The 115,343-nt window shown below is 69.5% G+C and carries 89 protein-coding genes, 2 pseudogenes and 1 riboswitch (2 of these 92 cut by a window edge); of the genes and pseudogenes, 50 read left to right on the top strand and 41 right to left on the bottom strand.

All coding sequences use genetic code 11. The annotated features are described in order from the left end of the window. Positions 1 to 160, bottom strand: partial view of a hypothetical protein gene (locus AB0I81_RS44030; RefSeq protein ID WP_360670712.1) — the start only. Its footprint begins 728 nt before the window's first position; the window shows 160 of its 888 coding nt (coding positions 1-160); its start codon is at positions 158 to 160; the stop codon falls past the left edge of the window. A gap of 72 nt (positions 161 to 232) precedes the next feature. Between AB0I81_RS44030 and AB0I81_RS44025 the strand changes: the two genes are divergently transcribed. Then, positions 233 to 634 (top strand): TIGR03668 family PPOX class F420-dependent oxidoreductase, encoded by a 402-nt coding sequence (locus tag AB0I81_RS44025; protein WP_360670709.1) that lies wholly within the window; start codon positions 233 to 235, stop codon positions 632 to 634. Here the strand turns inward: AB0I81_RS44025 and AB0I81_RS44020 are convergent. Continuing rightward, entirely contained in the window at positions 624 to 1,298 is a 675-nt protein-coding gene (locus AB0I81_RS44020; RefSeq protein ID WP_360670706.1) for a ThuA domain-containing protein, read from the bottom strand. The two genes, AB0I81_RS44025 and AB0I81_RS44020, sit on opposite strands and share 11 nt — an antisense overlap. 78 nt (positions 1,299 to 1,376) lie before the next feature. Here AB0I81_RS44020 and AB0I81_RS44015 point away from each other — a divergent pair, with 78 nt between their 5' ends. Together AB0I81_RS44015 and AB0I81_RS44010 are read left to right on the top strand one after the other, a co-directional pair. Then, the gene (locus AB0I81_RS44015; RefSeq protein ID WP_360670703.1) at positions 1,377 to 2,234 is read left to right on the top strand and encodes an RNA polymerase sigma-70 factor; all 858 of its coding nucleotides are present in this window, start codon (positions 1,377 to 1,379) and stop codon (positions 2,232 to 2,234) included. A 33-nt stretch (positions 2,235 to 2,267) separates the two neighbouring features. Next, positions 2,268 to 3,029, top strand: coding sequence for an SDR family oxidoreductase (locus tag AB0I81_RS44010; RefSeq protein WP_360670700.1), 762 nt, complete (start codon positions 2,268 to 2,270; stop codon positions 3,027 to 3,029). 77 nt (positions 3,030 to 3,106) lie between these two features. On the opposite strand, the gene AB0I81_RS44005 is transcribed toward AB0I81_RS44010, so the two are convergent. Continuing rightward, positions 3,107 to 3,679, bottom strand: coding sequence for a helix-turn-helix domain-containing protein (locus AB0I81_RS44005; RefSeq protein WP_360670698.1), 573 nt, complete (start codon positions 3,677 to 3,679; stop codon positions 3,107 to 3,109). Positions 3,680 to 3,763: 84 nt separating this feature from the next. On the opposite strand from AB0I81_RS44005, the gene AB0I81_RS44000 reads away from it, so the two are divergent. The 4 genes from AB0I81_RS44000 to AB0I81_RS43985 all read left to right on the top strand — a co-directional run bounded on the left by AB0I81_RS44000 (position 3,764) and on the right by AB0I81_RS43985 (position 9,615). Beyond that, the gene (locus AB0I81_RS44000) at positions 3,764 to 5,413 is read left to right on the top strand and encodes an FAD-dependent oxidoreductase (protein WP_360670695.1); all 1,650 of its coding nucleotides are present in this window, start codon (positions 3,764 to 3,766) and stop codon (positions 5,411 to 5,413) included. Continuing rightward, complete coding sequence (locus tag AB0I81_RS43995; protein WP_360670692.1) at positions 5,410 to 6,831, top strand: ATP-binding protein; 1,422 nt, start codon at positions 5,410 to 5,412, stop codon at positions 6,829 to 6,831. The genes AB0I81_RS44000 and AB0I81_RS43995 overlap by 4 nt, the downstream gene beginning before the upstream one ends. 85 nt (positions 6,832 to 6,916) lie before the next feature. After that, positions 6,917 to 8,461: an AbgT family transporter gene (locus AB0I81_RS43990; RefSeq protein ID WP_360670690.1), complete on the top strand. Its 1,545-nt coding sequence runs from the start codon at positions 6,917 to 6,919 to the stop codon at positions 8,459 to 8,461. A gap of 20 nt (positions 8,462 to 8,481) precedes the next feature. Beyond that, positions 8,482 to 9,615: a M20 family metallopeptidase gene (locus AB0I81_RS43985; protein WP_360670892.1), complete on the top strand. Its 1,134-nt coding sequence runs from the start codon at positions 8,482 to 8,484 to the stop codon at positions 9,613 to 9,615. Positions 9,616 to 9,764: 149 nt separating this feature from the next. On the opposite strand, the gene AB0I81_RS43980 is transcribed toward AB0I81_RS43985, so the two are convergent. Continuing rightward, the gene (locus AB0I81_RS43980; RefSeq protein ID WP_360670687.1) at positions 9,765 to 10,802 is read right to left on the bottom strand and encodes an ROK family transcriptional regulator; all 1,038 of its coding nucleotides are present in this window, start codon (positions 10,800 to 10,802) and stop codon (positions 9,765 to 9,767) included. 74 nt (positions 10,803 to 10,876) lie between these two features. Between AB0I81_RS43980 and AB0I81_RS43975 the strand changes: the two genes are divergently transcribed. After that, positions 10,877 to 12,172: an MFS transporter gene (locus AB0I81_RS43975; RefSeq protein ID WP_360670684.1), complete on the top strand. Its 1,296-nt coding sequence runs from the start codon at positions 10,877 to 10,879 to the stop codon at positions 12,170 to 12,172. On the opposite strand, the pseudogene AB0I81_RS43970 reads toward AB0I81_RS43975, so the two are convergent. The 3 genes and pseudogenes from AB0I81_RS43970 to AB0I81_RS43960 form a co-directional block, all read right to left on the bottom strand. Then, positions 12,169 to 12,696: pseudogene (locus tag AB0I81_RS43970) on the bottom strand (nucleotidyl transferase AbiEii/AbiGii toxin family protein); the annotation flags it as partial. The gene AB0I81_RS43975 and the pseudogene AB0I81_RS43970 sit on opposite strands and share 4 nt — an antisense overlap. Before the next feature lie 671 nt (positions 12,697 to 13,367). Further along, positions 13,368 to 14,297 carry a peptidoglycan DD-metalloendopeptidase family protein gene (locus AB0I81_RS43965; protein WP_360670681.1) on the bottom strand — a complete coding sequence of 310 codons (930 nt, stop codon included), beginning with the start codon at positions 14,295 to 14,297 and terminating at the stop codon, positions 13,368 to 13,370. 591 nt (positions 14,298 to 14,888) lie between these two features. Next, positions 14,889 to 15,053, bottom strand: coding sequence for a hypothetical protein (locus AB0I81_RS43960; RefSeq protein WP_360670679.1), 165 nt, complete (start codon positions 15,051 to 15,053; stop codon positions 14,889 to 14,891). A gap of 194 nt (positions 15,054 to 15,247) precedes the next feature. Here AB0I81_RS43960 and AB0I81_RS43955 point away from each other — a divergent pair, with 194 nt between their 5' ends. Beyond that, on the top strand, positions 15,248 to 16,306 hold the full coding sequence (locus AB0I81_RS43955; protein WP_360670676.1) for an LLM class flavin-dependent oxidoreductase: 1,059 nt from the start codon (positions 15,248 to 15,250) through the stop codon (positions 16,304 to 16,306). 2 nt (positions 16,307 to 16,308) lie between these two features. Further along, positions 16,309 to 17,898, top strand: coding sequence for an AMP-binding protein (locus AB0I81_RS43950; RefSeq protein ID WP_360670673.1), 1,590 nt, complete (start codon positions 16,309 to 16,311; stop codon positions 17,896 to 17,898). Positions 17,899 to 18,006: 108 nt separating this feature from the next. Here AB0I81_RS43950 and AB0I81_RS43945 read toward each other — a convergent pair whose 3' ends face one another. Beyond that, positions 18,007 to 18,600 (bottom strand): TetR family transcriptional regulator, encoded by a 594-nt coding sequence (locus AB0I81_RS43945; RefSeq protein ID WP_360670670.1) that lies wholly within the window; start codon positions 18,598 to 18,600, stop codon positions 18,007 to 18,009. Positions 18,601 to 18,697: 97 nt separating this feature from the next. On the opposite strand from AB0I81_RS43945, the gene AB0I81_RS43940 reads away from it, so the two are divergent. Then, on the top strand, positions 18,698 to 19,837 hold the full coding sequence (locus AB0I81_RS43940) for a cytochrome P450 (protein WP_360670667.1): 1,140 nt from the start codon (positions 18,698 to 18,700) through the stop codon (positions 19,835 to 19,837). Here AB0I81_RS43940 and AB0I81_RS43935 read toward each other — a convergent pair. After that, the gene (locus AB0I81_RS43935) at positions 19,834 to 20,973 is read right to left on the bottom strand and encodes a phosphatidylinositol-specific phospholipase C1-like protein (RefSeq protein WP_360670664.1); all 1,140 of its coding nucleotides are present in this window, start codon (positions 20,971 to 20,973) and stop codon (positions 19,834 to 19,836) included. The two genes, AB0I81_RS43940 and AB0I81_RS43935, sit on opposite strands and share 4 nt — an antisense overlap. A 99-nt stretch (positions 20,974 to 21,072) precedes the next feature. Beyond that, a complete protein-coding gene (locus tag AB0I81_RS43930; RefSeq protein WP_360670662.1) occupies positions 21,073 to 21,981 on the bottom strand; it encodes a cyclase family protein in 909 nt (302 codons plus the stop codon). A 30-nt stretch (positions 21,982 to 22,011) separates the two neighbouring features. Here AB0I81_RS43930 and AB0I81_RS43925 point away from each other — a divergent pair, with 30 nt between their 5' ends. Further along, the gene (locus tag AB0I81_RS43925) at positions 22,012 to 23,178 is read left to right on the top strand and encodes a serine hydrolase domain-containing protein (RefSeq protein ID WP_360670659.1); all 1,167 of its coding nucleotides are present in this window, start codon (positions 22,012 to 22,014) and stop codon (positions 23,176 to 23,178) included. Positions 23,179 to 23,183: 5 nt separating this feature from the next. Here the strand turns inward: AB0I81_RS43925 and AB0I81_RS43920 are convergent, their stop codons facing one another. Beyond that, positions 23,184 to 23,921 (bottom strand): SDR family NAD(P)-dependent oxidoreductase, encoded by a 738-nt coding sequence (locus AB0I81_RS43920; RefSeq protein WP_360670889.1) that lies wholly within the window; start codon positions 23,919 to 23,921, stop codon positions 23,184 to 23,186. A gap of 100 nt (positions 23,922 to 24,021) precedes the next feature. Further along, the gene (locus tag AB0I81_RS43915; RefSeq protein WP_360670656.1) at positions 24,022 to 24,612 is read right to left on the bottom strand and encodes an isochorismatase family cysteine hydrolase; all 591 of its coding nucleotides are present in this window, start codon (positions 24,610 to 24,612) and stop codon (positions 24,022 to 24,024) included. Between the two features lie 116 nt (positions 24,613 to 24,728). Between AB0I81_RS43915 and AB0I81_RS43910 the strand changes: the two genes are divergently transcribed. The 7 genes from AB0I81_RS43910 (at position 24,729) to AB0I81_RS43880 (ending at position 33,685) form a co-directional block, all read left to right on the top strand. Then, on the top strand, positions 24,729 to 26,426 hold the full coding sequence (locus tag AB0I81_RS43910) for a serine/threonine-protein kinase (RefSeq protein WP_360670653.1): 1,698 nt from the start codon (positions 24,729 to 24,731) through the stop codon (positions 26,424 to 26,426). Positions 26,427 to 26,470: 44 nt separating this feature from the next. Beyond that, positions 26,471 to 26,833 (top strand): OB-fold domain-containing protein, encoded by a 363-nt coding sequence (locus AB0I81_RS43905; RefSeq protein WP_360670650.1) that lies wholly within the window; start codon positions 26,471 to 26,473, stop codon positions 26,831 to 26,833. Then, positions 26,830 to 27,153: a VOC family protein gene (locus tag AB0I81_RS43900; protein WP_360670647.1), complete on the top strand. Its 324-nt coding sequence runs from the start codon at positions 26,830 to 26,832 to the stop codon at positions 27,151 to 27,153. The genes AB0I81_RS43905 and AB0I81_RS43900 overlap by 4 nt, the downstream gene beginning before the upstream one ends. Positions 27,154 to 27,173: 20 nt before the next feature. Continuing rightward, entirely contained in the window at positions 27,174 to 28,682 is a 1,509-nt protein-coding gene (locus AB0I81_RS43895) for a class I adenylate-forming enzyme family protein (RefSeq protein WP_360670644.1), read from the top strand. After that, complete coding sequence (locus AB0I81_RS43890; RefSeq protein WP_360670641.1) at positions 28,679 to 30,826, top strand: acetate--CoA ligase family protein; 2,148 nt, start codon at positions 28,679 to 28,681, stop codon at positions 30,824 to 30,826. Before AB0I81_RS43895 ends, AB0I81_RS43890 begins: the two co-directional genes overlap by 4 nt. After that, positions 30,813 to 31,562, top strand: coding sequence for a glucose 1-dehydrogenase (locus AB0I81_RS43885; protein WP_360670638.1), 750 nt, complete (start codon positions 30,813 to 30,815; stop codon positions 31,560 to 31,562). Before AB0I81_RS43890 ends, AB0I81_RS43885 begins: the two co-directional genes overlap by 14 nt. Positions 31,563 to 31,837: 275 nt before the next feature. Beyond that, the gene (locus AB0I81_RS43880; RefSeq protein WP_360670635.1) at positions 31,838 to 33,685 is read left to right on the top strand and encodes a CHAP domain-containing protein; all 1,848 of its coding nucleotides are present in this window, start codon (positions 31,838 to 31,840) and stop codon (positions 33,683 to 33,685) included. A 2-nt stretch (positions 33,686 to 33,687) separates the two neighbouring features. On the opposite strand, the gene AB0I81_RS43875 is transcribed toward AB0I81_RS43880, so the two are convergent. The 3 genes from AB0I81_RS43875 to AB0I81_RS43865 all read right to left on the bottom strand — a co-directional run bounded on the left by AB0I81_RS43875 (position 33,688) and on the right by AB0I81_RS43865 (position 36,689). Then, entirely contained in the window at positions 33,688 to 34,515 is an 828-nt protein-coding gene (locus AB0I81_RS43875) for a TIGR03619 family F420-dependent LLM class oxidoreductase (protein ID WP_360670632.1), read from the bottom strand. After that, positions 34,512 to 35,474: an acyl-CoA dehydrogenase family protein gene (locus AB0I81_RS43870; protein ID WP_360670629.1), complete on the bottom strand. Its 963-nt coding sequence runs from the start codon at positions 35,472 to 35,474 to the stop codon at positions 34,512 to 34,514. The genes AB0I81_RS43875 and AB0I81_RS43870 overlap by 4 nt, the downstream gene beginning before the upstream one ends. Before the next feature lie 111 nt (positions 35,475 to 35,585). Continuing rightward, positions 35,586 to 36,689: an acyl-CoA dehydrogenase family protein gene (locus tag AB0I81_RS43865; protein WP_360670626.1), complete on the bottom strand. Its 1,104-nt coding sequence runs from the start codon at positions 36,687 to 36,689 to the stop codon at positions 35,586 to 35,588. 66 nt (positions 36,690 to 36,755) lie between these two features. On the opposite strand from AB0I81_RS43865, the gene AB0I81_RS43860 reads away from it, so the two are divergent. Then, positions 36,756 to 37,916: a helix-turn-helix domain-containing protein gene (locus tag AB0I81_RS43860; RefSeq protein ID WP_360670623.1), complete on the top strand. Its 1,161-nt coding sequence runs from the start codon at positions 36,756 to 36,758 to the stop codon at positions 37,914 to 37,916. Here AB0I81_RS43860 and AB0I81_RS43855 read toward each other — a convergent pair. Beyond that, positions 37,894 to 38,859, bottom strand: coding sequence for an alpha/beta hydrolase (locus AB0I81_RS43855; protein WP_360670620.1), 966 nt, complete (start codon positions 38,857 to 38,859; stop codon positions 37,894 to 37,896). The two genes, AB0I81_RS43860 and AB0I81_RS43855, sit on opposite strands and share 23 nt — an antisense overlap. A 178-nt stretch (positions 38,860 to 39,037) precedes the next feature. Here AB0I81_RS43855 and AB0I81_RS43850 point away from each other — a divergent pair, with 178 nt between their 5' ends. Further along, positions 39,038 to 39,760, top strand: coding sequence for a dienelactone hydrolase family protein (locus AB0I81_RS43850; protein WP_360670617.1), 723 nt, complete (start codon positions 39,038 to 39,040; stop codon positions 39,758 to 39,760). Here AB0I81_RS43850 and AB0I81_RS43845 read toward each other — a convergent pair. Genes AB0I81_RS43845 through AB0I81_RS43835 form a run of 3 tightly spaced genes read right to left on the bottom strand, consistent with a single transcriptional unit; the run spans position 39,757 to position 44,374 of the window. Continuing rightward, the gene (locus AB0I81_RS43845) at positions 39,757 to 40,497 is read right to left on the bottom strand and encodes an ABC transporter ATP-binding protein (protein WP_360670615.1); all 741 of its coding nucleotides are present in this window, start codon (positions 40,495 to 40,497) and stop codon (positions 39,757 to 39,759) included. The genes AB0I81_RS43850 and AB0I81_RS43845 overlap by 4 nt on opposite strands. 50 nt (positions 40,498 to 40,547) lie before the next feature. Continuing rightward, positions 40,548 to 43,142, bottom strand: coding sequence for an ATP-binding cassette domain-containing protein (locus AB0I81_RS43840; RefSeq protein WP_360670612.1), 2,595 nt, complete (start codon positions 43,140 to 43,142; stop codon positions 40,548 to 40,550). Beyond that, positions 43,139 to 44,374, bottom strand: a complete 1,236-nt coding sequence (locus tag AB0I81_RS43835) for an ABC transporter substrate-binding protein (RefSeq protein ID WP_360670609.1) — start codon at positions 44,372 to 44,374, stop codon at positions 43,139 to 43,141. The genes AB0I81_RS43840 and AB0I81_RS43835 overlap by 4 nt, the downstream gene beginning before the upstream one ends. Positions 44,375 to 44,566: 192 nt before the next feature. Between AB0I81_RS43835 and AB0I81_RS43830 the strand changes: the two genes are divergently transcribed. Beyond that, a complete protein-coding gene (locus AB0I81_RS43830) occupies positions 44,567 to 45,655 on the top strand; it encodes an alcohol dehydrogenase catalytic domain-containing protein (protein WP_360670606.1) in 1,089 nt (362 codons plus the stop codon). A 56-nt stretch (positions 45,656 to 45,711) separates the two neighbouring features. Here AB0I81_RS43830 and AB0I81_RS43825 read toward each other — a convergent pair whose 3' ends face one another. The 4 genes and pseudogenes from AB0I81_RS43825 to AB0I81_RS43810 form a co-directional block, all read right to left on the bottom strand. Next, on the bottom strand, positions 45,712 to 46,590 hold the full coding sequence (locus AB0I81_RS43825; RefSeq protein WP_360670603.1) for a protein-L-isoaspartate(D-aspartate) O-methyltransferase: 879 nt from the start codon (positions 46,588 to 46,590) through the stop codon (positions 45,712 to 45,714). Positions 46,591 to 46,844: 254 nt separating this feature from the next. Next, positions 46,845 to 47,222 (bottom strand): annotated as a pseudogene (locus AB0I81_RS43820) (MvdC/MvdD family ATP grasp protein); the annotation flags it as partial. Next, positions 47,200 to 47,496, bottom strand: coding sequence for a hypothetical protein (locus AB0I81_RS43815; RefSeq protein WP_360670600.1), 297 nt, complete (start codon positions 47,494 to 47,496; stop codon positions 47,200 to 47,202). The pseudogene AB0I81_RS43820 and the gene AB0I81_RS43815, both read right to left, overlap by 23 nt. A 129-nt stretch (positions 47,497 to 47,625) precedes the next feature. After that, positions 47,626 to 47,937, bottom strand: a complete 312-nt coding sequence (locus AB0I81_RS43810; RefSeq protein WP_360670597.1) for a hypothetical protein — start codon at positions 47,935 to 47,937, stop codon at positions 47,626 to 47,628. A 290-nt stretch (positions 47,938 to 48,227) separates the two neighbouring features. On the opposite strand from AB0I81_RS43810, the gene AB0I81_RS43805 reads away from it, so the two are divergent. The 5 genes from AB0I81_RS43805 to AB0I81_RS43785 are packed head-to-tail and all read left to right on the top strand — an operon-like array spanning position 48,228 to position 51,575. Beyond that, on the top strand, positions 48,228 to 49,349 hold the full coding sequence (locus AB0I81_RS43805) for a hypothetical protein (RefSeq protein ID WP_360670594.1): 1,122 nt from the start codon (positions 48,228 to 48,230) through the stop codon (positions 49,347 to 49,349). A 19-nt stretch (positions 49,350 to 49,368) separates the two neighbouring features. Further along, complete coding sequence (locus tag AB0I81_RS43800) at positions 49,369 to 50,370, top strand: inositol monophosphatase family protein (protein ID WP_360670591.1); 1,002 nt, start codon at positions 49,369 to 49,371, stop codon at positions 50,368 to 50,370. A 29-nt stretch (positions 50,371 to 50,399) separates the two neighbouring features. Continuing rightward, positions 50,400 to 50,891 (top strand): cupin domain-containing protein, encoded by a 492-nt coding sequence (locus AB0I81_RS43795; RefSeq protein ID WP_360670588.1) that lies wholly within the window; start codon positions 50,400 to 50,402, stop codon positions 50,889 to 50,891. A 57-nt stretch (positions 50,892 to 50,948) separates the two neighbouring features. Further along, on the top strand, positions 50,949 to 51,269 hold the full coding sequence (locus AB0I81_RS43790; protein WP_360670585.1) for a hypothetical protein: 321 nt from the start codon (positions 50,949 to 50,951) through the stop codon (positions 51,267 to 51,269). A gap of 12 nt (positions 51,270 to 51,281) precedes the next feature. Beyond that, complete coding sequence (locus AB0I81_RS43785; protein ID WP_360670582.1) at positions 51,282 to 51,575, top strand: hypothetical protein; 294 nt, start codon at positions 51,282 to 51,284, stop codon at positions 51,573 to 51,575. A gap of 33 nt (positions 51,576 to 51,608) precedes the next feature. On the opposite strand, the gene AB0I81_RS43780 is transcribed toward AB0I81_RS43785, so the two are convergent. Then, entirely contained in the window at positions 51,609 to 53,825 is a 2,217-nt protein-coding gene (locus AB0I81_RS43780) for an MMPL family transporter (RefSeq protein WP_360670579.1), read from the bottom strand. 105 nt (positions 53,826 to 53,930) lie between these two features. On the opposite strand from AB0I81_RS43780, the gene AB0I81_RS43775 reads away from it, so the two are divergent. Continuing rightward, positions 53,931 to 54,455 (top strand): helix-turn-helix domain-containing protein, encoded by a 525-nt coding sequence (locus AB0I81_RS43775; RefSeq protein ID WP_360670576.1) that lies wholly within the window; start codon positions 53,931 to 53,933, stop codon positions 54,453 to 54,455. Here the strand turns inward: AB0I81_RS43775 and AB0I81_RS43770 are convergent. Continuing rightward, the gene (locus tag AB0I81_RS43770) at positions 54,452 to 55,549 is read right to left on the bottom strand and encodes an ROK family transcriptional regulator (protein WP_360670573.1); all 1,098 of its coding nucleotides are present in this window, start codon (positions 55,547 to 55,549) and stop codon (positions 54,452 to 54,454) included. The two genes, AB0I81_RS43775 and AB0I81_RS43770, sit on opposite strands and share 4 nt — an antisense overlap. A 98-nt stretch (positions 55,550 to 55,647) precedes the next feature. Between AB0I81_RS43770 and AB0I81_RS43765 the strand changes: the two genes are divergently transcribed. The 6 genes from AB0I81_RS43765 to AB0I81_RS43740 all read left to right on the top strand — a co-directional run bounded on the left by AB0I81_RS43765 (position 55,648) and on the right by AB0I81_RS43740 (position 62,480). Next, complete coding sequence (locus tag AB0I81_RS43765; RefSeq protein WP_360670570.1) at positions 55,648 to 56,877, top strand: Gfo/Idh/MocA family oxidoreductase; 1,230 nt, start codon at positions 55,648 to 55,650, stop codon at positions 56,875 to 56,877. Next, positions 56,874 to 58,121, top strand: coding sequence for an ABC transporter substrate-binding protein (locus AB0I81_RS43760; RefSeq protein WP_360670567.1), 1,248 nt, complete (start codon positions 56,874 to 56,876; stop codon positions 58,119 to 58,121). Before AB0I81_RS43765 ends, AB0I81_RS43760 begins: the two co-directional genes overlap by 4 nt. Continuing rightward, on the top strand, positions 58,118 to 59,032 hold the full coding sequence (locus AB0I81_RS43755) for a sugar ABC transporter permease (protein WP_360670564.1): 915 nt from the start codon (positions 58,118 to 58,120) through the stop codon (positions 59,030 to 59,032). The genes AB0I81_RS43760 and AB0I81_RS43755 overlap by 4 nt, the downstream gene beginning before the upstream one ends. Then, the gene (locus AB0I81_RS43750; protein ID WP_360670562.1) at positions 59,022 to 59,828 is read left to right on the top strand and encodes a carbohydrate ABC transporter permease; all 807 of its coding nucleotides are present in this window, start codon (positions 59,022 to 59,024) and stop codon (positions 59,826 to 59,828) included. Before AB0I81_RS43755 ends, AB0I81_RS43750 begins: the two co-directional genes overlap by 11 nt. A 69-nt stretch (positions 59,829 to 59,897) precedes the next feature. Continuing rightward, the gene (locus tag AB0I81_RS43745) at positions 59,898 to 61,991 is read left to right on the top strand and encodes a hypothetical protein (protein ID WP_360670559.1); all 2,094 of its coding nucleotides are present in this window, start codon (positions 59,898 to 59,900) and stop codon (positions 61,989 to 61,991) included. Between the two features lie 24 nt (positions 61,992 to 62,015). After that, entirely contained in the window at positions 62,016 to 62,480 is a 465-nt protein-coding gene (locus tag AB0I81_RS43740; protein WP_360670556.1) for a hypothetical protein, read from the top strand. A gap of 91 nt (positions 62,481 to 62,571) precedes the next feature. On the opposite strand, the gene AB0I81_RS43735 is transcribed toward AB0I81_RS43740, so the two are convergent. Next, positions 62,572 to 63,096, bottom strand: a complete 525-nt coding sequence (locus tag AB0I81_RS43735; protein ID WP_360670553.1) for a hypothetical protein — start codon at positions 63,094 to 63,096, stop codon at positions 62,572 to 62,574. A 107-nt stretch (positions 63,097 to 63,203) separates the two neighbouring features. Between AB0I81_RS43735 and AB0I81_RS43730 the strand changes: the two genes are divergently transcribed. From AB0I81_RS43730 to AB0I81_RS43715, 4 genes are all read left to right on the top strand, one after another. Further along, entirely contained in the window at positions 63,204 to 63,356 is a 153-nt protein-coding gene (locus AB0I81_RS43730) for a hypothetical protein (protein ID WP_360670551.1), read from the top strand. 82 nt (positions 63,357 to 63,438) lie between these two features. Next, positions 63,439 to 64,206, top strand: a complete 768-nt coding sequence (locus tag AB0I81_RS43725; RefSeq protein ID WP_360670548.1) for a hypothetical protein — start codon at positions 63,439 to 63,441, stop codon at positions 64,204 to 64,206. A 73-nt stretch (positions 64,207 to 64,279) separates the two neighbouring features. Next, positions 64,280 to 65,128 (top strand): polysaccharide lyase, encoded by an 849-nt coding sequence (locus AB0I81_RS43720; protein WP_360670545.1) that lies wholly within the window; start codon positions 64,280 to 64,282, stop codon positions 65,126 to 65,128. 44 nt (positions 65,129 to 65,172) lie between these two features. Next, entirely contained in the window at positions 65,173 to 65,346 is a 174-nt protein-coding gene (locus AB0I81_RS43715) for a hypothetical protein (RefSeq protein ID WP_360670542.1), read from the top strand. An 18-nt stretch (positions 65,347 to 65,364) separates the two neighbouring features. Here AB0I81_RS43715 and AB0I81_RS43710 read toward each other — a convergent pair whose 3' ends face one another. Then, entirely contained in the window at positions 65,365 to 66,582 is a 1,218-nt protein-coding gene (locus AB0I81_RS43710) for a beta-ketoacyl-[acyl-carrier-protein] synthase family protein (RefSeq protein ID WP_360670539.1), read from the bottom strand. A 202-nt stretch (positions 66,583 to 66,784) separates the two neighbouring features. Between AB0I81_RS43710 and AB0I81_RS43705 the strand changes: the two genes are divergently transcribed. Beyond that, on the top strand, positions 66,785 to 68,008 hold the full coding sequence (locus AB0I81_RS43705; protein ID WP_360670536.1) for an aminotransferase class I/II-fold pyridoxal phosphate-dependent enzyme: 1,224 nt from the start codon (positions 66,785 to 66,787) through the stop codon (positions 68,006 to 68,008). Between the two features lie 187 nt (positions 68,009 to 68,195). Here the strand turns inward: AB0I81_RS43705 and AB0I81_RS43700 are convergent, their stop codons facing one another. Continuing rightward, positions 68,196 to 68,951: a nitrilase-related carbon-nitrogen hydrolase gene (locus AB0I81_RS43700; RefSeq protein WP_360670534.1), complete on the bottom strand. Its 756-nt coding sequence runs from the start codon at positions 68,949 to 68,951 to the stop codon at positions 68,196 to 68,198. A 7-nt stretch (positions 68,952 to 68,958) separates the two neighbouring features. Beyond that, on the bottom strand, positions 68,959 to 69,555 hold the full coding sequence (locus tag AB0I81_RS43695; protein WP_360670531.1) for a TetR/AcrR family transcriptional regulator: 597 nt from the start codon (positions 69,553 to 69,555) through the stop codon (positions 68,959 to 68,961). A 90-nt stretch (positions 69,556 to 69,645) separates the two neighbouring features. On the opposite strand from AB0I81_RS43695, the gene AB0I81_RS43690 reads away from it, so the two are divergent. Both AB0I81_RS43690 and AB0I81_RS43685 read left to right on the top strand, forming a co-directional pair. Beyond that, positions 69,646 to 70,752: an NAD(P)/FAD-dependent oxidoreductase gene (locus tag AB0I81_RS43690; RefSeq protein ID WP_360670528.1), complete on the top strand. Its 1,107-nt coding sequence runs from the start codon at positions 69,646 to 69,648 to the stop codon at positions 70,750 to 70,752. Between the two features lie 106 nt (positions 70,753 to 70,858). Beyond that, positions 70,859 to 71,848, top strand: a complete 990-nt coding sequence (locus AB0I81_RS43685) for an NUDIX domain-containing protein (RefSeq protein ID WP_360670525.1) — start codon at positions 70,859 to 70,861, stop codon at positions 71,846 to 71,848. A 7-nt stretch (positions 71,849 to 71,855) separates the two neighbouring features. Here the strand turns inward: AB0I81_RS43685 and AB0I81_RS43680 are convergent, their stop codons facing one another. Continuing rightward, a complete protein-coding gene (locus AB0I81_RS43680) occupies positions 71,856 to 72,644 on the bottom strand; it encodes an alpha/beta hydrolase (RefSeq protein ID WP_360670522.1) in 789 nt (262 codons plus the stop codon). A gap of 117 nt (positions 72,645 to 72,761) precedes the next feature. Beyond that, positions 72,762 to 72,860: riboswitch (ZMP/ZTP riboswitch) on the top strand. A gap of 32 nt (positions 72,861 to 72,892) precedes the next feature. Between AB0I81_RS43680 and AB0I81_RS43675 the strand changes: the two genes are divergently transcribed. Continuing rightward, a complete protein-coding gene (locus AB0I81_RS43675) occupies positions 72,893 to 74,341 on the top strand; it encodes a glycine hydroxymethyltransferase (RefSeq protein WP_360670520.1) in 1,449 nt (482 codons plus the stop codon). Between the two features lie 113 nt (positions 74,342 to 74,454). Here the strand turns inward: AB0I81_RS43675 and AB0I81_RS43670 are convergent, their stop codons facing one another. Both AB0I81_RS43670 and AB0I81_RS43665 read right to left on the bottom strand, forming a co-directional pair. After that, a complete protein-coding gene (locus AB0I81_RS43670) occupies positions 74,455 to 75,822 on the bottom strand; it encodes a hypothetical protein (protein ID WP_360670517.1) in 1,368 nt (455 codons plus the stop codon). Further along, a complete protein-coding gene (locus AB0I81_RS43665) occupies positions 75,819 to 77,285 on the bottom strand; it encodes a hypothetical protein (protein ID WP_360670514.1) in 1,467 nt (488 codons plus the stop codon). Before AB0I81_RS43665 ends, AB0I81_RS43670 begins: the two co-directional genes overlap by 4 nt. A 210-nt stretch (positions 77,286 to 77,495) precedes the next feature. On the opposite strand from AB0I81_RS43665, the gene AB0I81_RS43660 reads away from it, so the two are divergent. From AB0I81_RS43660 to AB0I81_RS43650, 3 genes are all read left to right on the top strand, one after another. Continuing rightward, on the top strand, positions 77,496 to 90,491 hold the full coding sequence (locus AB0I81_RS43660) for a hemopexin repeat-containing protein (protein ID WP_360670511.1): 12,996 nt from the start codon (positions 77,496 to 77,498) through the stop codon (positions 90,489 to 90,491). Positions 90,492 to 90,688: 197 nt separating this feature from the next. Further along, positions 90,689 to 91,399 (top strand): sulfotransferase family protein, encoded by a 711-nt coding sequence (locus tag AB0I81_RS43655; RefSeq protein WP_360670508.1) that lies wholly within the window; start codon positions 90,689 to 90,691, stop codon positions 91,397 to 91,399. Positions 91,400 to 91,624: 225 nt separating this feature from the next. After that, positions 91,625 to 92,872: a PHB depolymerase family esterase gene (locus AB0I81_RS43650; RefSeq protein WP_360670505.1), complete on the top strand. Its 1,248-nt coding sequence runs from the start codon at positions 91,625 to 91,627 to the stop codon at positions 92,870 to 92,872. 362 nt (positions 92,873 to 93,234) lie between these two features. Here the strand turns inward: AB0I81_RS43650 and AB0I81_RS43645 are convergent, their stop codons facing one another. From AB0I81_RS43645 to AB0I81_RS43630, 4 genes are all read right to left on the bottom strand, one after another. Then, positions 93,235 to 93,768, bottom strand: coding sequence for an NUDIX domain-containing protein (locus tag AB0I81_RS43645; protein WP_360670502.1), 534 nt, complete (start codon positions 93,766 to 93,768; stop codon positions 93,235 to 93,237). Positions 93,769 to 93,855: 87 nt separating this feature from the next. Further along, entirely contained in the window at positions 93,856 to 95,532 is a 1,677-nt protein-coding gene (locus AB0I81_RS43640; RefSeq protein ID WP_360670499.1) for a hypothetical protein, read from the bottom strand. Beyond that, positions 95,532 to 97,004, bottom strand: a complete 1,473-nt coding sequence (locus AB0I81_RS43635) for an ATP-grasp domain-containing protein (RefSeq protein ID WP_360670496.1) — start codon at positions 97,002 to 97,004, stop codon at positions 95,532 to 95,534. The genes AB0I81_RS43640 and AB0I81_RS43635 overlap by 1 nt, the downstream gene beginning before the upstream one ends. Continuing rightward, complete coding sequence (locus tag AB0I81_RS43630) at positions 97,004 to 97,648, bottom strand: hypothetical protein (RefSeq protein ID WP_360670493.1); 645 nt, start codon at positions 97,646 to 97,648, stop codon at positions 97,004 to 97,006. The genes AB0I81_RS43635 and AB0I81_RS43630 overlap by 1 nt, the downstream gene beginning before the upstream one ends. Positions 97,649 to 97,918: 270 nt before the next feature. Between AB0I81_RS43630 and AB0I81_RS43625 the strand changes: the two genes are divergently transcribed. Continuing rightward, entirely contained in the window at positions 97,919 to 99,292 is a 1,374-nt protein-coding gene (locus AB0I81_RS43625) for a hypothetical protein (RefSeq protein WP_360670490.1), read from the top strand. A 539-nt stretch (positions 99,293 to 99,831) separates the two neighbouring features. Next, positions 99,832 to 100,242 carry a hypothetical protein gene (locus AB0I81_RS43620; RefSeq protein ID WP_360670487.1) on the top strand — a complete coding sequence of 137 codons (411 nt, stop codon included), beginning with the start codon at positions 99,832 to 99,834 and terminating at the stop codon, positions 100,240 to 100,242. Positions 100,243 to 100,370: 128 nt separating this feature from the next. Here the strand turns inward: AB0I81_RS43620 and AB0I81_RS43615 are convergent, their stop codons facing one another. From AB0I81_RS43615 to AB0I81_RS43595, 5 genes are all read right to left on the bottom strand, one after another. After that, entirely contained in the window at positions 100,371 to 101,549 is a 1,179-nt protein-coding gene (locus AB0I81_RS43615; protein ID WP_360670484.1) for a DNA cytosine methyltransferase, read from the bottom strand. 18 nt (positions 101,550 to 101,567) lie between these two features. Then, positions 101,568 to 102,536: a DNA cytosine methyltransferase gene (locus AB0I81_RS43610; RefSeq protein ID WP_360670482.1), complete on the bottom strand. Its 969-nt coding sequence runs from the start codon at positions 102,534 to 102,536 to the stop codon at positions 101,568 to 101,570. A 68-nt stretch (positions 102,537 to 102,604) separates the two neighbouring features. Beyond that, entirely contained in the window at positions 102,605 to 103,432 is an 828-nt protein-coding gene (locus AB0I81_RS43605) for a DUF6339 family protein (protein ID WP_360670480.1), read from the bottom strand. Then, on the bottom strand, positions 103,429 to 104,361 hold the full coding sequence (locus AB0I81_RS43600) for a hypothetical protein (RefSeq protein ID WP_360670477.1): 933 nt from the start codon (positions 104,359 to 104,361) through the stop codon (positions 103,429 to 103,431). Before AB0I81_RS43600 ends, AB0I81_RS43605 begins: the two co-directional genes overlap by 4 nt. Next, the gene (locus AB0I81_RS43595; RefSeq protein WP_360670886.1) at positions 104,358 to 106,451 is read right to left on the bottom strand and encodes a helix-turn-helix transcriptional regulator; all 2,094 of its coding nucleotides are present in this window, start codon (positions 106,449 to 106,451) and stop codon (positions 104,358 to 104,360) included. Before AB0I81_RS43595 ends, AB0I81_RS43600 begins: the two co-directional genes overlap by 4 nt. A gap of 475 nt (positions 106,452 to 106,926) precedes the next feature. Here AB0I81_RS43595 and AB0I81_RS43590 point away from each other — a divergent pair, with 475 nt between their 5' ends. The 3 genes in view from AB0I81_RS43590 to AB0I81_RS43580 are tightly spaced (each overlapping or abutting the next) and all read left to right on the top strand, a layout consistent with a single transcriptional unit that may run on beyond the window. Beyond that, positions 106,927 to 111,624, top strand: coding sequence for a DEAD/DEAH box helicase family protein (locus AB0I81_RS43590; protein WP_360670474.1), 4,698 nt, complete (start codon positions 106,927 to 106,929; stop codon positions 111,622 to 111,624). Further along, entirely contained in the window at positions 111,621 to 113,525 is a 1,905-nt protein-coding gene (locus AB0I81_RS43585) for an ATP-dependent helicase (protein ID WP_360670471.1), read from the top strand. The genes AB0I81_RS43590 and AB0I81_RS43585 overlap by 4 nt, the downstream gene beginning before the upstream one ends. Beyond that, positions 113,509 to 115,343 carry the 5' portion of a helicase-related protein gene (locus AB0I81_RS43580; protein WP_360670468.1) on the top strand. Its footprint extends 1,366 nt past the window's final position, so the window shows 1,835 of its 3,201 coding nt (coding positions 1-1,835); it begins with the start codon at positions 113,509 to 113,511; its stop codon lies beyond the right edge, outside the window. The genes AB0I81_RS43585 and AB0I81_RS43580 overlap by 17 nt, the downstream gene beginning before the upstream one ends.

Below are 115,343 nucleotides of genomic sequence, written 5' to 3'. Positions count from 1 at the left end.
GGCCCCAGCCGTAGCCTCCGTCGGGGTTGCGGTAGGCGTCGAGCGCCGCCAGCACGGCGGCCGCGTCGCCCCGGCCCATGAGCAGGTCGTAGCAGCGGCGGTCGAGAACACGCGCGTGCCCGGCCAGGAAGCCGGGGACCGCGTCAAGGTTGGCGTTCATACGGCCATCCTGCCCAGAGCACCGCCGACCGGTCTTGTAGGTTCCGGACACGCTCGTCCCTAGACTGAGACGATGGAGGGCTCGGCGCGGGAGAGGTTCGATGCGCAGCCGGTGGCGCGGCTGGCCAGGCTGGCGCCCGGCGGGGTGCCGCGCGTGGTGCCCATCACGTTCGCGGTGCTCGGCGACCGCATCGTGACCGCCATCGATCACAAGCCCAAGACCACCACCGCCCTGGCCCGGTTGCGCGACATCACGGCCGATCCCGCCGTCAGCGTGCTGGCCGACCACTACGAGGATGACTGGACGCGGCTCTGGTGGGTGCGCGCCGACGGGCACGCCACCGTCGTGGAGCACGACGAAGCGGCACTCGACCTGCTGGCGGCCAAGTACGCCCAATACCGCGAGCGCCGGCCGGAAGGTCCCGTCATCCGCATCGAGGTGACCCGGTGGAGCGAATGGTCGGCTACTCCATGACCGTCACGGGCCGCTTGAGCAGCCACAGGGCGGCCCGCTGCAGCAGCGTGCGGTGGATCTCGTTGTCGTAGGACCTCGTGTCGTGGCCCAGCGCGTCGTAGATCACCCGCCCGCGCCGTACCGGACGCGCCCAGACCAGCGGCTGGCCACCCGAGGAGGCCAGCGGCTCGACGTCCGGCAGCACGTGCATGTCGCTGTAGACCTCGTCCACCAGGTCGAAGTCCCGCAGCCCGTCCACCACCGGATGTTTGCCGTGCACCCGCACCCCCGTCCAGCCGAGCGGCGGATGGTGGGACTTGGGCCAGGTCCAGCAGCCGCCCAGCACGCGCGGCCAGCCCTGCCAGTCGTCGAAGCAGATCGACGCCGAGTGCATGCACAGCAGCCCGCCGCCCCGGTCGAGGTGGTCCAGCAGGGTCGTACGGGCCTGCGCCGGTAAGGCGAAGCGCCACTGATCGCGCAGGTCGGCGAAGCGGTCCTGGGTCATCTGCCAGCGCAGCGCGTTGACCGTGATGAGCTGGACCTCCGACGGCTCGCTCAGCGCCCCGGCGATGTCCTCGGTGATCTCCGACTCGACCCCCACCTCGGCCAGCACCTCCGCGAGCGCGGCCGACGTGGCGGCGAAGTCGTGGAACAGTCCTCCCGACAGGATCAGATTTCTCGCCACTTGCCCAGCCCATCATGCTCAACGCGGCTTTTCCACCCCGAACCGGCCCCGGTGCGCCCACGGCCCGGGTGAGGGGGCATGATGCGAGCCGTGGACTTCGAGGACTACCGGCCGATGTTGCTGGGGCTGGCCTACCGTCTGCTGGGCAGCATGTGGGACGCCGAGGACGTGGTGCAGGAGGCGTGGCTGCGCTGGCAGGGCACCGACCGGGAGGCGGTGCGGGAGCCGCGGGCGTTCCTGGTGACGGTGGTCTCGCGGCTGGCGCTCGACCAGTTGCGCTCGGCCCGGGTCAAGCGGGAGTCCTACGCGGGGCCGTGGCTGCCCGAGCCGGTCTCGACCGCGCAGACCGGGCCGATGGACACGGCCGAGCTGCGCGACACGGTCTCGTACGCGACCCTGCACATGATGGAGCGGCTCTCGCCGCCGGAGCGGGCGGTGTTCGTGCTGCGGGAGGCGTTCGAGCTGCCCTACGAGGAGGTCGCGGAGATCGTCGGCGTGTCGGTGGCCAACGCCAGGCAGCTGCACCACCGGGCCTCCGTACGGCTGGCCGAGGGGCGTGACAGATTCCGGCCGTCGAGCGAGGAGCACACGGCGCTGCTGACGAAGTTCATGCGGGCGGCCGGGGGCGGGGACCTGTCGGAGCTCACCGAACTGCTGCACGAGGACGTCGTGGCCTACAACGACGGCGGCGGCAGGGTGAAGGCCGCGCTGCGGCCGATCTACGGGCGGGACAAGGTGCTGGCGTTCTGGAAGGGGCTGATGACCCGGTACGGGTGGGGCGAGGCGCATTTCACGGAGGTCAACGGCATGCCCGCGATCTCCACCCACATCGGCGACTACCGGCAGCTCATCATGATCGACGTCGTGGACGGCCGCGTCAGGGAGATCTACGGCGTGCTGAACCCCGACAAGCTCACGCGGGTACGCCTGGACTGAGTTCCGGCGGGCGCACGATCTATAGTCACCGATATGGATCTCGGCATCTCAGGCAAGGTCGCCCTCGTCACCGGAGGCAGCGCAGGCATCGGGCTCGCCGCCGCCAAGAGTCTCGCGCGTGAGGGCTGCAACGTGTGCGTCAGCGCCCGCGACCCGGAGAAACTCGCGGACGCGGTGGTGGAGCTGCAGGAGTACGGCAAGGTCGTGCACGCCGTGCTGGCCGACGTGGAGGATCCGGCCGCCGCCCGGCGGGTGGCCGAGGAGACGCGCGACGTGCTCGGGCCCGTGGACATCCTCGTGGCCAACGCGGGCGGGCCGCCGGCCGGCCGTTTCGACGCGCTCGGGCTCGACGACTGGGACGTGGCCATCCAGCGCAACCTGCTGGGCACCGTACGCCTCATGCACGCGGTGCTGCCCGAGATGCGTTCGCGCGGCTGGGGCCGGATCGTCACGGTCACCAGCAGGTCGGCCCGCGAGGCGATCGACGGTCTCGCGTTGTCCAACGCCATGCGCTCGGCGGTGGCCGGCGTCGTGCGCACCCTGGCCCGCGAGGCCGGCGGCGACGGCGTGCTGGTCACCAACGTGATGCCGGGCCCGATCGAGACCGACCGGCTGCGCGAGCTGGCCGGCGGTGAGGAGGCGCTGCGCAAGCGCGGCGAGGGCGTGCCGGTGGGGCGGATCGGGCGTCCCGAGGAGGTGGGGGACGTGATCGCGTTCCTGGCCAGCGAGCGCGCCTCGTTCGTGAACGGGATCTCGCTGCTGGTGGACGGCGGGGAGAGCCGCGTCATCGCCTGACCCCCGGGTGAGGGCCGTCTGGTGAGGGCCGTCTGGTGAGGGCCGTCTGGTGAGGGCCGTCTGGTGAGGGTCGGTGCCTAACGCTTGACCAGGCTGTCGACGATGGTGGCCGCCCAGGTGTCGTCGTCGCCCGGCAGGTCCACGAAGTACGTCAGGTTCGCCCGCTGGAAGCAGGCGCCCATGAGCATCCAGGCGGCGGCGTCGGCGTCGAGGCCCGCCTCGATCCGGCCGCCGCGCTGCTCGTCCCGCAGGATCTCGGCCAGCGCCAGGATCGGCAGATGCGGGCCCAGCTCGGCCTTGGCCAGCATGTCCCTGAACCCGGCCAGCAGCGGCGGGTCGCCGATCACGCCACCGGCGACCGCCGCGGCCTTGTGGTAGAAGTCCAGGGCCGCGGTCGCGAACGTGGTCAGGTTGGCGGACACGTCCCCCTGCCCCACGTTGGAGCGCAGCCGGGTCAGCGCGGGGGCGAGCGCGGGCATCCGCTCCAGCAGCACCGCGAGGAACAACTCCTCCTTGTTGCCGAAGTGTTTGTACAGCAGCGCTTCTGAGCAGCCTGCCTGGTGTGCGATCCGCTTCGTGGTTGCACCGGAGATGCCGAACCGGTGAATGGCCTGCTCAGCGGCATCGATGAGGCGATCGCGTGTGCCCATCCGCCCATGATATGAGCGCGTGCGCAGGTCACACCGGCGTACGTGGCATTCTTCCTGTAGGACGACCATGAGAGGGCGTGGGGCATGGACAAGCCGGTCATCGTGACGGTGGACGACGATCCAGGCGTCTCGCGGGCGGTCGCCCGTGACCTGAGACGCCGTTACGGGCAGGAATATCGGATCGTCCGGGCCGAAACGGCGCTGGACGGCATGGACGCGGTGAAGGAGATGCGGCTGCGGGGTGACGACGTGGCGGCGATCCTGGCCGACTACCGGATGCCCCAGATGAACGGGGTGCAGTTCCTTGAGGCCGCGATGGACATGTATCCGTACGCGCGCAGGGTGTTGCTGACCGCCTACGCCGACACCGAGGCGGCGATCCAGGCGATCAACGTGGTGGATCTCGACCACTACCTGCTCAAGCCGTGGGATCCGCCGGAGGAGAAGTTCTATCCGGTGATCGACGGGCAGCTCGACGCCTGGTTGCGGACCGACAGGGCGGAGCGGGCCGAGTTGCGGGTGGTGGGCGACCGGTGGTCGGCGCCGTCGTACAAGGTGCGGGATTTTCTGGCCCGCAACCACGTGCCGTACCAGTGGATGTTGTCGGAGGACCCGGAGGGCGCGCAGCTGGTGAAGGCGGCCGGCGAGGGCTGTCACCTGCCGCTGGTGGTGACCGCCGACGGCGTCACGCTGCAGTCGCCCGACCAGGCGACGCTGGCCTCGGCGGTGGGGCTGTCCACGACGCCGGCCACCGACTTCTACGACCTGATCGTGGTCGGCGGCGGTCCCGCCGGGCTCGGCGCGGCCGTCTACGGCGCTTCTGAGGGGCTCAACACCGTGCTGGTCGAGGCGTACTCGTCGGGCGGGCAGGCGGGCCAGAGCTCCAGGATCGAGAACTACCTGGGCTTCCCCGACGGCGTGTCCGGCCAGCAGCTCGCCGACCGGGCGCGCAGGCAGGCGCTGAAGTTCGGCGCGGAGCTGCTGACCGCGCGCAAGGTGGTGCAGCTGGAGCGGCGCGGGCAGGCGCGGGTGGTCGGGTTCAAGGACGGCGGGGAGATCGCGGCGCACGCGGTGATCCTGGCCACCGGCGTCACCTACCGGCGGCTGGAGGCGCCGGGGCTGGATGAGTTCGTGGGCCGGGGCGTGTTCTACGGGGCCGCCCTGACCGAGGCGCCGGCCTGTGCGAACACCGAGGTGTTCATCGTGGGGGCGGCCAACTCGGCGGGGCAGGCCGCCGTCTACCTGTCGGGATTCGCGAGCAAGGTCCATTTGTTGGTGCGGAGTGATGGTTTGGAGAGGTCCATGTCTCACTACCTCATCGAGCAGATCACCGCGATCGACAACATCGAGGTGCACGTGCAGACCCAGGTCGTCGGCGGCGGGGGCGACGGGCACCTGGAGCGGCTGACGCTGTCCACTAAGGGCGAGGAGCGCACGGTGGACGCGCAGTGGTTGTTCGTGTTCATCGGGGCGCAGCCCTACACCGACTGGCTGGGCGAGACGATCGAGCGCGACGAGCGCGGGTTCGTGCTGACCGGGCCCGACCTGGTGCAGGGTGGGCAGCGGCCGAAGAACTGGCCGCTGCGGCGCGAGCCGTACTACCTGGAGACCAACGTGCCGGGCGTGCTGGCCGCGGGCGACGTGCGCGCGGAATCGATCAAGAGGGTGGCCTCCGCCGTCGGGGAGGGCGCGATGGCCGTCGCGCTCGTGCACCGTTACCTGGAGAAGCAATGATCGACATAGACGAACTGCGCAAGCTCTTCCTCTTCGAGCGGCTCACCGACGAGCAGCTCACCAAGCTGGCGACCAGCGGCCGGGTGCAGACCTACGCCCAGGACGAGGACGTCGTACGGCAGGGCGAGCCGGCCGAGTGCTTCGCGGTGCTGCTCGAAGGCGAGATCCAGATGATCAACGAGACGGTCACCGCCGGGACCGTCTCGATGCCCCGCGTCAACCAGCCCGGCGCGTACGGCGGCGCCACCGCGGCCTACCTCGGCGACCGGGCGCCGCAGACCTACCAGCACACGCTGCGCGCCACCGCGCCGACGCGGATGTTCATGCTGCCGGCCAAGAAGTTCGCCTACATCGTGGCCGAGTGGTTCCCGATGGCGATGCACCTGCTCGACGGGCTGATGTCCGGCGGGCGCATGCAGCGGGAGATCATCGACAGGCGGCAGCGGCTGACCGCGCTCGGCACGATCACCGCCGGGCTCACCCACGAGCTGAACAACCCGGCCGCGGCGGCGGTGCGGGCGGTGAGCGAGTTGCGCAAGCTGATCAGGGACTCGCGCATGCGGCTGGCCCAGCTCGCCGAGGACGGCATCCCGCCGCAGAAGTTGCGCGCGCTGATCGAGGCGCAGGAGGCGTGCACGAGCAACCTGGGCAACCAGCCGAAGCGTTCGCCGCTGGAGATCTCCGACGCCGAGGACGAGCTCGGCGAGGCGCTGGAGGAGGCGGGCGTCGAGGACGCTTGGGAGCTGGCTCCTGCGCTGGTCAACGTGGGGTTCGACAGCGCGTACCTGAACAAGATCCGCGGCAAGGTGGGCGAGGAGCACACCTCGTCTGCGGTGCACTGGCTGGCCGAGGCCATCGAGATCTCGCAGATGCTGGGCGAGGTGACCGAGGCGACCGGGCGCATCACCACGCTGATCCGCTCGGCCAAGCAGTACTCCCAGATGGACCGGGCGCCGTTCCAGCAGGTGGACGTGCACGATCTGCTGGACAGCACGGTGGCGATCTTCCGGGGCAAGGTGCCGCCGGACATCAGTGTGGTCACCGACTACGACCGCACGCTGCCCTCCATCCCCTGCTACGCCGGCGAGCTCAACCAGGTGTGGACGAACCTCATCCACAACGCGCTGGACGCGATGGGGCAGGAGGGCACGCTGACCATCCGCACCGCCTACGACGAGGACGAGGCGATCGTGGAGATCGGCGACACCGGCCACGGCGTGCCCGACGCGATCAAGGACCGGATCTTCGAGCCGTTCTTCACCACCAAGACCGTGGGCGAGGGCACGGGGCTCGGGCTCGACATCTCCTACCGGATCGTGGCCGGCCGCCACGGCGGCGAGATCAAGGTGCGCTCCGTGCCGGGTGAGACCTGGTTTGAGGTACGTCTCCCGCTTCGGGAGCCGGTTGCCACCACCTGATTGCGCATTGTTACCGGCTCCGACTTGTCAGAGGGCTTCCTGACCGCATGTAATGGGTGACCGAAATGCGGGGAAGGAGTTTCCGGTGAGCACGTCGGCGACGGAGACGGGTTCGCGTTCGCTGAACGCGCTGCTCAGGGTGCTCGGCGGCATCGAGCGACTGGGCAACAAGCTGCCCCACCCGTTCTGGCTGTTCGTCATCCTGGCCGCGGTGCTGTCCGTGGTGAGCTGGGGGCTGGCCGCGGCCGGAGTGTCCGCGGTCAACCCGGCGACGGGCAAGACCGTCGCGGCCAAGAACCTGCTGTCCGTCGAGGGCGTGCGGATGATGGTCGGCGACGCCATCGAGAACTACACCTCCTTCCCGCCGCTGGGCACCATCCTCGTCGTCATGCTCGGCGTCGCGGTCGCCGAGCGCTCGGGGTTGCTGGCGGCCGTGCTGCGCTCCGGGGTGGCGAAGGTGTCGCCGAAGTGGGTGACGTTCGCGCTGGCGTTCACGGGGATGGTCTCGCACGTGGCCTCCGACGCCGCGTACGTGGTGCTCATCCCGCTCGGCGCGCTGGCCTTCCGCGCGGTGGGCCGCAGCCCGATCCTCGGCATCGTGGTGGCGTTCGTGTCGATCTCGGCGGGCTACGACGCCAGCCCGCTGGTGACGCCGGTGGACGCCGTGTTGTCCGGGCTGACCACGGCCGCCGCCCACACCATCGACCCCGCCTACGTCGTCACGCCGCTGGCGAACTACTACTTCTCGCTGGCCTCGTCCCTGGTGCTGGCCGGGGCGATCACGCTGGTGACCGAGCGGGTGCTGGCGCGCAGGGTCGAGTCGATCCCGGTGGACCCCGACGCCGTCGAGGACGATCTCGGCTCGCTGCGCCTCAGCGCCGAGGAACGCAAGGGGCTGCGGGCCGCGCTGATCACGCTCGTCGTCTTCGCGATCGCGCTGACGGCCGCCGTACTGCCCTCGGGCTCGCCGCTGCGCGGCGAGGGCGGCAGCATCGTGCAGTCGCCGCTGCTCACCTCGATCGCGATCTTCCTCGGGCTCGCGTTCCTGGCCGTGGGCGGGGCGTACGGCAAGGCCGCGGGCACCATCACCGGCAGCAGGGACATCCCGGGCTTCATGGCGCACGGGCTGCGGGAGATGGCGCCGATCCTGGTGCTGTTCTTCGCGATCGCGCAGTTCCTGGCCTACTTCAAGTGGACCGGCATCGGCGAGATCATCGCCATCAACGGCGCGGGGCTGCTGAAGGCGGCCGGGGTGAACGGGCCGGTGGTGTTCCTGGGCATCCTGGTCGTGGTCACCCTGATCAACCTGGTGGTGACCAGCGGGTCGGCCCAGTGGGCGCTGGTCGGGCCGGTGTTCGTGCCCATGCTGATGTTGCTGGACATCCCGCCCGAGTACACCCAGGCGCTCTACCGCATCGCCGACTCCTGCACGAACGCCATCACGCCGATGAGCCCGTACTTCGTGATGGCGCTCGGCTTCCTGCAGCGTTACCGCAAGTCCGCCGGGATCGGCACGCTCGCCTCGATGACGATCCCGCTGGCGTTCACCCTGCTCATCGTCTGGACGCTGCTGTTCTACGTGTTCTGGTGGCTGGGCATCCCGCTCGGCCCCGGGGCGCCCGTCCCCTAGTCACTGTGGAAAGGACGCTTGTGTTGATCACCGACTGGGCCCGGCAGGCCCTGCCGGCCATGCTCGACGACCTCAGGGCCGTGGTGGAGGTGGAAACCCACAGCTACGACAAGGCCATGCTGGTCAAGGGGCTGCGCGCGATCCGTGCGCGGGCGGTGGGGCACCTCGGGACGCCGGACGACGAGATCCTGCACGAGGGCGGCCAGCACGGCGACATCCTGGAGCTCTACTACCGCGGCACCGCGCCGGGGACCGTGCTCATGCTCAGCCACTACGACACCGTCTGGCCGACGGGGACGCTGGCGAACTGGCCGTTCACGGTGGTGGACGACAAGGCGACCGGGCCGGGCGTGTTCGACATGAAGACGGGGCTGGTGCAGTCGGTCTGGGCGCTGCACGGGCTGCGCGAACTGGGGCTGCCGCATCCGAGCGTGCGGTTCCTGTTCAACGGGGACGAGGAGATCGGCAGCCCGGCCTCGCGCGAGCACATCGAGCGGGCCAGCGAGGACGTACTGGCGACGCTGGTCTTCGAGGCGTCCATGGACGGGGCGCTCAAGACCGCGCGCAAGGGGGTGGGGCTGTTCAACGTGAGCGTGACGGGGGTGGAGGCGCACGCGGGGCTGGACCCGGACGCGGGGGCGAACGCGATCCACGCGCTGGCCGAGATCGTCACCACGCTGGCCACGGCGGGCTCGCGCGAGTTCGGCACCACCGTGAACGTCGGCATGATCAGCGGCGGCACCGGGCTCAACGTCGCGGCCGGGCGGGCCAGCTGCGGCATCGACGTGCGGGTCACGGACCCCTCTGAGATGGGGCGCATCGACGACATCTTCGACGAACTGCAGGTCTCGGACCCGCGCGTCAAGATCTCCGTCACCGGGGAGTGGAACCGGCCGCCGATGATGCCGAACCCCGGCTCTGAGCGGCTGTTCAAGGAGGCGCGGGAGGTGGCGTCCGGGTTCGGGTGGCTGGTGGACGAGGCGGCGGTGGGGGGCGCCAGCGACGGGAACTTCGTGGCGGCGCTGGGGCGGCCGGTGCTGGATGGCATGGGCGCGGTGGGCGACGGCGCCCACGCCCGCCACGAGCACGTCCTCATCGACCACATTCCCGAGCGTCTTTCGCTTTCCATGGGGCTTCTCGCGGCGCTTGCTTGATTTTCCTTTACGCGCTGCCGTGGCTCGCCACTCGCCGAACTCCGGCCGGCGGCCCTCCAGGAAACGCCCTCTGATCCCTTCAGTGGCTGAGCGCCGTTACGCAGCGCATTGTGGGCCCTCTTGGTGGTTACGGGCTGGGACATTGTTGCTCAGCCGAAAATGTGGTCCCTGGCCAGATCCAGAGCTGTCAGCACCGCGCCCTGGAGCACTGAGTTACCGGCTACCGTGCTGGCGCGTACCTCGGTGGGGGCGGGGGACAGCTCTCGTAGCCGTTCCGCCACCTCGGTGGCCAGTTCGGCGCCGCCCGCCTGGCCGTTCTCTCCCCCGAGCACCACGAGGCCGGGGTCCAGGAGGGTGACGAAGGCGAAGGCGCCATCGGCGAGGCGGGTGGCGAACTCCGTACGATCGAGGTCGCGTGCCACCGTCTCTGTCACCAGGTTGCAGAACTCGGTCCCGTTCACCCGCAGGAAGCCGATCTCGCCCGCGCCACCCGAGGCTCCCCGGCGCAGGCGTCCGCCGAGCACGACCGCCGCGCCCACGCCGTCGCCCACCCAGATCAGTACGAAGTCCTCGGCCCCCTGCGCGGAGCCGGTGCGCAGTTCGGCTATGGCGGCCAGGTTCACCTCGTTCTCCAGGACCACCGGCACACCGAGCCGCTCCCGCCACGCGGTCACCAGCCCAGGCCGCCACCCGGGCACGTCGTTGGCCGACACCAATTCCCCGTCACGCGGGGCCACCAGCCCGGGCGCACCGATCACGACCGTGTCGATCGCGCGTTTCCCCATGTCGATGGGGAGTTCCCTCGCGGCTTCGGCGACGGTGTCGGCGACCAGGTCCACGAGGTCTCCGCGTACCGCCCTGATGGCCGTGCCGACGGCCTGTCCGGTGATGTCGGCGATCGTGACGGTGATCGTCTCACGTCGCAGGTCCACTCCCGCCACGTGGGCCCGCCCGGCCACCAGCCGGTAGACGCGCGCGTTCGGCCCCCGCCGATCCTCACCCGACTCGCCGGAGACCTCGATGAGCCCGCCGTGCATGAGGCGTTCGATGAGATCCGACACGGTCGGCCTGGACAGCCCGGTCAGTTCGCGAAGCTGGGGCGCGGTCAGCGGGCCTCGCTCCAGCAGCAGGTCGAGGGCCAGCCGGTCGTTGATCGCGCGGGCCATGGCAGGGGTGGCGGTCTTCACGGCACCCATAATAATCAGGAACCCTACCTAAAAACCTATTTCCATCAGGAAGCCTGCCTGATAGTTTCCGGCACATGAGCCATCACCGCGCCATCGCCACGGTCTTCGCCATACATGGGGCCGTGGCGGGCAGCATGTCCACCCGGATCCCGTGGCTGCAGGGCAACCTCGAACTGACCCCCGAAACCCTGGGCCTCGTCCTGCTGTGCCAGCCGATCGGCGCGTTCATCGCCATGCCCATGGCCGCCCGCCTGGCGTACCGGATCAGTGGCCGCACCGCCACCCGCCTGCTGATCGCCCTGTGGTCGGCGGCCGTCGCCTTACCCGCGCTCGCACCGTCGCCGGCCTGGCTGTTCCCCGCCTTCTTCCTGTTCGGCGCCGCCGCGGGAATGTCCGACGTCGTCATGAACGCCCACGCCGTCGTCCTCGAACGCCGCCTCGGCCGCTCGATCATGTCCGGGTTGCACGGCATGTGGGCGGTGGGCAGCCTGACAGCCGGCGGCATCGGCGCCCTGGCCGCCCAGGCCGGAATCGACGCCCGCCTCCACCTCGCCGCGATCGCTCTCCTCTTGCTCGCGATAGGCGGCCTGGCCGGACGCGACCTGTACGCAGACGGCAGATTCGGCCGCGCAACAGCTAGCACGAACGGCCTGTCCGGCCGCGCAACAGCGAGCATGAACGGCACGTCCGGCCGCGCAACCGCGGGCGCGGACAGCGTGCCCGGCGACACCCAGGCAGCCGACGCGCCCGCACCCCGGCGCTTCGCCCTGCCCACGCTCGCGATCCTGCCCATCGGCCTGGTCGGCTTCTGCGCCACGTTCGCCGAGGGCGCCAGCGCCAACTGGGCCGCCGTCTACCTCACGGCGGTCACCGAGGCGGGCCCGGGTGTGGCGGCCGCCGGCTACACGGTCTTCATGTTCTGCATGGCCGGCACCCGCCTGATCGGCGACCGGTTCATCCGACGCCTCGGGCCCGTGCGCGCCGTCAGGGCGGGCGGTGTCGTGGCGGTGCTGGGCGGCGTCATCGTGGTCCTGGCCCGAACACCCGCGCTGGGCATCGCCGGATTCGCCCTGGTCGGCCTGGGACTGGCCATTGTCGTCCCTCTGGTGCTGGCGATGGCGGGCAACGTGGGCGCCACTCCGGGCGAGGGGGTGAGCGGGGTGGCGACGATCACCTATCTGTCAGGGATGATCTCTCCTCCGGTCACGGGGTGGCTGGCGGGCGGTCTGTCGTACCCTGCGGCATTCGGGGTGATCACCGGCGTCGTGGTGGCGATGACACTCCTCGCCGGCGTCCTGCGACCCGCCGCGAACACGTTCCCTCAGGCACCTGCCGAGTACCGGGAACGAGGCAACTTCGTCGAGAGCTAACCCTGATCCAAACTTGTCCGCCAGTCCTCGAAACGTCTGCGAAGCTCACGCACCTCAGGCTCGGTCAACCCGTAGGCGAGGAATTCGCTGTCTGGATAAAGGTTCGCAGCGGAGAGCATCTGTGCGAACACGGCCCGGTCGAAACCCAGGTCGCGGGACGCGGCGAGGGCGAGCAGGCGGTCCCGAGTGAATCGACCAGTAGTGAGAAACGCGTCAACGTCGATGAAGTCGCGAACTTCCGCGCGGGTGAACAAGGCTTCAACCTTGCCGCCCGCAACGTCTTCGAGATGGACAACCGGGCCGATCTCCATCTTGACCGGTGGATGAGATCGTAGATCGGCCGCCAGTTCGACCTTGCTTGCCCGGCCTGTCGCAGGGTCGGAAACGCCAAGCCGCACAAACTGAGGACTTTCGATATCCACTTTGACGGTGAGGCCTTGAGCGGCATAGGCGGCGCAGATCTTGTCCACCCCCTCAGCGAAGTCGTCGCGCAGGCTCGAAGTGAACAGATCGATATCTTCGCTGGGCCGTGGAGAACGCCATGAGCCTGAACCGCATAGCCACCCGCAAGGGCGAACCCGTGATCAGCCGCTGCTGCCAGTGCGATACGGGCCAGCCGACTGTGAAACTCATCCATTAGGCGGCACGACGCTGAAGTTCGGGAAAGCGGTCGAGCCACAGAGCACGAACCCGCGGTGGTAGCACCAGCTCCGGCCAAAGCCGGCGCAGGAGCGTAGCGTTCAGGAAGCGCCGCAGATCGTCTGGTGTTGCACTCTCCCGGATGACTCGCATGTACAAGAGTCGGGCGTCGGCCAGCTGATCCAGGTCATAGCTGCGCCTCGGCCCCCAGTCGAGGTGCTGGGGTAGCGAAATGACGCCGGTGACAGGACCGGTGAGCTCGTCCAGGGTCGCCGGCACGACATATGGCCGGAGCGCTCCGTATCCTCTCGCATCCATGCCTCCAGTGTGACCCATGCACCCCTGATCGCGCAGGACGGTCTTGTTGCAGGTGTGTTGTCAGGAACCGCGGACAGGATCTGAGCCGCATTCTCAACCCTGCTCACAGGGTCTGCGCTGGATGCCGTGGCGAGGGTGTTCAGGTCTGTGGTCCAGAAACGGGTCCTGGAACACCCTCGCCATATTTTCGCGGTTGAGCAGTTGATCGGCTTGTCCCTTGGAACTAGCCGTTGGGGTGTCAGCCGAGTGGTATGACCCGCTCCGTCGAGCGGGTGGCGTAGGAGCAGCCCGTGGTGGGCAGGCTGGTCGCCGCCGGTGGTGTGGCGCCGTCGTACACGGCCAGCAGGAAGTTCTGCGGGCAGCGGCGGGTGCTGCCGGTGCGGATGCCGAAGTGCAGGTGGGGGCCGGTCGAGTTGCCGGTGTTGCCGGTCAGGCCGATCTGCTGCCCGGTGCCGACCGACGCGCCGTTGGAGACCGACCACGACGAGAAGTGGCAGTAGGTGTAGATGGCTCCGTCGTTGCCTGTCAGGTTGATGCCGCGTCCGCACAGGCTGTCGTTGATGACCGTCACCGTGCCCGGGCGCACCGCGTACGCCGGAGTGCCGGTGCCGACGGGGAGGTCGATCGCGGGGTAGTCGTGGTGCGGGTCGTCGTACTCGCTGCGTGGCAGCGCGGTCCGCGGGAGGGGCAGTGAGAACGCGGCCCCGCCGGTCGAGGTGGTGATGCGGACGGCGTCGGCGACGACGTAGCCGGGCTGGCTGGTCCAGCGGCTGACGCCGACCACGTTGTAGTCGCCGGCGGCCAGGTTGTACGTGCCGAGACTGACCCAGCGGCCACCGTTGGCGCGCTGGTCGAGGGTCACGGTGCGGGTGCCGTCGGTGGTCGCCACGATAAACGGGGTGGCGCTGTTGTAGCCGGCGTCCGCCGGGTACCAGACCTCGACCAGGTGGGGCCCGGCGGCGGCGATGGGCGCCTTGAACCAGGCGGCGTCGCTCATGGTGGTGTTCGGGGTCGCGAACCGGTAGTCCGCGCCGTACCGCTGCGCGGACCAGGCCGAGGTGCCCCAGTCGGGGCCGGCGGTGAACTGTCCGGCGGTGGCGTTGTCGACCGTGACGGTCGCGGCCGCCGCGGGGTTGGCGGGACCGAGCAGGACCAGGGAGGCTGCCACGACCACGGCCGATAAACGAGTGATGGTTTTCACGAGCTGTTCCCTTCGGGGGGTTGAGGGGAAGCGCAGGCGAAAGTATTCAACCAACTCGCACACGTCAATGAAAGATATCTACACAGATCGTTTCTTAGCCCGAGGTCAGCGGCCAGGAGGTGGTGCCGGGCCAAGCAGTACACCGAGAGCCTCAACCAGTTTGTCCTGGCCGACCCGATCGCCGCCTACGCCTTCGACCGGCACATCCGCGCCGCCCGCCTGCGCTACGCCCGCCGCCGCGCCCTCCTGCTGGATCGGGTCGCCACGATCCCCCGTTTCACCGTGCACGGCGTCCCCGCGGGGCTGCTTCGCGGCACCGTCCGAACGCACCTACCCGGCCGCCCTCGACGCCCTGACCTCAGCCCTCCGGGGTCACGCGGACGCGACGATCCCATGAAACGGGCTGCGTCAACCAACCCGGTGGCTCGACAAGGGGCGGAGCTTACGCAGCCGGGCCCATCCCGGCGAAAAGAGCGCCGAGACGCCGGTCCGGTTCGCGGGGATCGACATCCCGGCGGCCGGCGGCCCCCTGCTGCCCGCCCTGACCCCCGTCGCCGACTACCTGCGCGACATCGACCCCGAGACCCTGCCGGCCATCGAGTAGGCGATACGGATCGCCGGATCGTTCGCGGGCGCCTCCGCCGCCTCGGCCGCGCCGGCCTGGACCCGCCTGCCCGCCGCCGAGCAGGACGCGCTCAGCGCCACCCTGATGCGCCTGCTCATCCGCTTCCGCGCCGTCGAGGTGCTGTCGGTCTACGGCTGCCGGTGCTCAGGCAGGTTTTGGGGGTCGAAGGGGGCGGGAGCCCCTGGGCGACACGGTCCGTGGCCGCGTCGCGCGTAGCGCGCCTTTGCGGAGGCCCATGCTTTAGGGGTACGCTCCCAAGCGAGCGCTTGGTTTACCTGTTGAAGGGTGCCGTATGAAGTTCTCGACCTTTCATCTCTTTCACCGGTTCGACGGCCAGAGCTTCAAGGACGTCTACGACTACCACCTGGAGCTCGTCGAGCTGGCCGAGGAGCTGGGGTTCGACGGGGTGCGGCTGGCTGAGCACCATTTTCGGGACTACGGGGTGGTGCCCAATCTGTTCACCATGCTCGCTCACCTCGCCGCCCGTACCTCGCGTATCCGGCTCGGGACCGGGATCGTCGTGTTGCCGCTGCACAATCCCATTCACGTCGCCGAGGAGGCCGCTCAGGTGGACGTGTTGTCCGGGGGGCGGCTGGAGCTGGGGATCGGGCGGGGGTATCAGAGTTTTGAGTTCGAGGGGTTCGGGATCGATCTGGCGGAGGCGCGGGATCGGTTCAACGAGGCGCTGGAGGTGATCGTCGGGCTCTGGACGCAGGAGGCGTACCAGCACGAGGGGAAGTTCTACAAGACCGGGGCCGAGGTCTCGCTCGTGCCCAGGCCGCTGCAGAGTCCTCATCCGCCGCTGCACGTCGCGGCCGTGTCACCGGAGACCGTCACCATGTACGCCGAGCGCGGCCTGCCCATCCTGGCCGACCCGGCGGCACCGTTCCGCAAGGTCGTCAAGGCGGCCGAGACCTGGCGGGAGACGGCCGCGCAGGCCGGGCAGCCGCCGGGGGCGGAGCTGGTGGTGGCGCGCAGCGTGTACGTCGCCCCCACCCTCGAACGGGCCCGCGACGACCAGGCGAGGTTCGAGGCGTCGTTCGACCGCTCGCGCATCTTCAACGAGCGCAGCGCCCCCATCGACCCCAAGACCGGCCGGGCCGCGGAGGGGTTCGAGTACTACCAGGACCGTTACCTCAAGGGCGGCGCCGTCTCCGCCGACTTCCGGTGGGAGCAACTGGAGGTGATCGGGGACCCGGCGCGGGTGATCGAGCAGATCTCGCTGCTCAGGGACGCCGGGTTCAGCAACCTCCTGTGCGACTTCGGCAGCACCCGGCCGATGCCGCTGGAGGACATGAAGCGGGTCATGCGCTTCTTCGCGACCGAAGTCATGCCGGCCTTTGGAGGCTGAAGATGATCCACAGCCTGTCCCTGTCGGACGTGCTCGCCGACCACGCCCGCAGCCGTCCTCTCGTCACGGCGGTGGTGGACGGTGAGGTGCGGCTCACCTACCGCGAGCTGGACGAACGGGTGTCCCGGCTGGCGGCGGCGCTGGACGGGCTGGGGGTGAGCGGCGGTGACCGGGTGCTCTGGCTGGGGCAGAACGCGCACGCGGTGCTGGAGTTGCTGCTGGCGTGTTCGCGGCTGGGCGCCGTCTTCTGCCCGGCCAACTGGCGGCAGTCCGAGGACGAGTTGCGCTTCGTGATCGGTGATCTGACTCCGGCGGCCGTCTTCTGGGAGCCATCCGAAGCCACCACCGCCGCCCTGCGCTCCTCGGCCGGCACCTCCTCGGCCAGCGCCTCCTCGACCGTGGGCTCCTCGGGGCGAGAGCGAGCGGGTGACGGGGCGGCGGGGGTGCGAGCGGGTGACGCCTCAACCTGGGTGCGGGCGGGTGAGGAGTATGAGCGGCTGGTCGCCGGTGCCGGCGTGCGGGAGTTCGGGCAGGTGTCCGATGCCGAGCCGGTCCTGGCGCTGTACACCGCCGCCTTCGACGGGCGTCCTCGCGCCGCGCTGCTCAGCAGTGCCGCGCTCGTCGCGCACGCCACGTCCCTCCTGGTGGTACGCCAGATGGAGCCCGGTTTCACCTTCCTCAACAACGGCCCGCTCTTCCACGTCGGAACCATGATGTTCTGCCTGGCCACGCTGCAGATCGGCGGCACGAACGTGTTCACCCCGGCCTTCGACGCCGAGGAGGTGTGCCGGCTGGTGGACGCCGAGCGGGTGACGCAGGCGTTCCTGTACGGGCCGATGATCGACGCGGTGGCGGCGGCGAACGCGGGCGGCAAGTACGACCTGTCGTCGTTGCGGTTCGTCGCCCACTCCGCCGAATGGGACGACATGATCACTGTGGACGACTCGCCATGGTGCCGGTCCAAGATGGGTGGCTACGGGCAGACCGAGGTCGGCGGCATGCTGACGTTCCTGGGGCTGGCCGAGGGTGGGGCGGGGTTCGCGGGGCGGCCTTCGCCGCTGGTGCAGGTACGGATCCTGGCCCCGGACGGCGCCGAGGTGCCGGTGGGCGAGGTCGGGGAGATCTGCGCCCGGGGCAAGACCCTCTTTTCCGGATATTTCGCCCGGCCCGACTTAAATGCCGAAAAGTCGAGGTACGGCTGGCACCACACCGGCGACCTCGGCCGCCGCGAACCCGACGGCACCATCACCTTCATCGGCCCCCGGCTTCGCATGATCAAATCCGGCAACGAGAACATCTACCCGGCCGAGGTGGAACGCGCGCTCAAGTCCCACCCCGCCGTGGCCGACGCCGCCGTCATCGGCGTCCCGGACCCCGAATGGCACCAGGCGGTCAAGGCCGTCGTGGCACTCAAGCCCGGCTCCGAGGCCACCCGGGACGACCTGGTCGAGCATGTCAGAACGCTGCTGGCGTCGTACAAGAAACCGAGGCACATCGCGTTCGTGGACACGATCCCCAAACGCGGCTTCACCCCGGACTACGACGCCCTGGACGAGACCCACGGCGGCGGCAACTACCCCGGTGACGCCTGAAGAGCCTGCGGCCGAGGCAGCCTCTGCCCTCGAAAACCAAGGCGGCCTCCGCCCGCGAAAGCGCGAAGGCGACCTCTGCCCGGCCCAGGATCACTGGCGGCGAAAGGCTCATGATCTCGTCAGTGGCAGCCCCGCCTCCAGATGCGCGAGGGCCTCGTCGAGCCGGGCGGGCGCGTCCATCTCCCGGTCCTTCACCCACTCGAACCAGACCGCGACCATCACCCCCAAGATCGCCCCCGTGATGTTGCGGATCTCCGCATCGTCCGCCCCGCGCCCCTCCCGCGCCGCCAGCCGCTCCTGAAGCGTCCGGGCCACACCGGTGACGTTCTCGACGCTCGCCGCCCACAACTCGGGCGCCGTCAGCATGAGCACCTCCCGCTCCACGCTGTCGGCACGCTCCTCCGGCGTCTGCGTCTCGATCATGGCCCGCATGGCCATCCGCACGGCCCGTACGGGCCCGACCTCGGGCGGCACGGAATCCAGCGCCTCCACGAAGGGTGGGAACTGGTCGACCAGCACCAGATCCTCTTTGGTGGCGAAGTAGCGGAAGACGGTGCTGGGCGCCACCTCGGCCACCTCCGCGATCTGCTCGACGGTCGTGGCCGCGTAGCCCTGCTCAAGGAACAGCCGCAGCGCCACCTTCTGGATCAACGCCCGCGTCTTGGCCTTCTTCCGCTCGCGCAGGCCGGGTCGGTCACTCATGTCACCGCATTCTCGGGGTCCGGCGGGCGACGTGCAATCGCAAGAGCTCACCAGCTTTCGCTATACAACTTTCATTTGGGAGTCTACTCTCACAATTATGCGACTTCCCATGGAGCGTGACCCCCGTTGCCCCTTTGACCCGCCCGCCGGCCTGCGCGGCCTGCCGCCGATGAGCAGGCTGCACTTCCCGGACGGCCATCAGGGCTGGCTGGCCACCACGATCGAGGCTGCCAGGACTGTGCTGGCCGATCCCAGATTCAGCGCCCGGCGGGAGCTCAAGCACGCCGCCGTGCGGTTCACCACGCCCGGCGAGACAGGACGGCCCGCACCGCCAGGATTCTTCGCCGCCACCGACCCGCCCGAGCACACGCGCTACCGCCGCCTGCTCATGGGCCAGTTCACGATGCGCAGGATGCGGATGCTGGAGCCGCGCATCGAACGCATCGCCGCCGACCACCTCGACGCCATGGCCGCCGCGGGACCGCCCGCCGACCTCGTGAGCGCCTACGCGCTGCCGATCCCGTCGATGGTCATCTGCGAGCTGCTCGGCGTGCCGTACGAGGACCACGGCTTCTTCCAGGAACGCAGCCTGCAGATCGTCGCGGCGGAGGGCGACGTGGCCAGGGCGACCGCCGACCTGGCCGTCTTCCTGGGCGAGCTGGTACGGCGCAAGCGGGCCGAACCGGGCGACGACCTGATCAGCGGCCTGGTCGGCGAGCTCACCGACGAGGAGTTGGTCAACGCCGCGATGATCCTGCTTGTCGCGGGCCACGAGACCACCGCGAACATGTTGTCGCTCGGTACGTTCGCGCTGCTCGAAGCCGGGCTCACCTACCGGGAGGAGCTGGACGAGGAACTGCTGCGTTATCTGTCGATCGTGCACATCGGCGCGCCCTCCAGGGCCGCGCTGGAGGACGTCGAGGTCGCGGGCACGCTGGTCGGCAAGGGCGAGACCGTCGCGCTGTCCCTGCCGATGATCAACCGCGACCCGGCCGTGTTCGACGACCCGCAGGCGCTGCGCCCGGACCGCCCTGAGGCCCGCAGGCATCTGGCGTTCGGCCATGGCGTGCACCAGTGCCTGGGGCAGCAACTGGCCAGGATCGAGCTGCGCATCGGCTACCGCGCGCTGTTCGAACGCTTCCCCGGCCTGCGGCTGGCCGTCCCCGGCACCGAGATCTCACTCAGGCAGGACGCCGCCGTGTACGGAGTCGACCGCCTCCCCGTCACCTGGGACTAACGCAGGCGCTCCAGAGCCTGGTCGCGGCACCCTGACTGCGCGTTCACCGGATTGCACCTCACGACGACGCCGCCGGGCAGCTCGGCCGTGTAGTCGCTGCCGTGCCGCGCCGACAGCCCCACCACCGGGAAGTCGGTGCTGATCATCTGCGCGCCGCTCTCCAGCGCCGCCCGCAGCCGCCCGGTGTCCCCCGACCGCGCCTCGGTGAACGGCACGTCGGACCGGGTGCGCACGTAATATCCGCGCCGCACCATGTCCCTGATCTGCGCCGTGTTCTCGCCCGCGGGCTCGTTCCAGCCGACGAAGGCGGCGTCGGCCCTGCCGGGACGGGAGTTGGTGAACAACACCCGCCCTTCCAGGCTGGGCCGGCCCGCCAGGTACGGCTGCTGCAGTTCGGGGGCCTGGTTGTCCATGAAGAACATCACCTTGCCCCGCGAGCGGGACAGCTCGGGCCAGCCGTGCCTGAGCACGGACTGCTCAAGGGTGAGCCCCCGCCTGCGTACGTCGTCCGGCGTGATGAGCCGGTCGTCCCCGAAGACGGAGCGGATCTCCGCGTCCAGCGCGTCCATGAGCTTGGTGTCCCAGGCCGGGCTCTTGGCGCCGCCCAGCGCCTCCTTGGCCGGGTCGGTGCTCTTGAGCTCGGTCAGCACGGTCAGCGGCACGTGCCCCGGGTTCGCGTCGGACCACTCCTTGACCTGGCGCAGGCAGGTGACCAGGGCCGAGCAGTTGGTGCCGTAGTCGTGGTCGGCCCAGTGCAGCACCTTGAAGCCGGGCTTGCTCAGCGCCGGATCGTTCAGCGCGGGGAGCCCGGCCTCTCGGCGGACCAGCGGGCCGGTGTACAGGCCGCCCTCCGGGTCAGGGAAGACGTCCAGCTCGATGCCGCGCACCCGCTGGGCGGAGAACTGGCTGGGCAGCGCCGGGTAGGAGTACTGCAGGTTCCACCAGTTCGCGTCGGTCTTCCGCTGCACGTCCTTCTCGGCGTCGGTCAGCTCGCGGTGGTAGCTGTTGTGCGTGGCCATCGTCTGGACCTGGTTGATCCGTACGGGTCCACGGGTCGCCGCGGCGGCGGGCACAGCGGCTGGCACAGCCGTGAGTGCGGTCACGAGGGTCGCGGCGATCAGGGCGAGACGGCGCATGGGGCTCCTAGCGGGGGGCTGACCTGGTGTGATCCTCGAAGCCATGGGTTAACGGCCGATCCAGATATATCCAAACAAGCCAGGAAAAATGCGCGAACGTCACAGAATCGCCAACGGGCTGAGCGGGCTCCCGGTACCTCCCTCGATCCGCAGCGGCGCCGCCACGAACACGAACTCCGTACGGCCCGCCGCCGCCAGCTCCTCCAGCCACAACATCTCGACGAGATGGATGCCGTGCCGGTGCAGCAACAGCAGATGCAGGTCGTCCGCCAGGGGTTCGTCGGCCAGACCGCGCGCGTTGAGCCCGCCCACGGCGGCGTTGTCGCAGGCCACCGCCGCCACGTCGTGCGCCGCCAGCCACCGCCCCGCCTCCGCCGACAGTCCGGGCTGACCCGACCAGTACTCCTCCCGCGAACGCTCCCAGACCACCGGCCACCCGGTACGGACAACCGCCACGTCCCCGGCACGCGGCTCGGCGATCTCCGCCAGCACCCCCGCCGGCACCCGGTAACCGGCGGGCAGGTGGTCAAGACCGAGCAGCCCGGGCACGTCGAACAGCACCCCCCGCGCCACCACCCCGCCCACGTGCTCGATCCCGCACCGCGTGGCCCCGTAGGAGCGGACCCGGGCGGCCGGATGGCCGTTGTACAGCTCGTCGCCCGACCACATGTGGCATAACGCGTCCATGTGGGTGGTCGTCCCGTGGCAGGTGACGACCAGGGCGTCGTCGGCCACCCGTAACCCCTGGCCGATCGGCCGGGCGCCCGCCGCGTAGTCGCCGCCGTCCACGGACATGAAGTGTTGCGGCAGCGGACGGCCCGGCAGGTGCGGGACCGTGCCGGGGGCGGGCGAGGAGGTGGCGCCCCTGATCGGCATGGCCAGGCTGAGCACCTGGCCGGTGGTGGCGCTGCGCAGGGCGTCGAGGACCACGGCGGGGGTGAGCAGGTTGAGGGTGCCCCGCTGATCGTCTGGGCCGAATCGTCCCCAGTTGTTAGGCTCGGTAGCCAAGTAAGCGCTTCCTTTCGCTGCGGAGGTCTGATGCACTGCCATCCTCGGTTCTCCCGCGTACGCGAGGTGTTCGATCGTCATTTCGCTGACGGCGAGGAACTCGGCGCGGCCTTCGCCGTCTACCTGGACGGCGAGCTGGTCGTGGACCTGTGGGACGGGATCGCCGACCGGCACACCGGCCGGCGGTGGGAACGCGAGACGCCCGCCTTCGCCTACTCCTGCACCAAGGCGATCACCGCCGCCGTGCTCCTGCAACTCGTGGAGCGCGGGCTGGTGGACGTGCGCGCGCCGGTCGCGGACCTGTGGCCCGAGTTCGCGGCGCGCGGCAAGGCGGCGACCACCGTCGAGCACCTGCTCAGCCACCAGGCGGGGCTGCCGGTGGTGGAGGAGCCGGTGCCGGTGGAGGAGTTCGAGGACCATCAGGCGATCGCGGCGCGGCTGGCCGGCCAGAGCCCCCTGTGGGAGCCGGGGAGCGCGCACGGCTACCACGCGCTGTCGTACGGCTTCCTGGTGGGCGAGGTGATCAGGCGGGTGACGGGCAAGCCGGTGGGCGAACTGGTGGCGGCCGAGCTCGCGGGGCCGCTGGAGCTGGAGATGTGGGTGGGCGCGCCGGACGACGTGATCGCCCGTACGGCGCGGCTCAAGGCGGCCGAACGCCCCAGGCCCGGCCAGATCCCCCCGGTCACCGAGGCCGAGAAGGGGCGGCCACAGGACCTCGTGGCCGAGATGACCAGGGCGGCGCTCGACCCGGAGAGCCTGATGAACCAGGCGCTCGGCAATCCCGCCATGAACCTGGTCAAGGGCGGCGCGAACAACCCGGTGATCCTGCGGGCCGGATGGCCGGCTGCTGGCGTGGTCACCACCGCCAGAGGGCTGGCCGGGTTCTACCGTGCGCTGGTCGGCGGCGACCTGGTGCGCCCCGAGACGCTCACCGAGGCCCTGCGGCCCCGCGTGGAGGGCCCCGACCGGGTCCTGTACCTGGACACCTCGTTCGGGCTCGGCTTCATGTTGCCGTCGCTGATGTTCCTGATGCCCTCGCGCACCGCGTTCGGCCACTCGGGCATGGGCGGCTCGATCGGCATGGGCGACCCCGGGCGCGGCCTGGCCGTCGGGTACGTGATGAACAAGATGGCCAACGCGATCACCGGCAACCTGCGCGGGCTGCGCCTGGTCCAGGCGGTCTACGACTCCTTGTGAGCGCATCAGTGCATGGTCACGCCGCCGCTCACGGACAGGGTCTGCCCGGTGATGTACGCGGCGCGCTCCGTACACAGGTAGGCCACCAGCCCGGCCACGTCGGCGGGTGTGCCGAGGCGGCGCAGCGGGATGCCCCGCACGATCTTGTCGACCAGCCCCGGCTCCGCGTCGGCCACCCGGTGCAGCATGGGAGTGTCGACGGGTCCGGGGCAGACCACGTTGGAGGTGACGTGCGCGCGGGCGGCCTCCCGCGCCAGCGTCTTGGCCAGGCCGAACAGCCCCGCCTTGGTCGCCGCGTAGGCCCCCTCGCCGCCCGACCCCGCCCTGGCCCCGTCAGAGGAGACGAACACCAGCCGTCCCCAGGCGCGCTCCATCATGCCCGGCAGCAGCAGCTTGGTGAGCAGCATGGGCCCGCGCAGGTTGACCCGCCACATGAGGTCCCAGCCCGCCGGGTCGCCCTCGACGAACGGCTCCACGACCGCCACCCCGGCGTTGTGCACCAGGATGTCGGCTCGCTCCACCGCGTTCGCGAACTCCTCGACCGACGCCGGTGAGGCCAGGTCCAGGGGCATCGCCCGCGCGCCGGGCAGCCCGCCCGCCACCTCGCGGGCCCCTGCCAGGTCCACGTCGGCGATCACCACCCGGCCGCCGAGCGCGGTCAGGTCCCGCGCGATGGCCGCCCCGATCGCACCGGCCGCACCGGTGACCACGGCCACACGCCCGTCCAGACGCGTCCCGTCCATCATGTCCACGCCCCCACGCGCCCGCCCCGACGCATCCCGGCCCGCACGTCCACGCCAACGCCCCGGCGTATCCCGGCCCGCACATCCCGGCGTGTGCTCGTCATTTCCACGCCTCGACCAGGTCGGTGGTTGTGGAGCGGGTGGCCAGCAGGCTGATCGTGTGCTTCAGTACGGCCCGCGCGTAGTCCTCGGGGATGCCCGCCACCGCGTCCGTGACCACCGTCACCCGGTAGCCCAGGTTGACCGCCTCCAAGGCAAGCCCGGGGATGCCCAGGTTGAGCGACACGCCGAGCGCGACCACGGCCGGGACGCCCAGCGAGCGCAGCGTCATGTCGAGCGAGGTGCCGGTGAACGGGGAGAACCCGTGGTGACGGCGGCTCTCCAGGTCGCCGTCCGCGCGCAGTTCCGGCAGGACCTCGGTGGCGGCCGTGCCCTCCAGCATGTGGCCGGGGTCCTTGAGCAGGGAGACGATGAACGGGCAGTTGTCCGTGTGGGAGCCGGCCCGGTCGGGCCGGAAGGCGGCGGTGCAGTGGATCACGGGATGCCCGGCCCGCCTGGCCGCGCCCAGCACCCGCCCGGCGTTGGCGATCACGTCGTGGCGGTCGCACGCCTCCACCAGATCCGGAAATTTCGTCAAATCGCCGACGACGCCCCGCTGCATCTCCATGACCAGCACCGCCACGCGCTCCACCGGCAACCTCCACAAGCGCTTGCTTGGCAGGCAGCATAACACCCGCGCCGCGTGACAACCCGGACCCCAAATGAGACCTTCAAATCTGAGAACGACCACCCGGACGGGGGTTGGACTTGGTCTCTGGTCACCGTGACGTCCCTGGTTACCATGACGCACGCCAGCTCGGCGCGGGCCGCACCGGCCGCGTGTTCCTGGCGACCTACGAATCCACCGGCGCGTACGTGGCCATCAAGTACCTCAACGCCACCCTGCGCAGGGACGCCGAGTTCATGGACCGCTTCCGCGCGGACGCCCCCCGCCTGGTCGAGCTCGACGACCCGAACGTGGTGCGCCTGCACGAGTACGTCGAGACCGCCGACCGGGCGGCCGTGGTCATGGAGCTGGTGGACGGCGTGCCGCTGCGCACGCTGCTGGCCGAGCACGGCGGGCTCAGCCCCGAGGCGGCACTGGCGGTGCTCAAGAGCACGCTGCTTGCCCTGGCCGCCGCCCACGGGAAGGGCGTGCCGCACCGCGACGTCCAGCCGGGCAACATCCTGGTCCAGGCCGACGGGACCGGCAAGCTGGGTGACTTCGGCGTCGTGGTGCACGCCGAGGAGCCGGGCGTGCCGGCGGGCAGTCCCGCGTACATGTCGCCCGAGTTGTGGACGCAAGGCACGGCGGGTCCTGCGGCCGACGTGTACGCGGCTGCGTGCGTGTTGTTCGAGTCGGTCAGGGGGCGGCCGCCTTACCGGGCGTACACGGAGGGCGGCGAGCAGGACGTGCCCGCGCTGCGCGACAAGCACCTGGTGGAGCCGGTGCCGCTGGAGCAGGCGCCCGACACGCTGCGCGACCTGCTGCGGCAGGGGCTGGCCAAGGATCCGGCGGCCAGGTACGGCTCGGCCGAGCGGTTCGGGGTGGAGCTGGAGCAGGACGCGGTGGCCGGCTACGGCCAGGACTGGGAGAAGCGCGGGCGGCGCCACCTGGCGGAGCTGGCCACGCTACTCGCCCTGCGCTTCCCGCTGGCCGGAAACGACGGCGGCGCCCCGGTCGGGTCCGGCCTGCGCGGGCGGCTGTCAGCCCAGGGAGCGACCGGCCTGCGCGGGCGGCTGTCAGCCCAGGCCGCGACCGGTCTGCGCGGGCGGCTGGTGCGGCTGCCGGCCCAGTTCTGGGTCGCGGGCGCGGCCGTGGTGGCGGCGCTGGTCGCCATCATGTTGTCGGGCGGCGGCCTCCCGTCGGGGACCGGCACGATCCTCATGCCACCACCCCAGGCCCAGATCCAGCCCGCCCCCACCGTCGAACCCCCCGAGAGCACACCCACGCCCTCCAGAACGCCCGCCCCGCGCGCCACCACTCCCCCGCCCCCGCCGCCCGCCACCACCCGCCAGGGCGGCGGCGGCCGGATGCCGGTCCCCACCGTGCTGACCGCCACCATCCTGCGCTGGAACGGCACGGCCGGCTCGATCGCGGTCTCCGTGGACGGCACGGCGGCCGTACGGCTGCGGATCGCCTACACCCGGCGCGACGACGACGGCGGGGCGGCCGGCACGGTCCGCCGGGAGAGCCGCACCCTGCGCGGACGGACCTCCTACACCCTCGGCGTCACGCACTCCCCCGGCCGGGTGGCGTGCGGCGCGCGCAGGCACGTCGGCATGCTGGTCATGACCGAGCCGGCCGCGCTGAACGGCCCGCAGGTGAGCGAGGTGGCGGTGAACGGCCCCGCCTGCCCCACCCCCGCCACGCCGACACCAATGCCGACGCCGACGCCGGTCCCCACGATCACTCCCACGCCGTCGGTCTCGGAGCCGGTCGCGTCCGAGAGCCAGGTGCGCTGACCGGGCCTTGTCGGGCAACCAAGCGTGCGCTAGCTTGGCAATCGATGAGCGGTGACACCTCCCCCTACTGGGCCGCCTGCGCGCGCGGCGAACTCCTCATCCAGCGCTGTACGGCCTGCGACCGCCGCATCCACCTGCCCGAGTCCGCCTGCCCCTGGTGCGGCGGCGGCCAACTGGTGTTCGACCCGGTCTCCGGCGAGGGCGTCGTGCACACCTACACGGTCGCGCACCGCTCGTTCGCCCCCGGCTACACCGGCCGCGAGCCGTACGTGATGGCCTGGGTGGACCTGCCGGAGGGGGTGCGGGCCTTCGGGCACGTGGTGGGGTGCCCGCCGGAGCAGGTGCGCATCGGCCTGCCCGTACGCGTGACGTTCCTCGACGACCTGCCCCACTGGAGGCCCGCGTGAAGCTCGGCAACGTCCTGATCCCCGTCGCCGACCTGGACGAGGCGATCGCCTTCTATGGGCTGCCGGTCAAGTTCCGCGACGGCGACCGGTTCGCCGCACTAGACGCGGGCGGGATGACCGTGGCGCTGGCGGGGCCGGCGGAGCACGTCACCGAGTCGGCCGCGCCGTCGTACAAGGTGGCGGACGTGGGCCGGGCCGTGGCGGAGATGGCGGCGCGCGGCGCCGAGGTGGTGCGGGCGCCGGAGGCGGGGCCGCACGAGACGCGGGCCGTGCTGCGTGATCCCTCAGGAAACGTCTTCGTGCTCTATTCGCCCCTCTGACCCTCCGTGGAGGCACCCCCATGGCACGATCACCGTACGGCAACTACGGTCACGCGGTCCTGACCGCCGCCGCGCTGCGCACGCCCGACCGGGTGGCGCTGACCTACTGCGGCGGGCAGAGCTTCACCTACGACCAGCTCAACAGGAACGTCAACCGCCGCGCCAACGCCCTGCTCGAAGCCGGGATCACGCCGGGCAGGCGGGTGGCGGCGCTGCTCAACGAGACGTTGCGGGTGGCCGAGGTCTACCTGGCGCAGGCCAAGATCGGGGCCGTCACGGCGGCGCTGAACCCGTACTGGCCGGTGGAGACGCTGCGCGAGGTGGTGGCGGCGGCCCGGTGCACGGCGTTCGTCTACGACGCGACCGTGGAGGCGGTGGTGCAGCAGATCAGGCCGTCGCTGCCGCAGGTGACGGCGTGGATCCACGTACGTGACCTGGAGGCGGCCTCGGACGAGGAGCCGCCGCTCGGCGGGCACCACGACGATCCGCTGGCGCTCTACTTCACCTCGGGCACGACCGGGCTGCCCAAGGCCGTGCTGCACACGCACGCCTCCTCGCTGGCCACCGCGCAGATCTGGCTGGACGTGCCGCGCGGGCCCGACTCGGTGTTCGGCACGGGCGCGATCATCTGGGGCATCGGCTTCCCGGCCATCGCGGGGCCCGCGCTGTACGCGGGGATGCGGCTGGTGCTGGAGCAGGACTGGGGGCCGGCGAACTTCCTGCGCGTGGTGCCGCGCGAGCGGGTCACGCACGTGTCGCAGATCCCCTCGTTCTACTCGGCGCTGCTGGCCTCGCCCGCGCACGAGGACGTGGACCTGTCGTCGATCCAGGTGATCATGCTGGGCGGGGAGCCGCTGACCGCGACCATGCTCGACCGGATCAAGGCCAGGCTGCCGGGGGCGGGCGTGTACTCCTACTACGGGCAGACCGAGGCGCCGTACACGTGCATGGGGCGGGTGGACGACGGCTCCATCCCGCTGGGCTCCTCGGGACGGGCCCGTACGGGGAACGCGGTGCGGATCACCGGCCCGCAGGGGGACGCGGTCATCGACGAGGTCGGCGAGATCAACCTGGCCGGGCCGCACCGGATGGCCGGGTACGACGGGCTGCCGGACAGGACTGCGGAGGTGCTGCGCGGCGACTGGTATGTGGGCGGCGACCTCGGCACGCTCTCCGCCGACGGCGTGCTGCGGGTGCTCGGCCGCAGGGAGGACTCGATACTCAAGGGCGGGGTGTGGACCCAGCCGGCCGTGATCGAGGAGGCGGCCTCGTCGCTCGACGGGGTGGCGGAGGCGGGCGCGGTGGGGGTGCCGGAAGGGGCCTCCGAGCAGCGGGTACTGCTGGCCGTGGTGCCCAGGGCCGGGCACTCGCTGGACGCCTCCAAGCTGGCCCTGGCGCTGGCCGACCTGCTGCCCGCGCACCAGCGGCCCGACGACATCGTGGTGGCCGAGGAGCTGCCGCACTCGCAGGACGCCTCGGGCGGGCCGGGCAAGCTGCTGCGCGGGAAGATCCGCGAGCTGCACTGGTGAGCGTCTACGAGCACGAGGTGAAGGCACTGCTCAGGGAGGCCGGAGTGCCGGTCCCGCGCGGCGTGGTGGTGCTCGGGGACGGCTCCGGGATACACGGGGACGGCTTCGTGATGCGCTCCGGGGCGCGCGGGGACGGCTTCGTGGTGGGCGGAGACGGCGTCGTGGTGCGCGCGGACGACTTCGGGGCGGCTCGGGGCCTGGCCGGGCCGCTCGTGCTGAAGGCGTTCGGGCCGGGGCTGACGCACAAGTCCGAGGCCGGGGCCGTGGTGCTCGGGCTGACGCATGAGGAGTTGCGGCCGGCGGCGGCCGAGATGCGGGCGCGGCTGGATCCGGCGGGGTTCCTGGTCGAGGAGCAGGCCGGGCCGGGGGTCGAGCTGATCGTCGGGCTGGTGCGGGAACCGGCGTTCGGGCCGGTGCTGCTCGCCGGGCTGGGCGGGGTGTTCGCGGAGGCGCTGCGGGACACGGCGCTGCGGCTCTGTCCGATCTCGGAGTTGGACGCGCGGCGCATGCTGGCCGGTCTGCGCGGGGCGGCGCTGCTGGACGGCTGGCGCGGCGGCCCGGCGGTGGACGTGGACGCGGTGGTCAAGCTGCTGATGGCGGTCGGCGGGGCCGGTGGGCTCTGGGAGCGGCTGGAGCTGGGCGAGTTCGAGCTGAACCCGGTGATCGCGAGCCCTTCCGGAGTGATCGCGGTCGATGCCCGCCTTGTGCCGGCCCAAGCATCGCACCCGCCCGCCGCTTCCCGCCCGGCAGGCGGCCACGCACCGCCCGCCACCGCCTCTCGCCCGGCGGACTTCCTGCCGCTCTTCGAGCCCAGGGCCGTGGCCGTCGTCGGCGCGTCCACGTCCCGGCCGAACTTCGGCAACATGTTCCTCGGCTTCTACCGCGACACGGGCGTCCCGCTGGTGGCCGTGCACCCGACGGCGGCGGAGGTGGCCGGGGTTCCCGCCGTGCCCTCGCTCGCGCAGGCGGAGGTGGACTACGCGCTGGTGGCCGTGCCGGCCGAGCGCTGCGCCGAGGTGGTGCGGCAGGCGCGCGGGGTGCCGTTCACGCAGGTGATGAGCGGCGGCTTCGGCGAGCTGGGGCGTCCCGAGCTGGAGGAGGAGCTGCTCGCGGCGGCGCGGGAGTCGGGCACGCGGCTGCTCGGGCCCAACTGCATGGGCGTGTACTGCCCCAGGGGAGGTCAGACGTTCGTCGGCGGCGGGATGGGCCCGGCGGGTACGGTCGCGCTGATCTCGCAGAGCGGCGGCCTGGCCGGTGAGGTGATCAAGGTCGGGGAGCGGCGGGGGCTGGCGTTCAGCCGGGTCGTCACCGTCGGGAACGCGGCCGACGTCACCCCGGCCGAGCTGCTGCGCTGGCTCGCCCGCGACGCCGAGACGCGGGCCGTCGGGCTGTACCTGGAGGACCCGCGCGACGGGCGCGAGCTCTACACGGCGCTGCGGGACGCGGATCTGCCCGTGGTGCTGCTGGTCGGCGGGCGCACCGGACAGGGTCAGCGGGCGGCGGCCTCCCACACGGGCGGCCTGGTGAGCGACCGGCGGGTCTGGGAGGCGGTGGCCGGGCAGACGGGGGCGGCGCTGGTGTCCTCGCAGGACGATCTGATCGGGGTGCTGGCGTACTTCCAGGCGCACGGCGCGCGCACCACCTCCGGGGACGGGGTGCTGGTGGCGGGGCCGAGCGGGGGCGCGAGCGTGCTGGCCGCCGACGTGTTCGACCGGGCGGGGGTACGACTCGATCCGCTGCCGGACGAACGCCTGGCCGCGCTGCGTGACCTCGGGGTGGTGGCGACGGGCAACCCGCTCGAAGTGCCCGTGGGACCGCTGGGCCGGGCCGCGCTGGTGCCCGAGGTGATCGACGCGCTGGCCGGGCCGTACCGCGATGTCGTGGCGCACGTGAACGTGCCGGCCTTCTTCACCTACGCGAGCGCCGCCGAGCCCCTGTACGCCTACGCCAGGGCGCTGGTCGGAGCCCAGGAGGCGCGGCCCGGCGTCAGGATCACCCTGGTCACCAGGAACGGCGAGTGCGCGCCCGAGGGCGTCGTGGACGAGGTCGGTCGGATCGCGGCGGAGGCGGGCATCCCCGTCTACCGCTCCATGGAGGCGGCCGCCGTGGCCGTCGCGGCAGGAGGACGGCATGGGGCTGCTTGACGGCAAGGTCGCGCTGATCACCGGCGGGGCGCGGGGCATGGGGGAGGCGCATGTGCGGCTGTTCCTCCAGGAGGGGGCCCAGGTGGTGTTCGGCGACGTGCTGGAGGAGGAGGGCAAGGCGCTGGCGGAGGAGACGGGGGCCACGTTCGTGCGGCACGACGTGACCAGCCCGCAGGAGTGGGAGCGGGCGGTGACGACGGCCGGTGAGGTGTACGGCAGGCTCGACGTGCTGGTCAACAACGCCGGGATCCTGACGTTCGGGCGCGTGGCCGACATGTCGCCGGAGGACTTCGACCGGGTGATCGGGGTGAACCTCAAGGGCACCTGGCTGGGGATCAAGTCGGTCATCGAGCCGATGAAGGCGGCCGGGCGCGGGTCGGTCGTGAACATCTCCTCGATCGAGGGCTACATCGGCGCCGAGGGGCTGTCGGCGTACTCGGCCTCGAAGTTCGGGGTGCGCGGCATCACGAAGTCGGCGGCGCGGGAGCTGGCCAGGTTCAAGATCCGGGTGAACTCGGTGCATCCCGGGGCGATCAACACCTCGATGGCCCTGAATCCGGAGCTGATGAACGAGGTGGACCCGGACGCCTTCGTGAAGTCCATGGTCATCAAGCGCTTCGCCAAGCCCGTGGAGGTCTCGCACGTGGTCGCCTTCCTGGCCTCCGACCGGGCCAGTTACTGCACGGGCAGCGAGTTCACGGTCGATGGGGGCCTGCTGACCGGCGCAGGGTACTGAGACCTACCCCAAAGGTAGATCTTTTTGTGTTAAACCACCTAGCCTTGGACATTTCTGGCAGCATCGCTGACCTGCGGTTTCCATCCCGAGGGAAGCATGGTCTCACCTTGGGACGTGCTTGACCTGGGGTTACGAAACGGTAACCTCTCTCATCACGGATGACGACAGGCCTCCGGTTTTGTCACACCAGTCCCGGGTTACCCCCCTGACCCAGTGCTGCGTGGATAAACCCGGTCTTGCCCGGAAGGCTGCCCCACACTTCCATGACGCCAGAGATGCAGAAGTTCATCGAACTGCTCGAGAGCCAGCTCGGCTACTCCGAGAAGTCCGACGCGTACACCAAGTTCGGTGACTGGTACGGCAAGAACGTCGAGTTCGACGCCGACTACAGCTCGGCGCCGTGGTGTGACATGTACCTCTCATGGGCCGCGCACAAGCTCGGCTACGAGGAGTGGATCGGGCAGTTCGCCTGGACGGTGGCGCACGCGAAGTGGTTCAAGGAGCAGGGCGCCTGGGGCAACAAGCCCAAGCCCGGCGCGATCGTCTTCTACGACTGGAGCGGCTCGAACGACATCGACAACATCGACCACGTCGGCATCGTGACGAGGGTCGAAGGCGGAACGATCCACACGATCGAGGGCAACATCGACGGCGGGGTCGCCAAGCGCAAGGAGCGCGAGACGGGCAAGGTGGTCGGGTACGGCTACCCCCAGCGCATCAAGGACCGGCTGGACGAGGCCAAGGCGCAGAAGAAGGCCGAGGAAGAGGCGTCGCGGATCGAACCGGGCACCGAGTCCGGCACGCTCCATGAGGCCGGCGAGCCGCTCAGCGCGATGATCCCCCGGAACGACGCGGGACCGTCCCAGCAGGACCGGGTCCTGGCCCTGGGGCCCGGGAAGCAGACGCGGTCCAAAGGGCAGACCGAGGGCCAGACTCCCGAGGAGGCCCAGGGCCGGCCGCGGGACGCCGAATCCAGGTCGGAGAGCCGCTCGGAGCCGGCCCCGAAGAAGGGCACTTCGTCGCCCGCCAAGCGAGCGGACACCACCTCGCCATCGGGTACCGACACGAAGAGTCCGCAGGCCACCGCCTCCCCTTCGACCACCGCCTCCCCTTCGACCGGCGCGGCCAAGAAGGGCAAGCACGCCGCACCGGCCACGGCGGGCACCGAGGAGGCGACCACCGAGCCGCTTCCCACCATCACCGACGCCTCCGCCACCGGTCCGCTCCCGGCCATCGACTCCCCGACGCTGGTGGGTTCGGCCCTGATCGCCGCCCTCGCGCTGCTCGCCGTGGTCAAGACCCGCCGCCTGCGCCTGAGCCCGGCCGGCGTCCCGGCGCTCAAGACGCCGCGCCCGTCCCGCGCCAAGGGCCGCCGCCGTCGCCGCAGGACCGCCGAGATCCCGGTGACCGCGACCACCCGCGGCGACGCCGAGCGCCGTCCCCTGGACCCGACCGAGCCTCGCAAGCTGCCGCTCACCAGGCCCTTCGACCTGGCCACCGACGCGCCGCGCCACGCCGCCCCCAGTCGCCGCACCGCACGCCACCACATTTCCGGTACGGGCGATTACGCCCCGGACTTCGACCGCGCCCGCTTCACCTTCACTGACGAGACGGGACCGCTGGAACGCCTCGCCTTCACCGACGAGACCGGACCGCTCGAACGCCTCGCCTTCACCGACCAGACCGGCCCCCTGGAACGCCTCGCCTTCACCGACCAGACCGGACCGCTCGAACGCCTCAGCTTCACCGACGGAACCGGGCCGTTGGAGGTCGTCCTCGACACGGGGCCGCTCCGGCGTTTCGTCGACACTGGCCCGTTCGAGCGCATCGTCATCCCGGGCGCGAGCAGCGCGTTCGACGCCTTCGCCCCGCCGAGGAGCAGGGGCGGGGACGCTCCCGAGACCAACCCCGCCTACCGGGGACGGCGGCGACGTCTCTCCGCCGAGGAGCACACCCGCGCCACGTTCATGCTCGACCCCACCCCCCGGGGCCGCCGGCACCGCCACACGGGCGTCGAGCCGTTCCCGATCGAAACCGCGGCGCGGGGCCGCCGCCACCGCAGGCCGCACGCCGAGGACGGGCGCCAGCTGGCAGGCGCGGGACGAGGCCGCCACCGCGCCTGACGTCATGCGACGAAGGTGCTCCTGACGTCGTACTCGGCGGCGAACTCGGCCAGCCTGGACACCGCGTCCCTGCTGCGCGTCCACGGTCGTACGATGAGCCGTTCCACCCCGAGCGCCGCCCAGCCGGCCACCTCCTCGGGGCCGGTCAGCTCGTACGCGTGCGCCGTCACCGGCACGCCCGCCCCGAGCCGCCGGAGCTGCGGCCTGATCGACTCGACCGTGTGCGGCATGCTGATCCACCCGTCGCACAACCGCGCCGCCCTGCGCAGCGCGGCGGCCGACTCCCCGCCCGCGAGCACGGGCAGCCGCCGCTGCACCGGCTTCGGCTCGAAGGCGACCTCGGGGAAGGAGTAGAAGCGCCCGGTATGGGCGACCATGGGTTCGCTCCAGAGCCGCCTGACCACCTCGATCGCCTCGTCCAGCCGCGCTCCCCTGCTGCCGAACGGCACCCCGGCCGCGTCCCACTCGCCCCGGTACCAGCCCGCCCCGACCCCGCAGATGGCCCGCCCGGAGGACACCACGTCCAGGGTGGCGAACGCGCGGGCCGACACGAACGGATGGCGCAGGGCGAGCAGTTGCACCGCCGTGCCCAGCCGGACGCGGGAGGTGTGCGCGGCCAGCCAGCACAGGTAGGCGGGCGCGTCGAACAGCGGCGTCCGCGGTCTGATCCCCGGATCGGACGTGCCCGGGTAGACGGCCGTGGACAGGTCGGTGGCGAAGACGAGGTGTTCGGGCAGCCACACCGACTCGAACCCCAGCTCGTCGGCCGCCACCGCCACGTCCTTCCAGGCGGCGGGGTGCAGCAGGCCGAGGGGGACGCCGAACTTCACGGGTACCTCCGTGGTGGGCCGCCATGGACGATCGCGGTGCGCAGGCGTTCGCGGTGGGCGGCCGTGGTGCCGTACGCGGTCGCGAGCGACCAGGCCCGCGCCAGCCAGAACCGCAGGTCCAGCTCCTCGGTGTACCCGATCGCGCCGTGAACCTGCAGCGCCACCCGCGCCGCGAGCGCAGCCGCCTCGCCGGCCGCCACCTTCGCCGCACTCGCGTCCCGATCCGCGCTCTCCTGTTGTTCCGCGCTCAGAGCCGCCCCGTACACCAGCGGCGCCGCGAACTCCACCGCCACGGCCACGTCGGCGAGGTGGTGCTTGACGGCCTGGAAGGACCCGATGGGAGCGCCGAACTGGGTACGGACCCGCGCATAGGCGACGGTGACCGAGAGCAGTTCCCTGGCGACCCCGACGAGCTGGGCGGCGGTCGCCACCGTGGCCGCCCGCAGCGCCGCGCCCACGTCGCCGGTCAGCTCCTCGGATGCGCCGTAGTCCACCTCGAACAGCGGCCGGCACGGGTCCACGCCGGGCCGGGGCGCGAGCCGTACGGACTCGGCCCGGACCAGCCGCGCCCCGCCGTCCCGCACCACCACCAGCAGGTCGGCCAGGTCGGCGTCCGCCGCGTACGCCTGCCCCGGCGGCAACACCGCGACCCGCACCGCGCCGGTGGCCAGCTTGGGCACCCCGCCCAGCAGGTACGGCGCCACCACCGCCGTCTCCACGACCGGCCCCGGCAGGCACGCCCGCCCGGTCTCCTCCAGCGCCGGCAGCATGTCGGCCAGCCCGAGCCCCAGCCCGTCGGCCTCGACCGGCAGCAGCAGCCCGAAGAACCCCAGCTCGGCGAGCTGCTCCCAGCCCGGCCGCCGCCCGGCCCGCAGCGCGGCGGGCGGGCAGTGCGCCCGCAACACGTCCCGCACGGTCGCACCCAGGGCAAGCTGCTCATCGCTGAAGGCGAAGTTCATCGCGGCACCCCCAAAGACAGATGCTCATCGCGGCACCCCCAAAAGACCGAAGTTCATCGCGGCACCCCCCAGAAGACCGAGGCTCATCGCGGCACTCCCAAAGACGGAGGCTCATCGCGGCAGCCCCAGGACGCGCTCGGCGACGATGTTGCGCTGGATCTCGTTGGTGCCCGCGTAGATGGGCCCCGCCAGCGAGAACAGGAACCCCTCCAGCCACCCCGCCACCCCCGCCCGATCCCCGAGCAACTCCATCGCCAGGGCGTGCATGCGCAGGTCCAGCTCGGACCAGAAGATCTTCCCCAGGCTGGCCGCCGCCCCGACCTCCTCCCCCGCCATGATCCGCCGCGCGGTCCCGAACGTGTGCAGCCGGTACGCCTCCGCCTCCACCCAGCACCTGGCCGCCCGATCGGCCAGAGCCGGGTCGCCGGCGTCGCGGGCCAGCGCGACGAGCCGGTCGGCGGTGGCCAGGAAACGGCCGGGGCTGCGCAGGGTCAGGCCACGCTCGGAGGAGGCGGTGGTCATCGCGATCCGCCAGCCCTCGCCCACCTGGCCGAGCACCATCGCCTCCGGTACGTACACGCCGTCGAAGCGCAGCTCCGCGAAGCCCGGCAGCCCGTCGAGCTGCGCGATCGGCCGTACGGCGACGTCGGTCATGGGGAACATGAAGTAGGTCAGCCCCCGGTGCCGCGCCCCGGAGGTGCGGAAGAGGCCGAATCCGTGGGTGGCGTGGGCGGCGCGCGTGCTCCACGTCTTGTGGCCGTACAGCCGCCAGCCGCCGGGTGCGGGCTCGGCGCGGGAGGTCAGGGCGGCCAGGTCGCTGCCGGCCTCGGGTTCCGACCATGCCTGCGCCCACACGTCCTCGCCCCCGGCCATCCTGGGCAGCCACTGCCGGCGCTGCTCGGGCGAGCCGTACCGCAGCAGGGACGGGCCCAGCAGGAAGATCCCGTTCTGGGTGACGCGGGCGGGGCAACCGGCGGCCCAGTACTCCTCCTCGAAGATCAGCCATTCGATGAGGGAGGCGCCGCGCCCGCCGTACTCCCGCGGCCAGGAGACGACCGACAGCCGCGCGCCCGCCAGCTCCGCCTCCCAGTCGCGGTGTGCGGCGAAGCCCTCGGGGGTGTCCATGGACGGGAGCGGCGGCGGCGCGTGGCTGCCGAGCCAGCCGCGAACCTCGGCGCGGAAGTCCCGTTCCGCCGGGGAGAAGTCGAGATCCACAACCTAAACCTAGCAATCGCTTGGTCAAACCGCCACGCCGCCGCGCACCGAACTACTCTGGTCCTTGTGCAGGGACTGCTGCTGCGGCTCTCCACGCTCGACGCCGACGCGGAGAGCGCGGTGCGGGTCATCGCCTACTTCGATTCGCTGGTGCGCGACCACGTGAGCGTGCCGGTGCTGCTCACCGCCACGGCCCGCCTGGCACAGTGCCCGGTCGGCCTCTTCGACGCGGCCACCGGCCGCCGCACCCGCACCTCGCCCGGCGGCTCCCTGGACACGCCCGTGTCCGAGCCGGCCCAGGTCAGGGAGCTGAGCGCGAGGCTCGGGAGCGTGTGGATGGAGCGCGAGGGGCCCGCGCACGGGCTCGACGAGATCGTGCTCGAACGCTACGCCGCCGCGGCCGAGGTCACCCTGGAACGGGCCGCCGCGCTGTCACGTACGGGCCGGGACCCGGCGCTGGTCGAGCTGGTCCTGTCGGCCGAGACCGGCGAGGCGGAACGTGCCCGCGCGCTGCGCCTGCTCGGCTTCGGCCCGGCCACCCCGCTGCGGGCCCTGGCCATCACCCTGCCCGACCGCGGGCTGGCCGCCGACCTGCGCGCGCTCGGCCACCACGTACGCGCCGCCACGGTCGGCGACACGGAGGCCGTGCTGGTCACGACCGCCTTACCGCGGTCCCTGAACGCCGAAGCCGTAGCGACCACCTTTCCCCGGCCCCTGAACGCCGAAGCCGTCGTGACCGACCTGCCGCGGCCCCTGAACGCCGAGACCGCACCTCTCAAGTTGCCCGACGGGGCCCGGGCCGGGATCGGGCCCGAGCTGCCCGGGGCGCGGGTGGCCGAGTCGTGGGCCGGCGCGCGTACCGCACTGCGCTTCACCGGCCCCCACGACCGGGTGATGCGCTGGTCGGAGCTGGGTGCGCTGGCGCTGTTCGCGGACCTGCCCGAGCAGGCGATCACGGCGCTGCCCGACGTCCAGGCGATGCACCGGCTCGGCGAGGGCTCGCGGCTCGCGGTGCGCGCGTTGTGCCTGGCGGGCTCGGTGCGCGGCGCGGCGAACGCCGTGCACCTGCACCACAGCTCGCTGGCCGCCCGCATCGCCCGCGCGGAGTCCGCACTCGGCTTCTCGCTGGCCGACCAGCCCGGCCGGTTGCGCGCCCACCTGGCCCTGGCCCTGCTGCGCCTGCTCGCCACGCCCGCGACGACCGCTAGAGACCGATCGCCCGCTTGAGCGCCGCCTCCCTGGCCTGCCTGGCCCGTACGCTCAACGCGGCGTCCGGCACCATCATGTCGGACCCGTGGAACGCCCCCGGATACAGGTGGAACTCGGTCGAGACCCCCGCCCCCACCAGCCGCTGCACGTAGTCGACGCACTCGTCCCTGAACACCTCCAGCTCCCCGACGTCCACGAACGTCGCCGGCAGCCCCGCCAGGTCCGTGGCCCGCGCGGGGGCGGCGTACGGCGGCACGTCGTCGGCGCCGGCCCGATCGCCGAGCAGCGCGGTCCAGCCGAAGAGATTGGCCTTCCTGTTCCACACCACGGCCTCGGTGAACTCGTGGCTGGACGGCGTGATGTTGCGGTCGTCGAGCATCGGGCAGATGAGCAGTTGGAAGGCCAGTTCGGGCCCGCCCCTGTCCCTGGCCAGCAGCGCGGTCGCCGCCGCCAGCCCGCCGCCCGCGCTGGCGCCGCCCACCATCAGCCGTCCCGGTTCGATGCCCAGCTCGGCGGCGTTCTTGGCGGTCCAGGCCAGCCCGGCGTAGCAGTCCTCGACGGGCGCGGGATGCGGATGCTCCGGCGCCAGCCGGTAGTCGACGGACACCCCGACCAGGCCCAGCCGCTCGGCGTACCCGATCATCATCGCGTCGTCCATCTCGGGCGCGCCGTAGATCATGCCGCCGCCGTGGATCCAGTAGAGCGCCGGGCGGCCCTCGCCCCGCTCCTCGGGCTGGTAGATGCGCAACCGGATGTCGGGCTGGCCCTCCGGTCCCGGGACGGTACGGTTCTCGACCGTCACCCGCGTCTCGGGCTCGGGCATCGCCGCCATCATCGCGCTCATCTGCGCCCGCTGGCCGGGCAGCGCCTCGTACGTCAGCGCGAACTCGTCGTCCGTCGGGATCGGCACCTGCGCGAGGCCGGCCTTGAGCTCGGGGTCGAGGTTGGGGTGTGTTGCCATGGGGATTCCCTTCCGCAGGAAATGGTGGGCTATGCCTAGATCTTCAGAGCTGGCGCCCTCGCGCACAACCCGCCATCCGGCCGCGATCGCCCGCCCCGGACCCGCCGTTCGGCGACACCCCGTACCAGCCTTGGCAGGGCCTGGCTAAGGGGGTGGGGTCATGCGGCATGCTGATCGCATGTGCCATTCCACCGACAGCAGGCCGCCGGCTCCGCCCGTTCAGGGCGAGGTGGCCTCACATGAGCAGTTCGAGCTGACCGCCGCCGACGGCAACCGCCTCATGGCCTACCGGGCCGAGCCCGCCGAGCCGAACGGGCGCGGCATGGTGATCCTGCCCGACGTGCGCGGCCTGCATCCCTTCTACCGTGACCTGGCCGTACGGTTCGCCGAGGCGGGGTTCCGTACGATCGCGATCGACTATTTCGGCCGCACCGCCGGCATCGGCGACCGCGGTGACGACTTCGACTTCATGACGCACGTCAACCAGATCGCCCACGACGGCGTGCGGGCCGACGTCAAGGCGGCCACGGCCGAGCTGGGCGGCGGCCCGGTGTTCACGACGGGCTTCTGCATGGGCGGCGCCCTGTCGTGGCAGCACGCCGCCGAGGGCAACGGCCTGTCGGGCGGCATCGGCTTCTACGGCGCGCTGCGCTTCATCGAGGAGCCGAAGTCGGGGCCCGGCGCGCCGCTGCTCCTGCTGCGCGGCGGGGCCGACAACGTGTCCACGCCGGAGGAGTTCGCCGCGTACGAGGCCGCGCTGGACCGGGTGGGCACCGAGCACGAGACGCACCTGTACGAGGGCGCGCCGCACTCGTTCTTCGACCGCACCTACGGCGAGTGGGCCGAGGTCTGCCAGGACGCCTGGCGTCAGATCCTGTCGTTCACCGAACGCCACTCCTAACCCAGGTAGGCGGCCCTGACCACCGGATCCTGGCGCACCTCGGCGGGCGTGCCGGTGGCGATCACCTTGCCCAGGTCGAGCACGACGATCCGGTCGCAGGTTCCCATCACGAACCCCATGTCGTGCTCGACCAGCAGCACGGTCGTGTCCAGCCCTCTGACGACCTCGCCCAGGCGAACGGTCTGCCCGGCGTCCAGCCCGGAGGTGGGCTCGTCGAGCAGCAACAACCGGGGGCGGTCTGCCAGGGCTCTGGCCAGTTCGACGAGGCGGCGCTGCCCGACGGGGAGCGCGGCGGCGTACGCGTCCCGCAGCCCGGTCAGCCCGCACAACTCCAGCACCTCGGCCACCCGCTCGCGCCGCTCGCGCTCCAGCCGCCGCCTGGCCGGCCAGCCGACCAGGTCAGCGGCGAGCCCGCCGCCACCGCCATGCCAGTCGAGCGCGGCCAGCACGTTGCCGGCCACGGTGAGCCGGCCGAACACCTGGGTCCGCTGGAACGTACGGCGCAGTCCGGCCCTGGCCCGCTTGACCGGCGGCACCCCGGTGACATCGCGATCACCGATCAGCACCCGCCCCTCGGCGGGCTTGCGCAGCCCGGACACCACGTCGAACAGCGTGGTCTTGCCGGCCCCGTTGGGCCCGATCACCCCGCAGACGACCCCCTCGCCGACCTCGAACGACACCTCGTCCAGCGCCCGGACCCCGCCGAAGGCCACCGACACTCCCGCCACCGCCAGCACGTCCTAGCTCACCCCCAGAAAAGCGGCGATCAGCCGCCCGCCGTCCACTTCTAGCTCACCCCGAGATAGGCGGCGGTCAGCCGCTCGCTGTCCACCTCGGCGCGCGGCCCGGCCCAGGTGACGCGGCCCAGCCGCATGAACGCCACCCGGTCGGCGATCGCCAGCGCCTCCGTCGCCTTCTCCTCGACCAGCAGCAGCGCGACCCCGCGCTCGCGCAGTTCGGCGAAGACCTCGAACACCTGCCGCACCACCAGCGGCGCCAGCCCCAGCGACGGCTCGTCGGCGATCAGCACGCGCGGCGGTCGCACGAGCGCGGGGGCCAGCGTGAGTAGCTGCTGCTCGCCGCCGGACAGGGCGCCGGCGAGCACGGTACGGCGCTCGGCCAGGTGGGGCAGGCGCTCGTAGACGGGTCCGGGGTCGGGCAGCCAGGTGCGCAGGTTCTCCTCGACGGTCAGGCCGGGGAAGACGCCCCGGCCCTCGGGCGCGAGCAGGATGCCGGCGCGGGCCCTGCGGTGGGCGGGCCAGGCGGTGACGTCCTGGCCGTCGAGCAGGATCCGGCCGCCGGTCACCGGCAGGTCTCCGGCCGCCGCCGCGCAGGTGGTGGACTTGCCCGCGCCGTTCGCGCCGAGCAGCGCGACGACCTCGCCCGGCCGTACGGTCAGGTTCACGCCGCGCAGTACGACGCAGTCGTCGTACCCGGCGACGACGCCCTCCATCGCGAACAGCCCCGGCTCACTCACCACGGCCTCCGCGACGGGGGCGGGCGGCTTCTCACGACGGCGGTGGCGCAGCCCGGCGAGCTGGGTCAGCACCCCGTCGGGATGTTTGGCCAGGATCATGCCGCCGGCCCCGAACAGGATGGAGCCGACGTGCGCGGACAGGTCCCAGGTGGACAGCAGTTCCGGCACCGCGACGGCGATGAGCCCACCCAGCACGGCCCCGCCGATGCGCCGCACCCCTTGCAGCACCACCACGGCCAGCCACACGAAGCCGGCGAAGGCGGGCAGGTCGGTGGCGGTGATCGAACCCTTGGAGATGGCGAACAACACCCCGCCGAGCCCGGCGACGGCCGAGGCCAGCACGAACAGCGTGACCTTCGTACGCGCCGCCGACAACCCCGACGTCGTGGCCGCGGCCGGGGCCGAACGCACGGCCAGGATCGCCCGTCCCGAGGCCGACCGCTCCAGGTTGCGCACCAGCAGCGCCACGGCTCCGATCAGGACGAGCAGCACGACCACCCGCACCCGGGGGTCGGAGGTGTCGGCGAAGCCGAACCCGAGCGCGGGCAACGACCAGCCGATCGTGCCGTTGCTGAACGCGTCCACCTGGAACAACACCTGGTCGGCCAGCAGCGCCAGGGCCAGCGTGGCCAGCGTCAGCACCCGCCCGCCCAGCCGCAACGCGGGCAGCGCCACCAGCATGCCGACGGCCGCCGCGGCGAGCACGCCCAGCGTGATCGCCACGAAGAACGGCAACCCGGAGGCGAACGCCCACCCGCAGGTCAGCGCCGCCATCGAGGCGAAGGCGGCCTGGGCCAGGTTCACCATGCCGCCGATCCCGGTCACGATCACGAACGAGCAGAAAATGAGCGCCAGCACGAGCCCCTGCGCCGCCACGCCCACGTAGTACTCCGGCCCCGCGAACGCGAACACCACCAGACAGACCGCCCCCAGAGCCCAGGGCAGCCGTCTCCGCCACGGCGGCAGACCGGCCAGGTGGTCGGGCGGCGGCGCGTCCTCGGCCACACTCCCCGCCACCCGCGCACGCGACCGGTTGAGCAGCACCAGCCCGGCGAACAGCAGGATCACCGGCACGGCCGTCCGCAGCCCGGTCACCTCCTGCAGGAAGTCGGTGTACCCGGCGACCAGGTTCTGCACCACGCCGAGCGCGAGCCCGGCCGCGAACGTCCAGGGGATCGAGCGCAGCCGCCCGAACACCGCCGCCGTCGCCGAGGCGAACAGCAGCACCGTGTACGCGGTCGCGTCCAGCCCCAGCACCGACACGGCCAGCACCCCGGCCAGTCCGGCCAGCCCGGAGCCCAGCATCCAGGCCAGCGCGGAGGTGGCGTCCGCGTCGATGCCGCGCAACGTGGCCAGGCGGCGGCTGTCCACGCAGGCGCGCATGCGCAGCCCGTACCGGGTGTGCCGGATGAACGCCCAGAGCCCCGCCGCCGCCACCGCCGACAGGCAGAACGTGATGGCCTGGTCGCTGTCCAGCCGCACGCCGAGCACGTCGAACGTGCGCGCCGGATGCGGCCCGACGCCGCGCGGCAGCGAGGTCGCGTCGGCGGGCGGCAGCCCGGCCAGGTCCACGATGAGCAGGCCGAGCGCGGGCAACGCGATCGTGAGCCCGATGGTGGCCACGATCTGCGCGGTCTCCCCCGCCTGCGCGAGGCCGCGGAACATGGCCTTGTGCAGCGCGTAGCCGAGCGCGGGCGCGAACAACACGATCGACACCAGTGCCGACAGCCAGGCGGGCACTCCGGCCAGGTTGAGCTCGTAGAACAGCAGGGCGGTCAGGAAACCGATGGCTCCGTGGGCGAAGTTGAACACGCCGGTGGCGGCGTAGGAGAGCGTCAGCCCCGAGCCCATGATCGCGAAGACGGCCCCCGTCACCAGGCCGCTGAGCACGTAGTCCAGGATCATTTCAGCGGCACGTTGTCGAAACACTTCATGCTTTTGGCCACCTGGAAGGCGCCGCCCGCCAGCTTGACCAGGGCGCCGCAGCCGTTCGGCTCATTGTGGTCCTTGGGGTACTGGATCCGGCCGAAGCCCGGGTTCTCGTAGACGTAGGAGCCGTTGCCGGTGGCCAGGAACTTCTCCCTGGTCAGGTCCTTGCCGGCCTTGTTCAGCATGTCGAGGAAGATGTCGGCGGCCCAGTAGCCGATGGCCAGGTGCTGGGTGAGCGCGGTGCCGGGGGCGGCCTTCTCCACGTCCTGCCTGAGCCGGGCGATCTCGGGGGCGCTGGACTCGAACGGCTCGAACATGGGCGCCGCGATCACGCCCTCCAGGGCCTCGGCGCTGGCCTCGTCCTTCAGGATCGCGGCGTCGTAGCTGGTGGCGTCGGTCAGGACGCCCTTGTAGCCGGCCCGCTTGAGCGCCGCGTACAGGCCCACGTTGAACTTGGTGCCGGCGATCACCGAGACCACCACGTCCGGTGGCCCGCCGTCGTCGGAGGTCATGATCTTGTTGATGTACGGGAGCCAGTCGGGCGGCGGCGCGGCGGCCGGCAGGCCGGAGTTCACCCCGGCCAGTTGGAACCCGGCGGCGGTGAAGGACTGGGAGATGGTCGTGCCGCCGTACTTGCTGCCGCTGGAGTCGGAGGTCTGGACCCAGACGCTCTTGCCCGAGGACCCGCCGAGCAGGTCGGCGAGTTGCCTGCCCCACCAGGTCTGCGAGCCCGCGCCCTGTTTGGGCGCCAGGCAGCCGTTGTAGCCGAAGCCGGTCTTGGTGCCGCACCACTGCGGCCCGGTCGCCCAGCCGAACCAGGGCACGCCCTGCTGCTCCAGGAAGGCGGCGCCGCCGAAGTTCGGGGCGTGCACGGGCACGAGGGCGAACACCTGGTCCTTCTGTACGAGCTTCTTGGCCGCCGCGTCGCCCTTGGCCGCGTCCTGCCCGTCGTCCTCGGCCCCGAGGAACTCGATCCTGCGCCCGTGCACGCCGCCCTCGGCGTTGGCCCGCTCGAACCTGGCCCTGGCGCCGATCTCGGCGTCCTTGGTGCTGTAGCCGCTGGCGCTGGTCTTGGTCAGCACGCCGCCGATCCTGATCGTCGTGTCGGTCACGCCCGCCGTACTCTGGCCGGTCGCGCCCTGCTGCTGGGCCGCGCAGCCGGCGGCCAGCACCATGACCACGAACGCCGCCGAACCCCTGCGCACCATGACGGCCTCCCGTGATTGTTGGCCTAGCGCTCGCTTGGTTAGAAAGCGTAAATTCACCCGCGAGGGCAGTCAACGCCCGTGATCGGAAATCCCGCCAGCCCCACCAACCCGCCGCCGACGAGCCCGCAGCTCGCGCCACTGCCCCCGACCAACCGCTTGCTCGCCTTCCACCGCCCGGCTACCGTGTGGACCATGCTGATGCGAGCCGCCGTGCTCACCGCCTTCCACAGCCCCTTGGAGATCCGCCAGGTGGAGATCGCGGACCCGGCCCCCGGCGAGGTCCGCGTACAGATCAAGGCGTCGGGCGTGTGCGGCTCCGACCTCAAGGCCATCGACGGCAAGAGCCCCGTGGTGAGCAAGCCGCCGTTCATCCTCGGCCACGAGAGCGCCGGCGTGGTGGAGAGCACCGGCACGGGCGTCACGTCCGTCAAACCGGGCGACCACGTCATCATCGCCATGAACGGCCCCTGCGGACGCTGCCGCTCCTGCGGCGCGGGCCGCTTCCACCTGTGCGTGGACCCGGCCCGCCTGCCCACCATCATGGGCGGCCGCCCCAGGATCACCCTGGACGGCACGGAGGTCCGCCGCTTCATCGGCATCGGCTCCTTCGCCGAGTACGCGGTCGCCCCTGAACCCATGTGCGTAAAAATCGGCACATCGCTCTCCTTCGACGCGATGTGCCTGCTGGCCTGCGGCGTCATCACCGGCGTGGGCGCCGTCTTCAACGTGGCCCGAGTCCGCCCCGGCGCCACCGTCCTGGTCGTCGGCTGCGGCGGCGTCGGCCTCAACGTCATCCAGGGCGCCGTCCTGGCCGGCGCCACCACGATCATCGCCGCCGACGTGGCCGACCAGAAACTCAAACTGGCCGAACGCTTCGGCGCCACCCACGCCATCCTGGTCTCGGACCTCCCCCGCCAGGTCGGCGAACTGATCAAGGGCGGCGTGGATTACGCCTTCGACGCGACGGGCGCCCCCGGTGTCCTGGCCCAAGCCTTCGCCTCAACCCAACCAGGCGGCACCACCGTCATGGTCGGCAGCCCTCCGGCGGGCCACCCCTTGGACCTCGACACGGGCCTCCTGTTCGCCTCCCGCCGCCTGATGGGCACCCAGGGCGGCGACTCGGCCCCCCACCGCGACCTGCCCATGCTGGCCGGCCAGTACCTGAGAGGCCGCCTGGACCTGACCGGCCTGATCTCCGAACGCCTCCCCCTGGACCAGATCAACGAGGCAGTAACCCACATCCGCCAGGGCACAGTAGCCCGCACAGTCATCACGTTCTAAAAAGCAAGGTCCTCGCTACCGCTCGGGCAGAGATGAGCAGGAGCCAGCCCCGATCATCAGAGCTCGACCTTCCACGTCAACGCGGTGGGGCGGTCAAGCCACAAATGGACGCCGGTCGGATCGACGGTGATGCCGAAGCGGTCGTAGCCGGGGCTGCCTAGCGAGGCCCACTGAAGGTAGGCGGACGACAGTTCGTCCCAGAGCCGCCGTCCACCGTACTGCGCCACCTCCGCGTCGGCGGCTCCCGGCTTGTGGTCGCATGCTGCCCAGGAGCCCTGGCCGGTGTGATCGTCCAGTTCGTACAGCAACAGCGAGTTCTCGTCGTCCTCGCTCGTGTCGTACCAGCCGATGCGCGGGGCCAGGGCGAGGCACATCAGGTGCGCGCCCGGCTCCATGCTCCAGAAGGTACGGGGATTGATTCTGGTCGTCGAATGGGTTGCCTCCTCGTGATGGTGAGCGCTCCATCGGGAGTTGTAACGCTGCTCGCGCAGCATCATGTAGCTGGCGGTGCCGTGGAAGCGCCCGAACGCCGTGGTCCCGTCCACCACAGTCAGGCGCAGCCGGTGGCCGAGGAGTCCACCGGCATGCCAGGGCAGCACGATGACGCCGCCCGGACGAGTCTGTTCGATCCAGGCCATCGGGATGTGGGACACGCCCGCGGTGACGTGCACACGATCGAACGGGGCATCCCGGGGCCGGCCTTTGACGCCATTGCCGATGCGCAGGTTCGGGCGGTATCCGGCCGCGCGAAGGTTGTCCGCGGCTTGGGTCGCCACGCGCTCATCCACTTCGATGGAGGTGATGCCGTCTGGTCCGGCCGCCCACGACAGCATGGCCGTTGTCCAGCCGGAGCCGGTCCCGATCTCCAGAATGCGGTCGCCCTCCTGTGGAGCCAGCAGTTCCAGGAAGGGGAACACGATGCCCGGGGCCGACACCGAGGACGTGGTGTGCCCCTTCCCGCTGAGCGGATCACCCGCCCCGTCGTCGGTCTGGAGGGTGATGATCGAGTCCGAATACCGCCGAGCGTCTTGTAGACGAAGGGCTTACCCAGGTCTTTCGCCCATGTGTGCGCTTCCCCGGGATCGTTGGTGATGATCGTCTTGGGTACGTTCAACCCGACGCGGGCGGCCGTGATGAGCTGGATGGGCTTGTACTCGGCGCGCATCGCGGCCATCGGGTCGTTGACCCAGAGGGCGCCATTCTGCCGGAGGGCCGCCAGCACCCCGCCGAACCCGTATCGTGCTTCGGCGTAGGCGAAGGCACGTTCGGGGGACGACATACGTTCGTCCATCCGAAACTGCGTCGGTCTCCGGCTGTAGACCGCGCCCACGTCGGCGAGTGCGAGTTCGCCGCGGGGGGAGTTGAGAATTCCGGTCCAGCCGCGACCGCCGGTCTCGATCCGGGCAGCCATGGAGACTTGTGAGGGGAAGTCGGCGGTGTCCATGGTGACGACGGGCACTTCCCGGGCGCGCAGCTCGGCGGCGACCCGCTCTGCCACGGTGTCGGAGTCGTCGGTGAGGATCAGTACGGTGTGCGCCACGATCTCAGTCCTTGACCTTCTCCTCATTGGGGCCGTTCCCGTCGTTGCTGGTGTCGCTCGTTTCGTTGCTGCCCCCGCCTCCGTGTGAACCGCTCCGGCTGACGGGTGTCGGCGAGACGCGGTGACGCAGCCCCCATGGCCGTGCGTCGCTGGCAAGGGTGTCGGGAGCGGACAGGATGTGCTTGGTCGGGGACATGGGGAAGAGGTCGCCGGCCCGGAAGATCCTCCCCCTGGACTCCCCGTCCGGGGAGTGGGTGATCAGGTCGAGGGCAGGATGGTCCGGGTTCGTGGTCGTCGGCATTGATTGATCCCTTCTCTGCCTGGCTCACCTTGCAGGCGCAGGCTCGTAGGTGGTGCGTTCACGCTGATGGGCTCTTGGAAGGGCGGCGGGGCCCATGCGCGGCCGAGATCGCGCTGTCCAGGGACCGGCTCAGGCGACTTCGTCCGGAGCTTTGGCCGCCGCTTCCTCCACGACACCCTCGGCCCAGATCCAGGGACCGAACCCCAGGCCGAACGGCGCGGGCTTCAACCCGTCGAACCGGCCATCGGCGGCGGCCTTCTGGAACTCGGTGTACGCGCGCTTGCTGGTGCACACGAGGTGAGGGCTCTGCCCTGCGGCCGCATCGTGGATCTCGATGATGACGTTCCCACCGTCCGGCTTGTGGTGGAGCCGGTCATTTCGAATTTCGTGCAGGAGATCAAGCCAGCATTTTGGGCCCATCGTCGCAATGTCTTCAGGCATGCTCAGATCGCACATTTGGATCGTAGTCGACCGGGCTACTCGGCGAAGAGCGAGGCGGTTGGGACTGAGGGCTTCTCCATCATGCTGGGCCATGGGACCTCCGAAGTGGTTGTTTGCGCCAGCGGGCACGACAATTGACAGTAGTCACCGGCGTGGATCCGTTACACCTCGAAGCAGGTCCGCATCCGCCCCGATCTCTGGGCGGCCCCCAGCCGCCTGTTTCCGAGAGCCATATGCCATTCCCCATTCCGATGGGTAATGTGATGCCGCTCCCGGGAAGGGAAAGTGAGATGTCGAAGCAGGGTCGAGATTCGAGTCCGCAGGCGCGAGGGCGCATGTTGGCGCGAATCGGCAAGGAGCTGTATCAAGAGACTGGATCGGTGAAAAAGACGGTAACGGAACTGATGCGCCGCCATCCGGTCATTTGCAGTCTTCAGGCCCACCGGTATGCCTGTGGTCTTTCCCAGGATCAAGCAGCCGTCCGGTACAACCACATGACCGACCACCAGACCAGCCTGGGCGGTACGTCCATCAACGCATGGGAGACGTGGGCCCGTGAGCGCAGCAGGGCCGGATCACCTCCCAGCTTTACCAGCCTGCTGATCCTCGCCGCAGCCTATGGGGGCGGTCCTGCAGGTGTTGCCGAGGAGGATCTCTCCCCAGGCGATTTGGTCGCCGAAGCATACGAGCGTTTGGCCGTGGAAGACCAACTCGCCCTGAAGAGGTACGCCACCCCCAACCTCGCAGGCGCACCGCCCGCAACGGCGCCAGCAGCGGAGAGGCGAGAATCCAAGCAAGCGGCCGAGTCAAACACCATGGGGCACGATTTCATCATCGCCGCCCCGACAGTCGAATACGGCAGCCCTGACAGACTCGTCTACTCCATGCCCAGCCCCGCCCCCGGCCGACTCCTCAACCTCACCTGGGCGTCTTTCGGCTACGGCATCGAACGCCTCATCCACCAGATCAAGAATCTTGGGTGCCGCACTGATGTGGACGCCTGTTTCGGGATCAACGAGGCCGGCCTTGTCATGGCTACCTTCCTTGCATCCGTCCAATTCAGACGCTGTCCCATCGGCTATCTCAAATGCAACAAGAGCCGCGATTCCATCAACCTCGACAAGGCGTCGATGTTCCCGGAGCTGCCAGACGCGCCCGAGATCGTCTTGTGCGATTTCGAGGTTAAGCATGCCGATGTGGTGGGATTCATCTCACAAGAAATCCGTAACCACTATCCCGGCGCGCAGATCTACTTCGCGGTGTTCGGAGCCATAACCAAGGGGAAGCTCGCAGTCAGTGATTTTGACGATCTGACCGGCGCGGGCATCATGCGAGCGGCACACTTCAAGGCGGTGTTCATCGCTGCGACGATGAGCCCTCCAGGCATAGAGCCGCCGTTGGAGCTGCGCTGAACCGCACGGAGGTCCCGTCGTGACAACCTCTCCCACCTTCCCGGGCCTCGCCCGGAGCCTGGCCGAACTGGTCGCTCAGGTGATCGAGGAGATCCGGCCGCGCCTGATCTCGGCTGCGCTTTCAGGTGAACGATCGGAGGCCGCCAATCTGCGCCACTCCGGCAACTTCCTGTCCATCCACGACCTGTGGATGCATGAGCGCTACCGAGAGCTTCTGACTCCGATCATCCCCTCGTACGTCTACGCCTCCGAAGAAGCCGACCCCCAAGTCATCGGACCCGACCCGGAGCCGGACCTGTGCGTCTTGGTCGATCCGCTCGACACCAGTGAGATGGCCGTCCGCGCCCTCTACGGATACACCCACGTCATGGTGTACTCCCGCAGCCTCGCACGGCCCATCGCCGCGGTGGTGGGCGACATCTTCCACCACCTGCAGATCTACCTCGCGGCCCGCGACGAGGACGGCGCGGACCAGGCGTTCGTCTATACCCAAGATGGCAAGGCACACGAGCTGAAACTTCACCGCTTCGCGGAACTGCGCGAGGCGCTGATCACGAACTACCTCATGAAACCCGCCGAACGACTTCAACCGCTCGGCCGCCAGACCCGTCTACTCGACGCGCTGAACCAACCCTCAGCCGATGGCGCCGTTCGCGGCCGCATCGGGGTCGACTTCGGGTCCGTCAGCCTGTGCCATGTCGCTGCGGGCTTCACCGACGCGACAATCGAGTTCGCGAAGGGCTTCGCCGTCTGGGATCTGGCACCGGGACACTACATTCTCGACGCTGCGGGCGGCGTGGTCCTCGATCTCGAAGGCGACGCCATTCCGTTGGACTACCGATTCGGCAGCATGGCCGATATCAACAAGGCCATGGACCGGCGGCAGATGTTCGTCGCCGCGTCCGGTCTGACCCTCGCTCGCGACATCCTCGCCTCCATGGACGCCGCGACCGGCCGTCTGGACGCCATGGGACCGCGGCCGACTCCGCTGACCGAAGACGGGATCGGGGGAATTCTCTAAGCTCCCTCAGAGAACTACAGGAGGCGTAGATGTCCTATCCCGAGCCCCGCTACTTCAAAGAGCACGGCGAGCACAGCGGCACCTTCCAGCTGGCGGACCGGACACCGGAGCTGGCGATCGGCACCAACACCCAGGTGCACTACCTGGCCACGGGCGGCTCCACGAACGGCGCCTACGGCCTGTACCGGTATGAGATGGGCCCCGGTCCGGGCGGGCCCGCCGCGCACTTCCACCGGACCATGACCGAGTCGTTCTACGTGCTTTCCGGCACGATCCGGCTGTTCAACGGGGAGAAGTGGGCCGACGGCAAGCCGGGTGACTTCCTGTTCGTGCCCGAGGGCGGGGTGCACGCCTTCCGTAACGAGTCGGGCGAGCCGGCCACGATGCTGATCCTGTTCACGCCGGGCGCGCCGCGGGAGGCGTACTTCGAGGAGCTCGCCGACATCGCCCTGACCGGCCGGCAGCTCAGCGCGGAGGAGTGGACCGACGTCTACCTCCGCCACGACCAGTACATGGTCTGAGCCCGCGCCGGAAAAATCATTGGAACTACGCGTGAGCGATCCATTACGGTGAGCAATGTGCGATTCAGAGCAACCGTCATGACCCTGCTCACGCCTCTGGTGCTGGGCGGCGCGGGGGTTCCGGCCGAGGCCGCCGCGCCGGCCGGTTTCCTGTACGACTTCGGCGCCCGGGACGTGGTCATCTGGAGCGAGCCCCGCGAAGGGTCGGGCCGCAACGGCCTGGGCGGCCCGGGGCAGGGCTTCGAGTCCAACCGGTCGGAGGAGCACGATTTCTTCAGCTGCGGCCACTTCGACAGCACCCTGTGGCATCACGGCCGCAACGTGCACACCGGGGTCATCGGCTGGGTGCCCGCCTGCAACCTCACCGACTCCGACTGAGGAAGGCCGCCGATGATCAGCAGCCTTGTTCCCGCCGCCGCCTTCCTGCTGGGCCTGGCGCTCCCGTTCCCCGTCCCGGCAACCGACGTACCCACCTACACCTGCGACACCGTCAGCGGCGACCCGGGGCTGACGGTGATGTTCGGCAACTGCCGCGCGTCGCCGGGCGCCGTCACCAAGGGCGGCTTCGTCGGCGAGGCGGTCGGGGTCGCCGAGACCGTTCCGCTCCGGATCAGGTGTTTGGACGGCGGCGAGGCGAATCTTCCGCGCGAGGTCCAGCTCCGCAACTGCGTCCAGATCGGCTGATGGGAACTACCGGGTCGGGACATCTCCCGTTCCCTAGACCCCCGCCTTGACCGGCTCCTCCCGCCGCACCACGGGCGTCTCGTCGTCCTCGTGCCCCTCCACCGACAGGTTGGGCAGGATGCGGTCCAGCCAGCGCGGGCACCACCAGTTGAGCCGTCCCAGCAGCACCATCGTGGCCGGCACCAGGAACCCGCGGATGATCGTGGCGTCCACCGCGATGGCCACCGCCAGCCCCACCCCGAACGTCTTGACCATGGCGTCCGGATAGGCGATGAACGCCACGAACACCGCCACCATGATCAGCGCCGCCGACGTGATGACCCGCCCGGTCGAGCCGAGCCCCTCGGCGACGGCCCGCGCGTTGTCCCCATGCCTCATGTACGACTGCCGCACCGCCGTCAGCAGGAACACCTCGTAGTCCATCGACAGCCCGAACAACACCGCGAACAACATCAGCGGCACGTAGCTCTCGATGGGCACCGAGAAGAAGACCGTCTCCATGAAGGACGAGTTGACCGGCGGATCCATGCCCACCAGCCCGCTGCCGAGCCCGATCGAGAACACCAGCGCCAGCGCCCCGAACGCCGCCCCGAGCGAGACCAGGTTCATCACCGCCGCCTTGATCGCCACGATCGGCGCGCGGAAGGCCAGCAGCAGGAGCAGCGCGCTGAGCAGCACCACGACGCCGATGACCAGCGGGGTGCGCTCGTTCATGCGGTCCCCGGCGTCGGTCAGGCCCGCGACCTTGCCGCCGACGTGCACCTCGACGCCGGCCAGGGAGATGGCCCTGACGTCCCTGACGACCTCGGCGGAGCGTTCGTCGCTGGGGGCGTACTCGGGGATGGCCTGGATCAGCACCGAGCGGCCGGACTCGTTGAGCTTGGGGTCGGCCACGTGCTTGACCCCGTCCACGGCCTTCACCTCGCGGACGAGGTCGTCCACGATGGCGTCGTCGGCGTCCTCGACCTTCGAGGGCAGCTCCGCGACCACGACGAGCGGCCCGTTGAAGCCGGGGCCGAAGCCGGTCGCCATCAGCTCGTACGCGCGGCGCGGCTCGGAGCCCTGGGTGCCGTACGCCTCGTCCAGCGGCCCGAGCTGGAGCGCCAGCGCGGGTGCGGCCAGCGCGCCGAGCACGACGACGCTGCCGATCAGCACCCGCCACGGCCGGCGGGCCACCCACGCGCCCAGCCCGGCCCAGCCGGTGCCGCCCGTGCCGGAACTGCGCAGGAGCGGCACCTTCAGCGCGTTGACGCGGTGGCCGAGCAGCCCGAGCAGGGCCGGAACGAGCGTGACCGAGGTCAGCACGGCGGCCACCACCGAGATGCCGGTCACCCAGCCGAGGGTGGCCAGCAGCGGGAAGCCGGCCAGCAACAACGCGCTCAGCGCGATAATCACCGTGCCGCCCGCGAACACGACGGCCCCGCCGGAGCTGGCCACCGTCCTGCGTACGGACTCCGCCACCGGCACCCCGTCGGCCAGCAGGCGGCGGTGGCGGGACAGCAGGAACAGCGCGTAGTCGATGCCGACGCCGAGCCCGATCATCGTGGCCATGATCCCGGCCTGCTTGGGCATGTCCACGACCCAGCCGAGCAGCCCGATCACGCCGAGGCCGGTACCCACGCTGATCAGCGCGGCGAAGATGGGCACGATCGCGGCCACCAGCGTGCCGAACGCGAAGATCAGCACCAGCAGCGCGCAGATGATCCCGATGATCTCGCTGGGCCCGGTCTTGATCTCCTTGTCGGCCGGGGTGGAGCTGTCGGCGGGCACCACTTCCAGCCCGGCCTCCCGGGCCGGGTCCGCGGCCTTCGACAACTCCTGCGTGGTCTCGGCGATCTTCTGGCCGTCGTTGCCGTCCATGCGGATCGTGATGAGCCCGATCTGCAGGTTGGAGGAGATGCCACCGGCGCGGAACGGCGAGTCCACCTTCTCCACGTGCGGCATCGTGCGCAGCACGTCCATGGACTTCTCCACGGCCTCCTTGCGCTCGTCCTCCATGAGGGACCCGTCGGGCGAGTAGAGCAGGAGTTGCACCGTTCCGCCGGTGCCGTAACCGGAGCCGAAGCCCTCTTTCATGAGGTCGTGCGCGATCTGCGCGTCGGTGCCGGGGATGCTGGCGTCGCTGGTCGTGGGGCTGGGGTAGGCCAGACTGGTCCCCATCAGCGCGGCGGCCGCGATCACCCAGGTCACCAGCACTATCCAGCCGTGCCGCGCGCACCAGCCGCCCAGCCGTCCCAGCAACCGCGTCATTCGCCCAGCTCCCACTCGACGGCCGTCCTGTACGGTCGTACAGGGCCACACATACGATAAAACGGGAAATATCCGGAAGGCTGTCTCCTCCAGGGAAATGAGACGATGACCACAGCCGACGACACCCGCACCCGGATCCTGGCCGCCGCCAGGGAACTGTTCGCCGAACGCGGCTACGCCGCCACGTCCCTGTCCGACATCGCCAACGCCGTCGGCCTGACCAAGACCGCCGTGGCCTACCACTTCCATCCGAAGGACCGGCTGGCGATCGAGCTGCTGTCGCCGGTGGCGGGCGACATCGTGGCGCTGCTCGACGGTTCGTACACCGACCGGGCCGAGTTCGTCGAGGCGCTGGTGGGGTTCGCGGTGCGCTACCGGACGGTGATCCGGCTGTTCATGGAGGACCTGGCCGCCGACGACACCTCGATGACGCCCGGCTCCGAACGCGACCAGATCCGGACGTTCAGGGACGAGATCTACGCCAAGCTCGTGGGCGACGACCCGAACCCGGAGACCAGGTTGAAGAGCTGGGCGCTGCTCGGGGCGCTGCAGTGGGGCGCGGTCAAGACGATGGACCTGCCGGAGGAGCAGGTGCGCGACGTGCTGCTGGCAGCCGCCCGCGCATATTAAAGTCCCAGGACCTCGCGTTCCACGTGGTCGAGGGCGAGGCGTACCGCGCCGATCGCCACCCCTTCGTCCCCGAACGTGGAGGCCACCACCTCGGGCGCGCTCACGCACAACTCGGCCAGGTGCCGCCGCAGTGGTTCGAGCAGCACGTCGCCGGCCCGCGCGTAACCCCCGCCGAGCACCAGCAGGTCGGGGTCGATGGCCAGGGCGAGCGCCGAGGCCCCGATGGCCAGGTTCTCGGCGTAGCGGTCCACCCGCCGCACGGCCTCCCGGTCGCCGCCCAGCGCCGCCTCGAACACCTCCGCCGCCGAGGCGTCCTTGACCAGCTCGCGGGCGGCGTCCTCCCAGCCGACCTGGCGCAGCGTGCCGATCTCGCCCGCCGCCCCGCTGCGCCCGGGATGCAGCCGCCCGCCGATCAGGATGCCCGCGCCGGCCCGGTGGCCGATCAGCACGTACACGACGTCGGAGGCGTGTTGCGCGCTGCCGCGCCAGTGCTCGGCCAGCGCGGCCAGGTTGGCGTCGTTGGCCGCCAGCGCGTCGCAGCCGAACCAGCGCCCGGCCAGCCCCGCCAGGTCCACGCCGGTCCAGCCGGGCAGTGTGATCGACAGGGACACGCGCCCGGTGCGGTCCACGATGCCCGAGGTGCCCGCGGCCACGGCCCAGATTCGCTTGCGGGCCACGCCGGCCCCGTCCACGCAGCTCAGCGCGGTCGCCTCGGCCGCCTCCAGCCGTTCGTGGGCCGCCGCGTCGCCGGAGACCTCGCCGCGCCGCCAGGCGATCACCTCGCCGTTGAGGTCGGCCAGCGCGGCCACGATGGCGTCGCCGCCGACCTCCACGCCCACCACGTAACCGGCGTCCGCCCTGAACCCGAAGCGCCGCGCGGGCCGGCCCATCGCGCCCTCGTCGGGCGGCACCTCGCGTACGTAGCCGCGCTCGCCCAGCTCGTCGAGCACCGCCTCCACCGTCTGCCTGGACAGCCCGGTGACGCGACCGAGCTGGGTCAGCGTGGCCACGCCCGCGCGACGCAGGGCCCGCAGCGTGACCTGAGTGTTCACTTTTCGCAGCAGCGACGCGTCACCCGGTCGTAGCTCGGTCACTTATGAGACCCTTTCCCATAACTTCCCTATTGACGACTACCAGCCCGGATCCTAGCATCAGCCGACATACGTTAACTGGTTACATAAGTGGAGGCGTGATGGTGACTCTCGCCGTGGTCGGCGCGGGTTCGCGGGGGACCTCCTACGCCCGCCACGCCGTCGAAACCGGCCGGGCGCGGGTGGTCGCGGTGGCCGACCCGCTCGGCGGCCGGCGCGACAGGTTCCCCGGGGCCGCCGCGTACGCCGACTGGCGCGAGCTGGCAGCGCTCCCCCGGCAGGCGGACGCGGTGATCATCGCCACCCAGGACCGCGACCACGTCGAGCCCGCGGTGCGCTTCGCCGAACTGGGTTACGACATCCTGCTGGAGAAGCCGATGGCGGTCACGGAGGACGACTGCCGGGCCATCGTGTCGGCCGCCGAACGCAGCGGGGCGGTGTTCGCGGTGTGCCACGTGCTGCGTTACACCCCGTACACGCGGGCCTTGAAGGCGCTGATCGACGACGGGCGGATCGGCGAGATCGTCAGCGTGCAGCACCTGGAGCCGGTGGGGTGGTGGCACCAGGCGCACTCGTACGTGCGGGGCAACTGGCGGCGGACCGACGAGTCCACGTTCATGCTGCTGGCCAAGTCCTGCCACGACCTCGACTGGCTGGTGCACCTGACCGGCAGGCAGGTCACCCGCGTCTCCTCCTTCGGCGGCCTGCACCACTTCCGCCCCGAGAGCCGCCCGGCCGGAGCGGCCGACCGCTGCCTGGAGTGCGCGGTCGAGCCGGACTGCCCGTACTCGGCCAAGCGCATCTATCTCCCGCTCGCGGGCAAGGACGCCTGGCCGCTGTCCGTGCTCACCGACGACCTGTCCGAGGAGGGCGTGCTGGAGGCGCTCAGGACCGGCCCGTACGGCAGATGCGTCTACGCCTGCGACAACGACGTCGTCGATCACCAGGTCGTGAACCTGGAGTTCGAGGGCGGCACGACGGCGTCGTTCACCATGACCGGCTTCACCCCGGCGCAACACCGGCAGACCCGGATCTTCGGCACCCGCGGCTCCATCGACGGCGACGGCGACCGCCTGACCGTCCACGACTTCGTCACCGGCCGCTCCTCGGTCGTCGAGACCCGCCCCTCGGGGGACGGGACGGCCAGGGGCGGTCACGGGGGTGGCGACGAAGCGCTGGTGGAGGCGTTCCTGACGGCCGTGGCCACCCGGGATCGTGCCCCGATCCTCTCCTCGCCGGCCGAGAGCCTGCACAGCCATCTCATCGCCTGGGCCGCCGAGCGGTCACGGCTGACCGGCGAGACCGTACCCCTGGAAGGAACCCCCCGATGAAAGCCCTCCACGTCACCACCGCCGCACTGGCGCTGACCACCGGCCTGGTCGCCTGCGGCTCGTCCGGCACCTCCACCACGCCGGCCGCCGCGCCGTCGCGCGGGCCGATCACGTTCCTCGGCGGCAAGTTCGAGGCCGAGTCGGTGCAGAAGATCGTCGATGCCTGGAACGCCGCGCATCCCGATGAGAAGGCCACCGTCGTGCTGCTCCCCGAGAGCGCCGACGAGCAGCGCCGCAAGCTGATCCAGAACGCGCAGACCAAGTCCGACGCAGGTGACGTCATCCTCATCGACGCCGTCTGGACCAGCGAGTTCGCCGCGAACCGGTGGGTGGACGAACTCAAGCTCGACACTTCCGGCTTCCTGCCCGCCCCCGTCGAGACGGGGAAATATCGCGACAAGCTGTATGCCATGCCGGTCTTCACCGGCACCGGCCTGCTCTACTACCGCACGGACCTGGTCAAGGAGCCGCCCAAGACCTGGGACGAGATGAAGAAGATCTGCGATGAGGTGCTGCCCGAGCAGAAGGGCATGAGCTGCTACGGAGGCCAGTTCGACAAGTTCGAGGGCCTGACCGTGAACTTCTCCGAGGCCGTGGCCTCGGCGGGCGGCGAGCTCGTGGACGCCTCCGGCCGGCCGCAGCTCACCAGTGACGCGGCGAAGAAGGCGGCCCAGTTCCTGGCCGACGGCTTCAAGAGCGGGATGATCCCGAAGGAGGCGATCACGTACAAGGAAGAGGAGGGCCGGGTGGCCTTCCAGGAGGGCAAGCTGCTCTTCTACCGCAACTGGGCCTACGGCTACGAGGCCGCCCAGAAGACGGACGGCTCCAGCAAGGTCAGCGGCAAGGCGGACGTGGCCCCGATCCCCGGGCTGACCGGCCCGGGCGCGGGCACGCTCGGCGGCAACAACCTCGCCGTCTCCGCCTTCTCCAAGCACAAGCAGACCGCGCGGGACTTCATCGCGTTCATGACCAGCGCCGAGCAGATCAAGGCGTTCGCGCGGACCAGCTCCATGCCGGTGCCGCTGGCCGCGATCTACGACGACCCTGAGATGATCAAGAAGTACCCGTACCTGCCCGCGCTGAAGGAAGGCATCCTCGCCGCGCAGCCGCGCCCGAAGGCGGTCAAGTACGGCGACGTCACGGCCGCGATCCAGGAGTCCGCGTACGCCATCGTCACCGGCGCCAAGCCGGTCGAGCAGGGCCTGTCGGAGCTGCAGACCGCTCTCGGGCCTCTGCTGAAGTGAGAGCCGCCCCGCGGGGACAGGCGTGGCTGGCGGCCGCCATGTTGTCCCCCACCATGATCGTGCTCGCTCTCGTGGTCTTCTATCCCCTGGTCGCGGCCATGCGGGAGTCGTTCTACGAGAGCGGCCAGCGCCTCGACGCCGACGGCTTCGTGGTGGAGGGCGAGTGGTTCGCGGGCCTGGCGAACTACGCGGGCGTGGTGGAGCAGCGCTTTCTGAACGCCGCCTTCAACACCACGCTCTTCACCGTGGTGACGGTCGCCCTGGAGGTCGTGCTCGGGGTGGTGATGGCACTGGTCATGCAGCGGGCCTTCAGGGGGCGGGCCTTTCTGCGGGCCAGCATCCTCATCCCGTGGGCGGTGCCGACCGCCGTCTCCGGCCTGATGTGGAAGTGGATCTTCCAGGCGGACGGGGTGGCGAACGCGCTGCTCGGCACCGAGATCCTGTGGACCGCGGACGGCGTCTGGGCCAAGCTCGCCGTGATCATCGCGGACGTGTGGAAGACGGCCCCGTTCGTGGGGCTGCTCGTGCTGGCCGGGCTGCAGATCATCCCCGGGGACGTGTACGAGGCCGCGCGCGTGGACGGCTCGACGCCGTGGCAGACGTTCTGGCGGATCACGCTGCCCCTGGTCAAGCCCGCGCTGCTGGTCGCGGTCCTGTTCCGGCTGATGGACGCGCTGCGCATCTTCGATCTGCCGTACGTGCTGGTCGGGCCGCGCAAACAGTCCGTGGAGACGTTGTCGGGGCTGATCTGGGACGAGGCCACCCGGGTCCATTACGGGCCCGCGTCGGCGTACGGGACGGCGTTGTTCGTGTACATCGCGGTGATCGCGTTCGTGTTCGTGAAGTTGCTCGGGGCGGATCTGCTGGGTGATGTACGGCAGCGTAGGAAGGTGAGCCGGAATGAGGCGTAATGCCGGGATGATCGGTATCGCCCTGTACTGCCTGGTGCCGTTCTACTGGATGGTGGTGTCGAGCTTCCGCCGCACCGCCGACATTTACGACAAATCACCATTTCCGGCCCCGTGGTCGCTGGAGAGCTACGAGGCGGTCTTCGCCGCGGACATGGGCTTCGGGCAGTCGCTGCTCAACAGCCTCATCGTGGCCGGCACCACCACGGCGGTGACGCTGCTGGTCGGCACCCTGGCGGCGTACGCGCTGGCCAGGCTCGCCTTCCGCGGCAAGAACGTGGTGCTGGCCCTGGTCATCGCGGTGTCGATGTTCCCCGGCGCGCTGCTCATCGTCCCGCTGCTGGAGCTGTTCACCTCGATCGGCTGGATCAACACCTACCAGGCCATGATCGTGCCTTCGATGTCGTTCGCGCTGCCGCTGACGATCTGGAACCTGACGACGTTCTTCCGGCAGTTGCCGTACGAGCTGGAGCAGGCCGCCATGGTCGACGGCTGCACGGCCTTCGCCGCCTTCCGCCGCGTCATGCTGCCCCTGGCCGCGCCGGGCATCTTCACCACGGCGATCCTGGCCTTCATCGCGACCTGGAACGAGTTCATCATCGCCGTCACCATGATCAACGACCAGGCCCGCCAGCCGGCCACCGTCCGGATCGCCCAGTTCACCGGCGCGGCCAAATTCGACACGCCGTTCGGGACGCAGATGGCGGCCGGCGTCCTGGTCACGATCCCGCTCGTCCTGCTGGTGCTGTTCTTCCAGCGCCGGATCGTGGCCGGGCTGACGGCGGGCGCTCTGAAATAGCCCCGGGGACGACTCCCGAACCGGAATACTGGTGCGGCAGACCTGATCCGATGAGACAGGGGGCCGCGCTTGCGTACCTGGTTCGAGCCCGAGGAGGCGGAGGAGTTCGAGGCGGCCAAGTCCGTCCTGCTGCGGCGCTGCCTCACCTGGGCGGAGGAGCACGGGCGGCCCGCCGACGACCAGCTGATCGCCGCGGCCATCGAGGCCCGCCACCACAGCCGCGACGGCCGCCTGGCCTATTGGGACGAGAGACAGATCAGGCGCTACCTGCTGGCCTGGGTGCCGAAATATGTGGTGGTCCCGAGGGAGATCCTGGAGATCGCCCCGGAGATCCTCCGTACGTACCTGCACTATCTGAGCGCGACCGGCCTGCGTGACCCCAGGGGCGCCACCTTCGCGGAGGCCGACGAGGCGATCACCCGGACCGGCCCCGAATTCCAGAAGGCCCTGGACGATCCCTATCTCCAGGGCCTGGCGAAGTTCTGGGCGCAGACCGCGCTGGACCACGGCAACGAGCTGGCCGACCCCGGCGCGGTGGAGGACTTCAGGCACGACCTCAACGCCGGCCACATCCGCTACGACCAGGACGTGCTCGACAAGCTCATCGCGTCGGGGGAGCCCGACCTGGAGGAGGACCGCGCCTTCCTCCAGCCTCCCATCACCCTGCCTTCACCCGCGGCCCTCGCCGAGGCCGCCGCCGGCAGCACCATCGTGCGCCGCCTCATCGCCCTGGCCACATGGGCGGGCAAGGACGGCCGCCCGCTCACCAGGGCCGGCAACCTCTCCCTGGCGGCGGCCCGCGACCTGTCGGCCCTCCTCGGCACCGGCGAACAGGACCTCCAGGTCCGCGCCGCCGCCGACCTCCCCCACCTGAGCCTCCTGCTGGCCTGGGCCAGGAAGTTGCGCCTGGTCCGCGTCACGAAGGGCCGCCTCTGCCTGGTCGGCAGATCCACCGCCCTGCTGCGGGATCCGGCCGCCCTGTGGACCCGCGCCTTCGAGACCCTCCCCGAACTGGGCCCGCCGCTCGGCGACTTCTTCGAGAAGATCCTCCCGGACGTCCTCAACACCATGTACGGCCTGGACGACACGCCCGTGCTGCGGCTGGCGGAGACGGCGTGGCTTGCCCACCACGACTTCATCCCCGGCGCGGACGCGGAGACGGCGTGGCAGGCCCACCAGGACCGCATTCCCGGCGCGAACGCGGAAACGGCGCGGCTGACCCACCAGGACCGCATTCCCGGCGCGAACGCGGAGACAGCGCGGCTGACCCACCAGAACCGCATTCCCGGCCCGGACGCGGAGACGGCGCGCGTCCGGGACCTCGCGCGCCGCCGCACGGCCCTCGACCTGCACCAGACCTTCGAGGTGCTCGCCCTGCTCGGCGCCGTCGAACTGACCCGGGGCCCCGCCCCCGAGCTCTGCCTCACCGACCTGGACGACGAGTTTCCGCCCGAGGCGGTGGAACGCCTGCGCACCCGCCTGGCGAACGACAACCTCCTCCTGGCCCGCCTGTCCCCCCTCGCCCAGCACGCCATCCGCGCGTCCCTGCTGTCGGAGGGCCGCGACGCTCCCCTGGTCGGCGAACTGTCCGCCGCGCCACCCGCCGAACTCCTCGGCGTCCTGGCCCAGCACTACCCGCCCAAGGAGGCCGCGGAAGAGCTCAACGCCTGGCTCTCCCATCCGGGCCAGGACGTCGAGTCCCTGCTTGATGCCGTACGCGCCTGCCCGTACCGCACCCGCGCCACTGCCATGCTGAACGTCCTGGCCGAAGCCCTCCCGCAGGGCCAGGCACTCCTGCGTACCCTGCGCCACGACCCCATCCTCGGCCCCACCGCCCTGACCTTCCTCGTGGACGACAGCGAGGTGGACCCCGCGGCCCTGGCCCAACGCGAGCACCTGCTCCTGGGGGCGGAGAACTTCCTGATCCTGCTGGAGCTGGGCGGCCCACAGGCCCTCATCGAGCAACTGAAGGCGATGGCGGGCAGGGACGCCTACCAGCTCGCCGCCTCGGTCCTGTCCTCCGGCCACCACGACAGAGTGGGCCTGACCGAAATGCACGACCTGGTAGCCGAACCCCTGCGCACCACCCTGAACCGCCCCTTCCGCCTCATCCCAGGCACCGGCCCCGGCTCGCAAGGGCGCCGCAGAAGGCGCAATCGCTAGCCGAGTCTCGGTAATGTCCCGACCGTGAGCTACGACGTGCACTTTGATCGCCGCCTGCCACCGAAAGAGTGCTGGGAGGACGGCATGGACGCGATGGACGCGATGGAGTATGCCGAGTCCATCGACTACACGGACGCCGATTTAGCCGCCTGGGGTCGTCTGATCCCACTCATCCGGGAGGACCTCGGTCAGGTCGAGGTCTCCGAGGGCCCGCCCAGCTGGGACATCTCGCATGGACCCACCGGCCTGCAGGTAAGCCTGTACGAGGGGCGATGGACGGCGAGCGTCCCGTACTGGGCCCACGGCCGGCAGGCGGTGCACATCTTGAAGACCTTGTACCGCGTCGCGGAGATCGTAGCCCGCGAGACCGGCACACAAGGTCAAGACCTTCAGCTCAAGCAGCCGGTGGCGAAGGTGATCAACTCACCCTCCGCAGGGCAGCGGTTCTTCGACGAGGTCGCCCAGCAGCTAGGTGGCCTCTCCTACTAGCGGTCGGTGCCATCGGTGTACTCGCGCAGGTGCTACCAGCAATTCCTCTGACCGAGGGCTCCGGAAGGGAATCCGGTCGGGCTGAGATCGACTACAGGTGATGCTGAGGCCGCCTGTCGGGTATGGCCGCATACCACGTGCCGTCATGTTCCTCTCCGGGCAGCCACGCCGGAGGGTCGGTCAAGCCGAGCGCCTCTTCGGCCCACGCCAGCATGTAAGCGTCCGTGGCCGAAGGCGGCCGGGGTGCTCGGGTGACCTCGTCCAGCAGGATCCAGCCGCGGTCGTAGAAGAGGGCGTACTGCTGGATGAGCAGGTCGCTGGTGGTGTGCCAGCAGTCCTCCTCGTTCTCCCGCCAGGGCAGCAGCCGCGTCTGCAGCAGGCTGGTGGCCCAGGCCCTCGCCTGGTGAGAGTTCAGCGTGCGTGGCGCGCGGCCGAGCAGGGTGCCCGCGACCATGGTCTCCCGGCCGAACCATACGGCCTGGCGGCCCGGGTCCGGCGGAGCGGCCTGCCTGGTGACAGGAGCGGCCTGCCTGGTGACAGGAGCGGCCTGCCTGGTGACAGGCGGGAAGCCGGAGACCTGCGTGTCGGCTTGCCTGATGTCGGGCACGGGAAACATGTCCTGAGTGTCGCCAACTGACGGGACGATGGAGACTTGGGTGTCGGCCGTGTGAAGATCATCACCTGTGAACACGCGCCCAGGATAGCGACGCACTGTTCTCGAGGGTGAAAGATCGCCCTGCCGTCCTCGACCGGCTCGTCCAGCCGTGGCTCGGCGCCCCCGGCCAGGCCGCCTTCTACCGGCAGATCGCCCAGGCCGGCCTCCTCCAGGAGGACGCGCCCGCCGAACTCATGGCCCTCTTCCAGCGACAACACTGAGTCCGGCCCCGTGATCGATTTGCCACGGACGGGTATGACGAGAGCTGATGCCGGTGCTCGACCTGGTGGAGGGCTCGTCGCGATGGACCCGACCGATGTCTACTACGACCTGTGCCGGCGGCTGATGGGCCCGTTGCGCACCACGACGCTGACCGCGGCCCAGCTCTGCGAGGTGGGCCGGATCGTGCACGGCCGCCCCGAGGGTTTCTCCCTGTACGGCGTCCAGGCTCCCGCCATGACGGCCGCGGGCATCCAGGTCCTGGGCCGGACCTCGGTGGAGTGCTGCGTGGACATGCTGTCCCACGCGGTGGCGCAGGCCGTGGCCGAACTGCTCCGCGAAGGGGAGGGCGACGGGCCGCTCGTCGCGGAGTTGTTCTGCGGCTCGGGCAACCTGGGCGCCCATCTCGGCCGTACGCTCGGCGTACCGGTGTACGCCTCCGAGATCGATCCGCTCGTCCACGACGCGACCAGCCACAACCTGCGTGTGACGGGCGCCTCGACCCGGCTTCGGCTGATCGACTACCGCGCCCTGCTCCCCCTGCTCCCGGTCCACGGGCCGCTCGACTTCTATGTCATCGAACCCCCGTGGGGCCCCGCCGTAACGCCCGACGGGCTCGACCTGCTCGGCACCTCGCCGCCCGTACCGGAGATCCTGGCCGACATCCTGCGCGCGCGAGATCACCGGCCGTGCCTCGTCGGGATCAAGGCCATCGACCGCATCCTGCACGACTCACTGAACGTCGCCTTCACCGGCGCCCGCCACCTGCGGACCGTCGCGACCCAGCCGCCGTTCCCCGACGGCGTCAGGATGCAGTTCCACATCTTCCGCCTCGGGCCGCCCGGCACGTGAGGAGGACATACCGCGCCTATACCGGCTGTCATTACGCTCGCGCTTCACTACCCACGCGACGGAAGGCGACGAAGTGACATCCCGGAACTACCGGTTGGGTGCTGCCCGCGTGGCGCTGGTGGCCGGCTGCGCCATGCTGTCCATGCTGTCGGCCGCGCAACCGGCCACGGCGGCGGGCACCCTGAGGTTCACCTACGAGGACGGCAGGATCTCCTCGGGTACGGCGCTTGAGGTCAACAAGTGTTGCGGCCACTCGCTCGGGATCAAATCCCTGGCGCGGACCGGCAAGTACGCGGTCATGAGCCAGGTGCGATACGGCGATCCGGCGGTCGAGGGCGGGGTCAGGGCCGAATCGCACACGCTGCGCAACACCGCGAGCCACTTCAGGTCGGGCAGCACGGCCTACTACGGGTTCAGCATCTACATCCCGAGCACGTGGCAGAAGGATTCCCGGGAGGACATCGTCTTCCAGTGGAAGCCGTGGCGCGACACGTGCGAGGCGCAGAAGTGGCCCAGCGCGTTCCTCACCGTGCAGCCCACCGGCAAGTTCCAGTTGCGCGTCAACTCCGACGCCGGCCGCTGCTCGACGGCCGAGTCCCTCAAGAAGGACAGCTACGACCTGACCGACGTGCAGCCGGGACGGTGGCACGACTTCGTGTTCCGCATCAGGTGGAGCCACGGCGACGACGGCGCCATCACCGGCTGGCACCAGACCCACAAGACGCCCGGCTGGAAGCGGGTCGTGAGCGCCACCGGCGCCAACACCTTCAACGACGACGCCACGACCAAGGGCTATCTGAAGTGGGGGCTCTACAAGCCCGCGTGGAACACCGCCCCGACCCTCGTCCAGGAGCGAGTCATCTTCCACGACAACGTCGCGGTGGGCGCCTCGTTCAACGCGGTCAACCCCGCGAAGAACTGAACCTCGCTCCCTTCAGCTCCGCAGCCTGCGCCCTGCGCCGGCGAATGGCCCACCTGGCCGGGCAGGAAGTGCTGCGCCCGGACGTGACATCCGGGCAGGCGGCGGACCTGCTCTGGCTGCTGACCGGCTTCGACCTGCTGTTCACGGGCCGGTCCATGCCCGTCGCCAAGGCCGCGGCGACCCTGATCGCCACCGCCGAGCGCGCCCTGTGCCGTTGAGTGATCCGGACACCTCCGTCAGCAATTCGGGTACGGGGTGAAGACCAGGCTGGCGTTGTGGCCGCCGAAGGCGAAGGAGTTGGACACCACGGCGCCCGGCTCCAGCGGGCGCGGGGCCCGGGGCACGTCGATGTCGCAGCGCGGATCGAGCGTCTCCAGGTTGGCCGTGGGATGGATCGTCCGTTCGACCAGGGTGAGCACGCTGACGACGGCCTCGATCGCGCCGGACGCGCCGAGCGCGTGGCCGGTGACGCTCTTGGTGGAGGTGACCGGGACCCGGTGCGGGCCGAAGACGCGGGCGATCGCCTGCGCCTCGGCGAGGTCGTCGAGTTGGGTGCCGGTGCCGTGGGCGTTGACGTGCGTCACGTCGCCGGGTGTGAGCCGGGCGTCGGCAAGGGCCTGGCGCATGCACCGCTCCGCGCCGTCGCCGTCGGGGTGCGGCATGGTCAGGTGATAGGCGTCGGAGGTACGGCCGTAGCCGGCCAGTTCGGCATAGACGCGACCGCCGCGCCGTACGACGTCCTTGAGCCGTTCCAGCACCACGAAAGCGGCCCCTTCGCCCATGACGAAGCCGTCGCGGCCGACGTCGAAGGGACGGCAGGCGCGTTCGGGGTCGGCGACGCGCGTGGACAGCGCCCGGCAGCGGTGAAAGGCCAGCAGCATGGTGGGCGAGATGCACGCCTCCGCGCCGCCGGCCACGACGACGTCGGCCGAGCCGTCCCTGATCAGGCGCAGTCCTTCGCCGATCGCGTGGCCGCCGGCGGCGCAGGCGGTGGAGACCGTGACGCTGGGCCCGGTGATCTGATGCCGGATGGTGAGCCAGGCGGACGCGGCGTTGTGCATCGCCTTCGGCACCGTCAGCTGGGTGCGGGGGTGCCCCAGGAAGGCCTGTTCTCTCGATTCGTTCCCGGCCAGCGCCGTTCCGGTCACGACGGCACGGCGGCCGGGCTGGGCCGGCAGGCCGCCGGCGTCGGTGATGGCGTCGGCGGCGGCGCAGGCGGCCAGCAGGCTGGTGCGGTCCATACGATGCGCGTGCCTGACGCTCACATGCTCCTCCCACCCCGGATCGTCCACCTTGCACGCGAACGTCACGGGCAGGTCGTCGATGAGGAGGGAGGCGATGGTGCGCGCGGTGGAGTGACCCGTCACGAGGGTGTCCCACAACTCTTTCAGATGGTGCCCGGCGGGCGTGCGCACGCCCAGGCCGGTGACGGCGACGCGGGTCCGTGCGCTCATCACATGGCCAGCTCTTCGAAGATCGTCTCAGTGGTCATCGCGGAACGTCCCTTTCCAGGAGGGTGGAAGTGGGACTCAGTATGGCGAAAAGATTACTCGCTGTAACTGTCCTTGGGTAAAGAGATGGCAAAGCCACTCCCTGAACAGGCAATATCTCTTTCAAGATCTCTTATGCAACACGCTGTGTAACGATCGCTAGGAAGTGAGCCAGACCATGCTGGACGCCTTCAGCAAGTGCCAACCCCGGCCGGACGCGTGCTACGCCATCGCCTCAGGGGTCTTCCCCTACCACCACTCCATCTCCGAACGCCTGGCGAACAGCGAAGTCGTCATCGACGGCACCGCCGTGCTCATGGCCGGCTCCAACGACTACCTGGCCCTGTCGAACGACCTCCGGCTCAAGGCCGCGGCCGCCTCCGCGATCGCCCGGCTGGGCACCGGCAACTGCGGCTCCCGGCCCGTCAACGGCACGCTGGCGCTGCACGAGAGGCTGGAAGGCGAACTCGCCACCTTCCTGCGGCAGGAGGCCGCGCTCGTGGTCACGACCGGTTACCAGGCCAACCTCGCGCTCAGCGCCCTGTTCGCGCCGGACGACGTGCTGTTCACCGACCAGGGCGTACACGCCTCGCTGCTGGACGCCGCCCGCCTCGGCCAGGCCGAACTGCACCGCTTCCGGCACAACGACGCCGTTCAGCTCGAAAGCCGGCTGAAGGCCACGCCCCGGGACAGGGGACGTCTCATCCTGACCGAGGGCATGTTCTCCGCCGACGGCAATCTGGGCGACCTGTTCTCATTGGCGCGGCTCGCCGGCAAGCACGGCGCCCGGCTCATCGTGGACGGCGCGCACGACGTGGGCCTGCTCGGCCTGGGCGGCAGGGGCGCGGCCGAGCATCTCGGCGTGCTGGACGCGGTTGACGTACAGACTCTGACGTTCTCCACGTGCTTCGGCACCCTCGGCGGGGCCGTCGCCGGGCCCGCGGCGGTGATCGACCACGTGCGACTGAACGCGCGGGCGGCGCTGTTCTCCGCGTCGCTGCCGCCGGCGTGCACCGCCGCGGCGCAGGCCGCGCTCGGCATCATCCGCGCCGAGCCCGAACGCCGCCAGCGCGTCCTGGCGGCCGCCCGCCGCCTGCGCGCCGACCTCACCGGCCTCGGCTTCGACACCGGCCTGGGCATCACGCCGGCCGTCCCGATCCGCGTGGGCGAGCCGCTGGTCTGCATGCGGCTGTGGCGGGAACTCCTGAACGAAGGAGTCTTCACGGGCGCCCTGGTTCCCCCGGCGGTCCCGGACGGCACTGCGCTCATCCGCATCGGCGTCACCGCCGCGCACTCCGACGCCCAACTGAGCCGCATCGCGGAGGCGTGCGAGAAGGCAGGCCGCCGGCTCGGCCTCATCCCTTCACGACGACCGGCCCTCACCCCCTGATTCCTGACGCTCTTCCGCCGGGTGCCGGGTCCCGACGGCACCCGACGGGCCCGGTCGTGCGGCACTTGTTCTGTACGGACCGCGCCCCCTTCGAGTCGGGCAACGTATCCAGTAGACGGGCTAGGGTCTTTCGAGGTCGTAGGTGACGTCGGCCACGCGAACCGTCTGGACCAGCGGATCCTCGAATTTACAGGTGGGACAGGTCGCGTCGCTGGTCGAGGTACCAGTTGCCGATCTGGTCCAGGTCGATGGTGCTGCGCAGGATCTCGACGGCGGTGGAGGAGGTCTCGGCCAGGACTTCGCCCCGAGGAGAGATGATCATGCTCGGGCAGTGTTGCAGGGGCTCCGCGACGTTGCAGGCCAGGACGAACCGCTGGTTCTCGGCCGCTCGGCTGATCAGGTGGCTGCGCCATACTCCGGCGGCTTCGGCGGGGTTGGCCGCATGAGTGAGGTAGACCAGCACCTCGGCGCCGGCGTCCACCAGGTGCCGCCACTGTTCCGGAAAGCGGAGCTCGCGGCAGATCTGTACGCCCACGGTGACCGTCCCCAGGCTCACCGGCGCCAACTGATCCCCGGCTCGCAGGCGGCCACGTTCGCCCATCGCGAGGTTGATCTTGCGGTAGTGCCATCGTTCCCCGTGGGGACCGAAGTACAGTGCGGCGTTCCACCACGCATCCTGGTCCCGGATCAGCGACCCGCAGAACACGTGCACGCCGCGCCGCTCGGCGAGCTCGGCCACGGCGTCGGCCGCCCGGGTCACCGTCTCGGCACGTGCGGCATCGTCGAGCGGCGAAAGGTCGTCCCCGTATCCGGACAACATTCCCTCGGGCAGGAGGATCAGGTCACCGGCCCGTGACTGGCCGATGGCCTCGCGGACGTACCGCAGGTTCTGCTCGATGTCCCATGAGACCGGGACCTGCGCGACCACCACCGCCTGCTTCACCGGAACATCACGTCCCCGGCGCCGGCCGGTGGGGGGGTTGCCAGCCGTTGGCCAGGATCTCGAAGATCTCCTCGATCGCGGAGCGGTGGTCGCGCCGCCCCTGGGCGAGGGCGGGGGCGTCCAGGACGAACCGGGCCAGCGCGGCGCAGGCCAGGTTGTCGTGCTCCACGCCGAACTCCCCGGCGATGGCCGCGGCGAGCGTGCCGGCGTGCCGCACCCACATGCGTTCCGCGTACGCGCGCAGCGCCGGGGTGGAGTCCACCAGCCGGTTGAACTCGACGCGCTGCGGGTGCTGCGCGACGGGCAGCCAGGTCCGCAGCACGTGCTCCTTCAGGGCGTCGAGTACGCCGCCTCCGGCGGGCCGCTCGCGTACCGCCGCGACCAGGCCGGCGTCCATGCTCTCCTCCTGGTCGAAGACGAGCGCCTCCTTGCCGCTGAAGTGCTTGAAGACGGTGGTGACGGAGACGTCGGCCGCCTCGGCGACGTCCCGGATGCTCACGTGGTCGTATCCGCGCTCCAGGAAGAGGCGAAGGGCGGCATCGGCGATCGCCTGCCGGGTGGCGGCCTTCTTGCGTTCGCGGCGACCCATCGTGGGCTCGGACATGACGCCATCCTAGCCGATCACCACATCCTTACTCTAATGCAATCTATAACTAAGTTGACAGATTACACTTTTTTACGCACTCTGCTTCGTATGAAAGAAGCCTCAGTGCCCCCTTCCCACGCCCGCATCAGCATCGTCGGCGCCGGCCCCGGCGGTCTGACCTGTGCCCGGATCCTGCAGCGGCACGGCATCCCGGTCACGGTCTATGACCGCGAGAGCGGCCCCGACGCCCGCGACCAGGGCGGTTCCCTGGACCTGCACGCCGACAACGGCCAGATCGCCCTGCGCGCGGCCGGTCTGCTGGAGGAGTTCTTCCGGCTGGCCCGCCCCGAAGGCCAGGAGATGCGGAAGCTGGACCTGACCGGCAAGCTCACCGCGCACCTGGTCCCGGAGCCCGGCGACAGGTTCAAGCCGGAGATCGACCGCGGAAAGCTGCGCGAACTCCTGCTCGGCTCCCTGGCCCCCGGCACGGTGCGGTGGGGATGTGCGCTGGACGGGGTCGGCGGGCCCGCCGACGGGCCGCGCCGCCTGCACTTCGCCGACGGCTCGACCGTTGAGACCGACCTGGTGATAGGCGCCGACGGCGCCTTCTCCCGGGTACGCCCGGCCGTCTCGGACGCCGCCCCTCAGTACAGTGGCGTGAGCTTCCTGGAGGCGTGGTTCGACGACGTCGACAACCGCCATCCCGGGATCGCGGAGCTGGTCGGCCCGGGCGGCGCCCATGCCGCCGACGGCCTGCGCGCCATGTTCGCCCAGCGCAACGGCGGTGACCACATCCGCGTCTACCTGATCCAGCGCGTACCGGCCGGCTGGATCCGGGCCGGCGGCCTGTCACCTGACGACACCCGCGCTCTGCTTCTGGAGCGTTACGGCCACTGGGCACCCGGCCTGCTCGCGATGATCACCGACAACGACGGGCCCTACGTGGACCGGCCGATCTTCGCCCTGCCCGTCCCGCACTCCTGGGCGCACAACCCCACGGTGACCCTGCTCGGGGATGCCGCCCACCTCATGCCGCCGCTCGGGGTCGGCGTCAACCTCGCGATGCTCGACGCCGCCGACCTCGCCGCCGCCGTCGCCGGGGCCGACACCATCGACGACGCGGTACGCCGCTACGAGAAGACGATGTTGCCCCGGTCGATCGACATGGCGCGTCACCTCGAAGGCGCGGCCGAGCATCTGCTCTCCGACCGGTGAGACGGCCTTCAGCCAAAGTTGTTCGGCCGGCCCGACGATGATCCCCTCGGGGCCGCGGACGTAGCAGAGCCGGTAGCTGTCCCAGCCGCCGGGTAGGGTCGCCCTTGTGCCCGAGCCGATCATGAGACCCACCGCCCGCATCCTTCTCATCGACGACCAGGACCGGATCCTGCTCTTCCTGGGTCAGGGACCGCTCAAGAACCCCGAGCCGGCCTGGTTCACTCCGGGCGGCGGCGTTCACCGCGGCGAGGATCTGGCGGTCGCGGCCGCCCGTGAGCTCCGTGAAGAGACCGGTTTGAAGGTTGAGCCGGAGGAAGTCGGTCCGGTGGTCGCCGTGAGTGAGGGCTACTGGGTGCACTCCAATGACGCCCTTTATTACGGCACCGACCATTATTTCCTGCTCCGCGTTCCGGCGGTCACGGTGGACACCTCTGCGATGGAGGAGCTCGAACGTTCGCTTCTGGACACATACCGGTGGTGGACGGTTGAGGAGTTGCGGGACACGAGCGAGAAGCTGATCCCGCGTAATCTGCCCGATCTGCTTGAGCCGCTGCTCAAGGGCGAGATCCCGGCTGAGCCGCACGTCATCGGCTGGCATCATCCCGCGCCGGTTCTCACCGCGGCCTCCCGGGTGATCGTCCTCGACGATGAGGACCGGATTCTTCTCTACCGCGCACGACGGTCGGCCAAGAACGGCGGGATGGCCTGGTACACGCCAGGGGGCCGCCTCGAAGCCGGTGAGACGCCCGAGGCCGCCGCGGCGAGGGAGTTGCGTGAGGAGATCGGTTACCGGGTCGAGCCGGCCGCGCTCGGTACGGCCGTCGCGCTCCACGCCGGAGTCTGGGTCCGCCACGACGACGTGGTGATGCGCTCCGAGCACCACTTCTTCGTGCACCGCGTCCCCGGCCTGGAGATCGACACCTCGGGGATGGAAGAAGAAGAACGGTCGCGGCTCGACTGCTTCCGCTGGTGGACCCTGGACGAGTTGCGGGCCACCACGGAACAGGTCCTCCCCGTCCGCCTCCCCAGCCTGGTCGAAGGTGTGCTCGCCGGTGACCTCCCCGCCGAACCGCTCCTGATCGCCTGGGACCGGTAGGCCGCCGTCAATCCTTTCCGAGAAACTCCGCCACGTCGTGGGCGAAGCGCGGATGGGAGAACGTGCCGAGGTGACTCGTGGCCGGATAGATCACCAGCCGCGCGTCCGGCAGCAGCTTCGCCGTCTCCCTGAACAACTCCACCGAGTAGGCCAGGTCGAGCTCACCCCCGACGATCAGCGTGGCGGCCGAGATGCCGGCGAGCCGGTCGCGTACGTCGAAGGAGTCCTCGGCCTGCGCGAAGTGCAGCATGTCCAGCGGATTCGACGGGCGCATCAGGGGGTCGGAGAGCCACATGAACGGCCGGATCAGCGCCCTGGACAGCGCGGTCCTGCCGACCACGGGCGCCTGGTGGTGCGCGCCGCGCCGCCCCGCCGCCACCGCCTCGGTGTAACGGCGCTGCACGTCGCGGGTGAGGGGCGTCAGCGTGTACGCGGCCCCGGCCACCACCAGCCGCCGGACCACCTCCGGATGGTCGGCGGCCAGCTGCAACGCCAGCGACCCGCCGGACGACATGCCCAGCACGTCCACGGGCTCGCCGAAGCGCTCGGCCAGGGCTTCGGCGTGCCGGCCGGCGATGTCGGCCATGGTCGTTCCCGCGGGCATGTCAGGTGCCCGGTTGACGGCGTACACCTCGAAATGCCGCCCGAGCGGGCCCATCACCTTGCTCTCCATCCTGAGCGCCATTCCGGTGGGGTTGGCGTGCTCGGCGGCGAACCACCGCAGCACCACCAGCGGCCTGCCCTCGCCCACCGTGTAGAACGGCATGCCGTGCTTGAGCGTCCCCTCTGTCATCATCGGCCTCCTGTGCGCGTCAATACTGTGACAACGATCGGCGACGGCGCAGGACACCGGTGCCGGACACCGGTGCCGGACCTTTGTTGCCTATCCGCAGCCGTTGACCCTGTATGTTGATCGGCAGGCCGTTACTGGCGTGCTGGGATGGAGCCAACCATCGGGGAGCGGCCTCTGGACCTGGGTCCAGGTCAAGTGCCGTGCGCCTGGGCCGTACCGTGAACGCTGCACCCGACGCCCGGAGGTCCCCCGTGACAACAGAATCCCGCTCCACCGAATCCACCGCGTTCCGCGCCGCGCTCGACGTGATCCGCGCCGTCGAGCCGCGCGTGGCCGACGCCATCGGACAGGAGGTCACCGATCAGCGTGAGATGCTCAAGCTGATCGCCTCCGAGAACTACGCCTCGCCGGCCACCCTGCTGGCCATGGGCAACTGGTTCAGCGACAAGTACGCCGAGGGCACCGTCGGCCGCCGCTTCTACGCCGGCTGCCGCAACGTCGACACCGTCGAGTCCCTGGCCGCCGAGCACGCCAGGGAACTGTTCGGCGCCCGGCACGCCTACGTACAGCCGCATTCCGGCATCGACGCCAACCTGGTCGCCTTCTGGGCCGTGCTCGCCCAGCGGGTGGAGGCTCCGGCGCTGGAGAAGGCCGGTGTCCGGCAGGTCAACAACCTCTCCGATGCCGACTGGGCGGAACTGCGCCAGGCGTTCGGCAACCAGCGCATGCTCGGCATGTCCCTGGACGCCGGCGGCCACCTCACCCACGGCTTCCGTCCGAACATCTCCGGCAAGATGTTCGACCAGCGCTCCTACGGCACCGACCCGGCCACCGGCCTGATCGACTACGACGCCCTGCGCGCCTCCGCCCGCGAGTTCAAGCCGCTGATCATCGTCGGCGGCTACTCCGCCTACCCGCGTCTGGTGAACTTCCGGATCATGCGGGAGATCGCCGACGAGGTCGGCGCCACGCTCATGGTCGACATGGCCCACTTCGCCGGTCTCGTCGCCGGCAAGGTCCTGACCGGCGACTTCGACCCCGTCCCGCACGCCCAGATCGTCACCACGACCACCCACAAGTCGCTGCGCGGCCCGCGCGGCGGCATGGTCCTGTGCGACGACTCCCTCAAGGACCAGGTGGACCGCGGCTGCCCGATGGTGCTCGGCGGCCCGCTCGCGCACGTCATGGCCGCCAAGGCCGTCGCCCTGGCCGAGGCCCGCCAGCCCTCCTTCCAGGACTACGCCCAGCGCATCGTCGACAACTCGCGCGCACTCGCCGAGGGCCTGATGCGCCGCGGCGCGACCCTGGTGACCGGCGGCACCGACAACCACCTGTGCCTGATCGACGTCGCCTCCTCCTACGGCCTCACCGGCCGCCAGGCCGAGGCCGCGCTGCTCGACTCCGGCATCGTCACCAACCGCAACGCCATCCCCGCCGACGCCAACGGCGCCTGGTACACCTCCGGCATCCGCATCGGCACCCCCGCCCTGACCACCCGTGGCCTGGGCACCGCCGAGATGGACGAGGTGGCCGCGCTCATCGACCGCGTGCTGACCACCACCGAGTCCGGCACCGGCGGCGACGGCGCACCGTCCAAGGCCCAGTACGTCCTCGACCCGAAGATCGCGACTGAGATCTCCCGCCGCGCCACCGACCTCGTGGCCGGGTTCCCGCTGTACCCGCAGGTCGACCTGGGCTGACTTTTCTGACGGCGAAAAGCCCGCTCACCTCGGCCCGGCCGGACTTCGATCACCGGCCGGGCCGAGGGAACCCGCTGCCGCGCGCGCATGAAACTCCGGCGCCGCCGTTCTCCTCACTTCTTGCCCTTCGGCTTCTTCAGGGGATCGCCCTTCCTGCCGCTTCCCGTGGACGTTGTCTTGGTCGTCTTCTCGGTCTGCTTCTTGACCGGCTTCTTCTTGGGCGGGGGCAGAGGCGACATGACATACGTGTGCGGGCTGTTGTACGCGGCCGTGACGTATTTGGTGAAGTAGGGCCCGATGTCCTCCGGCACCTCGATGCCGGTGATGGCCTCGACGTTCTCCTCGATCGACGCGGTGGAGGTGGTGGTGGTCTTACTGGCGCTGCTCGCGTAACTGTCCTTCCACTGCTGGATGTACGTGGCCGAGTGCTTGGTCGTCACGGCGTTGGCCAGGCGTTCTCTCCTTGAGGCGCCGACGACCCGCGCGTAGCTGAGATCCATGAGCTCGTCCGTCGCGAACAGCACGTCCCTGGAACCGTTCTCCGTATTCAATATCGTGCGGCAATCCAGGCTGTTCATCACCTTTTTCCACAACTCATCGGAGAGCTCCTCGGACACGGCTTCCAGCAGCTCTTTCCCGAGTGTGTAGGTGGCGCAGTCAACGAGGCCCTTCGCGGCCTGGGCCTCGATCTGGTACAGCCCCCGGCGCTGGCTGGCGTTGCAGAGCTCGAAGAGGACGTTCCTGAGGTACTGCCAGTAGCCTCCGTGTTCCGGGTACAGGACGAGAAGGCTGTCCTTGTCGCTGTTCTGCGCCAGGTCGATCGTGTGCAGGAGGCTGTTGTAAAAGGCCTTGGGCCACGTCGGGTCGTCACCGTGCTCCAAGTCCGTGAATCCGACGCGATCGATCACCACGATGCCCGCGGTGTCCGGCACCTTCTCCAGCCTGGTGAGCACTTCGTCGGGGTACTGGTCCTCCTTAGCGAGTTTGCGATGATTGGTGACGGTATTGGTCCAGTGCGGGGGCTTGAGCGCGCAGACTTTTTTCAGCAGAGCCTGGAAAAGGGGGACCGTGCGAATCTTCGTCAGCGCCTGGTAGAGGTAGTCGAGCCGGAGTTCGTCCGACGGCTGGGCCGCGAAGGTCAGGAGCGCGATGTCGCGCCGGCCGTCAGCGGCGGTGATGATGATCGGGTTGTCCCCGCCCATCGACGACGGCGTCTTGAGGATCGGGGTCTTCTCGGTTTTCGTCGTCTTCTCGGTTTTCGTCTTCTTGGACGAGGTCATCGTGGCAGGGCTGCTGTTCTTGCGCTTGAGCAGGTTCTTCTCCGTGCTCGGCGGTGCGCCGGTGGGCTTCTTCGGCTTCTCCGTCTTCTCCTTGTCACTCTTGACGGTATCCTTGCGCTTCAGGCGCTTTAACGTCTTGGGCTTGTCCTCCTGTGGCTTGGACAACTCTTCAAGTAGCAATTCATCGGATGACATGCTCATTTTTTGGTCTTCCTGTTGGACTTGCGGCCGGCGCCCTTGGTGCTCTTCTTTTTCTTCTGCTTCCGGGTGGACCCGTAGGTGTCGTCGTCCTTCGTCTCCGGGTCGTACGACTGAGGGTCGGAGAAAGCTGCCTGGACGTAGTTCGTCATCAATTTAAGCTCCCCCTTCTGTACGTTGATCCCGGTGAGCTCGGCGACCCGCCCCGCGACGTCGACATCCAGCTGGCCATCGCCTTCGGTCCAGGCGATGAGCCGGTTGTAGGCGTCCTCGTCGTGCGCCTTGTATTTGTCCGCGTAATTGTCCTTCCAGGACTCGATGTAGATGGCCGAGTGCTTCACCAGGATGTTGTTCTCCAGCCGTTTCGCACGGCTGGTGCTGATGTTCTTGAAACGCATGCGCTTGATTTCGTTGGTCGCTTTGAGCGGCTTCGACTTGCCGCCCTTCTCGTCGATGACGGTCAGGCAGTTCGGATCGCGCACCACTTCCACCCAGAGCTGGTCGAAACGGTCCTCGCTGTCGGCCTCCAGCGATTCGCAGGCGAGCGTGTAGCTGAGGCAGTCGAGCGTTCCCGCGGCCGCGGCATTGTCGATCGCCGCCGCCTTCGTACGGTTGCCCGCGTTGCAGAGCTCGAACAAGGTGTTCTTGAAGTACTGCCAGTAACCACCGCCCTCCGTAGCGGGAACGGGCAGGTCGCCGGCGATGTTCTCCCCGAGGTCGACCATGTGCAGCAGGGAGTTGTAGGTGGCCTGCGGGTAGGGCTGCCCGCTCTCGTCCTCCACCTCGATGCCTTCGAAGTCCGACCGGTCGAGCACCACGACGCCCACGTTGTCGGGCACGTTGCCGAGCCTGGTGAGCACCTCGTCGGGGAACTGCTGGTCCGGGGGCAGCGTCCGGTGATCGGCGACCGTCGTGGCCCAGGGACCGGGTTTCTGCACGGCCACGTCGTTCACCAGGTCGGCGAAGAGGTCGTTGTTGCGGATCTTCGACAGCACCTGGTAGAGGTAGTCGCCCTCGAGTTTGCCCTGGGACTGGGCGTCGTGCGTCAGAAGCGCGATGTCGGGCCGCGCCGCCGGGCCGGTGATGATGATCGGATCGGCCCCGCCCACCCGCGGGCCCTTCTCCTCGTCGATGTCGATAGGAATATCAACGTCATCGACCGGCATTTCCGTTTCGGTCGTATCTTGAACGATCGGCACTTCCGTTTCCGGATCGTCCGAACGTGATTTCTTGACCGGCCGCTTTGTCGGCCTGCCCGTGTTCCGCTTACGCTTGGAGGTGCTGACCGGCGCCTTGGGCTCGTCCTCCTCGGAGGTCGAGGTAGGAATGATCTTTTTCTTCCTCTCCTTCGGTCCGGTGTCCTCGCTCAGGAGGCGGAAGGTGCGGGTGCTCGTCCTTTTCCGGGAGGATCTCCTGAGCTTCTGACCGCCCTCGGTACCCGTCTCTTCGGTCGAAAGATCGCTCATCGGCCTGCCTTTCTGGTGGTGCACGCGAGCGCACGCCAGTGGACGCTATGTGAGCGCGACAGAGCGGTCAATGAGCCGATGATGATTGCCAACGGGGTCCGCTTTTGTCACCTTTTCGTCCTATGGCCCTCCCCCAGCGGGATAAGGGAGCATGAGGCGGCCCGATTCGGGGGGCTTGACTCGGGGACTGTTTGAGGGGGGACCTGTCGCGTGCGCAGCAATTCCTGGATGCCCAGCCACGAACGGCTTTTCGGTGAACTCGATCTACGTGAGGGCGAGGAGGGCAGGTCGGTTTATTCACCGGCCGCCTACCTGACCGATCTGCTCAAACTGCTGCATGATTCGTTCGGCGACTCCTCGATCCTGGGGCGCAGGCCCGACCTGGCGCGGATCCCGCTCGACACCGAGAACACCTTCACGCTCACGCCGTACCTCGACATCGTCATCAAGGTGCTCGAAGGGCTCATCGAGGGGAAGCCGTACGAGGAGCTCAGGAAGATCAAGCATCCGTTCGCGCTGCCGTTCTCGCTGGCGCACGCCAGGACGGTCACCTACCTGCGCCATCTCGGCGTCGATCCGGTCGAGTACGCCCGGTTGTTCGCCGCGCGGGCCGACCGCGACAGGATCGCGCGCGAGTGCCTAGGGCTGTCGCCCGACGACGTCGAGGTCGTCACCACCGTGCGCGACACCGACGCGGGCGTCGCCCTGATGTACGGCAGGCCGCCCGCCGAGCTGGCCGACGTCGAGGCGTTCCGCGCCGCCACCTCGATGACCGGCGCCGAGCTGCGCGAGCTGCTCTACCAGGACCCGCTCCTGGAGCGCTCCCCCGCGACGTTCTTCGTGCACGCGGGCGGCCCCGTCGTACGGGTGGACGACGACGATCGCACGCTGGTCACCGAAACCAAGGTCCCGATCCCGCCGTCCTGGTACGACCGGGCCTGCCGGTTCGTCCGGCTGGCGCGCCGCACCGGCCTGTCCTTCACCGACCTGGACCTGCTCCTGACCTCGTGCTGCGGCGGCAAGCTCGACGTCGCCGCGTTACGCCCGCTCGCGGCCGCCGTCCACCTGCACCGTGAGCACGGCCTGCCGTTCGCCGTGATCGCGGCGCTGACCTCCCGCGCGCTTCCGCTGACCGTGGACGACGTGCCGCCACCAGCGGGCGACCTGCTCGCGCCGCAGAACCGCGACTACCGCCTGCACCTGTCGCTCGCCCTGGACCTGGCCGAAGCCGACCTCGTCGAGATCGTGCGCCGCTACCGTGCCCGTTACGACGGCCCGCTGGAGGAGAGCCCCTTCGACCGCGGCATCGGCCTGCCGGCGCTGTCGGTGCTGCACCGCGCGGGCCTGCTGCTGACGGCGCTCGGCCTCTCGGTGGCGGAGCTGTTCTCGCTGCTGAGTGCGCTGGAGGCGGATCCGGCACTGCGCCGCTACACGACCTTCCCCGTGCTCCCGGTGCTGGAGCCGGGCACCGGCGACTGCCATCACATCCTGGCCGGCGAGGACCCGCTCGCGAGCCTGTGGCTGGCGCAGACGCTGGTCGCCGTGAACGCCTGGACGCACGAGTCCGGCTTCGGCATCGAGGAGCTGGCCCGCATCCTGGGCGAACCGGCCACGCCCGAGCCGGAGGAGGAGCTGCTCGCCCTGCTCGAAGGGCTGCGCGACCGGTTCGCTGGCGTCGCCCTGTCGCCGGAAGCGCTGGCGTCGGACCGATTCGACGAGCGCGGCGCCCAGGTCGTCCACGACGTGCTCGCCGCCTACGACGACGGCGTCGTCTCGCCGCGTGACTCCCGGCTGCTGCGGCCCGACCCCGAGACCGTCGCCGCCGCCGCGTACCGTGCGGTGAGTGAGCTCGGGGTGCTGGCCGTCGAGGACTTCCTCGGCCTCGGCCTGGACGGCCCGGTGGCCGAGAAGATCTTCACCAACCTGGTGCTCACCGGCGTGCTCGACGCCGACGGCCTCCTCATCACCGAGCCGCCGGCCGACGCCGGTGAGCTGGCCCTGGCGGGCGACTACGACGAGCTGTCACCGGAGCTGTTCGAGGCGATCGCGGGCGCGCAGGACGCCTTCTACCCCACCGACCTGGCCGAGCTGTTCCCCGACCGGTCCTGGGCGGAACAGGCCGAGCTGTATGACAACCTGCTCTACAACGGCTGGATCGACGAGGAAGGCCAGCTGCTCAGCCCGGACTTCTTCGCCGACCCCGCCAACGCCGAGCTGTTCACGGCCTCGGCCGACCTCGCGGAGGTGACGGAGGGCGTACTGGAGGCCCTGCGCGACCGCGTGGAGTCGTTCCGCACGGCCAAGATCACCTTTGACCCCGGTGCCTTCACCGAGCTGTCGGAAGCCCAGCTCACCGCGCTCATCGACGGCCTGCGTTTCAACGGCGTGCTCGGCCCCGATGACATCTACGCCGATCATGTCGGCGCCCTCACGGCGCAGGACGTCGGCCTGCCGCTGGAGTTGTACCCGATGCGCCGGGCGATCCTGGACACGATCCGCGACCAGATCGAGACCGTCAAGATCGGGCTGTACACCTTCACGCCCGACGACTTCGTCCCCATCGCCGACGAGGCGATGGCCGGGCGGGTGCTCGACCGGCTCGACGGCGACGTCATCGAGGACGGCCGGGTGCGGGAGGAGGCGCGCGAGCTGTTCACCGACCCGGAGAGCGAGCTGGACCTCGGCGACGGCTTCACCGAGGGCGACAGCGAGCTGGTACGTGAGCGGATCGCCGCGATCCTGGAGGCGCAGCTGCCGTACCGGCTCGACCCGGCGGCACTGACCGACCTCGGCTTCACCGACGAGGAACGCGCGCAACTGGTGGCGATGCTCATCGCCGACGGGCACCTCGACGACACGCTCGGCGTGCCGGAGGAGCGGGTACGGCACTTCGCCACGGTCACCAACGCCCTGCACTTCACGCTGCCCGGCCTGGAGGACTACGCGAAGGACATCTTCTTCGTCCTGCATGGGATCGCCAAGGAGAGCGCCGCCGCCGTCGCCGAGATCACCGGCCGGGTGGCGGAGCTGGCCGCGGCCCAGCACGAGGCGGTCATGGAGGTGCTTCAGGACGGCTTCGGCGTGCCGGCCGAGGTCGTCGAGGTGCTCTGCGCGGCGGTCGCGCCCGACGCGCTCGACCTGCTGCTCCTGCCCGCGCTCGGCGGCCGGCCAGCGGCGGAGCTGGCCGACCCGCACGTACGGCGCGTGTACCGGCGCGTCAGGCGCTTCGCCCGGCTGGCCGCCAAGCTCGGCCTGGACGCCATCGGAGTGGCGCTCGCCTTCCGCGACCAGGACCTGGCGGGCAAGTTCCCCGAGCCGCTGGCGCTGCCGCCCGGCCTGACGGGCTTCGACGCGCTGCTGACCGGCTGGGACGGCAAGATCTACCTCTTCCACGGCTCCTCCTACTGGGTGTACTCGGCCGCCACGTACGCGCTGGAGAACCCGCGCGGCAAGTCGCTGAACGAACTGTCGCCCAACCTCGCGGGGCTGGCCGCGATCGACGCGGCGTTCGTGCAGCCCGACGGCACCGAGTGGATCGTGGGCAGGGGCGCGGGCGGGGTGTCGCAGGCGTTCACCCGGGTCCGCGGCGGCACCAGGTGGGGCGCGAAGGCGCAGGTCTGGGGCAAGGTCAGGAACCTCTTCGCCGACCCGGCCGCGCGCATCGGCGGCGCGTTCGTCGACGCGGACGGCCGCACGTACCTGTTCGGCGGCGACCAGTACGTGCGCTATTCGAGCGGCGACTACACCGTCGCCGACGAGGGTTACCCGCGCGCCATCAGCGAGTGGTGGCAGGGCGAGGGCCGCGACACCCCGCTGCCCGAGGCGTTCGGCAGGAACGTGGACGCCGCCTTCCACGGCCGCGACGGCCGTACGCACGTCTTCAGCGGGGAGCGCTGGTTCGACGGCACGACCGAGCGCCCGCTGGCCGGGCACTGGGGCGCGGCGCGCAACACCTTCGACGGCGCCGAGCGGATCGACGCCGCCTACGCCGACGGGGAGGGTTTCCTGCTGTTCGCCGGCGACCAGGTGGTGCGCTGCACCGACAGCCCGGAGAACGCCGGCGCGTGCGTCGCCGACGGCTATCCGCGCAGGATCGAGACGTGGCGGCCCGGCGTTCCCGCCGGGTTCGAGAGCTCGATCGAGGCCGCCTTCCAGGACGGCGCGGGAGTCGTGCACCTGTTCAGGGACGGCAGGACGGTCGCGCTCGGCGCCACGGGCGCGGGTCCGGTCAGGCAGACGGCGCAGGAGTGGGGCCGGCTGGCGCCCGTCCTGCCCAGCGGCACGGTGGACGCCGCGTTCGTCGGCCGCGACGGCATGACCTACCTCTTCAGCGGCGAGCGTTACCTGCGTTACTCCACGGCCGACTACTCGGTCGCCGACCTGGGTTACCCGCGTGCCGTGGCGGGCGACTGGGGCGGGCTGGACCGCGTGGACGCCGCGTTCGTGCTGGACGGCGCCACCCACCTGTTCGGCCCCGTCGGGCAGATCCTCGACCTGCCCGCCGACTACGAGGCCGAGCTGGCGCAGGGGCGGCTGTCGCCCGCGCTGCGCCGCCGCCTGCACGAGCACGGCGTCATCGTGCCCGACGACGCGCGGGTCACGGGCACCTCGCCGACGTGGCAGGTCACCGCGGAGCGCTCACTCGTGCTGACGATCCGCAGGGCGGGCGAGCGGATCGAGGTGTCCGGCGACGACACCGTCTTCCACGTGCGCTACTCGACCAGGAACTACACCGTCCCCGACGCCGGCTATCCCAGGCCGCTGGCCGACAACTGGTGGAACCTGCCGGTGACGCTGGCCGCCGACCCCGGCTTCGCCCGCATCGACGCGGTGCTCACCGGCCGCGACAACCGCACGTATCTGTTCTCCGGCGAGCGCTTCGTCGTCTTCGACGCCCGGCACCGCTGGTGGTCCGAGCCGTACCGGCTGGACGAACACTGGGACAGCCTGCTCCCGTTCGACCACGTGGACGCGGCGTTCGTCGGCAAGGACGGCAGGACGTACGTCTTCAGCGACGACCAATATGTCCGTTACTCCACCGGCGACTACACGCGCGTGGACGACCGTTTCCCCGCGACGGTCAGCGCCTACTGGGGCAACGTCGCCAACACCATCGCGCGTACCGGCAGGGTGGACGCGACCCTGGTGATGGACGCCGTCGAACTCGTGGACGGGGCGGAGGTCAAGCGCGTCTACACCTACCTGTTCTCCGGCGACCAGTACGTCCGCTACGCCGATCACGACTACCGGGTCGTGCAGGACGGCTACCCGCGGCCGATCTCCGCGCTGCGCACCGAGCCGAGGATGGCGGCGCTCACCGTGCCCCTGGACGGGGTGGACGCGGCCTTCGCCGACCGGCGCAACGTCTACCTGATGCGCGGCGGGCAGTGGCACGTCGTCTCCGACACCCTGTACCGCGCCTACGACGATCTGGACCTGGCGAACCTGTCGTGCGCCTTCATCGAGAACGGCGCCGTCCTGGTCGAGCGGGGCGGCCACTGGACGCGACGCGCGGCGCTGGAGGGGCCGCCCGGCGCGACGCCGGTCCGCCCGCTGACGTTGCGCACGGTGCCCGACGACTACCGCTCGGGCCTGGACGCCGTCCTCACCGGCGCCGACGGCAGGACGTACCTGTTCAAGGGCCCCAACTGCTACGACACCGCGGTCAACCACGAACACCCGATCGCGCGGGAGTGGGGCCGGCCGCGCAACCTGATCTACCAGGACAGCGCGGTGGACGCGGCCTTCACCGGCAGGGACGGCAGGACGTACCTGTTCCGCGGCGACCAGTTCGTCATCTACTCGGGCACGCTGGAGACGATCCAGGGTGAGCCCCTGCCGATCAGCGCGCACTGGGGCGGCCTGACCAGCGTCACGCTCGCCTACTTCAGGAACGGCGTCACCCACCTGTTCGAGCACCCCGATGCCACGGGCACGATGCGGCACCTCGTCTACACCGGCGAGTACGGCCCCTACACCGAGCCCGACCCCGGCTATCCGGCGCTGACCGACGAGACGTTCTGGAAGGCGCCCGAGGGTTTCCCCGTGCCGGCCGCCGTGTTGTTCGAGGGCGACACGATGTTGCTGCTCAACGGCGAGCGCTGCGTGCAGTTCAGCGAGGAGAGCGGCCAGTGGTCGCAACCGCGGCCGATCGAGCGGGTCTGGCGCGGCTTCGGCCAGGGCCTGGAGAGCGGCGACCGGCTGCGCGCCGCGTTCACCGCCGCCGACGGCGCGACCTACTTCTTCTTCACCGAGCGGTACGCCCGCTACGCCGGCCGCGCGTTCGAGCCGTCCGCGCCGATCCGCGACAGGTGGGGCCGGTCGGTCAACCCGTTCGTGCCCGACGACGGCACCGCCGCGGTGGACGCCGCGATCGTCTTCGGCGACGACACGACGTACCTGTTCTCCGGCACGCAGTACGTCAGGTATACCGGCGCCGCCTACCGCTGGGCCGACCCGGGCTATCCCAAGCCGATCGCGGTCAACCTGCGGGCCGAGCCGGCCTTCGCGGGGCTGGCGGAGACGTTCGAGGACGCCGTGGCGGCGCGCGGGACGGGCCGGGTGGTGGACGCGGCGGTGGCCAACGGCCGCTCCGCCTACCTGGTGGTCGGCGGTGTCCTGCACGTCGTGTCGCGGAAGCTGACGGCCACGTACGAGCTCGCCACGCTCGGCCGGGTGCGCAACGCGATCGTGGACGGCAAGAAGGTCGACGCCGCGTTCGTCACCGGCCCGCACACCTACCTGTTCTCCGGCGATCAGTACGTGCGCTACTCGGGCGCGGACTACCGGCGGATCGACGAGGGGTATCCGCGCTCGATCGCGGCCTCGCTCCCCGCCGAGCTGGGCATCGCCGCGCTGCCCGAGGCGTTCGAGCACGGGCTCGACGCGGCCTTCCGCACCCTCGACGGCCGGCTCTACCTGTTCAAGGGAGCGGACTTCCTGCACGGCGGCGCCAGGAGCCAGGTGAGCGGCCGGTGGGGCGCGATCCGCAACGAGTTCGCGGCGGGCGGCGCGATCGACGCGGCGTTCGTCGCACCGGGCAGCGGCGAGTTGTACGTCTTCCGGGCCGACCAGTACCTGCGCTACCGCCCCGGCGTGCCCGACCTGGTCGAGGAGGGCTACCCGCGGACGATCAAGGATGACTGGGGCGACCTGCCGGTGACCTTCGAGCCGGGCATCGACGGCGCGTTCGTGCTGCGGGGCCGTACCTATCTGACCAAGGGCGAGCAGTACGTCCGCTACACGGGCCGCTACGACACGATCGACCGCACCTTCCCGCAGGCGTTCGGGCACCGCTGGTCGGACGCCGCCGACTACCGGCTCACCGACGTGCACACCATCGCCCGCTTCGCCGAGCTGGCGCGGGTGCGGCCCGGCCTGGTCGAGTTGCTCGGCGAGGGCGCCGCGGAGCCGTACGAGCGGCTGGCCGAGCTGTTCTCCTGGGACGTGGAGGAGCTGCGCTGGATCAAGCGCAACGCCGGGCTGATCACCGAGTTCCCCGCCGAGGAGGAGCGGTTCGAGATCGAGTTCGTGATCGAGCTCGTCCGGCTGTTCGCCGTGGCCGCCAGGATCGGCGTCGGCCCGTCGCAGCTCTACACGCGGGCGTGGACCAGGGACGATCCGAACGACGCGCTCGCGCTCATGCTGGAGCGCAGGCACGGCCCCGAGGAGTGGAAGACCCTCTCGAAGATCGTCCAGGGCGAGCTCAACGTGCTCAGACGCGACGCGCTCGTGCCGGCCGTGCTCCACCTGCACCCGGACATCGCCGACGTGCGCGCGCTGTACGAGCGCATGCTGATCGACGTGGAGATGGGCGCGCAGGGCAACAGCTCGCCGGTGCGCGAGGCCATCGCGGCCACCCAGCTCTACGTCCACCGCTACCTGCTCGACCTGGAGCAGACCGACGCGGACGGGGAGGTGCGCCGGCAGATCAGGACCTGGTGGTCGTGGCTGAAGGACTACCGGATCTGGGAGGCCAACAGGAAGGTCTTCCTCTATCCGGAGAACTACATCAGGCCCGAACTGCGCGACACCAAGACCCCGGCCTTCCGCGAGCTGGAGAGCGACCTGCTCCAGGGCGAGATCACCGAGGACAGCGTGCAGCGCGCCTACAAGCGCTACCTCGACGAGTACACCGAGGTGTCCAGGCTGGCGATCGCCGGCGCCTACGTCTACACCGAGGACGGCGCCGAGGCGGGCGCCCGGCGGCTGGTGTTGTTCGGCCGCACCAGGACCGAGCCGCGCCGCCACTACTACCGCTCCGCCGAGTTCCGCGACGGCGACAAGCTCTCCGCGACCTGGGAGCCGTGGATCAAGGTCGACGTGCAGATCGACGCCGACCACGTCGATCCGGTGCACGCCTTCGGCCGCGTCTTCGTCTTCTGGACCGTGGTGGAGGCCGTGACTCCGGACGGCTCGGGCAGCACCACGATCGTCACCAGCAAGGAGGGCTCCACCCAGAACGTCTCCGCGCCGCCGCCCAAGCACCGGGTCCGCATCTACTACTCCTTCTACAACCTCAACAAGGAGTGGGTGCCCGCCCAGCAACTCCCGCCGGGTCCCCCGGAGGACGGGCCGATCAGCGGTGTGCGCCTGTTCGTCCAGGCTTCGGCCACGTTGCCGGACGGCGACCAGGGGCGGCACGACTCCATCGTGGTGTCGTGCTCGTACGAGGTGCCCGCTCCGGAGGACAAGACGAAGACCGTCTCCACGGCGTACGCGCTCACCCCCGAGTTGTACGCGGTGCCCGTGGAGACGGCGGCGGAGCGGCCGAGGGCCGTCGAGCTGTCGAAGATCTTCGCCGAGCCGGTGGACGAGACGGGCATGGTCCGCTTCAACAGCCCCGCCGACTCCCTGGACGGCCCCTGGTTCAGCCTGGACCACAAGGGTGGCAGCTTCCTGTGCCGGCCGATCGCGGCCGACGCGGGCGACGACCCGCAGGTGCTCGACCTGCCGGGCACGGCGCACGGCCTGCCCGGCATGGCGCGCGTCAACGCGGGCTTCGAGCTGGACGACGGCCCGGCCTTCTACTTCGACGGCGTCGGCAAGCAGTTCACCGAGGTGACCACGGGAACGCCGCGCAGCACCGCGACCACGATCGCCACCGAGTGGGGAAACGTCGGCAACTCGCTGACCAGGACGGGCGTCGTGGACGCGGTGCTGGTCAGGGGCCGGCTCACCTACGTGTTCTCCGGTACGCAGTACTACTGCTTTCGCAACAAGCCCTTCGGCGCGCTCGAACCGGGTTACCCCCGGCTCATCTCGGCCAACAACGACGGCTTCCCGCAGTGGGAGCGGCTGGACGGCGCGTTCACCGCGCCCGACGGCACGGAGTACTTCTTCTCCGGCAAGCTCCGCCACGTCGTCCCGTCCGCGTCGACGAACAGGTCGGGCAGGCACGACCACGACGACCAGTGGGAGCCGCCGGACGACGCCCGGTTCGTCGTGCAGCGGCAGGGCGCCCTGTTCGCCTTCTCCGGCACGAGGTACTGGTCCTACTCCGACGGCGTGCATCTCGACCGGAACTATCCCAAGTCGTTGTCAACCAACGAGGACACGCTGCCCCGGTGGGCGGAGATGGGCGCGGCGTTCTCCTACGGGGAGACCCAGTACTACTTCGACAACGACCAGCACGTCTACGTCCTGCACACCTCGAAGGACATCTCGGGCAACCAGAGCACCCACGCCCTCGGCAAGGTCCCGACGGAGATCAACACGACCGGGATGGTGCACGCGGCCTACGTCTCCGGCGACCACCTGTACCTGGTCAGCGGCACGGAGTACGTCCGCTACACCATTCCCGGCGAGGGGCCCATCCCGGCCTTCGTCGACGATGACTACCCCAAGAAGCTGCGCCACCCCGTCCAGGCCGTCTTCCGCCGCGACGACCACCACTACGTCTTCGGCGACGGCAAGTACGCCGTCATGGAGGCCACCCTGGAGCTCGACTCCCTGACCGCCGAGTCCTTCCACGACCTGGCGGGCAACTGGCACGGGCTGCCGCCGGGCTTCCCCGAGGGCTTCACCGGCGCCATGGACGCCGCCCGGCACCTGCTGCTGTTCTTCGGCAACCGGTACGTCGCCTATGCCAAGGACGCGGCCGTCCTCCGCCCGTACGAGTTCGCGGCCCGGCCGCACGAGATCATCAGGCTCACCTCCAGCACCGCCTTCGAGCTCAACCGGCGCCTGCTGGTCGGCGGCGTGCCCGCGCTGCTCGATCCGCGCGCCCAGGAGACCGACGAACTGCCCGCCTTCAGCCGGACCGACTCGGGGCCGGCCACGATCAAGGTGGGGTCCGCGGTCGAGGGCGTGCCCGCCAGCTCCCACCTGGACTTCCAGAGCGCCAACGGCCGCTACTACTGGGAGATCTTCTTCCACGCGCCCATGCTCATCGCGCAGGCGCTCAACGACGCCCAGCGCTTCGAGGACGCCAGACGCTGGTACGAGTACGTCTTCGACCCCTCGGAGCAGGACAGGTACTGGCGGTTCCTGCCGTTCCTGGCCATCGACGTCCGCGCCCTGGTCGCCGGCTGCCGGGCCGACCTCGACGCGCTCGGCCCCATCAGCGTCACGGAGACGCTTCTGGGCCACCTCACCGACGTCGAGGCGATGGCCCCGGCGTTCGAGCAGGCCCGCCCGCTCGAACCGGACGAGCTCACGCTGCTCGACGAGCTGGCCATGACCAGGCTGAAGCCCATCGACGAGGAGCTGGCCAAGCTGGCCTCGGGCGTCGCGCTGCGCGAGAAGGTCGCCATGCTGGCCAGGCTGCGCAGGCAGTACGACCTCATGGGCGACCATGGGGCGCTGCTCAAGGCGTACCAGGACGATCCGTTCGATCCGCACACGATCGCCGGGCTGCGGCCCTCGGCCTACCGGCGAACCGTCGTGATGGCCTACATCGACAACCTGCTCGACTGGGGCGACCTGCTCTTCCGGCAGTACACGATGGAGAGCGTCGACGAGGCGCGGATGCTCTACATCCTCGCCTACGACCTGCTCGGGCGGCGTCCCGAGGGCATCGGCACCCGTACGTTGCAGGCCGTCAAGACCTACGGCGAGCTGAGCTCTTCCAACGGGCAGAACCCGTCCGCCGCGAAGATCACGGCGGGCGGCCGGATGCTCGACGGGATGGGCGCCGTGCACGGCAGCGTCGCGCACTCCTACTTCTTCATCCCGGGCAACACCGTGCTCGGCGACTACTGGACGCGGGTCGAGGACCGGCTGCGCAAGATCAGGGCCTCGCTCGACATCATGGGCATCAGCCGCCCGCTGCCCCTGTTCGAGCCGCCCGCGGACGTGATGGCGCTGGTCAGGGGTGCCGCCGCGGGCGTGAGCGCGGGCGCGCTCGCCGGCGGCGCGGGCGCCGCGGTCCCGCACCACCGCTTCGCCTTCACCTTCCGCAAGGCGCAGGAGCTCGCCGACAAGGTGCGGCAGTTCGGCAACGACCTGGCCAGTGTGCTGGAACGGCGTGACGGCGAGGAGCTGTCGCTGCTGCGCGCCAGGCAGGAGAGCGAGATCCAGGTCATGACCCGCGCGATCAGGCAGGCGCAGGTCGAGGCCGCCACGGAGAGCCTGCGGGAGACGCAGGCCGCCCTGGAGAACGCCGGCGAGCGCGTCACCTACTACCAGGACCTGCTCGCCGCCGGGCTCACCGCGCACCAGCAGGGCCAGATCGAGATGATGACCCACGCCACCAACTCGCACTTCACGGCCGCCGGGCTCAAGATCGGCTCGGCTCTGGCGTACGCGGTGCCGCAGGTCTACATCGGCCCGTTCATCATGGGCAGCGAGTACGGCGGCAAGCACGTCGGCGAGGCGCTCGACAAGGGCTCCGAGATCTCCGAGTCGCTCGGCGAGGGCTTCAGCATGATGGGCGAGCTGTTCGGCATCCGCGCCGAGCAGGAACGCCAGGAGGGTGACTGGCGCCAGCAGCTCTCCCTCGCCAAGGCCGACGTCGTCCAGCTCGGCCACCGGGCCGCCGAGGCCGGGCACCAGGTCGCGATCGCGCGCCGCGAGCTGGAGATCACCGACAGGGAGATCGCCCATGCCGAGGCCGTCACGACCTTCCTCACCGGCAAATTCACCGACCTGGAGCTCTACCGGTGGATGGCGGGACGGCTGGGCGCGCTGTACTTCCAGACCTTCGACCTGGCCCACGAGAGCGCCAAGGCCGCCGAGCGGGCCTACCAGTACGAGCGCGGCGTCACCGACTCCTTCATCCAGCCGGTGTACTGGGACAGCCGGCGCGCGGGCCTGCTGGCGGGCGAGAGCCTCGGCCTCGATCTCGACCGGCTCGCCAGGGCCCACGCGGAGGGCGACGCCCGCGGCCTGGAGATCGTCAGGCGGGTGTCGCTGCTGGAGCTGGACCCGGTGGCGCTGCTCAAGCTCAAGACCGAGGGGCGGTGCGACTTCTCCTTCGCGGAGGCCCTGTTCGACCGGGACTTCCCCGGCCACTACCGGCGCACGATCAAGACGCTTTCGGTGACCTTCGAGAGCGAGGGCGAGCCGCTGGAGGTCAACGCCACACTCACCCAGCTCGGCCACAAGACGATCCTGTCGGCCGACCTCAAGGCCGTGCGTCATCTGATGGACGGCAAGGGCGAGCCGCCCGGCACCGTGCGCTTCGACTGGCGTCCCGGCCAGCAGATCGCGCTGTCGGACCTGGAGCAGGGCCGGGAGAACAACGGCCTGTTCGAGCTGCGGTTCGACGACGACAGGTATCTGCCGTTCGAGGGCACGGGCGCGGTGTCCACCTGGCGACTGGAGACCGGCGACCTGCCCGATGACTCCCTCTCCGACGTGACCATCGTCGTCAAGTACACCGCCCAGCAGGGCGGGGCGGCCTTCGCCAACGCCGTCAAGGGCATGCTCAAGCCGTACCAGACGGCCCGGTTCATCGACGTCGCCGCCGAGTTCCCCGATGAGTGGGAGGAGTTCGTCGGCGGTGAGGAGGGCGAGCTGACGCTGCCGATCACGACGGACATGCTCCCCCGCATCACCGGCAGCCAGATCACCGGCCTCTACGCGACGTACGCGCCGAACGACGGCGTCCGCCTTCTGATCGACGGCGACGAAGGGCTGGCGCTGGCCGACGGCAAGCCCCTGCGCACGCCGGGCCTGCGGGTCGGCCCGCTGACCCTGGTGGCGGACGGCGACCCCACCGCCCTGGACAACGTCGGCCTGGTCATCAGCTATCGCGCCCTGTGAGGTCGTCTATTCGCGCCGCGCCGGACCTCCGGCGCGGCGCTCTCTCAGCGGGGAGGTACACCTGTCACCTGGCGGCGCTTTGGGAATCGCAGATGTTGTCATCGCATGCCGGAATTGACGGTCATGGAGGGGATTGCCAGGTTCATGACACCCGATCATGATCAGGGCAGCAAGCCGACACCTCATGGAGGCACAACATGCTGACCGTGATCGGCGCGGGATTCCCGCGCACCGGTACGAGCTCGATGAAGGCGGCACTGGAACGGCTGGGGTTCGGCCCCTGCCACCATATGTTCGACGTCGGGTCCGACCCCGACCGCGCCCGGCGATGGGCGCCTCTGGCAGACGGCGACACGGTGCCGGACTGGGATCACGTGCTGGAGGGATTCCATTCCGCCGTCGACTGGCCGGCCTCGTTCTTCTGGCGCGAGCTTGCGGCCACGTACCCGGAGGCCAAGGTGGTCCTCACGGTGCGTGACCCGCATACCTGGTTCAAGAGCATGCGGACGCTCATCGCCAACGGCCCGGCGCGCTTACAGGCCGAGAAGGTAGCGCCGGAAATGGCCGGCCTGGTGGAGAACATGCAGACCACCCGTCCGCTGCTCGAACGCATGATCCGGGAGGGGTTGGGCAGCGACCGGCCCTTCGGCGAGGTCCCCGACGAGAAGGACTCCATCGCCGCGTTCGAGCGGCACACCGCCACGGTGAAGGAGAGCCTGCCGCCTGAGCGGCTGCTGGTCTTCGACGTGCGGGAGGGCTGGGAGCCGCTCTGCCGATTCCTGGGCGTGGCCGTCCCTGCCGGGGAACCGTTCCCGCACCTCAACGACAGCAAGATGATGCAACAGTCGATCGACAGGCTGATGCGAGGAGAGAACATCGGCCTCCCGTTCCACCCCACCACGGGCTGACCGAGCGCGGACACCACTGGCAGTTCGCGCGCCGGCCAACAGCCAGGCCCGTGTCCCCACCGCCGGCCCACGACACGCGGAGGCCGAGCGCGCGTACTGTCCTCCCACCGCACCGGCCGGCGCGCGACCCGCCGGCCCCAGAACCACGTCCTGCACCGCACGCAGCACCGGCTTGCCAACCGACCGCATCAGCCGTAGAGCACAGAGATGAGGAGGCTCACCCTCATGGTCATCAGTCGCCGCAACATCCTGACCACCGGCGCGGGCACCATCGCCGGCCTGACCCTGCCCCGCATCGCCCTCGCCGCCGCCGACGACGACCGCTCCCCCACCAGCGTGCGCTTCGTCCTCAACGCCGAGACCCTCGACGGCGGCGAGCAGATCGTCTCACTCACCCTCGACACCTCCCGGCTCGGCCCGATCGACCCATCCAGCCTCACCACCGGCACCTTCACCGTGCACGCCAAGGCCACCAGCCCCATCCCCCTCGCCCCCGGCGAACTGATCTTCAGCGAGTACGACCTCGACCGCCCGGTGACCACGGCACGCCTCGACCGCCGCGGCAACATCGTGCTCGACCTCAGCCACGCCGAGGGCCAACTCGGCGGCGGCACCCTCGGCTACATCCTGAGCCGCAGCCGCAACGTCCGACTCAACCTCACTTACACCCTCACCCAGAACACCCCGCTTCTCCTGCGGCGCGGCCGCCCAGTCACCATCACCCGATTCATCCAGGGCCGCCTCGCCAACCCCGAAGTGGACGCGTTCACCTACGGCGACTCCGGCTCCGCCCTGAAGTACCGCCTCTACTTACCCACCAAGCGGCACGGCCGCCGTCCGCTGATCGTCTGGTTACACGGCGGCGGCGAAGGCGCTTCCCTGCCGGACAACTACTACGACAACGAGACCACGCTGCGCGCCAACCGCGGCGCCCTCGGCTTCGCCACCCCTCAGGCGCAACAGATCTTCTCCGGCGCGTACGTCGTCGCCCCGCAGAGCACCTCCGCCTGGATGCAGGACGGCCCACGCTTCGCCCCCCTCATCCACCAGATCATCCACGACCTCATCCGCAAACACCCCATCGACACGAACCGCATCTATGTGGCGGGCTGCAGCAACGGCGGCTACATGAGCCTGAAGATGACCACGGCCTACCCCACCCTCTTCGCCGCCTCCGTACCCATCTGCGGAGTCGTAGCCGGCACCCCACCCCTGATCCCCGACCCCGAACTGGCAACGATCAGCACCCCCACCTGGCTGATCACCTCCCTGGACGACACCACCGTCAACCCCCAGGCCAACACCATCCACGCCCACAGCATCATCCCGGGCGCCGAAATGACCCTCTACGACAACGTCACCTGGAACGGCCACCAGTTCAACGGCCACTGGTCCTGGATCTACGCAGCCCACAACGACCCAAGCATCAGAGGCACCCACCTCTGGCAATGGATGTCCCACCAACACCGCTGACCCACACAGCCACCACGGCCTTCTGAAGATCGGTGATTACCGGCGCAGCATACACACGGCCGCCCGCTACTGCCTGATCCGAACTGGCCACGGCTGGCGGCCGGGTCGCGGCCGATCCATCCAGCCGTGTACGGAATGAGCGACAAGCGAAAGGATCAGCCCGCGCCGATCACCGTGCCCCACACGACCACACAAAGCGATCGGCAAGCGACTACTCGGGCTGTGCTTCCCAACCCCGGTGGCGGCCGGAACACTGCCTTGACGCACGTCGTGCCTACGTTCAGGCTTCCGGCGTGTGCCACAGTCGGGCGACACCAGCCCGCCGCTGTGTGGCTATCAGCAAGGAAGAACTCTCCCGTGCTTTAGATCACCCAGGTGTAGTTCTCATCGGTGATGGGCGGAAGGTAAGGGCTCCCGGCGGCGGCATCCGGTGTGGCCAGTGCACTGATGGTGGGCCCGATCAACGGGAACAGGGGTAGGTCCGCGACCTTGCGGTAGTTCACCCATTCGATGCTCCCGGGTTCGGTGGTGCCGTCCGGCAGTTCGTCGTACTCGACCGTGGCGAGCCGGGCACGTACGCTCGTCGTGATGTGACAGCGGAAGATCATGTGGATCTTGCGAGGTGGTGGGGTGGGGCCGGGCCGGGTGACCATCTGATCCTGGATCCAACACAGTTCGGGCGGGGTGGCGTCGGCGGGTTCGAGCCGGAGTTCCTCGGCGAGTTCGCGGCGCAGGGCGTCGAGCAGGTCTTCGCCGACGTTCACGTTGCCGCCGGGCGGGGTGTAGTGCGAACCGGACGGCCGGTCACGGCGGATCAGCGCAACCTCGTCACCGCAGAACACGAGGGCGCCGGTACGGATCCTGACACGGGAGAACGCGGGGATCGGGTCGGTCATACAGGCAGTATTGCCCTGTGTACACACGGATATCTGGCGAACGGATGAGCTTCCCGGTCACCAGATATCCGCTGCGCGGGCGTGGGGTCAGGCGGCGGCCAGCAGGCCGGGCATGGCCAGGTTGGCGTGGCCCTGGTCGAGGGTGAGGTGTTCGAGTTCCACGCCGGTCACGGTGTAGCGGCGCAGGCGGGTGCACGTGCCGCGCATGACGGGGCGCAGGTGGCACGGGTCGAGTTCTTCGATGACGAGCGTCGGGCGGTCGGTCGTGCTGTTCTTGCCGCCGGTGACCGCAGGCGGCAGGTGGCCGCCCGGGGCGAACGGAATCGGGGCGATGCGCCAGATCGGGCCACGCACGCTGGACAGGCTGGCGGCGCCGAAGCCGCGTTCCTCGCGAGGGGTCATGGGTTCGCCGTCGAGGGAGACCAGCCCGCGGAACAGGCCGAGCGCGCGGCCCTGGTTGACGATCTGCCCGGTGTCGACCGTGAAGTCGCGGGAGAAGAACACCTCCGCCGGGTAACCGGCCAGGTCGAGCGCTTCGGCGTAGCTGCGCAGCAGCGGGATGACGGTGTCGGCCAGGTGGGTGGCGGCGCGCCGGTCTACGCCCTGGCCGAACTGTGCCGCGGCCGTGTCCAGGCGGTTCAGGACGGCGGCGACGTCGGCCGGGGTGGCGTGGGGGAACGGGTCGCGGCGGCCGAGGCCGCGGGCCGCCTTGTAGGCGAGCAGCGTGTTCAGGACGTGGCGGGTGGCGTCGGTGTAGCCGGACCGCAGGCGGGTCCCGGTGGCCGGGTAGAGGTGCAGCGCGGTGAAGGTGCCGTCGGGGTGGAAGTCGGGGTCGGCGGCAAAGTAGTCGCCGTCGGCGTTGGCGAAGCGGAACACGCGCACGGTGCGCGAGCGGTGCGGGGCCGTCACCTGGCCGGTGAGCACGGTGAGCACGGTGAGCACGGTGGCGGGATCGGTGCTGAGGCGGTCGCAGACCAGGTGCAGGTAGCGTCGGCCGGGCGTGGAGAAGACCGGTTGGGTGCGCTCGTCGAGCCGTTCCACCTCGGTCAGCGGCAGCTCGCCGTCGTGTTCATGCAACGAGATGAGCAGGTGCGGGCCGCACGCGAGGACGTGGCGGCCGTCGATGACGGTGTCGGTCAGCTCGGCGGTGCCGAGCAGCGGCGCGAAGCGCATCTCGACGGCGGCCGTGGCCGAGCCGTGGCCGAGCTGGTCGAACACCGGCCGGTAGGTAACCAGGGTATGGGCGAAGTCGCGGACGAACTGGGCGCGGCTGGTGGCCGGGTCGCGGCCGATCCATCCCGCCGTGTACGGGGTGAGCGACAGGCGGATGCCGTCGAACACGTCGCCGTACTGCTCGGCGATCCGCTGGTGCATCGCCACCAGGTGCGGGTTGAGACTGGAGTAGCCGACCGTGGAGACGCGCAGCCGGACGCCGAGTACGTCGCGGGCCAGACCGCACATGGTGTCCAGGTGTGGGTAGGAGGCGATGTCGTTGTCCAGGTAGGGGAACAGCACGCCGGGCCGGTGGATGCGTCCGCCGGCGATCGTGAGGCCGCGTTCGGCGGCCACCTGGGCATAGGCGTGGGCGAAGCTGGTGAGGCCGCGTTCGGTGAGCTGCCACACGTCACGGCCGGCTTGCTGGGAGCAGAAGGCGCACACGTTGTGGCACCCGGCGGCGGGGGTGAAGTACTGAGCGCGGGTGAACGCCTCGTCGGGTAGGGCGCGGAGCTGGTCGAGCAGGAACGCGGAGGTGGTGAGGAGCATCAGAAATCCTCTGGCTGGCGGGGATGGAACAGCTCGTGCAGCGCGGTGTGAACGCGACGGGTGAGGGCGGATGCGCTGTCGGGGCCGTCGAACGGGCGCGGCTGCCCGCTGGTGACGCCCTCGATGGTGGCGATCTCGGCACCGGGGTGGCACACGATGTCGGGGCCGGGCAGGTTGGCCATCAGCACCTCGTGCCGGTCGGTGTCGGCGTCGGCCGGGTGCGCGCCCACCCGGAGGCGGTGCAGGCGGTCATCCGGGCCGAGCCGGTACACGCCGGAGCCGTAGCCCGGGGCGATGCTCGCCGGGGCCGGATGGCAGAGGCGGGCCTTTACGTAGAACGGGCCGCCCGCCTGGGTGGCGCGGGTGAGGGTGTCGGTGTTGAAGTCGTCCGCGTTACCCAGCCAGTCCACGCGTCCGCCGAGCATCACGGTCAGGTGGGCGGCGATGAACGGCGGCAGGCCGCGGAGCTGCTGGTTGACGGCGGAGACTTCGGTGGTGCCCTGGTTGCGCCAGTTGATCTCGTTCAGGAACAACCGCCCGTCCGGGGTGAGGATCGCGTCCAGGCCGAACAGTCCGGCCATGCCGTAGCGCCGCCACGCCCACGCGGCGATCCGCTGCGCGGACTCCACGATCAGCGCCGCCGCTGCGGCGGGCCAGGGCCTCGACCAGTCGTTGCCAGCGCTTTTGGCCGGGCCGATGCCCAGCGCGGCCACGCCGACCGATTTGTGGGAGGGCCGGTCCACGTAGGTGCGGACGCCGCCGTGCTCGTCGGGCACGCTGAGCACGGTGGTGTTGGAGGACCAGCCGTCCACGAACGCGGCGACCCGGAAGGGTCCGAGCAGCCGCGCGGCGCGGGACATGTCGTCCTGGCCGGCCACGAACACGGTGCCGCGCCCTCCGGAGGTCACTCCGGCCTGCACGACGACCGTGGCGGTGCCGACCGCGCGCTGCAGCTCGCCCAGTTCGGGCAGGTGATCGACGTGGACGCACGGGATGCGGACGGCGGCGGGTACCTCGGCCGCGCGCAGGAGCTGGTCGAAGACGGGTTTGGCCTCGACCTTGTCGCGCAGTTCGCCGTCGATGGCCGCGACGGTTCCGTCGGGGGCCGCCAGTTCGCGCAGGCGGCCGGTGGCGTACCAGGCGCTGATGACGGGCGGGCGGTTCAGGGCGATCAAGTGCGGGGGAACATCGTGCCGGATGCGGGGCAGCCGGCCGTGCCGTTCGGCCACCGACCGGGTCCGGGTCCGGTCCTCGGCGGCGACGACCGCGCCGGGCAGAGCCGGGGCCCACGCCGGGTAGCAGCCGATGGCCAGGGCCGGACGTAGTGCCTCGATGCCGGCCGGGCCGGTGTAGCTGGTGCGCAGCGCTGTGGTGAAGCGTTCGGCGGTGACCAGCGGGCGGCCGTCCAGCAGCCGTTGCAGCTCCTTGTGGGCCGTGTCCAGCAGGCCCGTGTCCACATTCAGAGCGATCATCACGCGGCCTGCCGGGGAAGGCTCGGGAAGGCGGCGGGCTTGATCAGGTCCGCGATGTCGGCGGCGATGTCGCCGGGGCGGCGGCGGGAGGTGTCGAACACGCGCAGTTGTTGGTGCCGCCTGCCCATGCCCTGGACGAGCATCGCGGCGAAAGTGTCGGCGAAGGCGTGGTCTTCGACGCTGCGCCGGTCTCCGGCATCCGGGTTCGGGCGGGTCGCCAGCCGCTCGGCTCGCACCTCGGTGGGAGCGTGCAGGTAGACGGCGATGTCGAACGGGGCGAACAGGCGGCGCCAGCGCAGCGCCAGGCAGGCGGCCAGGTGCGGGCCGCCTGCCATGCCGAAGGCCGTGCACCGGTCGGCGTAGCCGTCCTGGATGATGACCTCGCCGGGCCGGTCGGGCGGCGCGCAACGCACCAAAAGACCGTCGAGTAGGTAGCCGGGGCCGAGGAGGGCGGCGGTGATGGCGCCGGAGTCGGGCTGCCGGACCCGGGGCAGGCGGCGCAACGCCGCGGCGAACGGGTGGCGGCGGGCGAGCATCCACGTGTGTGACCTTGTGGGGATGCCCCGCTCGGTGAGGGTGGTGGTGAGCTCGTGGACCAGGGTGGTCTTGCCGGTCAGGTCGAGCCCATCGACCAGGATGCGCATCGTTCCTCCCGCATTGTCGGGCTTGTGGCCTGCGCCGTTGCAGGCGCCTGGCGGTGGCGGGCGGCCCGGGTGACGGCCGCGCGCCTTGCCGAGTCGCCTCGGGTGTGTAGCGGAGCGGTGAGGGTCGCAGCGCTTCCTGCCGTGTCGTTCTGACCGCCGGGTTTACGCTCCGGTCATCCGCTCCTACGGATCGTCACCCCGCGTCCGGTGCGCGGGAATGACCCCGGGCGGGCGGGCCGGTATATCGGGTATACGAGGCAGGCGGACGTCATGACGAGCAAGACGCCCAACGAGCAACTGCGCGACCTCATCGCCGAGACCGGCGCTACGTACGCCGCCATCGCCGGGGACGTGCGCGCCATCGCGGCGGCACACGGGGATGACCTGCGAACGAACAAGTCCACGGTGGAGCACTGGATCAGCGGCGTCCGCCCGGCGGGGACGACCGGCCGGCACGTGTCGGCCGCTCTGTCGCACCGCCTTGGCCGGATCATCACCGAATACGACCTCGGATGGGCTCCCGCCGAGGGTCACAACGATGACAGGATCGGGTTGTTCCTCGTCATTGACCCGATCGACGCCCTGCTACCGCTGTGGAGAGGCGACGTGGACCGACGAAGCTTCCTGAACGCCTCCGCCTACTCCGTCGCCGCCGCCGCGCTGCCGCTGGAGCACATGCGTGAGATCGCCGCCCGCACGACCGCGTCGGCGCGGACCGGTTTGACCGTCGGCATGGCCGAGGTCGCCGCCGTGCGTGACATGGTGGGCGCCTTCACCGACCTCGACGAACGGCACGGCGGGCAGCACGGCCGCACCGCGCTGATCCAGTACCTGCGCGACGACGTGGCCGCGCTGTGCCGGGGCCGCTTCCGCACCGAGCAGGTACGCCAGCAGATGCTCAGCGCGGCGGCCCGTGGCGTGCACCTGGCCGGGTGGAAAGCCTACGACGCCGGTCAGCAGGGCCTGGCCCAGCGCTACTACCTGTGGTCCTACAAGCTGGCCGTCGAATCCGGGGTGACCGGCCAGGACGGGTTCGTGATGCGCACCATGGCCATGCAGGGGCTCAAGCTGAACCGGCCCGAGCACTGTGAGGGCCTGGCCGCGACCGCGCTGAGCTGCGCCCGAGGCAAGGTGGACCCGGCCACCGAGGCGCTGTTCCGCATCACCCACGCCAACACCCTGGCCAAGAGCGGGCAACGACACGAGGCCATCGAGGAAACCCAGCGTGCGCATGATCTCCTCGCCCGGGGCCAGGACGAGGACCTGCCCTTCTGGGCCCGAGCGTGGGGGCCGCCGCAAGGCACCGTGCTGTCACGTTCGGCCAAGGTATTCCAGGCTCTCGGCGACGTCCGCAACGCCGCCGAGCAGTACGGCCGCGCGGCGGCCTGCCGACCGCCCACCACCTACGCCCGCATCGTCGCCCTGGACCTGGTCGCCGAGGCGGAGCTCCTGCTGGCTCAGGGCGGCATTGAACACGCCTGCGCCACTTGGGGACGGGCCATGGACCACATGAACGGAGTCGGCTCCGCCCGCACCCGCAAGGCCGTCACCCAGATGCGGCGCGACCTGACACGCTTCCGCGCCCGGGGCGTGACCTGCGCCCAGCAGCTTGACGAGCGCGCGATGGAGTTCCTGCGCACCTAATCACCGGGGCTCCGACGGTGTCAGCTCGAAGCGCCGGTGAGCGGCGCATTTGACACACCAGACGCGTCAAGCAGAATTTGACACGCCCATCGCATATATCTACCTGTAATAAGCAGCAAACAACTGGACAGCTAGTGGCTTCTGGTGGCTGTTGACCTCATACCATCAGAAACCCTCCCTGAACGGACACGGCAAGGGCCACGTACACCTGTGCCTCTCCCCTGGAAAAGATTCCACGCCTTCGGACTATGCAAATGGAACCCCATGCGATAGGTTTCCGACAGGCAAGGATAAGATCTTGTTATTGGATCCGCCTGCACCTCATTCTTCAGTCTGCCGTGCCGTTTTGCCCATACCCCAACAGGGGTTTCTTTGTTGTGCACACCTTTGCTGGAAGTAAACCATGCGGGCGGTGACATATAGAGGAGGAAGCGATCGCGCACCGGGCCCTCTCCTTGCCTTCCAGGAGGGCAGCAAAGCCCACACTCAGGCACGACGACACATTCTTCCGATCCAACCAGCCAAACGTGGGAGCTTTCATGGCAAGTCTCACCACCTGCATCCCCCTCTACCTCGACGCCGACGGCACGGAGGTACTTTCCGCGTTTCTCCGTTACGACGGCACCGAAATGCCGTTTCACGTTTGCATGCGCGTCCCGCACAACCCTGACACCCTGGAGTTCTACGTCTTCCGGGACTTCATCGCCGCCGGGCTCAATCGAACGTGCCTCCCCGACAATTGCTCCTGCCAGGGGATCTGTCTGCAGCGCGACAGTGCCGGATGGCTGCAGGCTGTTTTTCAGTTCCCCGGAGCGGACCCGCTCCACAGCTGGATTCTGCGCCAAGACCTGGAAAATTTCCTGGTCCGGACGTACGAAATGACCCCTTGGGGAGCTGAATTTTCGAACTACGATTGGGACAATGCACGCAGGAGGCTGAACCCTGAGTGACGAAATTCGTGTGCGTTGAGCGCACTTGCCCGAACAGCTATTGCACCAGACTTGCCAAGGTCATCCAGTTCAAGCTTCCGGGTTGACTTATACGACCACCCAGTGTATCGACGAGCTCGGACTATTTTCTAATACGGAGCGGCAACCCGAAGATAGCGATACAAAGCTCCTGCGATCGCCCTGGCCAATCCGACAGGAACGGCGTTCCCGATCTGACGGGCGATTTGCACCTTGCTTCCCACCCATTTGTAGTCGGGTGGGAAGCCCTGCAGGAGAGCGGCCTCCAGATGTGTGATGGGACGGTCGGCCTTGGGATGGAGGTAGCGGCCCTTTTCGGGCTTGTAGAACTCGGTGCGGATCGTCACGGAAGGCCGGCCCCACCACAGGCGACCCATAACGTCACCGGACCCGTTCCGGTGGTTGATCCAGTTCGGGGTGGACAGCTCCGGAGGGAGATTGTGACGATTGCCGCCCTCCGGGATCTCCCGGTAGCGCTTGAGCGAGAGTTCTGTCGGATTACGGCCGATGTGGAGTTCCGTAGTCCGGAAAATGCCGGGCAGGGCCTTTCCGAGAAGGTCGCACATCCCATCGGGCAGGTCGGTGGTTCGGGTTTCCGGCGGTGTGACGCTGAAGACTTCGCTGGAAGGGACCCAATCCTCGATGGTCTCGAACAGCGTGTCCCCGTCACCGTTTTTGTCCGGCTTTCTGTGGGTCGGGCGGGGGAACTGTAGAGGCTTGCCCGACGGATGCGAGTCCACCACGTCGCGACGGGTGGCAAGGACGATCACCCGTCTGCGGGTTTGCGGGACACCGTAGTCGGCCGCGTTGAGAAGTCTCGTCTCAAACACGTAGTCCCGTAGTTGGCCGCCCGTTTCGGTGGATGCCTTGAGTAGTTCGTACTCGCGTGACCGGAGGAAGCGGTCCACATTCTCGATAACGAAGATCTTGGGCCGGAGAGCGAGAACGACCCGAACGTACTCCTGCCAGAGCTTGTTGCGGGGGTCGTTCGGGTCCTCCTTGCCGAGTCCGGAAAAGCCCTGGCAGGGCGGGCCGCCGAGGATGACGTCCACATCGGAACCCACGATCCCGGGATCCCACCCGGCGATGTCACCGGCGTAGATGTGATCCGTCCCGCCCGCCTCCGCGGCGAAGTTCGCCGCGTAGGTGGAGGCTGCGGCGATGTCCCACTCGACCGCGCCAACGGTGCGGAACGCTCCGGACTGGAACGCGTGAAATCCCTGGGTCATACCCCCACACCCCGCGAAGAGGTCAACGATGTTGATGGGGCTGGTGGTGGGGGCGGTCATGACGTTACCTTACCGAGGTCACCGAGCCAGTGCCGCCGCGATTTGACGGCCCACCGCTTCGGCGAGCGGGGGTGGGAACGCCTGCGCGACCTGCTTGTAACGCGCGGTCTTGCCTCCGCTCACGACCCAGTTCCGCGGCAAAGCCTGGAGGGTCATCACCTGCTCGATGGTCAGCTTGGGGATCCCGTCCCTGCCGCGTTGCGGGTCGAGGATGAAATCCGCCTCGGGGACGTCGTTCCCGAGGCTGTGCGCGTTGACGGCCAGTTCCGCCCACTGGCGCTTGGTTCGGGTGGGACCGAGATCGGCGCCGCCGTGAATCTTCGATCCGCCCACGATCGTCGGGGCCACGCGGTCGGCCAGACGGGCCCATGCGTCCGCATCGGGCCAGCCCTTGCTCGCCATCGACTCGCGAAGCACCTCTCCGACGGGGGCGCCGGTCGCATGAGTCGCGAGTGGCCAGGTGAAGTGCCCGAACGTGTCCGATCGTATGGCGACCAGCAAGCAGCTGCGCCTGATCTGCGGAACGCCGAAGTGCTGGGCATCGAGGATCTTCCAGTCCCACTGGTATTTCAGGTGCTCCAGCTCGGCCTCGACTTCCGCCCGAACCCGCGCGAACTTCGTCGACAGCAGCGACGGGGTCGTCTCCAGCAGGATCGCACGCGGCTGCAGCTCTATCGCAAGATAAACCGCGGCGGCCAGCAAATCCCGTTCGTCTGCGCTGCCTTCCTGCTTACCCGCGATGGAATAGGGGGTGGAGGGAACCCCGCCTGACAGGAGATCGACCGTCGAGATCCCGTAATCGGCCCCGACGAACGTCTTGAAATCCATTTCCAGAACGTGCCAACTCGGCCGGTTTGCACGCAGCGTTCGGCAGGTGTGCGGATCGTTGTCGATCAGGATTACCGGATCGAACCCCGCCCGCTCCAGGCCAAGCGCCTGTCCACCGACCCCCGCGCCCACTTCGAGGCTGGTGAACTGTCCGCCCATGCTGTTCCTCCTTGATCCGGGTGTACTGAGATGAGGTAATTTCGCTGCCGCCGGACCGCGCGCCCGAGCTAATCCGGTTGTTCATTTGCGCTCGGGATTTCGGCGAAGAGTTGCCGGAAGAGCCCGGTCAGGGCGTCCACGGAGGCCGACCGCGCCCGACCGTCCGAAGGGCCGGCGGGCAATGAGTCGTAGGGGACCAGCACACCTTCCAACTCCTCGATCCAGTCGTGGTGGGCGTCCATATCCCTGGGCGTGTCCGGGGCGAGTGCTTCATAGGAAAGCGTGCTACCGGCGGCGTTCACCGCCTGCGCCAGTGCATTGACCTGCCGCCCGGTCCTTACGACGTCGGCACTGAGCAGTCGAATGATCGCCTGGGCGGTTGGCCGGTGAAGGACCACGTCGAGTCTCAACACCGTGTTCAACACGTCCTGGTTGTTGCAGGCGACCACGACCGGTTCGTAATCCGATCCATCGCGGAACAACTCGGCCGCCCACCACAGTCTGGCGAACGCCTGTGAATGGAAAGGGCCGGAGAACCGGGTACGGGACACCGTTGGCGGGTTTCCCCGGCTCAGGTGCCGCCAAAATACGTAGTCGGGCGCCAACCGTAGGGCCAAGAAGTTCCAGATGCGGGAGTCCGAAGCCTCACGACGCGTCAATCGCAATGTCGCGTGGAGGACCGGCGCCAGCCAGGCGTCGGCCGAAGTCCGCTCGGCCGGAAGAAATCGCTTCATCGCCTCGTCGAAGAGCTGCCGAACCGGCTCCGCCTCCCAACGTGCCGGCTCCGACATCTGCTCGATCGCCGCGAACGGCAGCGGCTCGCTGTTTTCGAGCACGCCCGCGTTGAGAAACCGCCCGGCGGCTTCGTCGGGCAGCAGGCCCAATGTCGTGTTCATTCGTCCTCCGGCGCGATCTTCTGCAGTGATCGAACAAAACCGCCCAGGCTCCGGGGCATTCGCGCCTGTTTGACCGCGGCGTGCAACACGCGTGTCTGGATGCGGCCCACGCCCTGATTGACGATCTCCCGCAGCGCGTCGTCCGGCGAATGGTGCGGGAAAAGGTCGGGCAGCATGCGGCGGAGTACCTGACCGCGCCATCCCTCCGGCCATTCTCCACCATCGACATGATGCGCCGCCTCGTTGAAGAGCACGGTCCACATGTCCACGGCGATCTGCGCGGCCAAGGCCTCGCGTATGGGCCGCTCCGCCGCCTTGGGGCTTTCGAGCACGGCACGCAGTCCGTCGAAGCCGCTGTTCAGGTGGAGTGTGGCCGTCTCGGCGGTGGTGGTCACGGTCCAGGGGTCGGTCTTGCACCAGGCCAGGTTCGGATCGGTGGAGAAGTCGACCCAACGTGTCTGAACGGCCTCCCGCCGCGCCGTCTCCCGCTCCCGGAGATTCACGGCCCACGGCTGCGCCACGGTCGCGATCACACGGCCGGGTACGTCCTGTACCGTGGCCACGAGATGGCCGGAAACCGTGACCCGACCGAAGTGGTCGTCACGAAGGAGTTCGACTTCCCCACTCCACTCCCCGGGCTGCCCCATCATGAGCTTCACGGCCGAATGCGCGTTGGTGCGCCTCTCCGAGACTGTGGCCAGAAAGGCCAGGCTGTACCACGGGCCGGAGCCCAGTTCGTGCCGCGGCGCGATTACCTGGAGGGTCAGCCGTACAACATTCCAGTCCTCGCGATCGAGGAGATCCAGCGCAATGGTGCGGTCCGATTCGGAGATCGTCCCGTACGGCAATGCCACGTCGTCCAGCCTGACCTGACGAACGGTCATGGTGACCTCGCCCGCCAAGATCGGGTACGGCATGATCTGTTTCATCGGCTGCCGTCCTTGGCCTGGGCGAGGTCCACCTCGGCTATCGCCATTCGACCGGCGACGGGGTGGCTGGTCACGTCACTCACGCCCATGAAGACGGCCGAACGTTCCCCGGCAGTACAGAGCAACATGTCTCCGCTCACTTCGCAGTTCGACTCGGCGGAGAGTTCCGCCCAGCGAGCTTCGGGTTTGGGACCGGAACGGGTGCCGAAGCGGAGCAGCGGGCGCAGCACCCATGGATCTTCCCGTTCCGGCAGTTTGATTTCGACCCTGATCCGCCATGCGCCGTGCTCGTCGACCTCCCCGGTGGCGCTCTTGACGGTGGGATAGCCCTTGGCCCGCGGCAACGGCATGGGGTCGAGATTCGTCAACTCCCGCAGAGCGGTCGGCACGCCTCCCGTTTGCGCGGGCTCGTCGGGTTTGACGGCGCTTCGGACCATGCCGAGCATGGTTTTGCGGAACTCCTTGAGTCTGGTGGTGGCGCCCCGGGCATAGGTCGAGGTCAAGTCTTCGGTGGGCTTCCAATCGTTGTGCTCGGGCGGCTCGGCCGCCCGGAGGAAAGCCTCGGCGGCCTCGTCGGCCGGCAGGCCGGCTTCCGTAGCGGTGCCGGCGAGCAGCACGGCCTGGAATTGTGGCGATCCGATGGGCACCCCCGTGACCGGCCGGTCCAGCACGGTCATCCTGGTGCCGCGCATCGCGACCAGGCGATTGGGCTTCTGGTCGGCCTCGGCGGCGGGTGTCACCAGCAACACCGCGTGATGCTCGACCGTACGGGTGCCCGTCTCCGCCTTACGCGGGGGCACGTTCATCGGTATGGACAACTCGGCGACGTCATCGGCCTTCGTGAGCTGCGACACCGTGGTCCGGTCGAGGAACGCCCGTACGGCACGCGCCCGCGCGGGCTCGTAGCGGTACGGGTCCACCCGTTCTTCGGCCACGACCACCTGGCCATCGCACAGCGCCTCCACCGAGGCTTCCAACATGGGTGCCCGGCCGCGACCCGCGATCATGGAGGCCCAGAAGTCCGAGGCCAGGCCACGCACGAGAACCGTGTGCATGTCTTCGAGCGTGGTCGCTTCGCCGGAAGGGTCATGTGCGCCGACGATCAGGAAGCTGGTGCCGGGGTCGAGGCTGCCCCGGGTGAGATACAGCTCCTCAAGCGTGCGCTCACCCGCCCACCAGGATCGGGCGGCGGACTCCCGCACGGGATCGGCGTTGCCGAGCCAGGCCGGTCCCGCGTACTGAACGCCGTTCAACTCATGCCACGGCATGTCGATGCGACCGATCGTACGGCGCTCGCGCAGGTTCTCGAAAGGCTCGGAGAGCGTGCTGTTCACGATCACCAGGCCGAAGCGGCTCGCCCCCCAAATGGTGGCCTTGCCGAGGCCGAACGAGCCGCCCGCGGTCCCCCGTTTGTGGCTGTCCAACTGCCTACGGATCACCGCGGCGAAGCGCCCATCGTCATACTCCGGGCCGGTCAGACCGTTGGCGTTGTAGTCGTCGATACGAAGCAGGAGCAGTTTGCCGGTCTCCCTGAGCTCGCGAAGCCCGTCGGCCTGCATGCGGCCCACCTTCTGCTTCGGATCGCAGGCCGCCTCTATGTGGGGCACGAGGTCATCCCAGCGGACGGCCTCCTGCAGGCGGCGCAGGCGTTCGCCGGTGATTTCATGCAGGGTGAAGCGCACTCGAACCGGGCGTGTCCTGTCCCAGCGTTCGTCCAGGCTGTTCTGCGTCGCTTCCCGCGCGGCGATGGCGAGGGAGGAGTCAAAGGCGAAGGCCGCCGCGTTCCCCAGTTCCCGGCCGCCGTCGGAGTGTGCCAAGCGGTAATGCCAGCCAACGTACTGGCTGGACTCGGGGGTTTCGTCCCGGGTGGCGGAGGCGCCGGCGGCCAGACCGAGGATCTCCTCGATAACCTGGATCTTGTCGATCCGCGGGGTCGCACGACCAGTGATCCAGGCCGAGACGGCGGCACGGGTCACGTCCAGGGCATTGGCCAGGTCCGATTGGCTCATGCCCTTGCGGCGCAGTTGACGGCCCAGCCACGCCCCGAAGGCCTCCGGGTCGTGGGTGATGCCATCACCGTCCTGCATCATCACGAGGTTTCTCCAGGGTGAGGCGGGGTTCGTTTGACACCAAAGGCTAGCGTCAAACGAAACTTGACGCCACCCCACGTGCGTTGGCCCTATGGTGTCATCATGACCATCTGCGGACACCGCCGACGGTCGCAGCGGGGAGAAGAGCCAACTCAATCCGTCTGCGAGGTTTCGTGGGACTGCGAGGTTTCGTGGGAAATGACCGGATTTTACTGACCCTTGCGCAACAGACGTTTCCCATGCCACTATTCAACCCTCTCCGAGGGCGAGCCAATAGACGGCCCTCCCAAAGGGCGAAGTGTCTCTGCGTTTCCTCCGAATACCCCTATCGTTTGACGGCATCAAGCCGTATTCGCGCATGCCCCGACAAGGATGGCGGAACGCACCGCCGTGGCCTTATCCGGTGTGCCGAGTTGGTTCAGTGCCCGTGCACCACTTCCTCCAATTGGCATTCCGTCGCTGGGAGACAACTGCCGTGAGCAGCGAAGAGTCCTCCGTCCTAGAGGTCATTCTCCGTCAGACCGCACGCGTGCTCGAGACCTACAAAATCGATCTCGGCCTGGTGCTGGAACACGCGAACGGGGAGCGCCGGATCAAAGAAGGCGGCTACGGCGACCGGCAGATCTACGAGCTCGTTCAGAACGGCGCCGACGAGCTGAGGAATGACGCCGGTGGTGAGATCGCCGTGGTGCTCACCAACACCCATCTGTATTGCGCGAACCAGGGAACCGCTATGACCCCGCAGGGGGCGGACACCATTCTGCGCATGGGAGTTTCCCGTAAGCGCGGCGGTCAGATCGGGCGGTTCGGCGTCGGGGTGAAGTCCGTACTGAGCGTTACGGACGTGCCCGAGTTCTTCAGCAGGGAGGACGACAGCAGCTTCGGATTCGATCGGGAGTGGGCCGGGCTGGAGATCAGGCGGGTCCAGCCCGGGGCGACGGAGACGCCAGTGCTCCGCATCGCCCGCCCGCTGGACCGAGATCGGGCGATCGCGATCGACCCAGTCCTCAAGGAGCTGCTCTCCTGGGCCACGACGGTCGTACGGCTGCCATTGAAGCCCACCGCCATCCCACGACTGGCGAGGGACCTCGACGAGTTCCCCGCAGAGTTTTCGCTGTTCTCCCCGCATGTCGGAACGGTGACCCTTGAGAAGCGGCTGTCCGGACAGGTCTCCAAGCGGCAGATCTTCCAGCAGGCGGACGGTGATCAGCGCACCCTGCAGGAGGTCCTGTCCGTCGCCGGCACGGACGAGCGTGAAACAACCGAAGAATGGCGAGTCTTCACCCGCGCGTACTCCCCATCTGTCAAGGCTCTGGAGGAGGCCGGCGAGCTCCACGACCGCCCCGAAATCGACATCGCATGGGCGGTCCCCAGGGTGGAAGGGCGGCGTACGCGTGGGCGGGGGCAGTTCTGGGCCTACTTCCCGACGAACTATTCGACGACGCTCCGCGGCATCATCAACGCACCATGGAAGACAAGCGAGGACCGGCAGAACCTGTACGCGGGCAATCAGTTCAACACTGAGCTGCTCGATAAGGTGGCGGAGCTCGTGGTGAAGTCCTTCCCGCTGCTCGCGCGCCCCGAGGATCCCTCGGCGTACTTGGACTCCGTTCCGGCCCGTGGTAGCGAGGAACCGCAGTGGGCGGCCAAGGCGCTCGTGGAGAAGATCTGGGTCATTGCCGCCAGGAGCCCCATTTTCCCCGATCAGAACGGAAACTTCGGCTCGCCGGCAGAGGTACGTCTGCACCCGGATGGGCTGCAGCCGGAGTGGCTGCAGTGGTGGGGTGAACACGCCGGGAGGCCGGTGAATTGGGTCCATCACTCGGTGGAGGCCGCCAAAAACAGGCACCGACGGGACAGCGCCAACCGAATCCTCACCGAAGCAAAGATTCCGGCCGCGACGGTCAAGGAGTGGCTGGAGGCCCTCGTCTCCGATGGCTCTCCGGAAGCTTCGGCACGGGCCGTGCTCATCGCCGCGGATATGAAGCGGCACATGCACGCGCAGGCCGGGGATGCCCTACGGGCCAGGATCGTGCTTACCGAGTCGCTCGGCCTGGTCGCTCCCTCCACGCAGATCTTCCGCCGATCCGCCATGGACGGGCTTGCCGACAACACGCTCTACGTGGACGAACGCGTCTACTCCGGGAACGAGGTCATCGCCCGGGCGCTGGACATGCTCGGCATCCACGAGGCGGATCATGTCGGTCGATTCGCCTCCGTCGTGGAGCGTGGGTTCGCCGGATACAACGATCGTGACTGGGTCGCGTTCTGGGATCTGGCACGCCTGGCCGGCCCCGGCGGCGTCCGCGCCGCGTTCGACGGCCGCGGTATCAACACCGCGAAGGAACTCAAGGTCAAGACCCTGAAGGGCGACTTCCGACGGATCAGGGATTGTCTGCTCCCCGGTCGCGTGGTCCCCGGTGACGGTTCCCGCGACAAGCAGGTCGCGGTGGATATGACCTTCCACCGGGAGGATCGCGCGTTTCTCCCCAGCCTCGGCCTGCTGGAGGTCCCCGTCAGCAGCGCGAATCCCGAAGGGGAGGAGTGGTTCGAGGGCTACAAGGAGTATTACTGGAAGCAGTACGTGGGCAAGCTTCCGGCGCAGGAGGCCCGGCCCACCCTCGCCAAGATGCAATTCGAAGGAACGAACCCGGCCGGGCCGCTGCACCTTTTCACATCCCTCTCACCCGAGGGTCGTGCGGCTTTCCTCAAGGCTCTTCCGGCGGGCGGGGCCGTGGCCAACTGGGTCATGCAGCCCGGCAACAAGGGTGTGGCGAGTCGCAGGACAATCGCCTCGCCGGTGCGGTGGCTCGCGCGCAAGTATGGCTATCTTCAGACCTCAAGAGGATTGAGGACCATCGCGCGCTGTGTCAGCCCCGAGCTGAGTAACCACAGGGACGTGCTCCCGGTCGCCGACGTGTCCCTCAGTGTCGTCTCCATGTTGAAACTGCCCCACTCCCTGGACGAGCTCAAGGAGACGCTGTGGGCGGAACTGGTTGAAGAAGCCTCCTCATCCACCGACGACACCTTCCCGGGCAAGGTCTATGCCTTGATGTTCGAAGTCGAGGTTGACTTTCCGGAGGGCGCCACGACCCGGTGTCGGGTCGGTGACGAGTGGCGCAGCGATGTCGAGGACAAGGACATCGCGGTGACCGCGGTTCGCTCCGAATACGAGGCTCTCGTGCGAGAGAGAGTGCCGGCTCTGCTGGTTCCGACCGACTCTCTCGCCGAGACGATGCGGGAGGCGTGGAACATGCTCGCGCCGTCGGACGCGATCCAGAAGGAGATCCGCCATGCCGCGGAGGCAGATGCCGTACTGCTCCTGGAGGAGTTTCCGTATCTGAAGACGATTCGACGCCCACAGGTCGAGGGGTGGTCGGCGCTCAGGTGCGACGAACTGGAAGAAGTCATCCGGACTCCCAATGGCATGCGCACCCAGTCCATCTCCGCGGCCGCCCTGCCGCAGGAACACCTGGTTCTCGTCCGGATGCCCGCGGACGACCTGCAGGTACTCAACGCGGTCGACCGCGTCCTCAAACTGTCTCTCGGTTCCGCGAACTGCAAGAGTGTTCTCGACCGGCGTGAGCTGGAGCGTAACAACGAGCGTGTCCGATTGGTCCGGCAGACAGAGAGCCTGACCGAGAAGCTGGTGCTGCTCGTGGGAGCAGAGCCCTTGAAGAATGGACTTCCCGAGGGCCTGCTGGAAAGTGACGGAGCCGGAGAGGGTGCCGTCCGCAGCGAGCAGCGCATTGCCGAACTGGCGCACAACGCCTATGGAACCGAGGTTCTGCGGACCTACCGCAAAGATATCGAGGCCAGGTTCCCCCAGCTCGCCGCCAACTTCCGCGGCGACGGCACATCCATGCGCATCGTCAATGACCTCGGCTTCCCCGGCGAGTACGCGGGAAGCAAGGGAGAAACGCTGCCGCCGCTGGAGAGAATCCCCGGCCCCACCGCCTTCCCGAGACTCCATGACTATCAGGAGAGGCTGGCGCAGAAGGCCGTGGAGTTGTTGACCAAATACGACGCACCGCGTGCCATGCTCTGCCTGCCGACCGGTGCCGGTAAGACCCGGGTGGCGGCGGAAGCCGTCATTCGGGTGATCAAGGAACGCGGTTTGGGCGGGCGGCCGGTGCTCTGGATCGCGCAGAGCAATGAGCTGTGCGAGCAGGCGGTCCAGAGCTGGTCCTTCGTCTGGTCCAAGGTCGGGCCGTCCGAGGAGCTCGTCATCAATCGGCTCTGGTCGACCCGTGAGGCGGCCCCCAGCACGGACACGGCGCAGTTGGTCGTCGCCACCGACGCGAAGCTCAGTGTCTGCCTCGACGCGCCCGAGTACGCCTGGCTCCGCGATCCCGCGCTCGTGATCGTGGACGAGGCGCATGCCTCGATCACCCGGCAGTACACCCGCATTCTCACGTCCTTGGGTCTGACGTTCCGAGAGACGTCCCGTCCTCTGCTCGGTCTGACGGCGACGCCGTTCCGGGGCTTCAACGAAAACGAGACCCATCGGCTGGTGGAACGCTATGGAGGAAACCGTCTTGACGACGGCATCTTCGGGAGTGGGGATCCCTACGCCGAGCTGCAGGATCTCGGTGTCCTGGCTCGGGTGGACCACCGGCAGCTCGAGGGCATGACGCTCACGCTCTCCGAGCAGGACCTGCGCGAGGCGGCGCCCTTCGACGGCGCGAGACTGCCCCCCGCGGTTGAGGAGAAGCTGGGGCGCGACATCGAGCGCAACCAGATGCTCATCCGCGAGATCAAGGCGTTGCCGGAAGACAGCCCGGTCCTGCTGTTCGCCACGTCCGTCAACCATGCGAAACTCATGGCCGCTCAGCTCAACGACCTGGGCATCAAGTCCGCGGCCATCGACTCCGCCACCCCGGACGCCGACCGACGCACGCTGATCGAGAAGTTTCGACGCAAGCAGATTCGCGTGCTCGCCAACTACGCCGTGCTGGCCCAGGGCTTCGACGCTCCGGCCACCGAAGTGGTCATCGTGGCCCGCCCCACTTACAGCCCCAACGTCTATCAGCAGATGATCGGGCGTGGCCTGCGCGGGCCGAAGAACGGCGGCAAGGAAACCTGCCTGATCCTCGACGTGGCCGACAACATCATCAACTATGACCGCCGGCTGGCCTTCACCCAGTTCGACTATCTCTGGAGCAATGAGTGAGCGGGGCGTACAGCGGGGTTCCGGCGCTCACCGCCGAGCAGCGGATCGTGGTCGAGCAGCCCGCCAACGCCCGGACCCTGGTGACCGCCGGAGCGGGCGCGGGCAAGACGCACACTCTCGTTCGTCGGCTCGACCGGCTGGTCGCCGAGGAGGACGTGAGCGCCGGAGAGATCCTGGTGCTCACCTTCTCCCGCGCGGCCGTACGCGAGTTGGGGAATCGCCTCGCTCGCCATGGTGAAGCCGCACGGCACGTACGAGCGCAGACCTTCGACTCCTGGGCGCTCAACCTGCTCCTGCAGGTGGACGCCGGAGAGAACTGGCTCGACAAGTCCTTCGACGCCCGCGTGGAGGGCGCGCGTAAGGCGATCGACGAGGGGCTGGCCGACGAACTCTATGAGCATGACCTCCGTCATGTCGTCATCGACGAGGTCCAAGACCTGGTCGGAGCACGACGGGATCTGGTGGAGGCGCTGCTGGATCGCTACGACTGCGGACTCACTATGGTGGGCGACCCGGCCCAGTCGATCTACGGCTTCACCGTCAGGAACGCGGCCGAGCGCAGGGGCGAGACCAACCGCTTCTTCGAATGGCTTCGCGGCACCTTCGGGGAGGAACTGACCGAGCTCAACCTCACCGAGAACTTCCGCGCCCGGATGGACGATGCCAGGATCGCGCTCGGTTACGGCCCACGGCTTCGGGCTCTGTCCGAAGCCGCCGGCGATGCCGGCGAGGCGAGCTACCGAGAGCTGCGCGACGTCCTCACCGGCGTCATGGACTTCGGCGGGTTCGACGAACTGGCCGCCGACGCTCTCCGCAGCTTTGGCGGCACCACCGCCATCCTCTGCCGGACCAACGGGCAGGCGCTGGTCGTCTCGGAACGGCTGCACGCGGTTGGCGTCCCGCATCGGCTCCAGCGCTCGGCGCGTGACCGTGTCGTCCCCGCCTGGCTCGCCCTTCTCCTGGCTCGATGCGATGCTTCGACACTGAATCGGAAGAGGTTCGACGAGCTGACCGCCGATGTGCCGCTGCCGGAGGGATCCGACGCCGACTCCCTGTGGCGGTTGCTGCGGCGAGCCGGCTCCGGGCGTGGCTCCGATCGGCTGCTGGATCTGGCCCGACTTCGCTCCTGGCTGGCCGCCGGTCGGTTGCCTGATGAACTCACCGCCCAACCACCCGCGAAGCTGGTGGTCTCCTCCTTCCACCGCGCGAAAGGGTTGGAGTTCGACCGGGTATTGGTCGTGGACCCCGGCCCGCTGCGGAGTGTGACCGCCAACAAGCGGAAGAAGGTCGAGAAGGACGCCGCCGAGGAAGCCCGGCTGCTCTATGTGGCCATGACGAGGCCGCGGGATGAGCTGTACCGCGTCGCGCCGATGGACATGGGCAACATCCGTGTCGATGACGGCACTGACCGGTGGGCACGCTACTTCTACCAGCACTGGCGGCGCGACGGCCTCGAACTGCTGGGCGGCGACGTCTTCACCGAATACCCCGCCGGCACGGTCGACTTCGACGCCGACGCAGCGGACGTCCAACACTATTTGGCGACCGCGGTACGCCCCGGCGACACGGTTGAGCTTGAGCGGCTCCATCCTGATCCGATCGGCCTGTCGGAGAGCCCGCCGTACCTGATCAAGCATCGGGGCAGACCGATTGGCACGGCCTCCGAGAGATTTCGGGCCGATCTCTACAAGTTCCTCAAACGGGGGCCGAACTTCATCCCGCGATCGTTCCCGTCCGTGATCTCCGGGATTCGTGTCGACGCGGTGGAGACCGTCGCCGGGAACGAATCCGCGGGCCTCCGCGCCGGGCTTAATCACCATGGCGTCTGGCTCGCACCGCGACTGGTCGGTCTGTCCACCTTCACCTGGGACAAGAAGGAACTCGATGTCGAAGCACAGTGAGCACTATGCCTTCCGGTTCGACCTCGTCGAGCGTCTTCGCCACGACATGGTCGGTCCGGTGGGCGAAGCGGACGAGGTTCTCAAGGATTCCCCGGTTACGTCCTATGCCGCCGGAGTGCTCTATCCCCGCCGCCGCGACAAGGCCGAACTGGTCGAGGAAATCGGCGAACGCGACGCCGATCTGTCCCCGGAGACCCGTGTCAAGGACGAGGTCCCCGACACGGGAGTTTCCCTGGCGAACGACCAGGCGCCGTCCTCGATGGGATTGACCTTCGGAGTGGACCCGGAGGTCTCTCCCACCATCACGGTGAAGGTGACAGCTGCCGTCTACGAACCGATCGACGGCGCCGGGCGGCCGGTGAAGGCCCAGCGTGCCGAGCGCCGCAGCACCGAAGAGCAGGACCTGCGTTGGCGCCGGCGGGAGTTGGAGCTGGATTCATATGTGGTGGATGTGCGGACCCCCGCTCAGCATGAGGAAATTCTCGTGCCGGGTGTCGAACTTCGGGTACGCGTGCGCCGGCCACAGAACGGGTCGGTTGCCGTCACTGTGGCGCTGCTCAACGTGTACGAGGTCGAAAAGTTCGGGATCCGGGACGCCTATTGCCTGTTCCAACCGCAGATTCGCGTCACGGGTGTGGATGGCGCGAAGCCATTCGTGGAGCGTCCCGTTCCCATCGGCGCCGATGAGGCGGAAATCAAAACCAACCGCCTGCTCTACCGGTTCGCCCCCAACTTCGCCGTCGGCCATGGCTGCGCGGTCGACTGGGACTGGGCGTCTCCGGCCCCCCGCGACGAGGCGCTGCTCACCAGTGCTCCCGCCGCGGTGGCCGCGCTGTGGACCGAGTTCGTCCCGATGAAGGAAGCGCTGCTCACCGACTCCAATCCGGAGATCGATGACTCGGCGCTCCGCATGATCGATCTGGCGCACAAGCCCGACGGGGAGATCCTTTCCGCGCTTCGCGGACTGGTGAATGGCTATCGCGCCTGGATCGCGGAACGCGCGGAAGAGTCGAGGCTGCTGGGCAACCCGGACTATGCCGAGGCGGCCAGAAAGCAGATCCGCCAGTGCGAACTGGCCTGCGACCGAATGACCTCTGGAATCGAGACGCTTCGGCGTGAGCCCCAGGTCATGACGGCCTTCCGGTACGCCAACGAGGCCATGGCCGTCCAGCGTGCCCGAACGAGCTGGATCAAGAAGCAGAAACAGGGCGCGCTCAAGGTGGCGGAGGGCAAGTGGCGTCCGTTCCAGATCGCCTTCGTGCTGCTCTGTCTGGATGGCGTCGTCGATCCCGATCACGATGACCGGCGGGTTGCCGACCTCCTGTGGTTCCCCACGGGTGGCGGCAAGACGGAGGCGTACCTGGGCATCATCGCGTTCACCGTCTTCCTGCGCAGGCTCCGCAAGCGTGAGGCGGGTGGCGGGGTCACCGCGATCATGCGGTACACCCTTCGGCTGCTCACCCTGCAACAGTTCGAGCGGGCGGCCGCCCTCATCTGCGCCATGGAGATCATCCGTCGCCGCATCCCGAAGGACCTGGGCGGGGAGACAATCTCCATCGGCATGTGGGTCGGCGCCGCCGCCACCCCCAACAAGCTCAAGGACGCCGCCGCCAGCCTCCGCAAGCTCCGCGACGGTGGCGAGCTGTACACGGAGAACCCGGTTCAGCTGCGCTTCTGCCCTTGGTGCGGCACGTCCATGGGACCGGACGAGTACGAGGTGGACGTCGCCGGCTCGAAGATGCGGATCTTCTGCGCCGACGAGAACTGCGAGTTCCACCATGAGCTTCCGGTCCACGTGGTGGATGAGAAGATCTACGC

The sequence above is a fragment of the Nonomuraea sp. NPDC050404 genome (genome assembly GCF_040655495.1).
Classification (GTDB): Bacteria; Actinomycetota; Actinomycetes; order Streptosporangiales; family Streptosporangiaceae; genus Nonomuraea.
Note: the sequence above shows the minus strand (reverse complement) of the source record. Positions and strands in the feature narration are given on the sequence as shown.

Coding starts and splice junctions, on each gene's coding strand:
- AB0I81_RS44025 (WP_360670709.1), top strand. CDS start 233: ATGGAGGGCTCGGCGCGGGAGAGGTTCGATGCGCAGCCGGTGGCGCGG.
- AB0I81_RS44015 (WP_360670703.1), top strand. CDS start 1,377: ATGATGCGAGCCGTGGACTTCGAGGACTACCGGCCGATGTTGCTGGGG.
- AB0I81_RS44010 (WP_360670700.1), top strand. CDS start 2,268: ATGGATCTCGGCATCTCAGGCAAGGTCGCCCTCGTCACCGGAGGCAGC.
- AB0I81_RS44005 (WP_360670698.1), bottom strand. CDS start 3,679: ATGGGCACACGCGATCGCCTCATCGATGCCGCTGAGCAGGCCATTCAC.
- AB0I81_RS44000 (WP_360670695.1), top strand. CDS start 3,764: ATGGACAAGCCGGTCATCGTGACGGTGGACGACGATCCAGGCGTCTCG.
- AB0I81_RS43995 (WP_360670692.1), top strand. CDS start 5,410: ATGATCGACATAGACGAACTGCGCAAGCTCTTCCTCTTCGAGCGGCTC.
- AB0I81_RS43975 (WP_360670684.1), top strand. CDS start 10,877: ATGAGCCATCACCGCGCCATCGCCACGGTCTTCGCCATACATGGGGCC.
- AB0I81_RS43960 (WP_360670679.1), bottom strand. CDS start 15,053: ATGAGCAGGCGCATCAGGGTGGCGCTGAGCGCGTCCTGCTCGGCGGCG.
- AB0I81_RS43955 (WP_360670676.1), top strand. CDS start 15,248: ATGAAGTTCTCGACCTTTCATCTCTTTCACCGGTTCGACGGCCAGAGC.
- AB0I81_RS43950 (WP_360670673.1), top strand. CDS start 16,309: ATGATCCACAGCCTGTCCCTGTCGGACGTGCTCGCCGACCACGCCCGC.
- AB0I81_RS43945 (WP_360670670.1), bottom strand. CDS start 18,600: ATGAGTGACCGACCCGGCCTGCGCGAGCGGAAGAAGGCCAAGACGCGG.
- AB0I81_RS43940 (WP_360670667.1), top strand. CDS start 18,698: ATGCGACTTCCCATGGAGCGTGACCCCCGTTGCCCCTTTGACCCGCCC.
- AB0I81_RS43935 (WP_360670664.1), bottom strand. CDS start 20,973: ATGCGCCGTCTCGCCCTGATCGCCGCGACCCTCGTGACCGCACTCACG.
- AB0I81_RS43925 (WP_360670659.1), top strand. CDS start 22,012: ATGCACTGCCATCCTCGGTTCTCCCGCGTACGCGAGGTGTTCGATCGT.
- AB0I81_RS43920 (WP_360670889.1), bottom strand. CDS start 23,921: ATGGACGGGACGCGTCTGGACGGGCGTGTGGCCGTGGTCACCGGTGCG.
- AB0I81_RS43905 (WP_360670650.1), top strand. CDS start 26,471: ATGAGCGGTGACACCTCCCCCTACTGGGCCGCCTGCGCGCGCGGCGAA.
- AB0I81_RS43895 (WP_360670644.1), top strand. CDS start 27,174: ATGGCACGATCACCGTACGGCAACTACGGTCACGCGGTCCTGACCGCC.
- AB0I81_RS43885 (WP_360670638.1), top strand. CDS start 30,813: ATGGGGCTGCTTGACGGCAAGGTCGCGCTGATCACCGGCGGGGCGCGG.
- AB0I81_RS43880 (WP_360670635.1), top strand. CDS start 31,838: ATGCAGAAGTTCATCGAACTGCTCGAGAGCCAGCTCGGCTACTCCGAG.
- AB0I81_RS43870 (WP_360670629.1), bottom strand. CDS start 35,474: ATGAACTTCGCCTTCAGCGATGAGCAGCTTGCCCTGGGTGCGACCGTG.
- AB0I81_RS43855 (WP_360670620.1), bottom strand. CDS start 38,859: ATGGCAACACACCCCAACCTCGACCCCGAGCTCAAGGCCGGCCTCGCG.
- AB0I81_RS43850 (WP_360670617.1), top strand. CDS start 39,038: ATGTGCCATTCCACCGACAGCAGGCCGCCGGCTCCGCCCGTTCAGGGC.
- AB0I81_RS43840 (WP_360670612.1), bottom strand. CDS start 43,142: ATGATCCTGGACTACGTGCTCAGCGGCCTGGTGACGGGGGCCGTCTTC.
- AB0I81_RS43835 (WP_360670609.1), bottom strand. CDS start 44,374: ATGGTGCGCAGGGGTTCGGCGGCGTTCGTGGTCATGGTGCTGGCCGCC.
- AB0I81_RS43830 (WP_360670606.1), top strand. CDS start 44,567: ATGCTGATGCGAGCCGCCGTGCTCACCGCCTTCCACAGCCCCTTGGAG.
- AB0I81_RS43815 (WP_360670600.1), bottom strand. CDS start 47,496: ATGCCGACGACCACGAACCCGGACCATCCTGCCCTCGACCTGATCACC.
- AB0I81_RS43810 (WP_360670597.1), bottom strand. CDS start 47,937: ATGCCTGAAGACATTGCGACGATGGGCCCAAAATGCTGGCTTGATCTC.
- AB0I81_RS43805 (WP_360670594.1), top strand. CDS start 48,228: ATGTCGAAGCAGGGTCGAGATTCGAGTCCGCAGGCGCGAGGGCGCATG.
- AB0I81_RS43795 (WP_360670588.1), top strand. CDS start 50,400: ATGTCCTATCCCGAGCCCCGCTACTTCAAAGAGCACGGCGAGCACAGC.
- AB0I81_RS43785 (WP_360670582.1), top strand. CDS start 51,282: ATGATCAGCAGCCTTGTTCCCGCCGCCGCCTTCCTGCTGGGCCTGGCG.
- AB0I81_RS43780 (WP_360670579.1), bottom strand. CDS start 53,825: ATGACGCGGTTGCTGGGACGGCTGGGCGGCTGGTGCGCGCGGCACGGC.
- AB0I81_RS43775 (WP_360670576.1), top strand. CDS start 53,931: ATGACCACAGCCGACGACACCCGCACCCGGATCCTGGCCGCCGCCAGG.
- AB0I81_RS43765 (WP_360670570.1), top strand. CDS start 55,648: ATGGTGACTCTCGCCGTGGTCGGCGCGGGTTCGCGGGGGACCTCCTAC.
- AB0I81_RS43760 (WP_360670567.1), top strand. CDS start 56,874: ATGAAAGCCCTCCACGTCACCACCGCCGCACTGGCGCTGACCACCGGC.
- AB0I81_RS43750 (WP_360670562.1), top strand. CDS start 59,022: ATGAGGCGTAATGCCGGGATGATCGGTATCGCCCTGTACTGCCTGGTG.
- AB0I81_RS43735 (WP_360670553.1), bottom strand. CDS start 63,096: ATGTTTCCCGTGCCCGACATCAGGCAAGCCGACACGCAGGTCTCCGGC.
- AB0I81_RS43725 (WP_360670548.1), top strand. CDS start 63,439: ATGGACCCGACCGATGTCTACTACGACCTGTGCCGGCGGCTGATGGGC.
- AB0I81_RS43715 (WP_360670542.1), top strand. CDS start 65,173: ATGGCCCACCTGGCCGGGCAGGAAGTGCTGCGCCCGGACGTGACATCC.
- AB0I81_RS43710 (WP_360670539.1), bottom strand. CDS start 66,582: ATGAGCGCACGGACCCGCGTCGCCGTCACCGGCCTGGGCGTGCGCACG.
- AB0I81_RS43695 (WP_360670531.1), bottom strand. CDS start 69,555: ATGTCCGAGCCCACGATGGGTCGCCGCGAACGCAAGAAGGCCGCCACC.
- AB0I81_RS43690 (WP_360670528.1), top strand. CDS start 69,646: ATGAAAGAAGCCTCAGTGCCCCCTTCCCACGCCCGCATCAGCATCGTC.
- AB0I81_RS43680 (WP_360670522.1), bottom strand. CDS start 72,644: ATGATGACAGAGGGGACGCTCAAGCACGGCATGCCGTTCTACACGGTG.
- AB0I81_RS43670 (WP_360670517.1), bottom strand. CDS start 75,822: ATGAGCATGTCATCCGATGAATTGCTACTTGAAGAGTTGTCCAAGCCA.
- AB0I81_RS43665 (WP_360670514.1), bottom strand. CDS start 77,285: ATGAGCGATCTTTCGACCGAAGAGACGGGTACCGAGGGCGGTCAGAAG.
- AB0I81_RS43655 (WP_360670508.1), top strand. CDS start 90,689: ATGCTGACCGTGATCGGCGCGGGATTCCCGCGCACCGGTACGAGCTCG.
- AB0I81_RS43650 (WP_360670505.1), top strand. CDS start 91,625: ATGGTCATCAGTCGCCGCAACATCCTGACCACCGGCGCGGGCACCATC.
- AB0I81_RS43645 (WP_360670502.1), bottom strand. CDS start 93,768: ATGACCGACCCGATCCCCGCGTTCTCCCGTGTCAGGATCCGTACCGGC.
- AB0I81_RS43640 (WP_360670499.1), bottom strand. CDS start 95,532: ATGCTCCTCACCACCTCCGCGTTCCTGCTCGACCAGCTCCGCGCCCTA.
- AB0I81_RS43635 (WP_360670496.1), bottom strand. CDS start 97,004: ATGATCGCTCTGAATGTGGACACGGGCCTGCTGGACACGGCCCACAAG.
- AB0I81_RS43630 (WP_360670493.1), bottom strand. CDS start 97,648: ATGCGCATCCTGGTCGATGGGCTCGACCTGACCGGCAAGACCACCCTG.
- AB0I81_RS43625 (WP_360670490.1), top strand. CDS start 97,919: ATGACGAGCAAGACGCCCAACGAGCAACTGCGCGACCTCATCGCCGAG.
- AB0I81_RS43620 (WP_360670487.1), top strand. CDS start 99,832: ATGGCAAGTCTCACCACCTGCATCCCCCTCTACCTCGACGCCGACGGC.
- AB0I81_RS43615 (WP_360670484.1), bottom strand. CDS start 101,549: ATGACCGCCCCCACCACCAGCCCCATCAACATCGTTGACCTCTTCGCG.
- AB0I81_RS43610 (WP_360670482.1), bottom strand. CDS start 102,536: ATGGGCGGACAGTTCACCAGCCTCGAAGTGGGCGCGGGGGTCGGTGGA.
- AB0I81_RS43605 (WP_360670480.1), bottom strand. CDS start 103,432: ATGAACACGACATTGGGCCTGCTGCCCGACGAAGCCGCCGGGCGGTTT.
- AB0I81_RS43600 (WP_360670477.1), bottom strand. CDS start 104,361: ATGAAACAGATCATGCCGTACCCGATCTTGGCGGGCGAGGTCACCATG.
- AB0I81_RS43595 (WP_360670886.1), bottom strand. CDS start 106,451: ATGATGCAGGACGGTGATGGCATCACCCACGACCCGGAGGCCTTCGGG.